At 74.1% G+C, this 81,901-nt stretch carries 81 protein-coding genes, 1 tRNA gene and 1 other RNA gene; 36 read left to right on the forward strand and 47 right to left on the reverse strand.

Annotation, left to right across the window (positions count from 1 at the left end; translation table 11 throughout):
- Both IN07_RS02440 and IN07_RS02445 read right to left on the reverse strand, forming a co-directional pair.
- Positions 1 to 976 (reverse strand): lytic transglycosylase domain-containing protein (locus IN07_RS02440; RefSeq protein WP_197058320.1); only part of this gene is annotated, 976 nt, incomplete at its 3' end.
- 204 nt (positions 977 to 1,180) lie between these two features.
- Entirely contained in the window at positions 1,181 to 2,293 is a 1,113-nt protein-coding gene (locus tag IN07_RS02445) for an NAD(P)/FAD-dependent oxidoreductase (RefSeq protein ID WP_036333261.1), read from the reverse strand.
- Positions 2,294 to 2,374: 81 nt separating this feature from the next.
- On the opposite strand from IN07_RS02445, the gene IN07_RS02450 reads away from it, so the two are divergent.
- Both IN07_RS02450 and IN07_RS02455 read left to right on the forward strand, forming a co-directional pair.
- Positions 2,375 to 2,968 (forward strand): carboxymuconolactone decarboxylase family protein, encoded by a 594-nt coding sequence (locus IN07_RS02450; RefSeq protein ID WP_036333263.1) that lies wholly within the window; start codon positions 2,375 to 2,377, stop codon positions 2,966 to 2,968.
- Positions 2,965 to 3,834, forward strand: coding sequence for an RNA polymerase sigma-70 factor (locus IN07_RS02455; protein ID WP_036333265.1), 870 nt, complete (start codon positions 2,965 to 2,967; stop codon positions 3,832 to 3,834). Before IN07_RS02450 ends, IN07_RS02455 begins: the two co-directional genes overlap by 4 nt.
- 6 nt (positions 3,835 to 3,840) lie before the next feature.
- On the opposite strand, the gene IN07_RS02460 is transcribed toward IN07_RS02455, so the two are convergent.
- Entirely contained in the window at positions 3,841 to 4,674 is an 834-nt protein-coding gene (locus IN07_RS02460) for a helix-turn-helix transcriptional regulator (protein WP_036333267.1), read from the reverse strand.
- A 101-nt stretch (positions 4,675 to 4,775) separates the two neighbouring features.
- Here IN07_RS02460 and IN07_RS02465 point away from each other — a divergent pair, with 101 nt between their 5' ends.
- Positions 4,776 to 5,471: an SDR family NAD(P)-dependent oxidoreductase gene (locus IN07_RS02465; protein ID WP_036333269.1), complete on the forward strand. Its 696-nt coding sequence runs from the start codon at positions 4,776 to 4,778 to the stop codon at positions 5,469 to 5,471.
- Between the two features lie 86 nt (positions 5,472 to 5,557).
- On the opposite strand, the gene IN07_RS02470 is transcribed toward IN07_RS02465, so the two are convergent.
- The gene (locus IN07_RS02470) at positions 5,558 to 6,385 is read right to left on the reverse strand and encodes an SDR family oxidoreductase (protein ID WP_036333271.1); all 828 of its coding nucleotides are present in this window, start codon (positions 6,383 to 6,385) and stop codon (positions 5,558 to 5,560) included.
- Between the two features lie 103 nt (positions 6,386 to 6,488).
- Here IN07_RS02470 and IN07_RS02475 point away from each other — a divergent pair, with 103 nt between their 5' ends.
- Positions 6,489 to 7,442 (forward strand): helix-turn-helix domain-containing protein, encoded by a 954-nt coding sequence (locus IN07_RS02475; protein WP_081975126.1) that lies wholly within the window; start codon positions 6,489 to 6,491, stop codon positions 7,440 to 7,442.
- Between the two features lie 17 nt (positions 7,443 to 7,459).
- On the opposite strand, the gene IN07_RS02480 is transcribed toward IN07_RS02475, so the two are convergent.
- Positions 7,460 to 8,662, reverse strand: a complete 1,203-nt coding sequence (locus IN07_RS02480) for an HNH endonuclease signature motif containing protein (protein ID WP_036333273.1) — start codon at positions 8,660 to 8,662, stop codon at positions 7,460 to 7,462.
- Positions 8,663 to 8,928: 266 nt separating this feature from the next.
- Here IN07_RS02480 and IN07_RS02485 point away from each other — a divergent pair, with 266 nt between their 5' ends.
- From IN07_RS02485 to IN07_RS02495, 3 genes are all read left to right on the forward strand, one after another.
- The gene (locus tag IN07_RS02485; protein ID WP_036333275.1) at positions 8,929 to 9,336 is read left to right on the forward strand and encodes a YciI family protein; all 408 of its coding nucleotides are present in this window, start codon (positions 8,929 to 8,931) and stop codon (positions 9,334 to 9,336) included.
- Positions 9,333 to 10,481 carry an RNA polymerase sigma factor gene (locus tag IN07_RS02490; protein WP_036333277.1) on the forward strand — a complete coding sequence of 383 codons (1,149 nt, stop codon included), beginning with the start codon at positions 9,333 to 9,335 and terminating at the stop codon, positions 10,479 to 10,481. Before IN07_RS02485 ends, IN07_RS02490 begins: the two co-directional genes overlap by 4 nt.
- A gap of 71 nt (positions 10,482 to 10,552) precedes the next feature.
- Complete coding sequence (locus IN07_RS02495) at positions 10,553 to 10,921, forward strand: VOC family protein (protein ID WP_036333279.1); 369 nt, start codon at positions 10,553 to 10,555, stop codon at positions 10,919 to 10,921.
- On the opposite strand, the gene IN07_RS02500 is transcribed toward IN07_RS02495, so the two are convergent.
- Both IN07_RS02500 and IN07_RS02505 read right to left on the reverse strand, forming a co-directional pair.
- Positions 10,911 to 11,693 (reverse strand): alpha/beta fold hydrolase, encoded by a 783-nt coding sequence (locus tag IN07_RS02500; protein ID WP_036333282.1) that lies wholly within the window; start codon positions 11,691 to 11,693, stop codon positions 10,911 to 10,913. The two genes, IN07_RS02495 and IN07_RS02500, sit on opposite strands and share 11 nt — an antisense overlap.
- A 40-nt stretch (positions 11,694 to 11,733) precedes the next feature.
- Complete coding sequence (locus IN07_RS02505; RefSeq protein WP_036333368.1) at positions 11,734 to 13,122, reverse strand: MFS transporter; 1,389 nt, start codon at positions 13,120 to 13,122, stop codon at positions 11,734 to 11,736.
- A gap of 101 nt (positions 13,123 to 13,223) precedes the next feature.
- On the opposite strand from IN07_RS02505, the gene IN07_RS02510 reads away from it, so the two are divergent.
- A complete protein-coding gene (locus IN07_RS02510; RefSeq protein WP_036333284.1) occupies positions 13,224 to 14,090 on the forward strand; it encodes a helix-turn-helix domain-containing protein in 867 nt (288 codons plus the stop codon).
- Positions 14,091 to 14,165: 75 nt separating this feature from the next.
- Here IN07_RS02510 and IN07_RS02515 read toward each other — a convergent pair whose 3' ends face one another.
- From IN07_RS02515 to IN07_RS02525, 3 genes are read right to left on the reverse strand one after another with little or no spacing between them, the layout of a single operon-like run.
- Positions 14,166 to 14,828 (reverse strand): response regulator, encoded by a 663-nt coding sequence (locus IN07_RS02515; protein ID WP_036333286.1) that lies wholly within the window; start codon positions 14,826 to 14,828, stop codon positions 14,166 to 14,168.
- Positions 14,825 to 15,988 carry a sensor histidine kinase gene (locus IN07_RS02520; RefSeq protein WP_052090598.1) on the reverse strand — a complete coding sequence of 388 codons (1,164 nt, stop codon included), beginning with the start codon at positions 15,986 to 15,988 and terminating at the stop codon, positions 14,825 to 14,827. The genes IN07_RS02515 and IN07_RS02520 overlap by 4 nt, the downstream gene beginning before the upstream one ends.
- Positions 15,988 to 18,174 carry an MMPL family transporter gene (locus IN07_RS02525; protein ID WP_036333288.1) on the reverse strand — a complete coding sequence of 729 codons (2,187 nt, stop codon included), beginning with the start codon at positions 18,172 to 18,174 and terminating at the stop codon, positions 15,988 to 15,990. Before IN07_RS02525 ends, IN07_RS02520 begins: the two co-directional genes overlap by 1 nt.
- Before the next feature lie 150 nt (positions 18,175 to 18,324).
- Here IN07_RS02525 and IN07_RS02530 point away from each other — a divergent pair, with 150 nt between their 5' ends.
- On the forward strand, positions 18,325 to 19,698 hold the full coding sequence (locus tag IN07_RS02530; RefSeq protein WP_231557959.1) for an RNB domain-containing ribonuclease: 1,374 nt from the start codon (positions 18,325 to 18,327) through the stop codon (positions 19,696 to 19,698).
- A gap of 119 nt (positions 19,699 to 19,817) precedes the next feature.
- On the opposite strand, the gene IN07_RS02535 is transcribed toward IN07_RS02530, so the two are convergent.
- Positions 19,818 to 19,890: transfer RNA gene (locus tag IN07_RS02535), tRNA-Ala, on the reverse strand.
- A gap of 330 nt (positions 19,891 to 20,220) precedes the next feature.
- On the opposite strand from IN07_RS02535, the gene IN07_RS02540 reads away from it, so the two are divergent.
- On the forward strand, positions 20,221 to 20,841 hold the full coding sequence (locus IN07_RS02540) for a DedA family protein (RefSeq protein ID WP_156119004.1): 621 nt from the start codon (positions 20,221 to 20,223) through the stop codon (positions 20,839 to 20,841).
- Positions 20,842 to 20,863: 22 nt separating this feature from the next.
- Here IN07_RS02540 and IN07_RS02545 read toward each other — a convergent pair whose 3' ends face one another.
- On the reverse strand, positions 20,864 to 21,286 hold the full coding sequence (locus tag IN07_RS02545) for a VOC family protein (protein WP_036333294.1): 423 nt from the start codon (positions 21,284 to 21,286) through the stop codon (positions 20,864 to 20,866).
- Between the two features lie 10 nt (positions 21,287 to 21,296).
- Positions 21,297 to 21,743 carry a helix-turn-helix domain-containing protein gene (locus IN07_RS02550; RefSeq protein ID WP_197058322.1) on the reverse strand — a complete coding sequence of 149 codons (447 nt, stop codon included), beginning with the start codon at positions 21,741 to 21,743 and terminating at the stop codon, positions 21,297 to 21,299.
- Positions 21,744 to 21,799: 56 nt separating this feature from the next.
- On the opposite strand from IN07_RS02550, the gene IN07_RS02555 reads away from it, so the two are divergent.
- Together IN07_RS02555 and IN07_RS02560 are read left to right on the forward strand one after the other, a co-directional pair.
- On the forward strand, positions 21,800 to 22,072 hold the full coding sequence (locus IN07_RS02555) for a helix-turn-helix transcriptional regulator (RefSeq protein WP_036333296.1): 273 nt from the start codon (positions 21,800 to 21,802) through the stop codon (positions 22,070 to 22,072).
- On the forward strand, positions 22,069 to 22,551 hold the full coding sequence (locus tag IN07_RS02560) for a hypothetical protein (RefSeq protein WP_036333298.1): 483 nt from the start codon (positions 22,069 to 22,071) through the stop codon (positions 22,549 to 22,551). Before IN07_RS02555 ends, IN07_RS02560 begins: the two co-directional genes overlap by 4 nt.
- An 11-nt stretch (positions 22,552 to 22,562) precedes the next feature.
- Here IN07_RS02560 and IN07_RS02565 read toward each other — a convergent pair whose 3' ends face one another.
- From IN07_RS02565 to IN07_RS02585, 5 genes are all read right to left on the reverse strand, one after another.
- Positions 22,563 to 23,426, reverse strand: coding sequence for a M23 family metallopeptidase (locus IN07_RS02565; protein ID WP_036333300.1), 864 nt, complete (start codon positions 23,424 to 23,426; stop codon positions 22,563 to 22,565).
- A gap of 180 nt (positions 23,427 to 23,606) precedes the next feature.
- Positions 23,607 to 24,698, reverse strand: coding sequence for a hypothetical protein (locus IN07_RS02570; RefSeq protein WP_231557960.1), 1,092 nt, complete (start codon positions 24,696 to 24,698; stop codon positions 23,607 to 23,609).
- Entirely contained in the window at positions 24,695 to 25,363 is a 669-nt protein-coding gene (locus IN07_RS02575; RefSeq protein WP_036333302.1) for an SCO family protein, read from the reverse strand. The genes IN07_RS02570 and IN07_RS02575 overlap by 4 nt, the downstream gene beginning before the upstream one ends.
- Entirely contained in the window at positions 25,360 to 26,091 is a 732-nt protein-coding gene (locus IN07_RS02580; RefSeq protein ID WP_231557961.1) for a YcnI family copper-binding membrane protein, read from the reverse strand. Before IN07_RS02580 ends, IN07_RS02575 begins: the two co-directional genes overlap by 4 nt.
- 35 nt (positions 26,092 to 26,126) lie before the next feature.
- On the reverse strand, positions 26,127 to 27,935 hold the full coding sequence (locus IN07_RS02585) for a copper resistance CopC/CopD family protein (protein ID WP_231557962.1): 1,809 nt from the start codon (positions 27,933 to 27,935) through the stop codon (positions 26,127 to 26,129).
- 111 nt (positions 27,936 to 28,046) lie between these two features.
- Between IN07_RS02585 and IN07_RS02590 the strand changes: the two genes are divergently transcribed.
- The 5 genes from IN07_RS02590 (at position 28,047) to IN07_RS02605 (ending at position 32,538) form a co-directional block, all read left to right on the forward strand.
- Positions 28,047 to 29,486 carry an MFS transporter gene (locus IN07_RS02590; protein WP_052090602.1) on the forward strand — a complete coding sequence of 480 codons (1,440 nt, stop codon included), beginning with the start codon at positions 28,047 to 28,049 and terminating at the stop codon, positions 29,484 to 29,486.
- A gap of 57 nt (positions 29,487 to 29,543) precedes the next feature.
- Positions 29,544 to 29,672, forward strand: coding sequence for a putative leader peptide (locus tag IN07_RS26605; RefSeq protein ID WP_269164771.1), 129 nt, complete (start codon positions 29,544 to 29,546; stop codon positions 29,670 to 29,672).
- 91 nt (positions 29,673 to 29,763) lie between these two features.
- Positions 29,764 to 30,774: a sulfite exporter TauE/SafE family protein gene (locus tag IN07_RS02595; RefSeq protein ID WP_052090603.1), complete on the forward strand. Its 1,011-nt coding sequence runs from the start codon at positions 29,764 to 29,766 to the stop codon at positions 30,772 to 30,774.
- A 111-nt stretch (positions 30,775 to 30,885) separates the two neighbouring features.
- Positions 30,886 to 31,899: an NAD(P)/FAD-dependent oxidoreductase gene (locus IN07_RS02600; protein ID WP_036333304.1), complete on the forward strand. Its 1,014-nt coding sequence runs from the start codon at positions 30,886 to 30,888 to the stop codon at positions 31,897 to 31,899.
- A 9-nt stretch (positions 31,900 to 31,908) separates the two neighbouring features.
- The gene (locus IN07_RS02605) at positions 31,909 to 32,538 is read left to right on the forward strand and encodes a class I SAM-dependent methyltransferase (protein ID WP_036333306.1); all 630 of its coding nucleotides are present in this window, start codon (positions 31,909 to 31,911) and stop codon (positions 32,536 to 32,538) included.
- A 58-nt stretch (positions 32,539 to 32,596) separates the two neighbouring features.
- Here the strand turns inward: IN07_RS02605 and IN07_RS02610 are convergent, their stop codons facing one another.
- The 4 genes from IN07_RS02610 to IN07_RS02625 all read right to left on the reverse strand — a co-directional run bounded on the left by IN07_RS02610 (position 32,597) and on the right by IN07_RS02625 (position 36,990).
- Positions 32,597 to 33,577, reverse strand: coding sequence for an NAD-dependent epimerase/dehydratase family protein (locus IN07_RS02610; protein WP_036333308.1), 981 nt, complete (start codon positions 33,575 to 33,577; stop codon positions 32,597 to 32,599).
- 154 nt (positions 33,578 to 33,731) lie between these two features.
- Positions 33,732 to 34,211 (reverse strand): DUF5994 family protein, encoded by a 480-nt coding sequence (locus IN07_RS02615; RefSeq protein ID WP_036333310.1) that lies wholly within the window; start codon positions 34,209 to 34,211, stop codon positions 33,732 to 33,734.
- A gap of 350 nt (positions 34,212 to 34,561) precedes the next feature.
- Positions 34,562 to 36,451 (reverse strand): translational GTPase TypA, encoded by a 1,890-nt coding sequence (gene typA, locus IN07_RS02620; RefSeq protein ID WP_036333312.1) that lies wholly within the window; start codon positions 36,449 to 36,451, stop codon positions 34,562 to 34,564.
- 200 nt (positions 36,452 to 36,651) lie between these two features.
- A complete protein-coding gene (locus IN07_RS02625; RefSeq protein WP_036333384.1) occupies positions 36,652 to 36,990 on the reverse strand; it encodes a hypothetical protein in 339 nt (112 codons plus the stop codon).
- A gap of 231 nt (positions 36,991 to 37,221) precedes the next feature.
- On the opposite strand from IN07_RS02625, the gene IN07_RS02630 reads away from it, so the two are divergent.
- Positions 37,222 to 39,336: a putative bifunctional diguanylate cyclase/phosphodiesterase gene (locus tag IN07_RS02630; RefSeq protein WP_052090606.1), complete on the forward strand. Its 2,115-nt coding sequence runs from the start codon at positions 37,222 to 37,224 to the stop codon at positions 39,334 to 39,336.
- A gap of 75 nt (positions 39,337 to 39,411) precedes the next feature.
- Here the strand turns inward: IN07_RS02630 and IN07_RS02635 are convergent, their stop codons facing one another.
- Positions 39,412 to 39,969: a YceI family protein gene (locus IN07_RS02635; RefSeq protein WP_036333315.1), complete on the reverse strand. Its 558-nt coding sequence runs from the start codon at positions 39,967 to 39,969 to the stop codon at positions 39,412 to 39,414.
- An 89-nt stretch (positions 39,970 to 40,058) separates the two neighbouring features.
- Between IN07_RS02635 and IN07_RS02640 the strand changes: the two genes are divergently transcribed.
- From IN07_RS02640 to IN07_RS26160, 3 genes are all read left to right on the forward strand, one after another.
- Positions 40,059 to 40,565, forward strand: coding sequence for a MarR family winged helix-turn-helix transcriptional regulator (locus IN07_RS02640; protein ID WP_052090608.1), 507 nt, complete (start codon positions 40,059 to 40,061; stop codon positions 40,563 to 40,565).
- Positions 40,566 to 40,679: 114 nt separating this feature from the next.
- Entirely contained in the window at positions 40,680 to 41,180 is a 501-nt protein-coding gene (locus tag IN07_RS26155; RefSeq protein WP_231557963.1) for a type IV toxin-antitoxin system AbiEi family antitoxin, read from the forward strand.
- Positions 41,141 to 41,551, forward strand: a complete 411-nt coding sequence (locus tag IN07_RS26160) for an endonuclease domain-containing protein (protein WP_231557964.1) — start codon at positions 41,141 to 41,143, stop codon at positions 41,549 to 41,551. Before IN07_RS26155 ends, IN07_RS26160 begins: the two co-directional genes overlap by 40 nt.
- A 94-nt stretch (positions 41,552 to 41,645) precedes the next feature.
- Here the strand turns inward: IN07_RS26160 and IN07_RS02650 are convergent, their stop codons facing one another.
- From IN07_RS02650 to IN07_RS02660, 3 genes are all read right to left on the reverse strand, one after another.
- Positions 41,646 to 42,806: a glycerophosphodiester phosphodiesterase gene (locus tag IN07_RS02650; protein WP_036333317.1), complete on the reverse strand. Its 1,161-nt coding sequence runs from the start codon at positions 42,804 to 42,806 to the stop codon at positions 41,646 to 41,648.
- 172 nt (positions 42,807 to 42,978) lie between these two features.
- Positions 42,979 to 43,743, reverse strand: coding sequence for a crotonase/enoyl-CoA hydratase family protein (locus tag IN07_RS02655; RefSeq protein WP_036333319.1), 765 nt, complete (start codon positions 43,741 to 43,743; stop codon positions 42,979 to 42,981).
- Between the two features lie 29 nt (positions 43,744 to 43,772).
- The gene (locus IN07_RS02660; protein WP_036333390.1) at positions 43,773 to 44,627 is read right to left on the reverse strand and encodes a patatin-like phospholipase family protein; all 855 of its coding nucleotides are present in this window, start codon (positions 44,625 to 44,627) and stop codon (positions 43,773 to 43,775) included.
- A gap of 93 nt (positions 44,628 to 44,720) precedes the next feature.
- On the opposite strand from IN07_RS02660, the gene IN07_RS02665 reads away from it, so the two are divergent.
- Positions 44,721 to 46,514, forward strand: a complete 1,794-nt coding sequence (locus tag IN07_RS02665; RefSeq protein WP_036333321.1) for a class I adenylate-forming enzyme family protein — start codon at positions 44,721 to 44,723, stop codon at positions 46,512 to 46,514.
- Here the strand turns inward: IN07_RS02665 and IN07_RS02670 are convergent.
- Positions 46,444 to 48,585 carry an MMPL family transporter gene (locus IN07_RS02670; RefSeq protein ID WP_231557965.1) on the reverse strand — a complete coding sequence of 714 codons (2,142 nt, stop codon included), beginning with the start codon at positions 48,583 to 48,585 and terminating at the stop codon, positions 46,444 to 46,446. The genes IN07_RS02665 and IN07_RS02670 overlap by 71 nt on opposite strands.
- 40 nt (positions 48,586 to 48,625) lie before the next feature.
- Between IN07_RS02670 and IN07_RS23730 the strand changes: the two genes are divergently transcribed.
- From IN07_RS23730 to ggh, 4 genes are all read left to right on the forward strand, one after another.
- Positions 48,626 to 49,168 (forward strand): MarR family winged helix-turn-helix transcriptional regulator, encoded by a 543-nt coding sequence (locus tag IN07_RS23730; protein WP_197058323.1) that lies wholly within the window; start codon positions 48,626 to 48,628, stop codon positions 49,166 to 49,168.
- An 83-nt stretch (positions 49,169 to 49,251) separates the two neighbouring features.
- Positions 49,252 to 50,280: a potassium channel family protein gene (locus IN07_RS02680; protein WP_036333323.1), complete on the forward strand. Its 1,029-nt coding sequence runs from the start codon at positions 49,252 to 49,254 to the stop codon at positions 50,278 to 50,280.
- Between the two features lie 133 nt (positions 50,281 to 50,413).
- A complete protein-coding gene (locus IN07_RS02685; protein WP_036333325.1) occupies positions 50,414 to 51,781 on the forward strand; it encodes an APC family permease in 1,368 nt (455 codons plus the stop codon).
- Between the two features lie 138 nt (positions 51,782 to 51,919).
- A complete protein-coding gene (gene ggh, locus IN07_RS02690; RefSeq protein ID WP_052090613.1) occupies positions 51,920 to 53,464 on the forward strand; it encodes a glucosylglycerate hydrolase in 1,545 nt (514 codons plus the stop codon).
- Between the two features lie 48 nt (positions 53,465 to 53,512).
- Here ggh and IN07_RS02695 read toward each other — a convergent pair whose 3' ends face one another.
- Positions 53,513 to 54,514 carry an aldo/keto reductase family protein gene (locus IN07_RS02695; RefSeq protein ID WP_036333327.1) on the reverse strand — a complete coding sequence of 334 codons (1,002 nt, stop codon included), beginning with the start codon at positions 54,512 to 54,514 and terminating at the stop codon, positions 53,513 to 53,515.
- 124 nt (positions 54,515 to 54,638) lie between these two features.
- Between IN07_RS02695 and IN07_RS23735 the strand changes: the two genes are divergently transcribed.
- Positions 54,639 to 55,145 (forward strand): superoxide dismutase family protein, encoded by a 507-nt coding sequence (locus tag IN07_RS23735; RefSeq protein WP_052090614.1) that lies wholly within the window; start codon positions 54,639 to 54,641, stop codon positions 55,143 to 55,145.
- Positions 55,146 to 55,270: 125 nt separating this feature from the next.
- A complete protein-coding gene (locus tag IN07_RS02705; RefSeq protein WP_036333329.1) occupies positions 55,271 to 56,455 on the forward strand; it encodes a serine hydrolase domain-containing protein in 1,185 nt (394 codons plus the stop codon).
- Between the two features lie 40 nt (positions 56,456 to 56,495).
- On the opposite strand, the gene IN07_RS02710 is transcribed toward IN07_RS02705, so the two are convergent.
- A complete protein-coding gene (locus IN07_RS02710) occupies positions 56,496 to 57,146 on the reverse strand; it encodes a response regulator transcription factor (RefSeq protein ID WP_036333332.1) in 651 nt (216 codons plus the stop codon).
- On the reverse strand, positions 57,143 to 58,318 hold the full coding sequence (locus IN07_RS02715) for a sensor histidine kinase (RefSeq protein WP_036333334.1): 1,176 nt from the start codon (positions 58,316 to 58,318) through the stop codon (positions 57,143 to 57,145). Before IN07_RS02715 ends, IN07_RS02710 begins: the two co-directional genes overlap by 4 nt.
- Positions 58,319 to 58,448: 130 nt before the next feature.
- Here IN07_RS02715 and IN07_RS02720 point away from each other — a divergent pair, with 130 nt between their 5' ends.
- The 3 genes from IN07_RS02720 to IN07_RS23740 all read left to right on the forward strand — a co-directional run bounded on the left by IN07_RS02720 (position 58,449) and on the right by IN07_RS23740 (position 60,966).
- Positions 58,449 to 59,339 carry an ABC transporter ATP-binding protein gene (locus IN07_RS02720; RefSeq protein ID WP_036333336.1) on the forward strand — a complete coding sequence of 297 codons (891 nt, stop codon included), beginning with the start codon at positions 58,449 to 58,451 and terminating at the stop codon, positions 59,337 to 59,339.
- A complete protein-coding gene (locus IN07_RS02725; protein ID WP_052090616.1) occupies positions 59,336 to 60,073 on the forward strand; it encodes an ABC transporter permease in 738 nt (245 codons plus the stop codon). Before IN07_RS02720 ends, IN07_RS02725 begins: the two co-directional genes overlap by 4 nt.
- Before the next feature lie 137 nt (positions 60,074 to 60,210).
- A complete protein-coding gene (locus tag IN07_RS23740; protein WP_156119005.1) occupies positions 60,211 to 60,966 on the forward strand; it encodes a DUF6518 family protein in 756 nt (251 codons plus the stop codon).
- A gap of 52 nt (positions 60,967 to 61,018) precedes the next feature.
- Here the strand turns inward: IN07_RS23740 and IN07_RS02735 are convergent, their stop codons facing one another.
- The 4 genes from IN07_RS02735 to IN07_RS02750 all read right to left on the reverse strand — a co-directional run bounded on the left by IN07_RS02735 (position 61,019) and on the right by IN07_RS02750 (position 64,425).
- Positions 61,019 to 61,678: a response regulator transcription factor gene (locus IN07_RS02735; RefSeq protein WP_036333338.1), complete on the reverse strand. Its 660-nt coding sequence runs from the start codon at positions 61,676 to 61,678 to the stop codon at positions 61,019 to 61,021.
- Positions 61,666 to 62,928, reverse strand: coding sequence for a sensor histidine kinase (locus tag IN07_RS02740; RefSeq protein WP_036333339.1), 1,263 nt, complete (start codon positions 62,926 to 62,928; stop codon positions 61,666 to 61,668). Before IN07_RS02740 ends, IN07_RS02735 begins: the two co-directional genes overlap by 13 nt.
- Before the next feature lie 79 nt (positions 62,929 to 63,007).
- Positions 63,008 to 63,490 carry a hemerythrin domain-containing protein gene (locus tag IN07_RS02745; protein ID WP_036333341.1) on the reverse strand — a complete coding sequence of 161 codons (483 nt, stop codon included), beginning with the start codon at positions 63,488 to 63,490 and terminating at the stop codon, positions 63,008 to 63,010.
- Positions 63,487 to 64,425, reverse strand: coding sequence for a Rieske 2Fe-2S domain-containing protein (locus IN07_RS02750; protein WP_052090619.1), 939 nt, complete (start codon positions 64,423 to 64,425; stop codon positions 63,487 to 63,489). Before IN07_RS02750 ends, IN07_RS02745 begins: the two co-directional genes overlap by 4 nt.
- 148 nt (positions 64,426 to 64,573) lie before the next feature.
- Between IN07_RS02750 and IN07_RS02755 the strand changes: the two genes are divergently transcribed.
- On the forward strand, positions 64,574 to 65,608 hold the full coding sequence (locus IN07_RS02755) for a 5-methyltetrahydropteroyltriglutamate--homocysteine methyltransferase (protein ID WP_036333343.1): 1,035 nt from the start codon (positions 64,574 to 64,576) through the stop codon (positions 65,606 to 65,608).
- Positions 65,609 to 65,681: 73 nt separating this feature from the next.
- Here the strand turns inward: IN07_RS02755 and IN07_RS24475 are convergent, their stop codons facing one another.
- Both IN07_RS24475 and IN07_RS02760 read right to left on the reverse strand, forming a co-directional pair.
- A complete protein-coding gene (locus IN07_RS24475; protein ID WP_081975130.1) occupies positions 65,682 to 65,816 on the reverse strand; it encodes a methionine/alanine import family NSS transporter small subunit in 135 nt (44 codons plus the stop codon).
- Entirely contained in the window at positions 65,813 to 67,438 is a 1,626-nt protein-coding gene (locus IN07_RS02760; RefSeq protein WP_036333345.1) for a sodium-dependent transporter, read from the reverse strand. Before IN07_RS02760 ends, IN07_RS24475 begins: the two co-directional genes overlap by 4 nt.
- A gap of 186 nt (positions 67,439 to 67,624) precedes the next feature.
- Here IN07_RS02760 and IN07_RS02765 point away from each other — a divergent pair, with 186 nt between their 5' ends.
- The gene (locus IN07_RS02765; RefSeq protein WP_036333347.1) at positions 67,625 to 68,851 is read left to right on the forward strand and encodes a serpin family protein; all 1,227 of its coding nucleotides are present in this window, start codon (positions 67,625 to 67,627) and stop codon (positions 68,849 to 68,851) included.
- A gap of 145 nt (positions 68,852 to 68,996) precedes the next feature.
- Here IN07_RS02765 and ssrA read toward each other — a convergent pair.
- Positions 68,997 to 69,372: a transfer-messenger RNA gene (ssrA, locus tag IN07_RS24330) on the reverse strand.
- Positions 69,373 to 69,543: 171 nt separating this feature from the next.
- On the opposite strand from ssrA, the gene IN07_RS02775 reads away from it, so the two are divergent.
- Positions 69,544 to 70,437: a dioxygenase family protein gene (locus tag IN07_RS02775; protein WP_036333350.1), complete on the forward strand. Its 894-nt coding sequence runs from the start codon at positions 69,544 to 69,546 to the stop codon at positions 70,435 to 70,437.
- 3 nt (positions 70,438 to 70,440) lie between these two features.
- Here IN07_RS02775 and corA read toward each other — a convergent pair whose 3' ends face one another.
- From corA to IN07_RS02795, 4 genes are all read right to left on the reverse strand, one after another.
- Positions 70,441 to 71,586 (reverse strand): magnesium/cobalt transporter CorA, encoded by a 1,146-nt coding sequence (corA, locus tag IN07_RS02780; RefSeq protein ID WP_036333352.1) that lies wholly within the window; start codon positions 71,584 to 71,586, stop codon positions 70,441 to 70,443.
- A gap of 254 nt (positions 71,587 to 71,840) precedes the next feature.
- Complete coding sequence (locus IN07_RS02785) at positions 71,841 to 72,377, reverse strand: carboxymuconolactone decarboxylase family protein (protein ID WP_081975132.1); 537 nt, start codon at positions 72,375 to 72,377, stop codon at positions 71,841 to 71,843.
- Complete coding sequence (locus tag IN07_RS02790) at positions 72,374 to 73,255, reverse strand: SCO6745 family protein (RefSeq protein WP_081975134.1); 882 nt, start codon at positions 73,253 to 73,255, stop codon at positions 72,374 to 72,376. Before IN07_RS02790 ends, IN07_RS02785 begins: the two co-directional genes overlap by 4 nt.
- An 18-nt stretch (positions 73,256 to 73,273) precedes the next feature.
- Positions 73,274 to 74,179, reverse strand: a complete 906-nt coding sequence (locus tag IN07_RS02795) for a glycoside hydrolase family 25 domain-containing protein (RefSeq protein ID WP_052090622.1) — start codon at positions 74,177 to 74,179, stop codon at positions 73,274 to 73,276.
- 109 nt (positions 74,180 to 74,288) lie between these two features.
- Between IN07_RS02795 and IN07_RS02800 the strand changes: the two genes are divergently transcribed.
- Positions 74,289 to 74,918: a TetR family transcriptional regulator gene (locus IN07_RS02800; RefSeq protein WP_197058324.1), complete on the forward strand. Its 630-nt coding sequence runs from the start codon at positions 74,289 to 74,291 to the stop codon at positions 74,916 to 74,918.
- 176 nt (positions 74,919 to 75,094) lie between these two features.
- Positions 75,095 to 76,606 (forward strand): MFS transporter, encoded by a 1,512-nt coding sequence (locus IN07_RS02805; protein ID WP_052090624.1) that lies wholly within the window; start codon positions 75,095 to 75,097, stop codon positions 76,604 to 76,606.
- Positions 76,607 to 76,651: 45 nt separating this feature from the next.
- Here IN07_RS02805 and IN07_RS02810 read toward each other — a convergent pair whose 3' ends face one another.
- From IN07_RS02810 to ftsE, 6 genes are all read right to left on the reverse strand, one after another.
- A complete protein-coding gene (locus IN07_RS02810; protein ID WP_036333415.1) occupies positions 76,652 to 77,647 on the reverse strand; it encodes a GNAT family N-acetyltransferase in 996 nt (331 codons plus the stop codon).
- Between the two features lie 11 nt (positions 77,648 to 77,658).
- Entirely contained in the window at positions 77,659 to 78,552 is an 894-nt protein-coding gene (locus tag IN07_RS02815; protein ID WP_036333354.1) for an amidohydrolase family protein, read from the reverse strand.
- Positions 78,552 to 79,472: an NADP-dependent oxidoreductase gene (locus tag IN07_RS02820; protein ID WP_036333356.1), complete on the reverse strand. Its 921-nt coding sequence runs from the start codon at positions 79,470 to 79,472 to the stop codon at positions 78,552 to 78,554. The genes IN07_RS02815 and IN07_RS02820 overlap by 1 nt, the downstream gene beginning before the upstream one ends.
- A 4-nt stretch (positions 79,473 to 79,476) precedes the next feature.
- Positions 79,477 to 79,953: an SsrA-binding protein SmpB gene (smpB, locus tag IN07_RS02825; protein WP_036333358.1), complete on the reverse strand. Its 477-nt coding sequence runs from the start codon at positions 79,951 to 79,953 to the stop codon at positions 79,477 to 79,479.
- Between the two features lie 83 nt (positions 79,954 to 80,036).
- Positions 80,037 to 80,921, reverse strand: a complete 885-nt coding sequence (gene ftsX / locus IN07_RS02830) for a permease-like cell division protein FtsX (RefSeq protein WP_036333360.1) — start codon at positions 80,919 to 80,921, stop codon at positions 80,037 to 80,039.
- Between the two features lie 57 nt (positions 80,922 to 80,978).
- Positions 80,979 to 81,668, reverse strand: a complete 690-nt coding sequence (gene ftsE / locus IN07_RS02835) for a cell division ATP-binding protein FtsE (protein WP_036333362.1) — start codon at positions 81,666 to 81,668, stop codon at positions 80,979 to 80,981.
- Between the last annotated feature and the right edge of the window lie 233 nt (positions 81,669 to 81,901).

Below are 81,901 nucleotides of genomic sequence, written 5' to 3' on the forward strand. Positions count from 1 at the left end.
CAGGCGGCTCGACAGCCGGCGGCGGCTCGATCGCGGGCGGCGGGGCGGGGGCGGCCGGTGGCACGGTCGGCGCCGGACCCTCCGGGGTGGGCACCGGTTCCGGCGTCGTCCCGGCGTACGTGGCGGACAGCCCGAGCACCGTGGCCACGTAGCTGTCGGAGTGGTTGTAGGCGAAGACGGCGCGCGACTGGCCCTCCGGCGTGGAGAGGTCCCCACCCGCGGCGCAGAGGTACTTCCCGGTGGCGACGGCGGCGTCGTTGATGTTGAAGGGGTCGCGGCGCCCGTCGCCGTTGCCGTCGCTGTCGTACATCGCCCAGGTGGTCGGGATGAACTGCATCGGGCCGACGGCGCGGTCGTAGACGGTGTCGCCGTCCAGCAGGCCGTCGTCGGAGTCGAGGATCCGGGCGGTGTTGTTGGTGCCGTCGAGCGGGATGCCGATGATCGGCGGGCTCGACAGCCCGTCGGTGTGCAGGGTGGCGCCGGCGAAGCGGCCGTGGTTGGACTCGACCCGGCCGATGGCGGCGATCAGGGTCCAGCTGATGCCGCAGTCGGCGGAGAGCCCGGCGGCGCGCTGGTAGGCCGTCAGTGCGGTCGACGGGATCCCGCTGGCGGCCAGTGGCGACGCCTCGCCGGTCGGGGCGGTGGCTGTTGTGGCGGTGGCTGTCTTGACTGTGGCTGTCGCGGGAGCGACGCTGGGATCGGCGTCGGTCGCGATCGCCACGGTCTCCAGCAGCGGTTCGAGCGGTGGCGCGAAGACGTCCCGCAGACCGGACGGCGGGCGGGGCACGAGCGCGTCGGCCTCGACGGCCATCAGGCGGGAGGACTGCGGTGGCGCCGGAGCGGCACCGGGTGCGGCGCTGGCCGCGGGGAGGAAGGCGACCAGGGCGGTGGTGATGCCCGCGCTGGCGACGACGCCGGGTGCCCGCACCCGGCTCGACCGGGTCTTCGTGTGCCGTCCGCGGCGGGCCCGGCTCATCAGCCGAGGACCTGCACGTGCTCGCATGGCATGACTTCAGGCACCAGTTCCCCCTGTGGCCGTCAACCTGCTGCAGCCGGGCGGGCATCGAACGATGCCCGGCTCCGGACGAGGACGACCGTAAACCGGGCCCCCCGGCTGCGCCATGCCCGTTCGGTGAACTCCTGGCAGCCGGCTGTGGTCGGCGCGCGACGCGTACGACGGTCACACCGCGAAGCGGGCGGGCCGGAACGCATCGAGCAGGGGGCTCCGCTCTCCGTCCAGGACCTCGCCGGCGAGCAGTTCGCCGGCGATGAGGCCGAGCGTCGCGCCGCTGTGGGTGAAGGCGACGGTGAGTCCGTCGATGCCGGGGACGGCGCCGAGCACCGGGTGCCCGTCGCCGGGGATCGGCTTACGCCCGACGCCGTAGGACGCGCAGGACAGCACCGGCCGGCCGGCCAGCACCTGCGCCGTTTCGGACAGCAGCCCCTGCACCGTCGAGTCGCGGACGTCGAACGTCCCGTCGTCCCGGCGCACCACCTCCTCCTCCGACCAGCCGGCGTCCAGGACGATCCCGCCGCCCAGGGCGGGCCGGAGGGCCACTCGCGGCGTGTTCAGCACGGCGCGGAGCCGGTGCCCGAACGGCGGGGTGCGCACGAGCAGCGCATTCGAGGTGGCGTCGGGCAGGTGCACGCCGAGACCGGCGAGGGTGCGCGGGACGTCCGCGCCCGTGGCCAGCACGACGGCGTCGGCGTCGAGCACGTCACCGGTGCCGGTCCGCACGCCGACGACCCGGCCGCCCTGCACGACGACCTGGCACGGACCGGCCGAGGTGCGCACCACTCCCCCGGCAGCCCGCAGGTCCCGCACCAGCTGCGCGATGAGCGACGGCAGGTCGACCCAGCCCTCGTCCGGGTTGAGCAGCGCGCCGTCGTCCGGGATCGCGCCGGCGTCCACCCCGGGGAGCCGCGCGGCGACGTCCGCCCGGCTCAGCCACTCGGCCGGGTAGCCGATCTGACGCTGGTGCTCGAACGAGGCGCGGACGCCGTCGCCCCAGCGGAGGCCGCCGTCGAAGGCGATGTGCGCAGTCGAGTCGGGGCGGGCGGAGAAGGCCCGGTAGCGATCGAGGCCGAGCATGCGGAGTCGGTGGTACCCCGGTGGGAAGTCGCCGGCCGAGTTCAGCCAGGACAGGGACCGTCCCGACGCGCCGCTGGCCGGCTCGCCGTCCGTCACGAGCGTGACCCGGGCTCCCCGGGCGGCCGCCTGCGCCGCGGCCGACGCCCCGAGCACTCCCCCGCCCAGGACGACGAGCCGCACCTGGTCACTGCCTCCGCTCACCCCCGCAGTCTCCCCGAGGGGTGTCACACCCGGCGCTCGGCCGGTGTCTCCATGTCGACCCACCACACACCTGGAGGAGACATGACGAGCAGCACCCGCGTCCCGGCGACCGAGGTCACCGGCGTCTACGGAGCCCTGGTCAAGGCGATGACCCGCAGGATGTTCGGCGCGGTGCCGGAGTCGATCGGCGTGATGTGGCACCACCCGCCGGTGTTCAAGGCCCTGATGGGGCTCGGCCGGAAGTCCGACTCCTGGGACCGGCTGGACCGCGACCTGGCGTCGTTCGCGTCCATGGCCGCGGCCAGCACGATCGGCTGCAGCTTCTGCCTGGACCTGCACCACTTCCTGACCCACGACCGCGGACTCGACGAGGCCCGGGCGCGGGAGGTGCCGCGGTGGCGGGAGTCCGACGTCTTCACCCCCCTGGAGCGCCGGGTGATGGAGTACGCCGAGGCGATGAGCCAGACGCCGCCGGCGGTGACCGACGAGCTGTCGGCCGCCCTGCTCGCCGACCTCGGCGCGCCCGCGTTGGTCGAGCTGACTGCCAGGATCGGTGCGATGAACCTCAGCGCCCGGACCAACGTCGCGCTCGGCATCCGGTCCGCGGAGTTCTCGGCGTCCTGCGGCCTGCCGCCGCTGGCGGCCCCGTCACGGGAGGACGTCGCCCCGGCATGACCGACGACCCGTTCCTGGCCCACCGCAGCCTGCTGTTCACCGTCGCCTACGAGCTGCTCGGCTCGGCCGCCGACGCCGACGACGTCGTGCAGGAGACGTGGCTGCGGTGGGCCGAGGCGGACCGCACGGAGGTGCGCGACCCGCGGGCGTACCTGGTCCGGGTCATCACCCGCCAGGCGCTCAACCGGCTGCGCACCGTGTCCCGCCGCCGGGAGGACTACGTCGGCGAGTGGCTCCCCGAGCCGCTGCTGACCAGCCCGGACGTCGCCGAGGACGTCGAGCTGGCGGAGAGCGTCTCGCTGGCGATGCTGACCGTGCTGGAGACGCTGGGGCCGACCGAACGTGCGGTGCTGGTGCTGCACGAGGTCTTCGCCGTGCCGTACGAGGAGATCGCCGAGGCGGTGGGCAAGTCGGGCGCCGCCGTCCGGCAGATCGCGCACCGGGCGCGGGAGCACGTGGCCGCCCGCCGTCCGCGGATGGTGGTCGACCCGGCCGAGCAGCAGCTGGTCGTGGACCGGTTCCTGGCCGCGCTCACCGGCGGCGACGTGCAGGCACTGCTGGACGTGCTCGCCCCCGACGTCGTGGTGGTCGCGGACGGCGGCGGCCTGGCGCCCGCTGCCCGGCGCCCGCTCGCCGGCCGGGAGCGGGTGGCCGGGGCGCTGTCCCGGTTCGCCGAGCTCGCGCCCGGGGTGCTGATCACCACGCCGCTGATCAACGGTGGGGTCGCCGCCCGGATCGACCCGGGCGGCGAGTTCGACACGGCGATCACCTTCGTCGTCGAGGACGGCCGGATCGCCCGGATGTACGCGGTGCGCAACCCGCACAAGCTGGGCCGGCTCGACGAGGTGGCGGAGCTCCGGCGCTGACGGCCGTCAGGTGGACGGTCCGCCGACCTCCGCCAACCCGAGGGTGCGGATGAGGTCGAACCGGGAGGCGTCCTCGGTGCCCGGCTCGGCGGTGTAGGTGACGATGCGCAGATCGGTGCCGATCACGGTGAGGACGTCGCAGTCCACGGTCACCAGGCCGACGCGCGGGTGCACGAAGGTCTTCGCCTGGAACCGGTGCTCGACCACCGTGCCCTCGGCCCACAGCTGCGCGAACCGCGGGTCGGGCTGCAGCTCGGCGAGCAGGGCCCGCACGGACGGGTCGTCCGGGTAGCGGACCTGGGCACTGCGCAGGTCGGAGACGAGGGCACGCTGGTGTCGTTCCAGGTCACCGTCGCTCGACACCACCTGCGGCGCCCGGCCGGCGAACTCCGCGGCGACCAGGTTGAGGCCGGCCGGCATGTCCCCCAGCAGGGCACGCCAGGCCGCGTTGGCGGTCAGCAGGGTCCAGTGCGCCGTCCACACGCCGATCGCGACGTCCGGGAGCCGGGCCAGCAGCCGCTGCACGCTGGCCGGGATGTGGGTGGGGACGGCGCTGGGCAGCGGCGCGGGCAGGCCGGCGGCGAGGTACAGCTGGTCGCGCTCGAGGTCGGACAGCTGCAGCACCCGGGCGAGCGAGGCGACGACCTGCGCCGAGGGGCGGTCGGCGCGGCCCTGCTCCAGCCGGACGAGGTAGTCGACCGAGACGCCGGCCAGCAGGGCGACCTCCTCCCGGCGCAGCCCTTTGGTGCGGCGCTGCCCAGTGGGGAACCCGACCGCGGCCGGCTGGAGGCGTTCCCGCCATGCGCGCAGCAGCGCCGCGAAGTCCCCTCGGTCGGCCATGAGCTCATCGTCGTCCACCGCGGCCGGGATGGGTGGTACTGCCAGTCATACGGTCGGACGGGACCACCGGACGCCGCCCGATCGGGGGCACCGTCGGTCGCATGACGACGACATTGATCACTGGCGGCAACAAGAGCCTCGGCTTCGAGGCGGCCCGGCGGCTGAAGGACCTCGGGCACCGGGTGGTCATCGGCGCCCGCGACGCGGAGCGCGGTCAGCGCGCGGCCGAGGAGCTGGGCGTCGACTGGGTGCGCATCGACGTGACCTCCGACGAGTCGGTGGCGGCCGCGGCCGCCGAGGTGCGCGAGCGCGTCGGCGGGCTGGACGTGCTGGTCAACAACGCGGGCATCTCCGGGCCGATCGGCGCGGTGGAGGACTACACCGCGGCGGACCTGATGGCGGTGCTGGACACGAACACCGGGGGGATCGTCCGGACGACGCACGCCTTCCTGCCGCTGCTGCGCGAGTCGGCGGCCCCGGTGATCGTGAACGTGACCAGCGGGCTCGGCTCGTTCGCCGTGCGCTCCGACGAGTCCCGGATCGAGCACTCGGTCCCCTCGCTCGGGTACTCGGCCAGCAAGGCGGCGGTCAACATGCTCACCTCCGTCTACGCCCAGTTCCTCCCGGAGCTGCGGATCAACACGGTGGACCCGGGCTACACGGCCACCGACTTCAACGGCCACGCCGGCCTGCAGACCGTCACCGAGGGCACCGACGCGATCGTCGCGATGGCGTCGATCAGCGCGGACGGCCCGACCGGCACCTTCACCGACCGGCACGGCGCCGTCGCCTGGTGACCTGCGCTTGGGCCCGGGCCGGTCCCCGGCCGGCCCGGGCGGCGCGGAGCGCCCTCCGCTGGGGTGCCTCGCGCCGACCGTTCCGGTCAGGAGTCGGTGGCGGCGGCGGTGGCCCGCTGCGCGCGGACGGCGTCCAGCCGGGCCTCGAGTGCCGCGGTCATCCCGGCCCACGAGTCGCTGCCGAGCACGAGGCGGAGCGGCGCGGGGTCCCGGTCCACGCTGTCGATCATCGCGGCGGCCATCCGGGCCGGGTCCCCGATGACGCCGGGCGGCCCGCCGTCCCGGAAGGCGCGGACCGCCGCGGCCGGCGAGACGTCGTAGGCGTCGAGCGGCTCGGCGAACCGCAGCCCGCTGGAGCCGAAGGCGGTGCGCGCGCCACCGGGCTCGACGATGGTGACGCCGATGCCGAACGGCGCAACCTCGGGGGCCAGCGCCTCGCAGAAGCCCTCGATGCCCCACTTCGAGGCGTTGTACAGGGAGGAGCCCGGCCACGCGGCCTGGCCGGCCATCGACGACAGCTGGAGGACCCGCCCGCCGCCGGCGGCACGCAGGTGCGGGAGCGCGGCGCGGATGAGCTGGACGGAGCCGAGCAGGTTGGTGTCGAGCTGGTGGCGGACCTGCTCGTCGGAGAGCTCCTCGGCGGCGCCGAACAGCCCGTACCCGGCGTTGCTGACGACGACGTCGAGCCGGCCGAAGTGGGCCCGCGCGTCGTCCACGACGGAGCGGATGCGGTCGGTGTCGGTGAGGTCGAGGCGCTGGACGGCGAAGGTGTCGGGGTGGGTGTCGACGAGGTCGGCGACCGCGTCGGGCCGCCGGACGGTGCCGACGACGCGGTCGCCGCGGGCGAGCAGCTGCTCGGCGAGCTGGCGGCCGAAGCCGCTGCTCACCCCGGTGATGAGCCAGGTTCGTGTCATGCCCCCAGCGTCGATCGGCCGCGTGCCGGCAACCAGGCCCCCGGCGAGGGGGGTGCCGACAGGGACAGCCACGTGAACGGCGCCGCGACCTACCGTTTCGGACGTGGCGGAGAACCTGATCGGCGAGTACCTGCGCGCCCGGCGTGAGCAGGTGCGCCCTGAGGACGTCGGGATCGCGGTGACCAACCACCGTCGCGTGCCGGGGTTGCGCCGCGACGAGCTGGCGATGCTGGCCGGGGTGAGCACCGAGTACTACACGCGGCTCGAGCAAGGGCGTGACCGGCACCCGTCGGCGCAGGTGCTCGACGCGGTGGCGCGGGCGCTCGGCCTGGACGGCGCGTCGACCGCGCACCTGCACGACCTGGCGGACCCGGCACCCCGCCGCCGGCGCACGCAGCGCCGTGCCGAGCGGGTGCGACCGAGCGTCACCCAGCTGATCGCGTCGTGGGACCACACGCCCGCCTTCGTGCAGGGCCGCCACCTCGACGTGCTGGCGGCCAACCGGTTGGCCGTGGCGCTGTCGCCGCTGTTCACCCCGGGCACCAACCTGTTGCGGACCGTGCTCCTGGAGCCGGGCCGGTTCGGCTCCTCGGCCGAGCTGGAGGCGACCGCCGTCGACCTGGTCGCCGTGCTGCGGAGCGCCGCCGGACCGGACGTCGACGATCCGCGACTGGCCGAGCTGGTCGGCGAGCTGTCGGTGCGCAGCGACCTGTTCCGGCAGCTCTGGGCACGCCACGACGTACGCCAGCACCCCGGCGGGGGCGTGTACCGGATGCAGCACCCGCAGGTCGGTGACCTGGAGCTGCGCTACGACAAGTTCTCCGTCGCGGACGCCGACGACCAGGTGCTGGTGGTCTACCAGGCGGAGCCGGGTTCCCGGTCGGCCGAGTCACTGGCCCTGCTCTCCACGATCGCCGGGGCTGCTGCGGCCGATCCTCAGACAGGGAACCGTGGTGGCCAGGCGCTCGACCCGACGACCGTGCACTCCGTGCAGCAGCCGGGACATCGCTCGGTGCTGCCGAGACCGAGCGGCATGCCGGGGCCCGGGCGCGACTGAGCACCGGGCCGAACAGTTCAGTGCAGGAGCGGACCGATCAGGATCTCGGTGCCGTCGGGTCGCCAGGTACGCCATCGACCACCGGGATCTCGTTCCACCCGGAACCCGTGGTGGACCTTGGTGTGGTGCCGTTCGCACAACAACGCTGAGTTCCCCAGCGACGTCTCCCCACCGTGCAGCCAGTGGATGAGGTGGTGGACGTCGCACCACCAGCTCGGGGCGCCGCAGCCGGCGAACACGCAGGCCTCGTCCCGCCGCTCCACGGCCTTGCGCAGGCCCGGGGTGACGACCCGGTGGTCCCGGCCCAGGTCCAGCGGCACCCCGTCGGGGCCCATGACGATGCGGGAGACGCTGGCGTCGCAGGCCACCCAGCGGGCACGGGCGGCGGAGATCGTCGCGCCGAACCCGGTGCTCGCCGCCCCCGGGCCGGTCACGGGGTCGATCAGGTCGTCCAGGTCGATGCCCACGACGACGTGCGGCTTGACGGTGCGCAGGATCGGCAGGTCCCCGGAGGCGAGCTGGTTGTCACACAGCTGCACGAGGGCGTCGGCGTTCTGCCGGGCGCGGGTGCGCTCATCACCCTTGGGCCGGTTGGCCTGCACGATCGACTCGATCGCCGCCTGCACCTTCTCCCCACCCACCGCATCCAGGTCGAAGCGGCCGGTGATGCTGCCGTCGGCGTGCTTGGCGATGCTCAACCGGCGGCCCTCGGTGGGATCGGGCTCCGGGCCGTCGGGGTCGAGTGCGTCCTCGAACGCCTGCACCGCGGCCACCAGCGACTGGTGCGGCGACTCGGCCGCCACCTGCGCCCACACCCGATCGAACGCAGCCAGGTCGACCCCCTGCTCGGCCGCTCGAGCCCGCTCAGGCTCCCCCACGGCACTGGCGACCACGTCCATCTGTGCCGCGGTCACCGACCCCTCGGCGAACCCGGCCGACAGGGCCGGGAAGTGCTCCAACGCCCGCCCCGACCGCAGGATCCGCGAGGCGTCGCTCGCCGCCAGCCGGGTGTGCCCGGTCAGCCACGACCGCATGCTCTTCAACCCGTCGTGCTCGGCGGCCTGCATGGCGTCGGCGCGGCGCACCGTGCGGGTCAGCTCCGCGGCGATCCGGTTCTGCACAGCCACCAACTCGGCGACCCGCTCCAGCACACCGCCGTCCGTCAGCCCGTGCAGCTCCTCGGCCGCCAAGGCGTCGAGAGCCGACATCAACTCGCTCACGACACCTCCCGCAGCATTCGAACGTGTGTACGAATACTAGCGCGGACGAGGACAGCGGGCGACCTGAATCCCCAGGTCAGACGCTCGTCCACAGATGTCCGAGACACCTTGACAGGCCACGGGAGGGCAGTGCCCAGATGCCCGATGAGCGGCCGACGGTGAGAGCACCGCCGTTGAGCGACGTCCGATGTCGAGAACGCGCGACCGGTTCCGTCTCCCGGGTGTCCGCGGCCACGATGGCCGCACCACCAGCGAGGAGATCCACGATGGCCAAGTACCTGATGCTCAAGCACTACCGCAACACGTCGAAGTCGCTCGACTGCGCGCCGATGGACCAGTGGACGCCGGACGAGGTCTCGGCCCACATCCAGTACATGAACGACCTCGCGGCGAAGCTGACCGAGACCGGCGAGTTCGTCGACGGCCAGGCGCTCGCACCCGAGGGCACCTGGGTCCGCTACGACGGCGAAGGCCGTCCGCCGGTCACCGACGGGCCGTTCGCCGAGACCAAGGACCTCATCGCCGGGTGGATGGCCATCGATGTCGACAGTTACGAGCGCGCCGTCGAACTGGCCGGGGAGCTCTCAGCGGCCCCCGGCCCGAGTGGTCAGCCGATCCGTGAGTGGCTGGAGCTGCGCCCGTTCCTGGGCGCACCCCCCACCATCACCGAGTGACCCCACCGGTGGACGACGTCCTGGTGCGCAGTCTGGTGCCGGGCGTGCTCGGCGTCCTCGTCCGTCGCGGAGCCGACTTCGCGGCGGCCGAGGACGCCGTCCAGGAAGCACTGGTCGAGGCGGTCCGCAGCTGGCCGACCACCCCGCCGCGGGAACCGACCGGCTGGCTGGTCACGGTGGCCTGGCGCAAGTTCCTCGACGCGACCCGGGCGGAGACCACCCGCCGCCGCCGGGAGGAGACCGTCGCCGACGAGCCGCCGTCCGGGCCGGTGCCCTCGGCGGACGACACGCTGCAGCTGTACTTCCTGTGCGCCCACCCGTCGTTGACGCCCCCGTCGGCGGTGGCGCTCACGCTGCGCGCCGTCGGCGGGCTGACCACCCGCCAGATCGCTGCGGCCTACCTGGTGCCCGAGGCGACGATGGCGCAGCGGATCAGCCGGGCGAAGCGCACCGTGTCCGACGTCCGCTTCAACGAGCCCGGCGACGTCGCCACCGTGCTGCGCGTGCTCTACCTGGTGTTCAACGAGGGCTACTCCGGTGACGTCGACCTGGCTGCGGAGGCGATCCGGCTGACCCGGCAACTCGCCGCCGCCGTCGACCATCCGGAGGTGGCGGGCCTGCTCGCCCTGATGCTGCTCCACCACGCGCGGCGGGCCGCGCGCACCGCTCCCGACGGCAGCCTGGTGCCCCTCGCCGAGCAGGACCGCGGCCGGTGGGACACCGCGCTGATCAGCGAGGGGGTCCAGGTGCTGCAGGCCGCCCTGGCCCGCGGCCGGCTGGGCGAGTACCAGGCCCAGGCCGCGATCGCCGCGCTGCACGCCGACGCGCGGTCCGCCGCGGACACCGACTGGGTCCAGATCGTGGAGTGGTACGACGAGCTGGTCCGGTTGACCGGCAGCCCGGTGGTGCGGCTCAACCGCGCGGTCGCCGTCGGTGAGGCCGACGGTCCGCGCGCCGGCCTGGCAGCGCTCGCCTCGGTGGACGCCTCGGTCCCCCGCTTCGCCGCCGTCCAGGCGTACCTGCACGAGAAGGACGGCGACCGGACGACGGCGGCGCGGCTCTACGCCGAGGCGGCCGCCCTGGCGGGCAACGCAGCCGAGCGCGATCACCTGACCCGCCAGGCGGCCCGGCTCAACTCCCCATGACGACGGGGACGATGACTTCCCCGTCGTCCCGGAGTCAGTGCTGCGAGGCGCCCGATCCCGGAGGAGACCCCATGCCCACGATCCTGCCCATGATCCTCACCCCCGACCCCGAACACCTGAGGGACTTCTACGTCGGGGCCCTGAGCGCGCAGGTGGTCGAGCGGACGCCACCGGAGGACGACGGCGACCCGCCGTTCTTCCTCACCCTGCGCATCGGTGACTCGGCACTGGGGCTCATCCGGGAGGCCGAGCCGCCCGCCGGCAACCGCACCCTGCTGGGGATCGGCGTCGACGACGTCGACGCGCTCCTGGACTCCGTGCGCTCGCACGGCGGCTCCGTCACCGGCGGCCCGACCGACATGGCGTGGGGCATGCGCGTCGCCCACTTGAGCGACCCGGACGGCAACCCGATCAACCTCCAGTGCCCCATCAGTGACTGAGGCGGGCGCGGTCGATCCACTCGCGGAGCAGTGCGCCGAACACCTCGGGCCGCTCGTGCACGAGGGCGTGGCCGGCGTCGTCCACGATCGCCAGGGTGGCGTTCGGGTGGTCGCCGAGCAGGCCGGCCGCGTCGGCGTACCCGACGGTGGAGTCGCGGCGGCCGGCGACGATGAGGGTGGGCCCGTCGTAGCCGCCCAGGTCGATCGACCACCCCGCGAAGACCCGCTCCAGCGCCGCCTCGTCGACCAGCGTCGTGCCGGGGACGACGTGGTCGCGGTAGCGGCGGGCGGTCGTCCGGGTCCGGACCACGAAGTACTCGTCGAACCCCGGCCGCTGCTCCGGCGCGAGCTCGTCGTGGGCGTCGTCGTCCTGGCGGACCACCTGGTGCTCGGGGACCTGTCCGGCCCGCTCGCCGAGCGGGCACACCAGCGCGAGGCCGCGCACCAGGTCCGGACGGCGGGCGGCCAGGCCCCGGGCCAGGTAGGCGCCGTAGGAGTGCCCGAGCAGCAGCACCGGCTCCTCGGCCAGCTGCTCGACGAAGCCGGCGAGCAGCGTGACGACGTCGTCGTTGCTGGCCAGGGCCTCGGCCGTCGAGCGGCCCATCCCGGGCAGGTCCGGGTAGACGCGGCGCAGTCCGACGTCCGGGACGACGGCCTCGACCGCCGCCTCGATCTCGCGGTGGTCGACGCCGGCACCGTGCAGCGCGACGAGCGGCGGGCCGGTCCCGTGCTCGACGGAGTGGACCGACACCCCGTCCACCTGGCTGTCCATGCCGGCACGCTAGTGAGCAGTCCCCCGCCCCCGGTAGAGGTCACCGGCGCGGCGCCGACCGCCCGCCGAGGCACACCGCCACGACCACCGCGCCGAGCAGGCAGAGTGCACCGTTGACCGCGATCGCCGTCGTCACCCCGTCGAGCACCCCGGCGCCACCGAGCACCACCGCGGTGACGACGGCGCTCATGACCGGCGTCCCGAGCGTGATGCCGATCTGCTGGCTCATCGTGGTCAGCCCGGTCGCCAGGCCCTGCTCGGTCTCGGGCAGCCCGGACGTCGCGGTGACCATGAACCCGACGATGACGACGAGGTTGGCGACGCCCCCGACGAAGGTGGCCGCCAGCACCAGCCAGATCGACGCGGCGGCCTCGGAGACGAAGACCAGCGACAGCGTCGCGACGGCCTGGACGACGAAGCCGCCGACGATCGCCGTCCGGTTGCCGAACCGGCCGATCACCCGGGGCCCGAGCAGCCCACCGGCCACGGTGCCGAGCCCCAGGACGGCGAAGGACAGCCCGGCGCCGAGCGGGCTGTAGCCCAGCACCTCCTGCAGGTACAGGGTGAGCAGGAAGACCAGCGACGTCTCGGTGACGAAGGCGAGCGCCCCGGCGATGTTGCCGATGGCGACGCTGCGCCGGCGGAGCACCGACAGTGGCACCAGCGGGGACGCCGTCCCCCGCTCGACGGCGACGAAGGCGACCAGCAGCGCCACTGCAACGGCGAAGGCGAGCAGCGTCAGGCCGTCGGTCCAGCCGTGCGACGCGGCGCGGGTCAGCCCGAAGACGAGTGCGAGCAGCCCGAGCGTCACGGTCGCCGCACCGGGGATGTCGAGCCGGCTGCGCTGATCGGCCGGGCGCTCGGCGAGCACCCGCGGCGCGACGATCAGCACGAGCACGGCGACCGGGACGTTGAGGAAGAAGGCCCACCGCCAGCTGAGCAGGTCGGTCAGCAGCCCGCCGAGGACGGCGCCGGTGGTGAACCCGGCGGCCATCAGCGCACCGTTCAGCCCGAGCGCCCGGTCGCGGGCAGGGCCTTCGGGGAACGTCGCCAGGAGCAACGCCAGCGCGGCCGGGACGACGATCGCGGTCGCGACGCCCTGGGCGACCCGGGCGGTGAGCAGCACCGCCGGCGTGGTCGCCAGCCCGCCGAGCAGGGAGCCGGCGCCGAGCAGGGCCATGCCGAGCAGGAACATCCGCCGCCGTCCGACGAGGTCGGCGACCCGGCCCATGAGCAGGGTGAGCCCGGCGGCGCAGAGCGCGAAGGCGGTGGCAATCCACTGCAGGTCGGCGAGACGGAAGCCGACGTCCGCGCCGATGGTGGGCAGGGCGACGTTGAGGATGGAGAAGTCGACGGCGAGGGTGAAGCTCGCGGTGAGGAGCACGGCGAGGGCGGCGCGCTGCCGGACGGGTGCGGCGAGGGTGGTCACCCCGGCGACGCTGCGCCCGCGGCCGCCGGGCAACCACACCCCCGGGTTCCTGTCACTGGCAGGGACAGGCTGGGTGTTGTGACCGGCGGCAGGATGAGCCCATGACCGAGCTCGGGGAGTTCCTGCGCGTGCGCCGCGCGGCGTTGCAGCCGGCGGACGTCGGCCTGCGCGGCTACGGCGCGCGGCGGGTCCCCGGGCTGCGGCGCGAGGAGCTGGCGATGCTGGCCGGGGTGAGCTCCACGTACTACGCGCGGCTGGAGCAGGGGCTCAGCGCGAACGCGTCGGAGGCGGTGCTCGATGCGCTGGCCCGGGCGCTGGAGCTGGACGCCGACGAACGGGCGCACCTGCGCACGCTGGCCCGCACCCCCACCCGCCGCCGTTCCCGGCCGCGCCCGGACGTGATCCGCCCCGGGATGCTGCGCCTGATCGAGTCGATGCCGGACACCCCGGCGGTGGTGCTGGGCCGGCGCAGCGAGGTGCTCGGCTGGAACGCGCTCGGGCACCGCCTGGTGGCCGGGCACCTGCCCTTCGACTCACCGCACCGCCCGGCCGAGCGCCCGAACATGACCCGCCTGCTGTTCCTCGATGCGCACACCCGCGAGCTGTACAGCCGGTGGGACGACGAGGCCCAGCGGGCGGTGTCGTCGCTGCGGGTGCTGGCCGGCCGGTCGCCGGACGACGAGGAGCTGACCCGGCTGGTGGGCGAGCTGACCGTGCAGAGCGCGGAGTTCGCCCGGCTGTGGGCCCGGCACCCGGTGGCGAACTGCGTGTCCGGGACCAAGCAGTTGCGCCACCCGGAGGTCGGCGAGCTGGAGGTGGCGTTCGAGGTGCTCACCCCACCCGACGACGCCGGCCACCGCGTGCTGCTCTACACCGCTGCGCCCGGGACGCCGTCCGCCGCAGCCCTGGACCTGCTCCGCCGCAGCCGAACGGCCTCCCCGACCGGGGTATCGTACGGCGCTTCCTGACCCGTTCCGCAGCAGGGGCCACGGGCCCCGTCGGGGCCGACCGCGACGTCGCGCTGTCGGTGGTGCGGTAGCCGGTCAGGGCGCTCGGACCAGCCCCTCCTGGTAGGCGATGACGACGAGCTGGGCCCGGTCGCGGGCGCCCAGCTTCGTCATGGCCCGGTGCACGTGCGTGCGCACGGTCAGGGGGCTCACGACCAGCCGGTCGGCGATCTCCTGGTTGGACAGGCCGAGCGCGGCCAGCCCGGTGATCTCGCGCTCGCGGTCGGTCAACCTCGGGAGCAGTCCGCGCGGCAGGTCGCCGATCCCGTCCGGACTGGCGAGGAAGCGGTTCACCAGCACCCGGGTGGCGACCGGCGAGAGCAGGGCCTCCCCGTCCACGACCGTCCGGATCCCGGCGAGCAGCTCGGCAGGTGTGACGTCCTTGCCCAGGAAGCCGCTCGCCCCGGCGCGGAGTGCGTGCGCCACGTGCTCGTCGGACTCGAAGGTGGTCAGGATCAGCACCCGCGTGCCCGCCAGGTCGGGAGCTGCGCAGATCCGCCGGGTCGCGGCCAGCCCGTCCAGGAGCGGCATCCGGATGTCCATCAGCACCAGATCCGGGTGGTGCTGATGGGTGAGGTCGACCGCCTCCTCGCCGTTCGCGGCCTCGGCGACGACCGTGAGGTCGTCCTCGGAGTCGATCAGCATGCGGAACGTCGAGCGCAGCAGCGCCTGGTCGTCGGCCAGCAGCACCCGGATCATCGGGGTCCTTCCCAGGGCGTCAGCGGGACGGCGAGGGTGACGGCGTACCGGTCCTCCCCCGCCGGGCCGGCGTGCACCGTCCCGCCGAGGGCGAGCGCGCGCTCGCGCATCCCGATCAGCCCGTAGCCCGATCCCACCGGACCGGGCCGGACGCCGGTGTTCACCACCTCGACGCAGAAGGTGTCCTCGGTGCGGCGCACGGTGATCGTCACCGCCGGCTCGACCGCGTGCTTGGTGACGTTGGTCAGCGCCTCCTGGACGACCCGGTACGCGGTGACGTCGACCAGCCGGGGCAGGCACTCCAGCGCCCCTTCGCGGAGCACCGTGACCTCGATGCCGGCCGCCCGGCAGGGCTCGACCAGCTCGTCGAGCTGGTCGAGCCCTGGTGCCGGGACGGTGTCCACCGGGAGTTCGTCGTCGGAGGTGCGCAGCACCGCCACGGTCGCCTTGAGCTCCTGGAGCGCCGCCGACGTGGAGATGCTCAGCCCGGCCAGCAGCTCCCGCGCCTGCTCGGGACGCTTGTCCAGGAGGTGCTCCGCGGTCCCGGCCTGCGCGTGGGCCACCGTCAGGTGGTGGGCGACGACGTCGTGCAGCTCCCGCGCGATGCGCAGCCGCTCCTCCCCCACCCGGTGCCGGACCTCGTCGTCCCGGCTGCGCTCGGCGTCCTCGGCGCGGGCCCGGACCACCCTGAGATAGGACCGGTGGGCCTGCGTCGTCCGCCCGGCGAACACCGCCGGCAGCAGCCACAGCGCGACGCCGACGGTGCGCAGCACCAGCGAGCCGCCGGTGGGGGTGTCGATCAGGCCGCCGAGGATCACCGCGGCCACCGCGGACCCGGTCCACCAGGCGACCGCCCGCACCGACCCGACGACCGCGAGCCAGTACAGGCAGCCGATCAGCGGGGCCAGCAGCAACGGCGTCGGCAGGTAGCCCAGCGCGCACGCGGCGGTCTCGCAGCAGATCGCGACGGCCGTCGCGGCGCGCGGCCACCGGGCCGCGGTGAACAGCGCGCCGCTGGCGACCAGGCTGAGCAGCACGCCGGGGACGAGCACGGCCGGACCGACGATGCCTTCGGTGTCGATGCTGGTACCGAGGGCGGCGAAGAGGAACGCGACGAGCGCGGCCGCCGCGTCCCGCCCCCCGATCCGGCCGGTGCTCATCAGCGGTTGCTCAGCGCCAGGTCCGGTTGCGCCTGGCCCGGTGCGGGGGCCAGCGACGCACCCTCCACGTCGACGTTCGGCAGCAGCCGGTCGAGCCAGCGCGGCAGCCACCACGCCCGCTCGCCGAGCAGCTGCAGGACGGCGGGCACCAGCGTCAGGCGGACGACGAAGGCGTCGAAGAAGACCGCCGCCGCGAGCCCGAGACCGACCATCTTGATCAGCGGTTCCGACGCCGCCGCGAACCCGCCGAAGACCGCGATCATGATCACCGCGGCGGCGACCACGACCTTCGAGCTCTGCGCGAAGCCCGTGCTGACCGCCTGGCGGGCAGGCACACCGTGCACGTGCGCCTCCCGCATCCGCGACACCAGGAACACCTCGTAGTCCATCGCCAGCCCGAACACGATCCCCACCAGCAGGATCGGCATCAGGCTCATGACCGGGCCAGTCTGCTCGACACCGAGCAGATCACCTGCCCAGCCCCACTGGAAGACCGCGACGATCACCCCGATCGAGGCGAACAGCGAGAGCAGGAAGCCGGCCGCGGCCTTGATGGGCACCCAGATCGAGCGGAAGACCACCAGCAGGAGCAGCACCGCGAGACCGACGACGAGCGCGACGTAGGGCACGAGGGCCGACTGGGTCTTCTGCGCCATGTCGATGTCGAGCGCCGTCGTCCCGGTGATCTCGTAGCTCACCCCTTGGTCGCGTTCCACGGCCGGGCGGGCGTCGCGCAGCGACTCCACCAGCGCCTCGGTGCGCTCGTCGGTCGGCCCGGTGGTGGGGACGGCGGTGAGGATCGCGGTGTCGCCCTGCGCGTTGAAGGTCGGGGTCGACACCGAGGCCACGCCGTCGGTCGCTGCGAGGTCGTCCGCGACGGCCGTCACCGCGGTCTGCGGGTCGCTCGCACCGCGGGCGTCGACCACCACGGTCAGCGGACCGTTGGAGCCGGGGCCGAACGCCTCGGCCCGCAGGTCGTAGGCGCGGCGCTCGGTCGCCGTGGTCGGCAGCGAGGCGTCCCCGGGAGTGCCCAGCTGCAACGACAGCGCCGGGACGGCGACCGCGGCGAGCACCGCGACCCCGGCCACCGTGACCAGCAGCGGCCGGCGCTGCACCAGCCGCATCCAGACCCGGGCCACCGGCACGCGGGGGTTCGTGCCGGTCCCGCGCCGCTGCGACCGCGAGCGAGCCCGGTTCGGGAACATGCCCAGCAGCGCCGGGACCAGGGTCAGCGCGACCAGGACGGCCACGACGACGGCGCCCGCGGCGGCCAGCCCCATCTTCATCAGCGACGGGATCCCGACCACGAACAGCCCGGCGAGCGCGATCACCACCGTCGTCCCGGCGAAGACGACCGCCGAACCGGCGGTGCCGACGGCGCGGCCGGCCGCCGTCTCGGCGTCGTCGTGGGTGAGCCGTTCCTCCTGGTACCGGGAGACGACGAACATGGCGTAGTCGATGCCGACCGCGAGCCCGAGCATCAGCGCGAGCATCCCGCTGGTGATCGCCATGCCCAGCGGGCCGGCCACGGCCCAGACGCCCAGGAACGAGATCGCCACCCCGATGATCGCGGTGAGCAGCGGCAGCCCCGCGGCGACCAGCGACCCGAAGGTCATCAGCAGGACGAGGGCCGCGATCGCGACCCCGATGAGCTCGGTGGCGCTCATGCTGGTGGGGCTCTTGAGCGCCGAGCCGCGCATCTCCGCGGTCAGCCCGTCGTCCCGCGCCTGCTCGACGGCCTCCTCCAGCAGGGCGCGCGACTCGTCGGTCACCTCCGCCGACGGCACGTCGTAGGTCACCGACGCGAAGCCGGTCGTGCCGTCGGCGCTGATGCTCGTGCCCGCCGAAGGCGGCACGACCCGGGACACCTGCGGGCTGTCGGCGGCGGTGGCCAGCGCCGCCTCGACGGCCGCCTGGTTCACCGGCGCCTCCAGCGATCCGCCGTCCGGAGCGACGAAGACGAGGGTCGCCGATGCGCTGTCCGTGGGGGTGTCCGGGAAGCGCTCGGCGAGGAGGTCGAACGCGTCCTGCGACTCGACGCCCGGGATCGTCGCCCGGGTGTTCACCGGGCCCTCGGACGTGACGGCGGCCGTCACCGCCCCGGCGAGGACGAGCAGCCAGAGCACAGCGACCGACCACCGCCGGCGGAAGGAGAAGCGGCCGAGACGATCGAGCAGACCTGCCATGTCGGTACACCCCAGTTGTCGTGGTGGTTGTCCCGAGCAGCGTTTCGTCCAGGCAGTGGTCCCGTCGTCGTGCAGGCGCAGGCTCCGACTACGCAGATCGCAGTACCCGACCCCTCGTGCCAGGGTGGCGGCGTGGCTCGCGTGCTGAGGGTGTCCGGACCGCTCGACTTCGCCGCGATCCGGGCGGAGGCCGGGGTGCCCGACGAGTTCCCGGCCGACGTGCTGGCCGAGGCGGACCGGGTCGCCGCCGACCCACCGCTGCCCGACCGCGACGCCAGCGACCTGCCGCTGGTCACCATCGACCCGGCCGGTGCCCGCGACCTGGACCAGGCCGTGCACCTGGCCCGCACCGCGGGCGGCTACCGCGTGTCCTATGCGATCGCCGACGTCGGCGCCTTCGTGCCGCTCGGCAGCGCCATCGACGCCGAGGCCCGGCGCCGCGGCCAGACCGTCTACTCCCCCGACGGCCGGACGCCGCTGCACCCGCCACAGCTGTCCGAGGGAGCAGCCAGCCTGTTGCCCGGCCAGCTCCGGCCGGCGGCGCTCTGGACCATCGACCTGGACGCCGAGGGCGAGGTCACCGCCGTGGACCTGCGCCGCGCCCGGGTGCGCAGCCGGGCCCAGCTGGACTACGAGTCGGTGGGCGCTGACGTCCCCGTCGAGTTGGAGCTGCTGCCCGAGATCGGCCGACTCCTGCAGGCTCGCGCCCGGGACCGGGGTGCGATCGAGCTGGGCACGCCGTCCCAGGAGGTGGAGCCCGGACCCGACGGTGGCTGGACGATCGCCTTCCGCGGCCAGTCCGACGTCGAGGGGTGGAACGCGCAGATCTCGCTGCTCACCGGACGGTGCGCGGCCCGGCTGATGCTGGACGGCGGAGTCGGGGTGCTGCGCACGCTGCCGCCGGCCGACCCGGGCTCGGTCGACACCCTCCGCCGGCTCGCTCCGGGGCTCGGCGTCGACTGGCCGGACGGCGCCGGTCCCGGCGACGTCATCGCCGGTCTGGACCCGTCGCGGCCCCGGCACGCGGCGTTCCTGGACGCCGCCGCCTCACTGCTGCGCGGGGCGGCCTACACCGCGTTCGACGGCCCGCCGCCCGCCCAGCCCGGACACGGTGGCGTCGGCGCGCCCTACGCGCACGTGACCGCGCCGCTGCGCCGACTTGTCGACCGGTTCGGCACCGAGGTCTGCCTCGCGCTGGCCGCCGGTGAGCAGCCGTCCGCCGAACTGCGCGCCGCACTGCCAGAGCTGCCTGGGCTGATGGCCGCCTCCGACCGGCGCACCCGCGATGTCGAGCGCGCCGTCATCGACCTGGTCGAGGCCACCGTGCTGGCCGGCCGGGTCGGGGAGGTGTTCGACGCCGTCGTGCTCGACGCGGACGAGAAGCGGTCCACTGTGCTGCTCACCGAACTGGCCGTGGAAGCCCGCTGCGACGGGCGGTTGACCCCGGGCGAGCGGGTCCGGGTCCGGCTCGTGACGGCCGACCCGGCCACCCGCACCGTGCGGTTCGCCGCCGCTGAGGACTGACCGGCCAGCCGGCCCCATCCCGGACGCGGTGCCGCTCTCCCGTCCGAGGTGGGCGGCCAACGGCGGCCAGGAAACGAGTTCGGACCAGGGCCTTCCGAAGAAGACCCTGGTCCGAAGGGTGGAGCTGAGGGGACTCGAACCCCTGACCCCCACACTGCCAGTGTGGTGCGCTACCAGCTGCGCCACAGCCCCTTGCCGACCCGGTCTGGTGTGTCCGAGCCGTGGAGAACGATACATCGCGGTGGACGGCACCCGGCGAGGGGGGCCCTCACCGGGTGTCGTGTCGTCAGCGCTGCACGCCGGGCCTGCCGCCTCGACGAACTCTCGACGGTGCGGGGCGCCGACCTCGGCGCGCTGCTGACACCGACATGTCCGGGTCGGGTCAGGGCATTCCCCGATGGTCCCGCCGACCGGTCACCGCCAGGCTCGCGACAGCGAGTGTCAGCGGGGCCGATCAGTCTGGGCGGCGGGCAGGGTCAGGAGCAACGTGGGAACGACGGGATCGGCCGGTGGACGGCGGTGGTGAGTGCGGCGCTGGAGCAGGTCGGCAGCTGGCCCGCCGTGCTCGTGCTGAGCGTCGCTGCCCTGCTGCTGGTCCTGGAGAGCGGCGTCGTGCTCGGCGTGCTGCTGCCCGGGTCGACCACCCTCGTCGTCCTCGGGCTGTGGTCGGCGGTCTCGGACACCCACCCAGCACTGCCGATCGCGGTGGCCGCCACGGCCAGCATCGGCGGCGCGCTGTTCGGGTGGCGGCAGGGACACCGGCGGCGCAGCACCGGTGCCCGGCCCGGCCGGCTGCGCGCGCGGGTCGACCCCGCGGTGCGCTGGGCCCGCGACTGGCTGACCACCCAGGGGCCGGGTGGCAGCGCCGTCGTCCTCGCCGTCGCCCAGTGGGCCGCGGTCAGCCGCACCCTGACGCCGCGGGTGGCCGGTGGCGCCGGCGTGCCGCTGCGGCTGGTCGCCCCGGTGCTCCTGGTCAGCGGCACGGCCTGGGCGTGCACCGTCGTCCTGCTCGCCCGCGAAGTCGGCGAGCGGGTGGCGACCGACGCCGGGCTGGCGCCGGTCCTCGTCCTCCTCGCCGTGCTCGCCGGGCTGCTGCTGCGCGCCCGGCTCACCCGGCCCCGGCCCGTGACAGGAGGGTCCTGAGGCGGGCGGGGCCGGGATCCCGTCAGACGGACGGCGGCGGGGTGAGCTGGGCGACGCGGACGTGGTTGCCGAACGGGTCGCGGAAGCCGAAGTCGATCCCGTAGGGCTGCACGACCGGCTCCTCGGGGATCTCCACGCCCCGCTCCCTGAGCTCGGCGTGGGTCTTGTGCGCGTCGTCGGTGCTGAAGAACAGGTGCCCGCCGGCGGCGCCCTTGGAGATGAGGTCACGCACCTGGGCGGCGATCTCCTCGCTGTAGCCGGGCGGGCCTGGCCGCTCCAGCAGGACGGCGTGCCCCGGGTCGGTGGGCAGCGCGACGGTGAGGAAGCGCATCGGGCCGAACTGCATGTCCGTCTGCACCTCGAAGCCGAGCTTGCCGACGTAGAAGTCGAGCGCGGCGTCCTGGTCGGGGACGAAGACCTGGCTGATCGTGATGGTGTTCAACATGATCAGGACGCTAGGGGCGAGCGTCGTCCCCGGGCTTCTCCGAAACTGCGCTGCCCGTGCTCGGCCGCAGCCAGCGCATGCCGAAGCAGCTGGGCACCGGTGCCAGCGGCCCGCGCCGGCGGTAGACGCTCGGCGGCTCCCCGACGATCTCGGTGAACACCCGGCTGAACGTGCCCAGGCTGGAGAAGCCGACGGCCATGCAGATGTCGGTGACGGTCTCCTCGCTGCTGCGCAGCAGCCACATCGCCCGCTCCACCCGGCGACGCTGCAGGTAGCGGTGCGGCGTCTCCCCGAAGGTGGCCCGGAAGGTGCGGATGAAGTGCGCCTCGGAGACGCAGGCGACCCGGGCCAGGGTCGGGACGTCGAGCGGCTCGGCGTACGAGCGGTCCATCGCGTCCCGGGCCCGCAGCATCCGGCGGTTCGAGTCCTCGCTCGCCCGGCTCACGAGCGTGAGCATGACAGGGACCACGGACGGGGTTGTCGGTCCACTGCCCCCCGTAGTACTTTTGCTACATGGCACCACGCAAACACTCCGACGAGGTGGAGCTGTACAACCGGCTCACCCTGCTTCGCACCGAGCGCGGCATGTCCCGCCAGGAGCTGGCCGACGCCGTCGGCGTGCACTACCAGACGATCGGCTACCTCGAGCGCGGCGAGTACAGCCCCAGCGCCACCCTCGCGCTGCGGCTGGCCGCCGTCTTCGGCCTCCCGATGGAGGCGGTCTTCTCGCTCACCCCGTTCCGCACCCTGTCCGAGCAGGTCTACGGCACCAAGGAGCCCTCATGAGCACCCCCACCCGCACCCAGCGCCGAGCCGAGCGCCTCGACGACCCGCGCTTCGAGCGCTTCCGCACCCTGCGCGCCCGCCGGCTGCTGGTCGCGGCCCTCTGTGGCCTGCTGGCCGTGGAGGCCGTCCTGTTCCTGTTCATCGAGGCGTCCCCGGTCGCCGTCCTGATCCCGCTGAGCCTGGTGATCGTGGCGTTCGTGTTCTGCCTGGGCATGCTGAAGGCGAGCACCCGCGGCATCGAGGAGCTCCCCGCCGATGCCCTCGACGAGCGCCAGTGGCAACTCCGCGGCGAGGCCTACGCGCGCGCCTACCGGATCGGCTTCGGACTGCTGGTCCTCGAGCTCGCCGCGGTCGTCACCTGGCGGGTCCTCGAGTGGGGCACACCGGGCACCGGCGTCCTGACCGCTGCCGTCCTGCTGCCCTTCCACGTCGGCCTGGTCCTGCCGACGATGGTGACCGCCTGGTCCTCGCGGGCCTGAGGAGGGACCGACTACAGCTCGACGCCGCGCTCGCGGAGCCAGGCGACCGGGTCGACGCGCTTGCCGTCCACACCGCCGGAGTGGACCTCGAAGTGCAGGTGCGGGCCGGTCGACTGGCCGCGGCTGCCCAGCAGGGCGATCTGGTCGCCGGCGCGCACCACGTCACCGGCCGCGACCGTGATCTTCTCCATGTGCCCGTAGACGGTCACGTCGCCGCTCACGCCCAGGATGTAGACCACCAGGCCGTAGCCGCTGGCCGCACCGGCGCGGAGGACGACGCCGTCCTCGACCGCGTACTCCGGGGTCAGCATCGGCGCCGCCAGGTCGATGCCCCAGTGCATGGTGCCCCAGCGCGGGCAGAAGCAGCTGGTCAGCCGGGCGCCCTTGATCGGCGGTGAGGCCTTCGGCCGGGCCGCCTCCGCAGCCGCCTCGGCGGCCTCGGCGGCGGCGGCCTGCTCCTGCGCCACCCGTTCGGCCCGCGCCTGGCGGGAGGCAGCGACCTCCTCCAGCCGGGCGCGCGCCTCGACCTCGGTGATCGCCAGCTGCGGGCTCAGCTCGGTCTCCAGCAGCCCTTCGGCGTCCGAGCCGAGCAGCTCCTCCACCGCGACCGACTCGCGGGCGTCGGCGGCGGGCAGCGCCTGCGTGCCGACCAGTGCGACCGTGGCCCCCACGACCAGCGCCGCGAGCAGCGCGGCCGGACGCCGGCGGGCGACCGCCCGCGGGGCAGCCGGGAGCGCGACCGGCCAGGACCCGGAGACCGGGGACCCGGACGACGAGGACCCGGAGTAGGGCGAGACCGAGGGCTGGGAACCCGAGGACGGTGCGACCTCACGTCCGCGGCTGCGGACCGTGGTGCCGGCGTGCCTCGAACCCATGCGCCTGCCTCTCCTGGAACCCCCGGCATCCCCCTACGGCTCCGGATCGGTCTGGCACACATACAAACATCAAGTGACAGCGTTGTAATTCGCTGCTCGGCGTGTTCGTAGCAACACGCCGAGTCACTGTCACAGTGGTCCCACGAACCGACTCGTCGACCAGTCGACACGTCGACTGCGTCAGTGCAGGGCGGGCTCGCCGACCGGGTCCACGGTGCCGTGGGCGTCGTCACGGAACCGCCGGGCCGCGCCGACCCCGCCGAGGACCAGCCCCAGCCCACCGGCGACCAGCACCGCGACCGCCATCCGGGCCAGCACCTGCGGCCCGGCGGTCAGCGCGTTCGCCGTCCACAGCACGTCGACGTCGGGCAGGCCCTGCACCAGCAGCAACCAGCCGACCACCACCGCCATCAGGCCGGTGAGCACGCCGCGCCCGCGCCCGGCCGCCCGCACCCCGATCGCCGCCGCCAGCAGCACCAGCAGCGCCGGGAGCAGGGCCGACACGATCGCCCCGACGTGCGAGGAGACGCTGCTCGGCGGCTCGGGGGTGGCCAGCGCGTGGTAGATCGCGGCCAGCGCACCCAGGGCGAGCACTCCCGCCAGCGGCCGGGGACCGCGGGCGAACCAGCCGGCCGCGACCGTGCCGGCCAGCAGCAGCACGTGGCCGGGCCAGACCAGCCAGGCCGGTGGCGGCGGGCTCCAGGTGAGCACCCCCTCGACGACGACGTCGGTGCCGCCGTGGGTCATCGGCACGGTCCACTCGATCACCGTGTGCGGCCGGGACGGGTCCGCGGCCACCACCGGAGGGAGCAGGTCCTGGGTCATCCAGTGCGTCCGGTGGTCGTGCCACACGTACTGCGACTGGGTGGAGACCTGCTCCCAGCGTGGCGCCGCGGTGATGTCGACGCCGTCCGGCATCGGCGTGCGCCCGAACCGGTCCAGGTTCAGGTAGGTCGCCGGACTGGCCGCGTTGCGCCAGACGCCGTCCGGCCCGATCCGCAGGTACGGCTCACCCGAGTACCCCGGCACCGTCAGTTCGGTGTCGGTCTCGTTGACCACCTCGAGCTCGTCACCGAACTGCAGCACCCGCACGCTCACCCCCGGCAGCTCCGGGGAGACCGTCCGGACGGCGGCGTCGAAGTCGCTGCCCGCCGCGCCCCCGCCCACGTGCGCCGACGCGGGCGCCGCGACGGCGAGGACGGCGAGCACCCCGAGCAGGACGACGAGGACCCGGCCCACCCCGGTCCCCCAGACGTGCCCCGCGGGGCTCACCCGGCGACGGCAGCCAGCTCGATGGCGATGTCGCGGGGGGTGTTGGCCGAGTCGAAGGCGACGTCGGCCTCGCCGTCGGTGCCGTAGAGCAGCAGCAGCGCCGAGTGGCTCTCGCCGCCGTTCTGCGCCTGCGGCACCCCGGCGGCCAGCTGCGCCTGGTCGATCTGCTCCTGGTCACCGGTGAGCCCGATGAACTGGGTCGGCAGCCCGGCGTCGAACCGGTCCAGGTACTCCCCCAGCACCTCGGGGGTGTCCCGCGCCGGGTCGGTGGTCACGAACACCACCGACGTCTTCTCGGCCACCGCCGGGTCGACCTCGCCCAGCGCCAGCATGACGTCGGCCATCGTGGTCGGGCAGATGTCCGGGCAGTGGGTGAAGCCGAAGAACAGCAGGGTCGGCCCGTCCGCGGTCTGCTCGGCGAAGTCGAACGGCGCACCGCTGGTGTCGGTGAGCGTGAAGTCCGGCTTCTGGTACGGGTCGACCAGCTGCATGCCGCCCTCCCGCACACCGCCCTCCAGCGTGGCCGGGGCCTCCGTCGACTCGTGGTCGTGCCCGGCGGCCTCGGCACTGGCGTCGGCGTCCCCGCCACAGCCGGCCAGCAGCAGACCGGTCGCGAGGGCCAGGGCGGTCAGCCCGGTACGGGTCGGACGGGAAGCAGAGCTCACGAGGACACGGTACGTCGGCGAGCGGACAGACCGAGGAACAGACCGCCCAGCCCGGCGAGCAGCCCGAGCACCGCCAGCACCAGCGCGGTGACCGCCGTGCCATCGCCCCCCTCGTCGTCCGCTGCCGGGTCGGCCGTCGCCGCCGTGTCGGTCGGGGTGTCGGCGCCCTCCGCCGCCAGCGAGAGCACCGGCGACGGGTACCGCGGCTCGGGCTGGCCATCGACGGTGGGCTCGATCCAGGCGGCCTCGGTGCCGTCGCTGTAGGTCTGCACCGCGTTGAAGGTCAGCTCGTCGGTCTCCGGGAACGGCCCGCCGGAGAGGGCGAACTCCTGGAACTGGCCTGGGGCGATGCCCTGGCCCTCCTCGGCCCGGAACTCCACGACCGAGACGGCCTGCTCGACCGGCTCGCCGTGCACCTCGACCGGCTCGGGGAGCTGCGCCTCGGTCATCGAGACGGTCCAGCCGGGCACCGGCTGCGCGCGCAGCGAGGTGAGCGGGGTGTCGTTGGGGACCTGGACGCGCAGCCCGACCGTGCTGGCGGTGTCGCTCTCGTTCGGCACCCGGAAGGTGAGCTTGCCGTAGCCACCCGGCTCGGCGTCACCGGAGGAGACGGTGACGTGCGCGGACGCGACCCCGGTGCCGGCGACGAGCAGCCCCGTCGAGGCGAGCAGCGCGGTCATGAGGACGACGGCCGGACGGCGCGCGGGACGGAGCGGGGACAGGGACAACGGTTCTCCTCGGATGGGTGTCGTGCAGGGGGGTGTCAGCGCACCGGGAAGACGGTGCTGGCGGTGACCGCGGTGAACTCGTCCAGCCGGACGGTCGCCGTCAGGGTCCAGGTGCCGGTGGTGGGCAGCGTCGGGTCGCCGACGTAGTGGCCCGGCCCGGCGGGGGCGAGGTCGACGTCCAGCGGGCCGATCTCCTGCCCCACCTCGGTGAGGGTGACCCCGATCTGCTGCGGCTGCGTCAGCCGCCCGTCGGCGTCGAAGAGGTAGACGTGCAGCGTGGTCGGCCCGGGGGTGGCCGGGTCGAGGAGGACCTGCACCATGCCGGCGCCCGTCGTGCCACCGGCCGACCGGAGCGGCAACGTCACCTCGACCGGCTGGGCGACGGCGGCCTTCGCCGGCGGCGTGCCGACCAGCACCGCGGACAGCGCGAGGACGACGGCCGCCCCGACGAGCTCGACCAACACCGCCCGGCGCAGCACGCCGATCGTCGCCGGCGGCTCGGCGGCAGGCTCCTCGGTGGCGGGGCCGTCGGCGGCGGGGGCCTCCCCGGCCGCGAACGCCTGCGCGACGACCCGGCGCGAGGGGCGGCGGCGGGTGCCCACCCGCTGCTGCACCCAGTCCCGGCCCACGAGCGCGGCGACCAGCACCAGCAGCACGAGTGCGACCTTGGCCACCAGCACCCAGCCGTAGGTGGTGGCGAAGAGCGCGGACACCGACCCGACCTCGCGCACCGACTGCAGCACCCCGGTGACGACCAGCGCGCCGATGCAGCCGGCCGCCAGCGACGACCACCGGGGCAGCGCGGCGACCAGCTCCCCCGCCGGCGTCGGCCCGCGGAGGGCGCCGGCGAACAGCGCGACCAGCCCGCCCAGCCAGGCGCTCATCGCCGCGACGTGCACGGCGGCCACCGCCACGGCCAGCACCGGCAGCGGCCCGGCGACCGGGTGACCCACCGCGGCGACGGCGACGACCAGCGCGGCGGCGAGCACCCCGGCGGCGATCAGCCAGCCCGTCCCCGGCGCCCTCCCCCGCCGCCAGCCACGCAGCAGGACGGCGGCCAGCAGCCCGGCGAGCACCACCCGGAGCAGCAGCGTCCGGCCGAAGGTCGAGTCCAGCGTGGTGCCCAGCAGCTGCGGGTCCACCAGCGACCCGAGCCCGCTCCCGGCGGCGTAGGGGCCCTGGAGCAGCAGCGAGAGCACCCCGCCGACCACGACCGCGGCCAGCCCGGCACCGGCCAGCCGCCGCAGCCGCGACACCGCCCAGCCCCCCGGCCAGCAGGTGGCCAGCACCAGCGGGACGCCGAGCCCGAGGGTCAGGCCGAGGTAGCTCAGCCAGCGGGCGACCGGCAGCGCCACGGCCACGCCCGGGTCCGCGCCGTCCCCCTCGCCGACGGAGCCGGCCGCCACCAGCTCCCCCTCACCCACCGCGAAGGAGAAGGCACCCGAGACGGGATGGGAGTCCGCCGAGACCACCCGGTAGGTCACCACGTAGCCGGCGTCGGGCAGCTGGTCGCACAGCGGCACGGTGAGGGTGCTGCCGCGCACCTCGGCGGCCCCGGTGTCGACCCGCTCGCCCTCGCCGTCGAGCACCCGCGCGTAGCCGGCGCCGAGGGAGACCGGCTCGTCGAACTCGATGACCACCTCGGCCGGCGCGAAGTCCAGCCGGGCGCTGTCGGCCGGCGTCGTCGTCACCACGGTGGCGTGCGCGGCCGCCGGCCGCGCGGTGCCCACGTCGACGAGCACGCCGAACAGCACCCCCAGCAGCAGGAGGGCGCCGGACAGCCGGCGCACCCCCACCCGGGGACGGCGGTGGGCTGCTCGCCAGGTCCGCTCCTGCTGCTGCACGGTTGCACAGTCGTCGGGGCCCGCCGTCCAGTTCCCGGCCGTGCTCGGCCGGGGACGAGAGTCGGGCCACACCGGAGGCGCACAGCCGCCGGCGTCGACCAGGATGACCCGGTGACCGCGACCCCGCCCGCCGCGGCCGGTCCGCCGCCGCTCGCCGGTCAGCCGGTCGCGCTGGGCACCGCCCCGGGCCGCTGGGTGCTGCTGGCCACCGTGCTCGCCTCGGCCATGGCGCTGCTCGACGCCACCGCGGTCACCGTCGCGCTCCCCTCGATCAGCCGGGACCTCGGCTCGTCCCTGTCCGGGCTGCAGTGGACGGTGACCGGGTACACGCTCGCGCTGGCCTCGCTCGTGCTGCTCGGCGGCTCCCTGGGCGACCGGTACGGACGCCGCCGGGTCTTCGTGCTCGGGGTCGTCTGGTTCGCCGTCGCCTCGCTGGCCTGCGGACTGGCGCAGACGACCGGCCAGCTCGTCGCCGCGCGGGTGCTGCAGGGCGTCGGCGGGGCACTGCTGACCCCCGGGAGCCTGGCGATCATCCAGGCCTCCTTCCGGCACCAGGACCGGCCGCGGGCGATCGGCCTGTGGTCGGCGCTGGGTGGGCTGGCCGGGCTGGTCGGCCCGTTCCTGGCCGGCTTCCTGGTCGACACGGTGGGCTGGCGCTGGGTGTTCGGGATCAACGTGCCGTTCGCGGTGGTCGTCGTCCTGGTCGCCGCCCGGCACCTGCCGGAGAGCCGGGACCCCGGGCGCACCGGGCGCTTCGACGTGCTCGGCGCCGTCCTCGGTGCGCTGGCCCTGGCCGGGGTCACCGACGCGCTGATCTCGGCGGGCAGCGACCCCGGGAGCCCGGAGGTGGTGGTCGCCGCGGCGGTCGGTGTGCTGGCCGGGGCGGCGTTCGTCGTCCGGGAGCGCCGGGCGGCCCAGCCGATGCTGCCGCTGGGGATCTTCGCCGACCGTCAGTTCACCGGCGCCAACCTGAGCACCCTGGCGGTGTACGGGGCGCTGGGCGGGGTCATGTTCTTCCTCGTCCTGCAGCTGCAGACCGTGCTCGGCTACGACGCCACCGCGGCCGGCGCCGCGTTGCTGTCCACGATCCTGGTGATCACGCTGCTGTCGGCCCGGGTCGGCGCGCTCGCCCAGCGGATCGGGCCGCGGCTGCCGATGACCGTCGGCCCGCTGGTGTCCGCCGGTGGCCTGCTGTGGCTCACCCGGGTCGGGCCCGGCAGCTCCTGGTGGGTCGACGTGCTGCCCGGCTCGCTCGGCCTGGGGCTGGGCATGTCGCTGGTGGTGGCCCCGCTGACCGCGACCGTCCTCGGCGCCGCCCCCGACCACCTGGCCGGGGTGGCCAGCGGGGTGAACAACGCCGTCGCCCGGGCGGCGAACCTGCTCGCGATCGCGGCCTTGCCGGTGGCGGTCGGGCTCTCCGGCGACGACCACACCGACGCCGCGTCGTTCAGCTCCGGCTACTCGCTGGCCCTGGGCCTCTGTGCGGGGGTGATGGTGCTGGGCGCCGCGGTCTCCTGGGCGACCGTGCGCGACGACGTCCTGCGGACGTGACGGGGCACTCCCGGCCCCCTTGCCCACAATCCCTACCAACATGGTAGGAATGTCGGCGTGACGACGACGGCGAGCACCGGTGGGCTCCCCACCCGCCTCCCGTCCGCCCTCCCCGGCGCCTTCCTGGTGAGCCGCCTGCACGTCGACCTGCTCCGGGTCAGCACCGCCGCCTGTCCGGCCCGCTGACCTCCCGCGCCGTCCGGCGCCCCTCGTCCACCGCGGTCCGCTGCGCCCTCACCCGGCGCGCCCGCACCCTGGAACCCGGAGCACCTCCCTCGTGAAGACCCTGATCCTGCTCGCCCTCGCGGGCCTCGGCGCCCAGCTCGTCGACGGCAGCCTGGGCATGGGCTACGGCGTCACCTCGACGACGCTGCTGCTCGCCATCGGCACCAACCCGGCCGCCGCCTCGGCCACGGTGCACCTGGCCGAGATCGGCACCAACCTGGCGTCGGGCCTGTCGCACTGGAAGTTCGGCAACGTCGACTGGAAGGTCGTCGCCCGGATCGGCGTCCCCGGCGCGATCGGCGCCTTCATCGGGGCGACCGTGCTGTCGAACCTCTCCACCGCGATCGCCGCGCCGGTGATGTCGCTGATCCTGCTGGGCCTGGGCCTCTACCTGCTGACCCGGTTCACCCTGCGCGGCCTCGACAAGCGACAGCTGGGCAAGCCGATGCGCAAGCGGTTCCTGGCCCCCCTCGGCCTGACCGCGGGCTTCATCGACGCCACCGGCGGTGGCGGCTGGGGCCCGGTCAGCACCCCGGCCATCCTGGCCAGCGGCCGGATGGACCCGCGCAAGACGATCGGCTCGGTCGACACCTCGGAGTTCCTGGTCTCCCTCGCCGCGAGCCTGGGCTTCCTCTTCGCCCTCGGCAGCCAGGGCATCAACGCCTTCTGGGTGCTCGGCCTGCTGGCCGGTGGCCTGGTCGCCGCACCGCTGGCCGCCTGGCTGGTCCGCTTCGTCCCGCCACGCCTGCTGGGCGCCGGGGTCGGCGGCATGATCGTGTCCACCAACGCGACGAGCCTGCTCGGCAGCGACTGGGTCGGTGCCAGCGACCCGGTCCGGTACGCGGTGCTCGCGGTCGTCTACGTGACCTGGGCGGCAGCGGTGGTCTGGTCGTTCCGCGAGTACCGCAGGGAGCGGGCGCAGGAGGCGGCCGAGGCGCTGGTCGCCGAGGCGGAGCAGCTGGCCGAGCAGGAGCGGGTGGCCCGGGCCGAGCGCCGGGCACACCCCAACCAGGTGGCGCCGGTCGACGCCGACGGCCTCTCGGCGGGCCGCACGCACCACTGACGGTTTTGCCGTAGTAGCAAGGATCATTGCCAGCTTCGCCTGCCCCGGCGCACTGTCGGAACCGGCGGGTCACCACCCCGGTGACCCGCCGTCCGAGCAGAGGAGCGCACGGTGGAGACGGAGTACGACGTGGTGGTGGTCGGCGGTGGCGCCGCCGGCCTCAGCGGTGCGCTGGCGCTCAGCCGCGCCCGCCGATCGGTGCTGGTGGTGGACGGCGGGGCGCCCCGCAACGCCGCAGCCGCGCACGCGCACAACTACCTGGGCCGCGAGGGCACGCCGCCGCGGGAGCTGCTGGCGATCGGCCGCCGCGAGGTGGCCGGCTACGGCGGGGAGTTCACCGACGGTGAGGTGACCTCGGCCGCCCCGGTCGACGGCGGCTTCGAGGTGCGGCTGGCCGACGGGCGGTCGGTGCGCAGCCGGCGGCTGCTGGTGACCACCGGGCTGGTGGACGAACTGCCCGACGTCCCGGGGGTGCGCGAGCTCTGGGGCAGCGCCGTCCTGCACTGCCCGTACTGCCACGGCTGGGAGGTGCGCGACCAGGCGATCGGCGTGCTGGCCACCAGCGCCGTCGGTGTGCACCAGGCGCTGATGTGGCGGCAGTGGAGCGCCGACGTCACCCTCTTCCTGCACACCGGCCCGCAGCCCACCGAGGACGAGTGGGAGCAGCTGGCCGCGCGGGGCATCAGCGTGGTCGTCGGTGAGGTCGCCGGCCTGGAGTCCGCCGCCGGGAAGCTGACCGGCGTCCGGCTCGACGACCGCACGGTCTTCGCCCGCGACGCGGTGGTGGTGGCCCCGCGGTTCACCGCACGGGCCGGCGTCCTGGAGTCGCTGGGGCTCGAGGCGGTCGAGCAGCGGATGGGCGAGCTGGTGATGGGCAGCGGGGTGCCGGTGGACGGCACCGGCGCGACCGCCGTCCCCGGGGTCTGGGCGGCCGGGAACGTCACCGACATCAAGGCCCAGGTGATCAGCTCGGCCGCGGCCGGGCTCACCGCCGGGGCGGCGGTCAACGCCGACCTGATCATGGAGGACACCCGCCGGGCCGTGGCCGGACGCCGGGTCTTCTCCCCCGCCGTCGAGCGGGAGCTGTGCGACCAGGTGCTCGGCGACCGCCGGCACGGGATCTGAGGAGGAACGGTGCACGACCACCAGCAGCCGGCGAACGACCTCCACGACCACGCCGCCTGGGAGGAGCGCTACTCCGCCGCGGCGGCGCTCTGGAGCGGCCGGGTCAACCCCACGCTCGCCGCACAGGCGGCCGACCTGCCCCCGGGGCGGGCCCTGGACGTCGGCTGCGGCGAGGGCGGCGACACCCTGTGGCTGGCCTCCCGCGGCTGGCAGGTGACCGGCCTGGACTGGTCGCAGACCGCCCTCGACCGCGGCGCCGCCCAGGCATCCGCCGCCGGGCTCGGCGACCGGACGACCTGGGTGCAGAGCGACGTCGCCACCTGGCAGCCCGCCGCCGCGGCGTTCGAGCTGGTCACCGCCCACTTCCTGCACCCGGAGGCCGCAGTGCGCCAGGTGCTGGTGCCCCGGCTGGCCGCGGCCGTCGCCCCCGGCGGCACGCTGCTCTGGGTCGGTCACGGGTACGACGAGGAGCGCGCCGCCATGTGGGGCGCGGACCGCTTCGCCACGGCCGCCGACGTCCTCGCCGACCTGGACCTGCAGGAGTGGGACGTCGTCCTGGCCGGCACCCAGCCGCGGCCGGCCGGCGAGAACGGCCACCACCACGCCGACGAGGTGGTGCGGCTCCGCCGCCGGAGCTGAGCCGACGGGGTCGGGCCGGCGGGATCGAGCCCGCCGGGCCGAGCCCCGCCGGGGCGGGTCAACCCGCAGACGACAGCAGCCGCCGCTCCAGGTCGGGCGGCAGGCCGGGCAGCTCCCGGCCGGCCGGGGGCTGCGGGCGGTCACCGGTCTGCATCCAGGCCCAGGTGTCGGCGACCGAGTCGCGCACCGGGCGGGAGGGCAGGCCGAGTTCCCGGGCCCGGGCGGTGTCGACGTCCCAGGCGGTGCGGGCGGTGCCGGCGGCCAGCCACAGCGGCAGGTGCGTCCACTCCTGGACGCCGGCCGACAGCAGGTCCGCTTCTGGCACCGGCACCCACTCCGCGTCACCGCCGGTGACCTCGCGGCAGGTGTCCAGCAGCCCGCCGAGCGTCGTCATCCCGGCCGGGCCGGTGGTGTTGACCGGGCCGCCCTGCCCGCGCTCGGCCATCTCGACCAGCCATCCGGCCAGGTCGCGGGCGTCGACCAGGGCGATCGGCTGCTCCAGCCCCTCGGCCGGGACGACGACCCGCCCACCGGCGGCGGTCCGGTCCAGCCACCAGCCCAGCCGGTACAGCGGGTCGTGCGGCCCGACGATCAGCCCGGCCCGCGCGGTCAGGAACCGCTCCCCCAGCGCCGCGCCCAGCACCCGCTCGGCGTACGCCTTCACCGGCCCGTAGGAGTCCTCGTCGGAGTCCCAGGTCGGCTCCTGCTCGCCGGCGATCGGCCCTGGCGGCCAGTTCCGGTAGGCGTTCAGGCTGCTGACGAAGGCGTAGCCGGCGACGTCGGCGAGCGCGGCCGCCGCGTGGTCCGCCGCCCCGCGGGTCTGGCAGGAGGTGTCGACGACCAGCTCGGGCAGCCAGCCGTCCAGTGCGGCCGGCAGGGCGGCGGGGTCGTCCCGGTCACCGGTGAGTGACCGGGCGCCGACCGGCGGTGCGCCGGAGACGCCGCGGGTGAACGTGGCCACCTCGTGACCGCGGTCCAGCGCCGCGGAGACGACGTGCCGGCCGAGGAAGTGCGTGCCGCCGAGGACGAGGAGTCGCATGCCCCGACCTCAGCGCAGCCGTCCGGCCGCCGTCCAGCCCGTTCGCTCTCGGCTCACTGCCGGTCCGGGTGGAGCCGCCGCACCGTCCGGGGAGCCGCGTCGCGGCACGGCCAGACGGTCGGCGACCCGGCTCAGGGTCCGGGGCGCGACCTCGTCAGCCGGCGCGGACGCCGGCCAGCGGGACGACCTGGGGCCGCGACGGGGCGGTGAGCAGCCCGCGCTGCGGGTTGCCGGTGTCCTCGCGCAGGCCGGCGAGCCGGAGCGCCCGGACACCGGTGAGCGCGTCGGCCTCCGGCGGCACCACGAGCAGGTCGACCCGACGCTCGCCGTCCACGGTCAGGGAGACCAGCTGCTGGTCCATGCTCGCGAACCCGCCGGTGCGCACGGTGCGGTCGCCGATCAGCATCTTGCGGGCCGGCGGCTCGTCCCAGGCGCCCACGGCGTAGGTGAAGCGGTCGATCCGCACGCCCAGGCTCTGCAGCGCCGCCGCCAGCTCGCGCAGCTCGACGGAGAGCAGTCGACTGCGTGGCCACCACGCGCCGTCGAACGTCCCGTCGGTCGCTGCCGTCGCCGGGCGCAGCCGCACCCGCACGTCGATCCCGTTCCGGAAACCTGCTGCCCGCTGGACCGTCATCGGCTCCCCGACCACCTCTCACACCGTTCCCCCAGGTGCACCCGGCCTCCCCCGGCGAGCACACCTCTCCGGACCGGAACGTACGACCGCCGCCGCGACACCCCGGCGCGCCACGAGGAGAGCCGTCGAACCCGGTCGCCTCGCTCGGCGGGCCATCACGAACCGTGATCGCGCGGCAACTCTCGACACAGAGACCCCACCCGTCTCAGCAGACCTCGCGGCGCGCCGGGCCCCGAGACGACGAACGCCGCCGTCCCCCGAGGGGGACGACGGCGTCGGTCAGCTCGTCCGGCCCCCTCGCAGGGCCCCGCCGCTAGCCTGCGAGCGGTGGGGGGCGAGGGGGTCCTTCGTCAGGGCTTGGGCTTCCGGTTCCGGGACCGACCGCGGATCGTCTGGTCCAGCTCCACCTTGCGCACCCGGACCGCGCCCGGCGTGACCTCCACGCACTCGTCCTCGGCACAGAACTCCAGCGCCTGCTCCAGGTTGAGCAGCTTCGGCGGGATGAGCCGCTCCAGCTCCTCGGAGGTGGCCTTGCGCATGTTGGTGAGCTTCTTCTCCTTGGTGATGTTCACGTCCATGTCGTCCGGACGCGAGTTCTCACCGATGACCATGCCCTCGTAGACCGTCGTGCCCGGCTCGACCATCATCTGGCCGCGCTCCTGCAGCGAGAACATCGAGTACGTCGTCGCCACGCCGGTGCGGTCGGCCACCAGCGAGCCGGTCGGGCGTGCGCGCATGTCGCCCAGCCACGGCTCATAGCCCTCGAGGTTGTGGTTCAGCACGCCGGTGCCGCGGGTCTCGGTGAGGAACTCGGTGCGGAACCCGATCAGGCCACGCGAGGGGACGATGTACTCCATCCGTGCCCAGCCCGTGTCGTGGTGCACCAGGTTCTCCAGCCGCCCGCGCCGGACGGCCAGGGCCTGGGTCAGGGTGCCGACGTACTCACCGGGGGTGTCGATGGTGACCCGCTCGACCGGCTCGTGCAGCTTGCCGTCGATCTCCTTGGTGACCACCTGCGGGCGGCCGACGGTGAGCTCGAACTCCTCGCGGCGCAGCTGCTCGACCAGGATCGCCAGCGCCAGCTCGCCGCGGCCCTGCATCTCCCAGGTGTCGGGGCGCTCGGTGGGCAGCATCCGCACCGAGACGTTGCCGACCAGCTCCTGGTCGAGCCGGTTCTTGATCAGCCGGGCGGTGAGCTTCTTGCCCGACTTGCCCGAGATCGGGCTGGTGTTGATGCCGATGGTGATCGAGATCGACGGCTCGTCGACGGTGATCGCCGGCAGCGGGCGCGGGTCGTTCGGGTCGGCGAGGGTGTCGCCGATCATGATGTCCTCGATGCCGGCGATGGCGATCAGGTCGCCGGGGCCGGCGCTGTCGGCCGGGGTGCGGGTGAGGCCCTCGGTGACCAGCAGCTCGGTGATCTTGGTGCGGGTGATGGTGCCGTCGGCCTTGCACCACGCCACCTGCTGGCCCCGCTTCATCTCACCGGAGTGGATGCGCAGCAGCGCCAGCCGACCCAGGAACGGCGAGGCGTCGAGGTTGGTGACCTGCGCGCGCAGCGGCTCCTCGGCGTCGTAGACCGGCGCCGGCACGGTGTCCAGCAGCGTCTTGACCAGCGGGCCGAGGTCCGGGCTGTCCGGGACGGTGCCGTTCTCGGGCTTGTTCAGCGACGCCTGGCCGGTACGGCCGTTGCAGTAGACGATCGGGAACTCGAGGGTCTCCGCGGGCAGGCCGGCGTCCTCGAGCAGCTCCATGAACAGCTCGTAGGTCTCGTCGACGACCTCCTCGATGCGAGCGTCCTGACGGTCGGTCTTGTTGACCGCGAGGATGACCGGCATCCCCTTCGCCAGCGCCTTGCGGAGCACGAAGCGGGTCTGCGGCAGCGGACCCTCGGAGGCGTCGACGAGCAGGACGACACCGTCCACCATCGACAGCGCACGCTCCACCTCGCCACCGAAGTCGGCGTGGCCCGGGGTGTCGACGATGTTCACGACGACGGGGTTGCCGTCCCCGTCGGCGAGGCGGATCGCGGTGTTCTTGGCGAGGATGGTGATCCCGCGCTCGCGCTCGAGCTCGCCGGAGTCCATGACCCGGTCCTGCGTGGAGTCGTTGTCTGTCCCCTCGCCCTTCGAGCGCCCGAGGGCACCGGCCTGCCGGAGCAGGGCGTCGACCAGGGTGGTCTTGCCGTGGTCGACGTGGGCGATGATCGCCACGTTGCGCAGGTCGTTGCGGGTGGGCATGCGGAGAGGCACCTCGGGGGATCGCGTGGGGGTCTGCGCGCAGCGGCGCGCGACAGGTGCAACGGCACGGGCGGCCGAGACCTTCCCATGGTAGGGGACGACGGCCCCCTGCCGAGCGGCTGTGACCGGTCTACCACTCTTGAAGGACCTTGGTCCCCCTCATCCCTCGCAGGCTCGGGACGAGCCTCTGGACCGAGGCCTCACGACGACGGCCGGTCCGCCACCACCCAGGACGCCGCGGCGGCGACCACCGTCACCAGCCCGACCGCCAGCCAGGCCGGCCAGCCGACGCCGATCGCCAGCACGTGCGCCAGGACGAAGGCGGCCACGTAGCCGACCGCCAGCGCGGCGGCGATCGCCGGCCCGCGACGGCGGTACCAGAGCCACCCGGCGGCCAGGCCGCCCACGGCGAACACGACGCCGCCGAGCGCCCGCACGCCGGTGCCCTGGGCCACGCCGAACCCGGCGGCCAGTCCGACGGCCACCGCGACGGCCGACGGGAAGCGGGTCTGCACGCGACTGAGGGTCGAGGTCGACATGTCGCCCAGTGTCCCAGCGTCCGTGGGCCGGTGGGATCGGTCCCGGGCGGCGGCGACCGTCGCCGCCGTGGGCCGGGTCGAGGCCACGACGGCACTGTCGTGCGGGAGCAGTGGAGTCCCGCTGCCGACCCGTGGGTTCCCTTCGGCGGCCGGGCGCAGCGCGGGCTGATCGGTGATCCTGGGCGGTACGGTTCGCCGTCCGAGTCCGTCGGACGGTGCGAGGAGTCGCCGATGACCCAGCACGCCGGGCCACCACCGTGGGTGGCCGAGGGGTCCTGGCGCGCGCGGACGACGGAGGCGCTGACCTCGATCAGCGAGGCGGTCTGCTTCCTGGACGCCGAGTACCGCTACACCTGGGTCAACGCCGCCGCCGAGCGGCTGCTGGAGCGGACGGCCGCCGAGCTCGTCGGCCAGGTGCTGTGGACGCAGTTCCCGGACCGGCCCGGTGCCGCGTGGCAGGAGTCGGTCCGCCGGGCCCGGGCGACGGGTGAGAGCCAGCAGCTGGAGTTCTTCTACGAGCCGCTGGACCGGTGGTTCGAGGTGCGCACCTACCCCGTCCTCGACGACCTGGTCCTGTTCTTCCGCGACGTGCACGAACGTCGCACCCTGGACGAGGAGCGGGCCGCGGAGTCCTCGCTGGTCCGGGCGGTGCTCAACGCACTGCCGGCCCGCACGGCCATCCTCGACGGCGACGGGACGATCCTGACCACCAACGCGGCCTGGGCCCTGGGGACGACGACGGCGGGGCGGCCGGGCGCATGCCAGACCGGTGACGACTACCTGGCCGCCTGCCGCGCGCTGGCCGCCACGGGCGACCCCGACGCCCGGATCGCGGTCGAGGGCCTGGAGGCGGTGCTGGCGCGGCGGGCGCCGTCCTTCTCCTTCGACTACTGCCCGCCACCCGCCGCCGGTACCGCACCGCCCGGCAGCTGGTGGCACCTGCAGGCCTTCCCGGTGGACGGCAGACCGGGCCTCGTCGTCACCCACACCGACATCACCGACCGGGTGCGCGCGGAACAGCAGGCCGCCTGGCAGGCCCGCCACGACCACCTCACCGAGCTGCCCAACCGGGCAGCCCTGCACGAGACGATCGCCGGGGCGCTGGCCGAGGACGGCGGCCCGGTGACCGTCCTGTACCTGGACGTCGACGGGTTCAAGCAGGTCAACGACTCGCTCGGGCACTCGGTCGGCGACCTGCTGCTGCAGGAGCTGGCGGCGCGGCTGTCGCGGCGGACCCGCGCCACGGACGTGGTCGGCCGGCTCGGCGGCGACGAGTTCGTCGTCGTCGCCCGCGACTGCGACGCCCCGGCCGGGGAGCTGCTGGCCCGGCGGTTCCGCGCGGTCTTCGACGACCCCTTCGAGCTCGCCGGGACCCGGCTGTCGCTGACCGCCAGCATCGGGACGGCCACCTCCGACCCGGCGCACACCGGGCCCGAGGACCTGCTCCGGGACGCCGACGCCGCGATGTACGCCGCCAAGTCCGACGGCCGGGACCAGCACCTGCACTTCACCCCGGCCCTGCGCGCGAGCCTGGAGGACCGGTGGCAGGTCGTCAGCCACCTGCGGAACGCGGCAGCGCTGGACCAGCTGACCGTGTGCTGGCAGCCGGTGGTGCACCTGCCCAGCGGCGACGTGACCGGGTGCGAGGCGCTCCTGCGATGGGACCACCCGCACCGCGGCCGACTCGAGCCCACCGGGTTCGTCCCGATCGCCGAGGAGACCGGGGTGATCGTGCCGATCACCCGCTGGCTGCTGCGGACGGCGATCGACCAGGCCGAGGTGTGGCAGGCCCAGGGCCACCAGCTGGCCGTGGCGGTCAACGTGAGCGCCGTCCACCTCTCCGCCGGGACACTGGTCGACGACGTCCTCGAGGCGCTGGCCGCGCGGGACCTGGACCCGGGGAGCCTGGTGCTGGAGCTGACCGAGACGGCGCTGGCGCGCGATCCCGAGCACGCGGTGGCCCAGTTCCGTGCACTGCGCGGCCACGGCGTCCGGATCGCCATCGACGACTTCGGAGCCGGGTACAGCTCCCTGGCGGCGGTGGCCTCGCTGCCCGCGGACGTGCTCAAGGTGGACCGCGCGCTCGTCGCCGGCCCCCTGCCGGCCGCCGCCACGGTTCCCGAGGCGCTCCTCGGCGCGGTCGCCGCCCTGGGCGCGGCGCTGGAGATGGCTGTGCTCGCCGAAGGGGTGGAGACCGCCGAGCAACTGGAGCTGGCCCGCCGGGTGGGGTGCACCTACGCCCAGGGCCACCACATCTCCCCGCCGGTGACCGGCGAGCGGCTGGGTGCACTGCTCGCCGAGGGCCGGCGACAGAGCGGGCACCAGCGCCTGCCCGACCACACCTGAGACGCAGCAGAGCTCCCACCCGACCGGGTGGGAGCTCTGCTGTCAGGGTCGTCCTCAGGAGGACGGGGTCCTTGCTCAGGCGGTGCGGAGCACGCCCTCGATCTCCAGCTCGACCTCGATCTTGTCGCCGACGACGACGCCGCCGCCGTCCATCGGCATGTCGATGTCCACGCCGAACTCCTTGCGGGAGATGGAGGTCTTGCCGGAGAAGCCGGCGCGCGTGCCGCCGTAGGCGTCCGGGCCGAAGCCGTTGAGCTCCAGGGCCAGGGTGACCGGCTTGGTGATGCCCTTGATCGTCAGGTCGCCCTCGACGACCCAGTCCTCACCCTTGTTGCGCACGCCGGTGGAGCGGAACTCCATGACCGTGTGGTTGCCGACGTCGAAGAAGTCCGCGGACTTGATGTGCGCGTCGCGCTGCTCCTGGCGGGTGTCGATCGAGTCCATGTCGATCTTCGCGTGCACCGCGGACTGCGACGGGTCCTCGGCGGTGACGATCTCGCCGGAGAACTCGCGGAAGTAGCCGCGGACCTTGCTGACCATCATGTGGCGGACCGAGAAGCCCACCGTGGAGTGGGAGGCGTCGATGTCCCACGTGCCGACGACGTAGCCGGGGATCTGGGTGGTGCTGGCCATGGTGACCTCCGAGTGGTTGAGCGTTTGACTGCCTGCGTCCTGCGGTAGCGTAGTTGAATGCTTGAGTATTCCGCCAGTACCCTCGCACCATGACGAGTGACGTGTCCCCCGCGGCGCGGGCTGTCCCGGTCCCGCCGGCCGCGACGCGCTGGCTGGACGCCGAGGAACAGCGCGCCTGGCGCGCCTGGCTGTACAGCTGGATGCTGCTCGACGACCGGCTCGACCGCGAGCTGACCCGGGAGACGGGCATCTCGCACGCCTACTACGAGATCCTCGTCCAGCTGTCGGAGACCGAGGGCCGGCAACTGCGGATGAGCCAGCTCGCCGAACGCTGCCTGTCCTCCCGCAGCCGGCTCTCCCACGCGGTCTCCCGGCTCGAGGAACGCGGGTGGGTCCGCCGGCAGGTCTGCCCCGAGGACGGGCGTGGGCAGCTCGCCGTCCTCACCGACGAGGGGTTCGCGGCGCTGGAGGGTGCCGCCCCGGTGCACGTGGAGAGCGTGCGCAGCCACCTGTTCGACCAGCTCAGCCCGGAGCAGGTCGCCGCGATGCAGGACATCGGCGAGACCCTGCTGCGCCACCTGAACGACGAGGCGTAGCCGCCCGAGTGACAGCTCAGCGGGCTTCCCGGGCCGGGGAAGCCCGCTGGGCTGTCACTCACCGGCTGTGGACGGCGGCAACGGCGACCTGCCCGGCTGCGGCAGGGTGCGGCGGTGCCCCGCCCGACCCGACGTCCCGAGCGACTCCGCGGCCGCGTCTTCCGCGGCACGGCAGCCGTCCGCAGCGGACTGCTCACCCCGGACGACCTCCGCAGTGCCGCCTGGGTGCGACTGTTCCCCGACGTCTACGCCGACGCCGCCCTCGACCTCACCCACACGGTGCGCGCGCAGGCGGTGGGCCGGCTGCTGCTCCCGCACGGCGTCGTCTCCGGGGGCAGCGCCGCGGTGCTCTGGGGACTGACCGACCTCGCCCGACCGGAGGACGACGTGGAGGTGACCGTCGCACCCGGGACGCCCCGCGGCGCCGCTCCCGGGATGGCGGTGCGCCGCCGCGTCCTCCCCGGAGAGCGGGTGCGTCCCGTCGAGGGAGTCCGCGCGACCGCGCCGGAGACGACCGCGCTGGAGCTCGCCGGACGCTCCCCCTCGACGACGGCGTCGTCCTGCTGGACCGGTTCGTGGCGGCGCGGACCACCACGCTGGCGACCCTGCGGCTGACGGCCGCCGAGCTGACCGGCCGCGGGTGCCGCCGGGCCCGGACGGCGTGCGCTCTCGCCGACGGCCTGGCCGCCTCCCCGCCGGAGACCCGGCTCCGGCTCTTGCTCGGCCGGTCGTCGCTGCCGCCGCCGGTGGCCCAGCACGTCGTCCGGCACGGCGGGGTCTTCCTGGCGCGGGTCGACTTCGCCTGGCCGGAGCGCCGCATCGCACTGGAGTACGAGGGCGCGTGGCACACCACCCGGGTCGCCGCGGACCGCCGGCGGATCGAGTCCCTCCAGGCGGCCGGCTGGCGGGTCCTGTTCGTCACCGCAGCGGACCTGCACTCCCCCGCCGAGCTGCTCGCGAGGATCGCCGCCGCACTCAGCGAGTGACAGCACAGCGGGCTTCCCGGGTCGGGGAAGCCCGCTGAGCTGTCAGTCACCGCGCCCTGACCGCGGGCGGGCCGGTGGCCCGCCCGCGGCTGCGTCAGGCGGCCGGGGCCAGCTCGACGTCCGCGTCCAGGAAGAGGTCGCGGGTGAGCACGCCGGTGTCCGGGTTGTCGGTGAAGATCCCGTCCACGCCGGCCGCCCAGAACGCCAGCTGCTCCTCCAGCGCCCGGCCGTAGGCCGCCGGGTCGGTCCCCTCGTCGAGCTCGGCCGGCAGGAACTCGTTCTCGTTGCGGAACGTGTACGGGTGCACCAGCAGGTCAACGGCGTGGGCGTCCGCGACGAAGGACGTCGGCTCCCCCAGCGTCCCGTCCTCGGCCAGCGGGATCACCTGCGACTTCTCCGGGCCCACCCCGTCGGCGTACCGGGAGATCACGGCCAGCCCGACCGCGGTGGACAGGTCGGCGTAGGTGTACGGCAGGCCCGCGGCGACCAGGTCGGCCGGGGCGCCACTGGCCGACAGCAGCTGCACCAGCGGCACCTTCACCCCGGCGGCGTCCAGCTCCCGGAGGTTCGTCGTCTCGAACGACTGCAGGAACACCGGGGAACGGCGCCGGTCCAGGTCCGCCTCGCGCAGGTCGGCCACCAGCGGCTCCTCGAGCGAGAGCCCGATCCCGTCGAAGTAGGTGGGGTGCTTGGTCTCGATGTAGGCACCGATCTCCCGGCGCAGCTCACGGCTGAGGTCCGCGCGCAGCTGGAGGAACTCGTCCAGCGTCGGCACCGCGAACAGCCCGTCGTAGAGGGTGTTCTCCTCCCGCAGCTCGGGCAGCCGCTCGACCGCGCGCAGCGTCTGCAGCTCCGCCAGCGTGAAGTCCTCGGTGAACCAGCCGGTCAGCTCCACCCCGTCGATCGTCTTGGTCGTCTGCCGGTCGGCGAACTCCGGGCGGTCGGCCACGTCGGTGGTGCCGGAGATCTCGTTCTCGTGCCGGCAGACCAGCACCGCGTCGGCGGTGCTGACCGCGTCGCACTCGATGTAGTCCGCGCCCATCCGGGCGGCCAGCTCGTAGGAGGCCAGCGTGTGCTCCGGCCGGTAGCCGGAGGCGCCGCGGTGACCGATGACCAGCAGGTCCTCGGCGGGATCGACTCCGTGGTCGGCACCGCTCGGCGGAGTGGCCGAGGACGCCGGGGCGACCACCAGGGACAGCAGGACGGCGAGCAGCGCTGTCAGCACAGCGGCGGACAGCCGGGACGTACGGCTCATCGGGACTCCCACGGGCTCGGACGGCGACCCTCGCCGACGGCCCGCCCGTCAGCACAGTGGGACCACAGCCCCCGCACAGGCAATGCCCGGCGAACAACGGGTGAAGCCCACCACCGTCCACGGCGGGTCGCCCGGCGGGTCGCGTCAGCGGGTCACCGCCGCGCCCGGGGACTCACTCCCCGCGCCACACCGGGGCGCGCTTCTCGGCGAAGGCGCGAGCGCCCTCCAGTGCGTCGGCCGAGCCGAACACCTGGTCGGCCAGCTCCCGCTGGGCCTCGAGCGCGGCCCTGTCGGTCCAGCCGACCGACCCGGCGATCAGCTGCTTGCTGGCCCGGACCCCGAGCGGGCCGTTGACCGCGATCCGCGCGGCCAGCTCCCGCGCCCCGGCCAGCGCACCCCCGGGCTCGGTGAGGACGTTGACCAGCCCGAACCGGTGCGCCTCCTCGGCGGGCAGCGGGTCACCGGTCAGCGCCATCTCCATCGCGCGCTGGTAGGGCAGCGCCTTGGCCAGTCGGAGCACCCCACCGCCGGCGGCGAACAGCCCGCGCTTGACCTCCGGGATGCCGAACCGGGCGTCCCGGGCGGCCACCACCAGGTCGGCGGAGAGCGCCAGCTCGCAGCCGCCGGCCAGCGCCCAGCCCTCGACCGCGGCGATCAGCGGCTTGGCCGGCGGCGCCTCGGTGAGCCCGGCGAACCCGCGGCCCTCGATCCGCGGGCGCTCGCCGCGGGCGAAGGCCTTGAGGTCCATGCCCGCGCAAAAGGTCCCGCCGGCGCCGGTCAGCACCAGGACGGCGACGTCGTCGCGGGCCTCGAACTCGTCGATCGCGGCCGCCAGGGCCTCGGTCGTCGCCAGGTCGACGGCGTTCTTCGCCGCCGGCCGGTTCAGGGTCAGCACCCCGACCCCGTCAGTCACCTCGGTGAGCACTGGTGCGGTCATGGACTGCCCTCTCGTCCGGTCGGCATGGGTCAGCCCTGCCACACGTCGGCGACCCGGGCGGCGACGCTCGCCGCCTGGGCGCGCCCGGCCCGGGCCGATGGCGCGCGGGCGGCGGGGTCGAGCACGTTCTTGCCGATGGCGGCCCGGCTCGCCGCGTCCGGGGAGACGACGGCGACCCGGCTGACCAGGCCGGTGACCTGGGCGTCGACGCTGGCCATCGGGCCGGTGCCGCGCGGCAGGGGAGCGATCACCACGATCCGGTCGTAGGCGGCGGCCAGGTCGGCGTTGGCCGTGGAGCGCATGCCGCCGTCCATGTAGCGCTTGTCGCCGACGGTCACTGGCGGGTAGACGCCCGGGACGGCGCAGCTGGCGCCCACGGCGGTGACCAGGTCGACCCCGGACTTCCGGGTGAAGGTGGTGAACTCACCGTCGGCGGTGTCGATCGCGGTGACCACCAGCGGCCGGTCGGGCCACTGCGCCCCGGCGAGCCGGGACTCGATCGCGGCCCGGCGCTCCTCCTCCGACGGCGTCCGGCCGGTGTCGGCGGCGGTGCGCGCCAGCTGCCCGATCCGGCGGCGGAAGGCCACGTCGTCGCGGCGGGCCAGCAGCATGGCCAGCCCGTAGCGGGCCAGCGTGCCGCGGCCCAGCCGGGAGGCGCGCTCGTTCGGACCGACCGGCTCCAGCTGTCGCGCGTGCAACGACTCGACGTCGGCGCCGGTGGTGAGCAGGGCGCCGACCACCGAGCCGGCCGAGGTGCCGACGACGAGGTCGGCCGTGCTCAGGTCGATGCCGGCCTCGGCGAGCCCGGCGACGACCCCGATCTCCCAGGCGATGCCGGTGATGCCGCCGCCACCGAGGACCAGGGCCGTGCGCTGAGAGCTCATCAGGCCATCCTGACGCACGATGTCGGTCTCGACGCGGAGGGTGACGTACGCCACCCTGGGCCCCGGCAACGACGCTGCGCGGGAGGACGACGGATGACGACGACGCAGGCCCACGGCACCACCACGACACCGACCGAGCCGTCTGCCGAGCGGTCCCCCTGGCCCCCCGGGCTGCCCCGCTCGCTGGACTACCCGCTCCTCCCGGTCGGCTCGGTGCTGCGGGCCGCGGTGCGCCGCTGGGGCGACCGGACGGCCTTCGTCCACCACGACGTGGAGCTGTCGTTCACCGAACTGGGCCGCCGGGCGCACGCGGTGGCCGCCGGGCTCGCCGCCCGCGGCATCGGGCGGGGCGACGTGGTGGCCGTGCACCTGCCGAACTGCCTGCAGTACCCGGCCGTCTACTACGGCGTGCTGCTGGCCGGGGCGACCTTCTCCCCCACCAACCCGCTGCTGCCGCCGGCCGGGCTGGCGCACCAGCTGGCCGACGCCGGCGCCCGGGCACTGGTCACCTGGGAGCCGGTGCTGCCCGTCGTCCGCGCGGCACTGCCCGGCACCGCGGTGCAGACCGTGGTGGTCACCGGCCCGCAGCAGATCGCCGACCCATCCGCCGCCGTCGACCTCACCGACCTGCCGGACGCCGTCTCCCTCGGTGACCTGCTGGCCGCCGACCCGACCGACGCCCACCGCGACGCGGACCTCGACCCGGTCACCGACCTGGCGCACCTGGCCTACACCGGCGGCACCACCGGGGTGAGCAAGGGCGTGGAGCTGCCGCACCGGGCCGTGGTCACCAACGTGCTCCAGTCGGCCTGCTTCAGCACCGGCTCGGTGCCGGCGCTGGACGCCGAGGGCGACGTCACCCTCGACCAGTTCGGCAGCCCGGCCGAGCACCCCACCCGGCTGGGCACCGCCACGATCATCAACCTGACGCCGTGGTTCCACGCGATGGGGGTGATCGGGTACCTCAACGGGCGGGTGCTGGCCGGCGCGACCGTGGTGGTCCACGACCGGTTCGACCCGGCGCACTACCTGGCCGACGCCGTCCGGTACCGGGTGACCAGCATCGGCGGGGCGCCACCGGTGTTCGTCGCGCTGCTGCAGGTCCCCGGGATCGCCGAGGCCGATCTGTCCAGCGTGCGCGACTTCGCCAGCGGTGCGGCGCCGCTGCCGGTGCCGCTGATCGAGCGGATGGCGGCACTGGTGCCCGGGGTGGTGATCGCCGAGGGCTACGGGCTGACCGAGGTGACGATGATGGCGACCGGCAACCCGCCGCACACCTCGGGGATCCGCAAGGCCGGCACGGTCGGCGTCCCGCTGCCGGACACCGAGATCAGCATCCGCCCGCTCGGCGGCGGCGACCCGCTGCCGGCCGGGGAGCGCGGCGAGGTGTGCATCCGCGGCCCGCAGGTGATGCGCGGGTACGCCGGGCGCCCGGATGCGACGGCGGAGTCGATCGACCCCGACGGCTGGTTCCACACCGGCGACGTCGGGGTGCTCGACGCCGACGGCTACCTGGCGATCGTCGACCGCACCAAGGACATGCTGCTCTACAAGGGCTACAACGTCTTCCCGCGCGAGCTGGAGGAGATCCTGTTCGGCACCCCGGGGGTGGCCGCCGCCGCGGTGGTCGGCCGGCCCGACCCGGAGGCCGGCGAGCTGCCGGTCGCCTATGTGGTGCGCCGGGCCGACGACGCCGGTGCGGCGCTGACCGCGGCGGGCGTGATGGCGGTGGTCAACGAGCAGGTGACGCCGTACAAGCGGCTGCGGGACGTCGTCTTCGTCGACGCCCTCCCGGTGTCGCCGGCCGGGAAGGTGCTCAAGCGCGAGTTGACTGCGCGTGAGCGTGCCGCGGGCGCGCATGGGCCGGCCGCCGACGGGACCGGCTGAACGGCCACCACCAGTTGACGTCGCCGAACAGCGCGACCAGCGCGGGCGTGAGCACCCCGCGCACCACGGTGGCGTCCAGGAGGATGCCGAGGGCCAGCGTGGTGGCGAAGATCTTCACGTCGACCACCGGCACCGTGGAGAGCGCGACGAAGGCCAGGAAGAGGATCAGCGCCGCCGAGGTGACCAGCCGGCCGGTGTACGCCACGCCGTGCACGGTCGCCTCGGCGGTGCTCATCCCCGCGTCCCGGCCCTCCCGGATCCGGGACAGGATGAACACCTCGTAGTCCATCGACAGCCCGAACAGGAACGAGAACGCGGCCACCGGCACCCAGAAGGTGAGCGTGCCGGTCGCGGAGGCGCCGAAGAGCAGGTCGGTCAGGTTCCCCTCCTGCCAGATCCACACGGTCATCCCGTAGGCGGCCGCGATCGAGACGACGTTGAGCAGCAGTGCCTTGACCGGCAGCCAGATCGAGCGCAGCGCCGGGGCGAGCAGCGCGAAGGTGATGACGACGACCAGCGGCAGCACCCACCAGGCGTTGCCGTAGATCGCCTCGACCGAGTCGGCGTCGCCGGCCGCGGTGCCGCCGACCCGGGCGCCGGGGAGCTCGTCGGCGGCCGCCCGGACGGCGGTGAGCGCCTCCCGGCCGGCCGTGGACGACGGGTCGTCGGCGAGGACGACGTCCACCAGCCCCGTCCCGCCCTGCTCCCAGGACTCCCCCGCCGGCGCCAGCACCCCGGCCACGCCAGCGACCTCGGACAGCCGATCGACGGCGGCCGCGCGGTCGTCGGTGAGCACCTCCACGGGCCGGGCCAGCCCCTCCGGCAGGCCGTCGCCGGTGAGCTGCTGGAAGGCGGTCGCCGCCGGGGACGACCCGGTGGCGATGGCCGAGACCTGCGGGGTGCCCAGCTTGATGCCGAGGACGGGCGAGGCGAGCAGCAGCAGGAGCACGGTGGCCAACGCTGCGGAGACCCAGCGGTGCCGCACCACCGCCGTCCCGATCCGGTGCCAGGTGCGGCTCTCCGTGCCGTGCAGCCGGCGCCGCGGCCACTCCAGCCGGGGCCCGGCCGAGGCCAGCACGACCGGCAGCAGGGTGAGCGCGACGAGCACGCTGACCAGCGGGATGAACAGCCCACCGAAGCCGACGGTGCGCAGGAAGGGCAGCGGCAGCACCACGAGGGACAGCAGCGAGATCGCGACGGTGACCCCGCTGAACACGACCGCCCGCCCGGCGGTGGTCATCGCGGTGCGCACCGCGACCAGGTCGTCGGCGCCGGCGGCGCGCTCCTCGCGCCAGCGCATGACCACCAGCAGCGAGTAGTCGATCGCCACGCCCAGGCCGATCAGCCCGACCAGGTACTGCACGATGAAGCTGACGTCGGTGACCGTGGTCAGGACGAGCACCAGCAGGAAGGTCGTGGTGATCGCCACCGCGGCGACCAGCAGCGGCACCAGCGCCAGCAGCGAGCCGAACACCAGCGCCAGGACGACGATCGCCCCGCCGGCGCCGAGGGCGATCTCCACGATGATCGGGCGCTCCTCACCGCCGCCCTCGGCCAGCACCGGGGTACCGGTGACGACCGGCTCGGCCCCGGCCACGGTGACCCCCTGCAGCGCTCCCTCCAGCTGGGGCAGCGCGGCCGCGTAGGGCGCCGGGCCCTCGACCGCGGGGGGCCACACCAGCGCGACCGCGGTGCCGTCGGCGGCGAGCACGTCGGCGGCCGCGCCCTCGTCGAGCGGGCTGGCCACCCGCCAGCCGGGCTGCCGCAGCCGGTCGACGACGGCGGCGAGCTCGTCCCGGTTCTCGCCGACGGTGCTGCCCTCGGGCAGGGGAACGGTGACCACCAACGGGTCGACGCCCCCGCCATTGCCGAACTGCTCGGTGATGGCCTGGTTCGCCTCGTAGGCCGGCTGGCCGGGCGTGGAGAAGTCGAAGCCCAGCCGGTCGATCGTGGTCGGCGCGAGCACACCGCCCACCACCGCGAGCGCCAGCCAGGCGAGCACCACGATCCGGCGGTGCCCGAGCACCCAGTCGGCCAGTGCGCCCATCTTCTCCTCCTCGACCCCGACCATCAGGAGACTGATGCTCCGTCGGCAACCTACGGTGTCCTGCGTGGAGGAGCCAGTGGACGGGGTCGATCCGGGGGCAGAGCTGCCGCGCTGGCTCGCCGACGACCCGGCCGGCATCCCCGCCTACGCCCTCGCCCGGGCCGGCGCCGCGGTCAACGCCCTCTTCTCCCGGCAGCTGGCCACCGTCGGGCTGCGGCCGCACACCTTCGTGGTGCTGGTCCACCTGGCCCGCGCCCGCACGCTCACCTCGGCGGAGCTGGCCCGCCGGCTCCAGCTGACACCGCAGAGCATGAGCACCCTGCTGCACGGGCTGGTCGACGCCGGCTGGGTCGAGCGGCCCGGTCCCGTCCGCCGCGGGCAGAGGTCCGAGGTGCACCTCACCGAGGCCGGGCACCGGGCGCTGCTGGCGGCCGGCCCGGTGCTGGCCGAGCTGGGCCGCCCCGCCGTCCTGGGGCTGACCGAGGCGGAGGCGGCGACGCTGCACGGCCTGCTGGAGCGGGTGCTGGCCGCCGTCCAGCCACCACCCGGGGTGGGCCGGGACGGCGGGCCGCAGCCGAACCCCGGAGCGGCCGACACCACCGGTTGAGCGCCCGGCCACCCCGCGACACCCAGCGACGGCGGCTATCGTCCCGCCGGTGACGTGCGAGCAGCCGGTCCGGTGAACAGCACATGGTGAACCAGGACCACAGCGGCGTCCACCTGCCGCACACCGAGGAGTCCCCGGCCCGGCAGGTCTGGCGCCGGGTGCTGATCGCCGCCATCGTGCTGACCGCCACCGTGCTGATCGTCTACCTGCACCGGGACAGCTACGCGGACAACCAGGGCGGCGAGATCAGCGTGCTCGACGCCACGTACTACGCCACCGTCACGCTGTCCACCACCGGGTACGGCGACATCGTCCCGGTGACGCCAGGGGCCCGGCTGGTCAACATCCTCGTGATCACCCCACTGCGGATCACGTTCCTGCTCATCCTGATCGGCACCACCCTGGAGGCGCTCACCGCGCGCTCCCGGGAGGAGTTCCAGATCCGACGCTGGAGGTCTCGCGTGCGCCAGCACGTCATCGTGTGCGGCTACGGCACCAAGGGCCGCAGCGCCATCCGCGCCCTGCTCAGCACGGGCACCGACGCCGAGCACATCCTCGTCGTCGACCCCTCGCCCCAGGCCATCGACGAGGCCACCGCCTCCGGGTTCACCGGCGTGCTCGGTGACGCCGGTCGGATGGAGGTGCTGCGCCGCACGTCGGTGGAGAAGGCCCGGGCGGTCATCGTGGCGGCCGACCGCGACGACGCCGCCGTGCTGATCACCCTGACCGTGCGGCAGCTCAACCCGACGGTGCCGATCACCGCGAGCGTCCGCGAGGAGGAGAACGCCAGCCTGCTGCGCCAGTCCGGCGCCGACTCGGTGATCACCTCCTCGGCCACCTCCGGGCGGCTGCTCGGTCTCTCGACCGACCAGCCCGGCGTGGTCGCCGTCGTCGAGGACCTGCTGACCAGCGGGCGGGGGCTGGACCTGGCCCAGCGCACGGTCACCCAGTCCGAGGTCGGCCTGGCGCCGCGTCAGCTGCGGGACGTCGTCCTGTCGGTGGCCCGCGGCGGGCGCACCCTGCGCTTCGACGACCCGCTGATCGGCACCCTGCAGAGCGAGGACGTGCTCGTGGTCGTCAAGGCCCACCGGGCCGCGGCCGAGAAGGGCTGACCCGCCTCAGCGGAGGTCGCGGATCGCCGCGCGGACGACGACGTCCACCGCCGGCATGTCCGGTTCGGTCGGCTCACCCGGAAGGGCCGGGACTCCGGTTGCCGCTGCCCGAGCACCCACCCAGACTCGGCCGGTGACCCAGCACCAAGATCAGCAGACCGGCGCAGCCGGCGGCGACGACACCGCGCTGCGCCGGGCGATCAGCGGCCGGTTGCTCTACCTGTTCATCCTCGGCGACGTCCTCGGCGCCGGGATCTACGCGCTGGTCGGGGAGATCGCCGGCGAGGCCGGCGGCGCGATCTGGGTGCCGATGCTGCTCGCCCTGCTGCTGGCGCTGCTCACCGCCGCCTCCTACGCCGAGCTGGTCACCAAGTACCCCCGGGCCGGCGGCTCGGCCGTCTTCGCCGAGCGGGCCTTCGGCAAGCCGCTGCTGTCGTTCCTGGTCGGCTACTGCATGCTCGCCGCCGGCGTCACCAGCGCCGCGGGCCTGTCCCTGGCCTTCGCCGGTGACTACCTCGGCGTCTTCCTCGACGTCCCGGCGGTGCCGGCCGCACTGGTGTTCCTGCTGCTGGTGGCGTCGCTCAACGCCCGCGGCATCCAGGAGTCGGTGCGGGCCAACGTGGTGATGACCGTGGTCGAGGTGTCCGGGCTCCTGCTGGTCGTCGTGCTGGGTGCGATCGTGCTCGGCCGCGGAGACGGCGACCCGGGCCGGGTGGTGCAGTTCCCCGACGGCGTCGCGCCCGGCACGGCGGTCCTGGCCGCGGCGATCCTGGCCTACTACTCCTTCGTCGGCTTCGAGGTCTCGGCCAACGTCGCCGAGGAGGTGCGCGACGTGCGGCGGGTCTACCCGCGGGCGCTGTTCGGTGCCCTGCTCACCGCCGGGGTCGTCTACGTGCTCGTCGGACTGGTCGCCTCGATCGTGTTGCCCGCCGACGAGCTGGCCGCCTCGACGGGCCCGCTGCTGGCCGTGGTGCAGGCCAGCGGGGTGGCGGTGCCCGACCAGCTGTTCAGCGCCATCGCGCTGATCGCCGTCGCCAACGGCGCCCTGCTCACCATGATCATGGCCAGCCGGATGGCGTTCGGGCTGGCCGAGCAGCGGCTCGTGCCCGCGGTGCTGGGCCGGGTGCTCCCGGTCCGGCGCACCCCGTGGGTGGCGATCGTGGTCACCACCGCGGTGGCGATGTCGCTGACCCTGGTCGGCGACCTGGGGGCGCTGGCGAACATCGTCGTCCTGCTGCTGTTGCTGGTCTTCCTGAGCACGAACGTCGCGGTGCTCGTGCTGCGCCGCGACCGGGTGGCCGCCGAGCACTTCACCGCACCCGTCGTCCTGCCGGTGCTCGCGATCGGCTCGTGCCTGCTGCTGCTCTCGCAGCAGGAGGCCGTCACCTGGCTGCGGGCCGGGCTGCTGCTCCTGGTCGGGGTGCTGCTGTACCTGCTGGCCCAGGCACCCTGGTGGGGTGGCCGGCCGACCCGCCCGCGCGAGCCCGCCCCGGCCGGATGAGACTGCAGGCGTGGCGGTCAACGACCACGGCGTGACGTTCGCGTGAAATGTGCCTGACGGTCCGTCGTCCTCCCGCCTTCCGGGTGAGGATGGCCGGGCACCGGCGAGAGGGCACCGGCGAGAGGAACGGACCTGCAGATGACCGTGTCCCAACCGAGCGCGGTGGAGATCGGGCTGATGTCCGGCCGCGCCGGCTACGTCCTGCGGGCCAACGACCGCGGCGCCTTCACCGTCGCCTCCCCCACCCTGTACCCCCACATGTGGAGCTGGGACGCCGGCTTCGTGGCGCTGGGCATCGCGACGGTCTCGGTGCCGCGAGCGCTCAACGAGCTGCGCAGCCTGCTGTCCGGGCAGTGGGCGACCGGGATGATCCCGCACATCCTGTTCCACGAGCCCAGCGACTACTTCCCCGGTCCGGAGCGCTGGCGCACCCAGGTGGCCGCCGCCCGCCCGGCCGGGGTGCTGACCTCGGGCATCTGCCAGCCGCCGATCCACGTGATCGCGCTGTCCCGGATCCTGCACGACGCCCGCCGGAGGGGCGGGGCGGACCAGGAGCTGGCCGAGGAGTTCGTCCGGGAGACGTTCGACCAGTGGCTGGCCTGGCACCAGTACCTGGCCACCGCCCGCGACCCGTACTCCTACGGGCTGGTGGAGATCCACCACGGCTGGGAGTCGGGGATGGACGACTCCCCACGCTGGGACTCCCCGTACGCCAACGTGCACCCCCAGCCGGACATGCCGCCGTTCGTCCGCGCCGACCTCGCGCACGTCGCCGACCCGTCGCAGCGACCGAGTGACACCGAGTACGCCCGCTACCTGTGGCTGGTGGAGCAGAAGGTCCGCACCCGCTACGACGACACCGCCTACCGGGCGACCGGCGACTTCGTGGTGGGCGACGTGCTGGTCTCCGCCCTGCTGGCCGCCGCCAGCGACCTGCTCGCCGACATGGGCGAGGAGCTCGGGGTCGGCGGCGGCACGGCCGGGGGCGTGGAGCAGTCCCGCGCCATCGCCCGCCGGTTCCGCACCGGGGTGCTGCGCTCGGTCGACCCGCAGACCGGGTTGGCCCGCGACCTGGACCTGCGCACCGGCCAGTGGCTGGACGTGGAGAGCGCCGCCGGGTTCGCCCCGCTGCTGTGCGGCGGCGACGAGGCACTCACCCGCCGGCAGCGCGACCTGCTGCTCGGGCCACGGTGGTGCGGGCACTCCCGGCTGCGCTGGCCGGTCATGCCGTCGGTCTCCCCCGCCTCACCGGCGTTCCGCGAGCAGACCTACTGGCGCGGGCCGCAGTGGCCGGTGCTCAACTGGCTGATGGCCTGGGCGCTCAACCGCTCCGGTGAGACCGAGGCGGCCAACCAGCTGCGGCTGGCCGGGCTCTCCCAGCTGATCGACTGCGACTTCGCCGAGTACTACCAGCCGGTGACCGGCGAGACGCTCGGCAGCCGCGACCAGTCGTGGACGGCGGCGATCGCACTGGACTTCCTGGCCGCCCGGCGCCCGGCGCAACGGCGCCCGGTCCGCTGGCTGACCAGCGAGCTGCCGCGGATCACCCCCGCCCACCGGGACGCCCACCGGGCGGCCCAGCACGCCTCGCCCACTCCGCACGCCGGGCACCTCGCCGGGCACCGCCCGCCGCACAGCCGCGGCCCGGCCACCACCCCGCAGCCGCAGCAGCGGCCGTCCTGACCCCGCCGGGCCGAGCGGGCTCCGGGGTGGAGCCCGCCCGGCCAGGTCTCAGGGCCGCGGGTCCGGGCTCTTGGTCAGCGCCGGGTCGGTCAGCGCCACCGGGGCGAGCACCTCGTCGATCCGCCGCTTGACGTCGTCGTCGAGCCGGACCCCGGAGGCCTTGACGTTGTCGGTCACCTGCTCCGGGCGGCTGGCGCCGATGATCGCCGCCGCCACGTTCTCCTCCTGCAGCACCCAGGCCACCGCCAGCGTGGCCATCGTCAGCCCCAGGTCGTCGGCGATGGGCTTGAGCTCCTGCACCCGCTCCAGGACGTCGTCCTTCAGCCAGCGGGCGATCATGTTCGCCCCGCCGCCCTTCTCGTCGGTCGCCCGCGAGCCGGCCGGGACGGGCTGGCCCGGCAGGTACTTGCCGGTGAGCACGCCCTGGGCGATCGGGGAGAAGACGATCTGGCTGATGCCCAGCTCACGGGAGGCCGGGATGACCTCGGCCTCGGGCACCCGGTAGAGCGCGGAGTACTGCGGCTGGTTGGACACCAGCGGGATCCTGAGCTCGTCGGCGAGGGCCTTGGCCGCCCGGATCTGCTCGGCCCGCCACTCCGAGACGCCGATGTAGAGCGCCTTGCCGCTGCGCACGACGTCGGCGAAGGCCAGCATCGTCTCCTCCAGCGGCGTCTCGTGGTCGTAGCGGTGCGCCTGGTAGAGGTCGAGGTAGTCGGTGCCGAGGCGGGTCAGCGAGGCGTCGATCGACTCGAGCACGTGCTTGCGGGACAGGCCGCGGTCGTTCCGGCCGGGCCCGGTCGGCCAGTAGACCTTGCTGAACAGCTCGATCCCGCTGCGCCGCTCACCGGCCAGCGCCTTGCCCAGCACCTCCTCGGCGCGGCCACCGGCGTACACGTCGGCGGTGTCGAAGGTGGTGATGCCGGCGTCCAGCGCGGCGCGGACGCAGGCGTTGGCCGCGTCGGACTCCACCTGGCCGCCGTGGGTGATCCAGTTGCCGTAGGTGATCTCGCTGATCTTCAGGCCGCTGCGGCCCAGGTGTCGGAACTCCATGTGTCGTTCCTACCCGCTGGCCCAGGTCACGGCTCGGCATCGACTCCGCGGCCGACGGGAGTGCGGCGCAGGGAACGGGGCAGTCCCTCCACCGACGACGCCCACGACCTGAAGGAGCCCCCCTGTGAAGCGGACGATGCTCTTCTCCGCCACCGCCGCCGCCGCCCTCGGGCTCACCGCCTGCGGGGGCGAGAGCACGGCCGGCGTCGGGGGCTCCATCGAAGGGCTGGGCAACGGGGAGGTGACCGAGAGCCCCGCGGTGCTGGTCGACCTGACCGGCGAGCTGGTCGACCCCGAGGGCAGCGTGCTGGGCACCGCCACCTTCACCAGCACCGACACCGGCACGGAGATCGAGGTGGAGGCCAGCGGGCTGACCCCGGGCGACCACGACATGCTCCTGGTCAGCGAGGGCGGCTGCACCGAGGGCGCGGTCGACAGCGCCCCGGTGGCCGACCTCCCGGCGCTGCCGGTGACCGAGCAGGAGATCGGCCAGCTGGACACCCTGGCCGGGGAGTTCGACCTGGACCTGCTGGCCGACGAGGACGGCACCTCGCTCATCGTGCTGCCGCTGGACGACGAGGTCCTCGCCGAGGGCGCCGCCTGGTCTGCCTGCGCCTCGATCGAGGGCTGACGGCGGGACCCACGCCCGGGTGCAGCCTGCGCCACCTCGGGTGACCCCCGGGCGGGATCGATCGGGGCGGTCTCCCCGGACAGGCTCGGGAGGTCCGCACGACCGACCCGCCTCCAGGAGTCCCCGTGTCCGCAGCCACCCACCCGAACCGCTCCCCCGTCCCGCGCCGCACCTGGGCCACGCTGCTGGTCGCCGCCGCCACGGTGACCGCCGCCGGCACCACCGGCCTGCTGAGCCCGGACGACGCGGCGGCCGATGCCGCCCGGCCGGCGCACGCCTTGCAGGACGAGCTGGACGGGCTCGTCGCCGACGACGGCTTCCCCGGCGCGCTCGCCGCCGTCCGCGGCCCGGGCGGCCGGGTGCACCACCTCACCGCCGGGGTCGGCGACCTGACCACCGGCGAGCCGGTACCGGTCGACGGCGAGGTGCGGATCGCCAGCAACACCAAGACCTTCGTCGCCACCGTCGTCCTGCAGCTGGTCGAGGAGGGGCTCGTCGATCTGGATGCCCCGATCGAGAGGTACCTGCCCGGGCTCGTTCGCGGCCCCGGCGGCGACGGCAACGCCATCACCGTGCGCCAGCTGCTGCAGCACACCAGCGGCCTGCCCGACTACGACGACGTCGTGGTGGCCGACTACCTCGCGGTGCAGCACCGCTACGTCGAGCCGCACCAGCTGCTCGACATCGCACTGGCCCGGCCGGCCTCCTTCGCCCCCGACGCCGGCTGGGAGTACAGCAACACCAACTACGTGCTGGCCGGACTGCTCGTCCAGGAGGTCACCGGACGGCCGATCGGCGAGGAGGTCACCAGCCGGGTGGTCGAGCCGCTCGACCTGGACGACACCTACTGGCCGCACGAGGGCGAGCAGGAGCTCCGCGGCGCCCACCCGCACGGCTACTACGCACCCGAGCCGGGGGCCGAGCAGGCCGACGTCACCGTGCAGGACCCGTCCTTCGGCTGGGCCGCCGGGCAGCTGGTCGCCAGCCCCGGCGACCTGCTCGAGTTCTTCACCGCCCTGGTCGACGGCGAGCTGCTCGGCCCGGCGATGCTCGCCGAGATGCAGTCGACGGTGTCGGCGCCCGGCTCGGCCGCCAGTGGTGACGAGGCCTACGGCCTGGGGCTGCAGACCTTCACGCTCAGCTGCGGCGGCACCGCCTGGACCCACGGCGGTGACATCCCCGGCTACGAGACCCGCAGCGCGGTCACCGAGGACGGGCGCGGCGCGGTCGTCGCGGTCACCGCGCTGCCCACCGAGCTGGAGCAGATCGTGCACGTCGAGGACGTCGTCGACGCCGCCGTCTGCGGGTGAACGACGACCCCGGCTGCGCCGTCGTGCGCAGCCGGGGTCCTCAGCGCAGCGGCACCAGCCCCGACTCGTAGGCAGCGATCACGGCCTGCGTGCGGTCCCGGGCGCCCAGCTTGCGCAGCAGGCTGCTGACGTGGGTCTTGACGGTCTGCAGGCCGAGGAACAGCTCGGTGGCGATCTCACCGTTGCTCAGCCCGTGCGCCATCAGCCGCAGCACGTCCGCCTCTCGATCGGTCAACGCCACCCGCGCCGCACCTCGGGCCGTGCCCCCGCCCGCGTGCCGCGCAGCGAGGGAGCGGATCGCGGCCGGGAACAGCAGGCTCTCGCCCCGGGCGACGACCCGCACGGCGTCCACGATCTCGGCCGGCCGCGCGCGCTTGGGGAGGAACCCGTCGGCGCCGGCGTGCAGGGCCGCGACCACGTTCTCGTCGTCGGCGAAGGTGGTCAGCACCAGGACGCGCGGAGCGGTGGGATGCCGCCGGCGCAGCGTTCGGGTCGCCTCGATGCCGTCGACCAGCGGCATCCGGATGTCCAGGACGACGACGTCCGGGCACGACCGCGCCACCGCCGGCCCGACCACGGCTCCGTCCGCGACCTCGCCGACCACCTCGACGTCCTCCTGCGCGTCGAGGATGGCGCGCAGGCCGCTGCGCACCAGCTCCTCGTCGTCGACCAGCAGCACCCGGATCGTCATCCCGGCACCGGCAACCGGACGGCGACCCGCCAGCCTCCGTCGACCCGACCGGCCTCCGCGGTGCCACCGAGCGCCGCGACCCGGTGTTGCAGGCCGGGCACCCCGCTGCCGGTGCCGGCCGTCGCGGGCAGCGCCGCCGGGACCGGGTTGCGGACGTCGACCACCAGTCCCCCGCCGCCCACCTCGACCTGCAGCCGCACCGGCACCGGGCCGGCGTGCCGCAGCGCGTTGGTGAGCGCCTCCTGCACGATCCGGTACCCCTCCTCCGAGAGCTGCCCCGGCAGGTCGGCCACCCGGCCCGTGACGTGCAGGTCGACCTGCGCCCCGGCGGCCTCGGCCGAGCGCACCAGCCGGTCGAGGTCGGCCAGCGTGGGCGCCGCGACAGGCGGGCGGGTGGTGTCGCGCAGCAGGCCGAGCACCCGTTCCAGGTCGTCGGCAGCCTGCCGGGCGCAGTCCTCGATGGCGCGGAGCGCGCCGTCGACGAAGGCAGGGTCACGGCCGGCGACCTCCCGCGCTGCGCCGGCCTGGAGCAGCGTGACCGTCAGCGCGTGCCCGATCGAGTCGTGCAGCTCGGCGGCCAGCCGGGTGCGCTCCAGCAGCCGCTCGGTGCGGGCCCGCTGCGCGGCCAGCCGCTCGGCCGCCGAGGGGTGCAGCAGGTGCCGGGCGGCCGCCGCGAGCAGCGCGCCGAGGGCGGCCAGGGCGTACACCAGCGCGATCACCAGCAGCAGTGCGAGCGGCAGGCCGACCCAGCCCGGGACGCTCGCCGCGGGCCACCGTGCCGACGGGAGGCCCAGCAGGGACCAGGCGGCGGCCACGGCGACCGCCGCCAGCTGACCGGCCAGCACGCCGAGCTCGACCCGCACGACCAGCCAGCCCAGCAGCCGGGCCCGGTCCGACCAGCTGCGCGACGGCTCGACCGTGACGTCGTCGTCGCCGGGCAGTACCAGGGCGCGCGCCTGGACGCCCTCGCTGCGCCGCACCACCGGGACGGCGGCCAGCAGCGCCAGGAGCGGCAGCGGCGCCAGCGCGAGCCCGGCCAGCGTGGCGGGTGAGGTGTCCTCCAGGCCCGGCCAGACCATCGCGCAGGCGGCCGCGACCCACAGCCCGACCGCCAGGTGCAGGACGCGCGTCCACGTCGTCCTGCTGGTCACCGGTCGCAGCACGCTGTGCACGCGGCCATGATCCCGTCTCCCGGCCGCCCGCGGCCTCCCGCTGGAGAGGGAGCCGGACGGACCGTGCGGTGGAGGTGCCGGGGCGCCGGGTCGGCCAGCGTGGACGCATGCCGGACGACGGGAGCGGGACGTGATCGAGGTGCGTGGACTGACCAAGCGGTACGGCCCGGTGACCGCGGTGGCCGGGCTGACCTTCGACGTGCCCCCGGGCGTGGTCACCGCCTTCCTGGGGGCGAACGGGGCCGGGAAGTCGACCACGCTGCGGATGCTGCTCGGGCTGGACCGGCCGACCGCCGGCACGGCCCGCATCGACGGTCAGCACTACGCCGAGCTGCGCGACCCGCTGCGGACCGTGGGTTCACTGCTCGACAGCAGCGCACCCCACCCCGGCCGCACCGCCCGGGCACACCTGCGCTGGCTCGCCGCGAGCAACCGCGTCCCCGGACACCGGATCGACGAGGTCCTCGACCTGGTCCACCTGACCGCCGTCGCCGATCGGCGGGTGCGCGGGTTCTCGTTGGGCATGCGCCAACGGCTCGGCCTGGCCGCGGCCCTGCTCGGGGACCCGTCGGTGCTGCTGCTGGACGAACCGGTCAACGGCCTGGACGCCGAGGGCATCCGGTGGCTGCGCACCTCGCTGCGGCGGCTGGCCGCCGAGGGCCGCACGGTCGTCGTCTCCAGCCACCTGATGAGCGAGGTCGAACAGACCGCCGACCACCTGCTCGTGATCAGCCGCGGCCGGATGCTGGCCGACACCCCGCTGCCCGACTTCCTCGCCGCGCACTCCGCCGCCCGGGTGCTGGTGCGCACGCCGCAGGCCCGCCGGCTGGCGGAGCTGCTGACCGCCGGCGGCGCCGCCGCCGCGGTCCAGCCGGACGGCTCGCTGCACGTCTCCGGCGTCGGTGCGGACGACGTCAGTGCGGTCGCTGCCCGGCACGGGGTGCCGCTGCTGGCGCTGGGCACCGACCACCGGTCGCTGGAGGACGCCTTCCTGGCCCTCACCACCGGAGCCGACACGTGATCGCCGCCCTGCACGCCGAGTGGGTCAAGGCGACGACGCTGCGGTCCACCTGGCTGTGCCTGGCCGGCTTCGCCGTGGCCGTCGCCGGCATCAGCGCCGCCGTGGTCGGTGCGATCGGTGACCTCCAGGCCGCCGAGCCCGGGTACGACGCCGGCCTGCTCGCCTTCTACGGCCTGAACTTCGGGCAGGTGGCCGTCATCGTGCTCGCGGTGCTGCTCACCGCCGGGGAGTACGGCCGGCGGACCGTGCACGACTCGTTGGTCGCCGTCCCCCGGCGCGGGGTGTTCCTGGCGAGCAAGGTGGCGGTGGGCGCTGCCCTGGTGCTCGCCACCGCTGCGGTCACCGCGCTGGTCACCGTGGTGGTCACCCAGGCCCTGCTCGGGCCGGCCGGGGTCACCCTGTCCGAGCTCGCCCGGCCGACCGTGGCGGCAGCGCTGTACCCGACGCTGCTGGCCGTGGTCTGCATGGGCGTGGCGATGATGATGCGCGACCAGACCATCGCCCTCGGGCTGGTGATCCCGTTCTTCTTCCTGGTCTCGCCGCTGCTCGAGCTGGTGCCGGTGCTGCAGCGCGTCGCGGTCTGGCTGCCCGACCGCGCCGGCCAGGTCGCCCTCCGGCTGCACGCCCGCCCGATCGACGCCTTCGGACCGGTCACCGGGCTCGCCGTGCTGACCCTGTGGGCCGCGGTCGCGGTACTCGGCGCCTGGTGGGCACTGCGCCGCCGGGACGCCTAGCTGTCCTGCTCGGCGAGGTCGGCACGGAACGGCGGGTGCCGGATCGACAGCCCGTCCGACCTGAGGATGGGGAGTGTTCGCCGATCTCCCTCCGTGGGCTGATCCGCGGGTGACCTGCTGCGTGTCAGGGTCAGCCGGTGAGCACTCCCGTTCCCGCTGCCGCCGCCTCATCCGAGGCTCCGCAGGCCATCCCCGACCGTCCGCTCGACGTCGCCCATGGCGGTGTCGACGGTGGCGGTTCCCACCTCGCGCCCCGTGAGGAGCGGCGACCTGGGCTGGGTGCTCCGGTGGCGCTCGGCGTGGCCGTGCTGATCGGCCTGGCATGGGGAGCGGCGACGTCCGGCCTGCAGACGGTCCTGCCCTCGCCCTTCTCCGGGCTCGCCAACGCAGTCAGTCCCTGGGTCGCCCCCGCCTTCGTTGTCGGTGCGCTGACCAGGCGGTCGTGGGTCGCTGCCGTCGCCGGGGTGCTCGTCTGCCTCGGCGAGGTCGGCGGGTACTACCTCACGTCCATGGCGCGTGACTTCGACGTCAACCCGGCCATGGTCGTGTTGTGGGTGGCCACCGGCCTGGTCGGCGGTCCGGTGTTCGGCGCGGCGGGGTGGTGCTGGCGTCGGGTGCGGTCGCTGCACTGGACGGGGCTGAGCGCGGCGCTCATGGGCGGGGTGTTCCTCTCCGAAGGCGCCATCGGCTACGGGGTCTACCTGCACTACGCCGGTGACGCCGTCGTCTTCTGCACCCTCGGGGCTCTGCTCGTGGTGGCCCTGGGAGCCGCTGCGCCGGCGGCACGAGAGATCCGAGCGCCTGGTCGGGGCATCGGCACCGCCATGGCCTGGCTGCTGCTCGTCCTCCCGCTGGGTGCCGCCGGGCAGGCGCTGCTGCGAGTCGTCGCCTGAGCCGTGCCCGGCGCGCACCCGCATGTCCCGATGCGCGCTTGGGGAGGATGCGCTACGCGCGGCGGCGGACGTCCTCCAGGTAGCGGAGCACCGCGGTCACCCGGCGGTCGGCGCGGTCGTCGGGGGGCAGGTCGAGCTTGGCGAAGATGCTGCGGATGTGCTTGTGCACCGCGCCGTCGGTGACCACCAGCCGCTCCCCGATCGCGGTGTTGCCCAGTCCCTCGGCCATCAACGCCAGCACCTCCCGCTCCCGCGGGCTGAGCCGCTCCAGCCGGGTGTCGGTGCGGGTGCGGGCGAACAGCTGGGCGACCACCTCCGGGTCGATCGCCGTGCCGCCGGCGGCCACCCGGTGCAGGGCACCCAGGAACTCCTCCACCCGGCCGACCCGCTCCTTGAGCAGGTAGCCCAGCCGGGCGGCGCCGCCGGCGAGCAGGTCGGTGGCGAACGCCTGCTCCACGTGCGCCGAGAGCACCAGGACGGCGAGGTCCGGCCGGCGGCGGCGCGCCTCGACGGCGGCCACGATCCCCTCGTCGGTGTGCGTCGGGGGCATCCGGACGTCGACGATCGCGACGTCGGGCCGGTGCTCGTCCAGCGCGGTGAGGAACTCCGCCGGGCCGCCAGCGGTCGCCACCACGTCCAGCGACTCGGCACGCAGCAGGAGGGCCAGGCCCTCGCGCAGCAGCGCGTCGTCCTCGGCGATCACGATCCGCACGGCAGCTCCACGGTGAGGGTGGTCGGCCCGCCGGGCGGGCTGGTCAGGGTGAGGGTGCCGTCGTGCGCCTCGACGCGGCGGCGGATGCCGACCAGCCCAGAGCCGGCCCCCTCGACGGCGCCACCGGCGCCGTCGTCGGTGACGCGGACGCACAGCCGCTGCTCGCGCAGCCGCACCTCGACGGCGGCCCGGCCGGCCCTGCTGTGCCTGGACACGTTGGTCAGCGCCTCGGCGACGGCGAAGTAGGCGGTGGCCTCGACGGAGGCCGCGCAGCGGACCGGCACGTCGACGTCCACCTGGCACGGCACGGCGGAGGTCGCGGCCAGCCCGGTGAGCGCGCCGGCCAGACCGCGGTCCTCCAGCACCGGCGGCAGGATGCCGCGGGCCACGGACCGCAACTCGGCCAGCGCCTGCTCGGCGGCGTCCTGCGCCCGCTCCAGGATCTCCTCGGCGGCCGCCGGGTCCCGGAGCACGGCCCGCCGCGCGGCGCCGAGCAGCACGGTGACGCCGACCAGCCGGTTCTGCGTGCCGTCGTGCAGCGAGCGCTCGATCCGGCGCAGCTCGGTGGCGTGCGCGTCGAGGGCGGCGGCGCGGGTGGCGGTCAGCTGCGCGACCCGCAGCGAGAGGTCGGCGCCGGCGTCCGCGGCGAGCAGCCGGCGTCCGCGCCGGGCGAGCAGCTCGGCGATCGGCGGGGTGAGGACGACGGTGAGCAGCGCCCAGCCGACGCCGATCGCCACCACCGGGCCGACGCCGGCCCAGTCCTCCACGACCCAGAAGGTGAGCGCGTCGGTGGCCTGGTCGTCGGGGAGCAGCTGCCACCACAGCGGGAAGGTGAGCTCGCGGACGGCGTAGATCGGCAGCAGCATCCCGACCGCCGACAGCAGCAGACCGGCCGTCGCGTGGCCGACGAGCCAGCGGACCTCGCGCCGGGTGGCCGGGTCGGCGGCCGCGTCTCGGAGGCGTTGCGGCGGTGGCGGCGGGCCGACGACCTCCGGGCCCCAGCGACCGAGCCGGGCCCGTTCCCGCTCGGCGACGGCGTGCGCGCCGCGCAGCCCGGCGGGCAGCGCGAGCAGCCCGACCCCGACCACGCTGGTGACCACGGCGACCAGCAGGAACAGCAACACGCCCAGGGCCAGGACGGCGGTGCCCAGCGCACCAGGCAACTGCTCCAGCGGGCCGAGGCTGCGTCCGGCGTAGCGCGCCAGGGGGCCCCGCGCGGCGCCCGCGCGCTGCTCCCCCGTCGTCCCCACGGCTGCAGACGGTAGGGCCCGGCACCGGCCGGGGACAGCGAACCGGCCCAGGAGTACAGCCTGCTGTACCCCGGGCGGGTCAGACGAGCTTCAACGTCATCCGCTTGAGCCGCACGATCAGCCGCATCGCGCCCGACCGGCCGAGTTCGTCCTGCCGTTCCTGCAGCTGGCGACCGAGCTCCTCCAGCCGCTCCTCGCCGAGGGCGTGCGCCTGGGGGAACATCCGCTGCTCCTCCTCGAAGGTGTGGTGGCGCAGCGTCGACTCGAGCATGCGCACCTCGGTGACGAACTCCGGGTCGTCCAGGGACGTGCGCATGACGGTGGCGAGCTGGTCGTCGATCTGGCGGTGCTCGGCGTGGGCCACCGAGAGCAGCGGGGAGACGTCCCGGACGGCGGGGTAGAACAGCTCGTCCTCGATCTGGGTGTGCACCTCCAGCTCGCGCAGCAGGTCGTCGCGCAGCCGCCGGCGATCCGCGACCTGGCCGTCGGTCGTCTCCGCCAGCTGCCGCAGCAGTCCTCGCAGCACGTCGTGGTGGGCGATCAGCACCTCGTCGGCCTTCATCGGGACGCCTCCTCGACGGTCGTCGTCGCAGTGGAGCCGCGCCAGTGCGCCCGGCGCCGTACCTCGACCTGGCCTCCGCGCACCCGGGTCTCGAAGCACGGCAGCGGCGCGGTCGACGGGCCCTGCGCCGGCTCGCCGGTGGCCAGGTCGAAGCGGGACCCGTGCCACGGGCAGACCAGTTCACCGCGGTGCAGCCAGCCCTCCCCGAGCGGGGCCCCCTGGTGCGGGCAGGTGCCGCCCACGGCGTGGACCTCGCCGTCCTGGGCGACCAGCACCACCGGCACGCCGTCCACGTCCGCCCCGACCGGTGTGCCGTCGACGAGGTCGGCCTGCGCGAGCACGGGCGTGAACCGGCGCGGCTCGGGGCTGCGCTGGGCGTGGTCGGTGCCGAGCCCGTGGCGGTAGGACAGCGCTCCGCCCAGCCAGCTGCTCGCCAGCGTGAGCGTGAGGCCGGCGGCCGCGGTGACCCGGGCCCGCACCGCCCGGCCCCGTCCCCGGTCGGCGAAGGACCACACGTAGAGCGCGAGGGCGGTGCTGTTCAGGCCCGCGTGCACCAGGCCGACCCGCCGGGCGCCGTCGTGGGCGTGCTGCCAGTCGGTGAACCCGGTCGCCGCGGAGGCCACCGCACCGGCCACGCCGACGCCGACCACGGTCCGGGCGGCCGGCCCGGCCCCCGGTCCCCCGCGGCCGGTGGCGTCGAGGCCGTCGAGCACCGACGCCGCGGTCCAGGCGCCGACCGGCACGGTGACCAGGGCGGGGTGCAGCGGGTGGCCGAGCCAGACGCCGTGCAGCAGGTCCTGGAGCGGCCGGGCGTACCGGCCGGTGAGCAGGTACGTCAGCGCGACGCCGTGTTCGACCTGGTAGCCCGGGGCGTCCAGCACCTGCCAGCGCTCGACCGCCCCCAGGGCGCGTTCCAGCCGACTCCGCACGCTCACTGGGGCACGTCCCGTCCAGTCACGTTCCCCGGGTGCCCGATGCCCGGCGGCCGAAACGACGGGCCGAGGTCGCCGCCGGGTCCCGGTGACCGGTCGCCTCGCACGCGACGTGGAGGATCGGGGCCGTTCGCGTCCTCAGGAGGAACAGATGCCAGCCCCGCTCCCGCCGCTGCCCACCACCGTCGTCGGCAGCCTCCCCCAGCCCGACTGGCTCATCGACCGTGACCGGCTCGGGCACCAGTTCCCGCCGCGGGTCCGGGCCAAGGAGCTGTGGCGCGTGCCGCCGGAGTTCCTGCAGGAGGCCCAGGACGACGCCACGCTGGCCACCATCCGGGCGCAGGAGCAGGCCGGGCTGGACATCGTCGGCGACGGCGAGATCCGGCGCGAGTCCTACTCCAACCACTTCGCCACCGCGCTCGAGGGTCTGGACCTGGACCACCCCGGGTCGGTGCGGAACCGCTCGGGCATCGACATCCCGGCCCCGCGGGTGGTGGGTGAGATCCGCCGTCCGGAGCCGGTGCAGGTGGACGACGTCCGGTTCCTGCGCGCGCAGACCGACCGGGCCGTGAAGATCACCGTGCCCGGTCCGTTCACCATGGCGCAGCAGGCGCAGGACGACCACTACGGCGACGACCGGGCCCTGGCGCTGGCCTACGCCGAGGTCGTGCGCGCGGAGATCGCCGACCTGTTCGCCGCCGGCGCCGACATCGTGCAGTTGGACGAGCCGTGGCTGCAGGCCCGCCCCGAGGTCGCCCGTCGCTACGGCGTCGAGGTGCTCACCGCCGCGCTGGCCGACGCCCCCGGACCGGTGCACGTGCACGTCTGCTTCGGCTACGCGGCGATGGTCGCCGACCGGCCCGAGGGCTACTCGGTGCTGCCGCAGCTGGCCGACGTGCCGGCCGCGGCGATCTCGATCGAGACGGCGCAGTCGCACCTGGACCCGGCGACCCTGCGCCCGCTGCGCGGCAAGGGTGTCGCGCTCGGCGTGCTGGACCTCTCCACGCCGGAGGTGGAGACCCCGGAGACGGTCGCGGACCGGGTACGACGGGCGCTCGACCACGTCGACGTCGACACGCTGGTGCTGTCCAGCGACTGCGGGCTGAAGTACCTGCCGCGAGAGTCGGCGGCGGGGAAGATGCGCTCCCTCGCCCGAGCCGCCGAGCTGCTCCGCGCCGAGCTCTAGCCGGACGGCGGACGGCGTGCGCTGACCGCCGGGGTGACCCGCTCCGGCCCCCGCGCACGCCGTCCCTCGCTGGTCAGAGGTCCCGGCGCGGACCCTCGGCGCGCTCCTCGACGGCGCCGTGGCGCAGCAGGCTGGCGACGGCCAGGGCGAGGCCGCCCCAGATCACGACCATCGCCACCACCATCATCACGATCGCTGCCGTGCTCATCGGGGTCCTCCCTCGTCCTGCGGGCGGTCGTGCGGGGTCGGGGCCGTGGTGGCGGGCGCGTGCAGCGGCGCCGCCGGATCGGAGCCGGGTGGTGGTCCGTCCAGGTGCGTCCCGGCGCGCCACGGCAGCCGGGCCAGCAGGAAGCCGAGGAGCGGGAGCGCCACGACCAGCGCCCAGCCGAGAACCAGCAGGAGCCAGGCGGGGTAGTCCTCGTAGCGCGCGGCGAGGTCGTCCCGCAGCGCGAGGACGAGCACGACGGCCAGGCCGACCGGGGCGACGACGCTCGTCAGCAGGCGCCAGCCGGTGCCGACCCGGGGACGGCCGTGGACGTTGAGGTGCGCGCCGAGACCGGGCAGGGCCCGCACCACCCAGGAGACGACCAGCATGCTGACCAGCGCCACGACGAGGATGCCGTACTGGTTGACGAAGTGGTCGACGACGTCGAGCACGTAGATGCCGCTCGTCGTGCTGAAGAGCACCAGGCTCAGCACCGCGGCGGGGACGCCGACCGCGAGGGTCGCGGTGAGCCGGCCGGTGTCGAGCTTGTCGCGGACCGCGGAGATCACCACCTCGATCACGCTGATCAGCGAGGTGATGCCGGCGATGACCAGCGCCCCGAAGAACAGGACGCCGAGGAGGGCGCCGGCCGGGGCCTCGCTGATGATCGCCGGGAAGGCGATGAAGGCCAGGCCGATCCCGCCGCTGGCGACCTCGTCGACCGCCTGTCCGTTGGCCTGGGCCATGAAGCCCAGGGCGGCGAACACCCCGATGCCGGCGAGCAGCTCGAAACCGGAGTTCGAGAAGCCCACGACGAGGCCGGAGCCGACCATGTCCTCGCGGCGGCGGACGTAGGAGGCGTACGTGATCATGATGCCGAAGCCGACCGACAGCGAGAAGAAGATCTGGCCGAACGCGGCGGCCCAGACCGAGGGCGAGGTCAGCGCCGACCAGTCGGGCGCGAACAGCGCGTCGAGGCCGGCCCCTGCGCCCGGCAGCAGCAGCGCCTGCACCACGAGGGCGACGAAGGCGAGCACCAGCACCGGGATGAAGACCAGCGAGGTCAGGCCGATGCCGCGCTGGACGCCGAGCGCCATGACCACCAGGACGGCCAACCAGACCAGGGCGAGGGGCACGAGCACCCCGGGCACCACGTCGGCGGTGACCCGGACGTCGCCGGCCTGGAGGAACTCGCCGAAGAAGAAGCCCTCGGGGTCGTCGCCCCAGGCCAGGTCGAGGGAGAAGAAGGTGTACCGCAGCGCCCATGCGATGACCGCGGCGTAGTAGACGGCGATGACGAAGCAGATGCCCACCTGCCACCAGCCGAGCCCCTCGGTGCCGCGGCGCAGCCGGGCGAAGGAGAGCGGTGCGGAACCGCGGTGGCGGTGGCCGATCGCGTAGTCGAGCAGCAGGAAGGGGATGCCGGCGGTCAGCAGCGCGATCAGGTAGGGCAGCAGGAAGGCGCCGCCGCCGTTCTCGTAGGCGACGTAGGGGAACCGCCAGATGTTGCCGAGCCCGACCGCCGACCCGATCGCCGCCAGGATGAAGACGCGCCTGGAGCTGAACCCGCCGCGGCGCTCCTCCTCGTCGGGCTGCTCCGTGGCCCGCCCCGCCGTCGTGCTCATGCGACCTCCTGTGTCGTGATCCGCCGAGGAGAGGATGTCAGGCCCCGGCGCCTCGGCGGCATCGTCCCGGCGCCCTCTCAGGTCACGGGAGCAGCACGAAGGCAGCGCGGTCCTGTACCGGCACGGCTCTGCACGATCATGCTGACCCCGTCCGTGACGCGGGTGACAGCGGGGAGGAGCGACGCGGTGGCCAGGTGCAGTCGGGGACGGGTCCTCGCCGTTGCGGCCGGCTCGGCGGCGGCGCTGACCGCCTGCGCCACGGCCGGCGGGCAGGTCGTCCCGGTGCAGGTGGGCACGCTGACGGCTGACGACGTCGCCGAGGCACAGACCGCCTTCGGCGTCGACCTGCTGCACGAGGTCTGCGCGCGCACCCCCGACCAGACCGTGCTGCTGTCCCCGACCTCGGCAGCCGGGGCGCTGAGCCTGCTGTACCCCGCCAGCCGCGGGCAGACGGCGGAGGCCGTCCGCAGCGTGTTGCACCTGCCGGAGTGGTCCCCCGACCTCGTCGCGGCGTTCCGCGACCACACCGGCGCACTCGACGGCCTCCGCCACGAGGGCGACCTCGAGGACGACGATGCGCCGGACTCCCTGCAGATGAGCAACCGCCTCTGGATCGCCGACGGCATGGAGCCCGACCCCGACTACCTGGACGACATCGCGACGGGCTTCGACGCCGACGTGCTGGCACTGGACTTCGCCGGCGACCCGGGAGCGGCGACCGACCGGATCAACACGACGGTCGAGGAGGACACCCGCGGGGTCATCGAGGAGCTCCTGCCCGAGCCGCTGAAACCGAACACCGCCGCCGTGCTGACCAATGCCCTGCACCTCCAGGCCAGGTGGGCGATCCCCTTCACCGACACCCGGCCGGCTCGGTTCGCGGCGCCGTCCGGCGAGGTGACCGTCGAGATGATGAGCGGCGCGACGGGCGCCTCCCGCGCCGCGGACGGCTGGCAGGCGGTCGAGCTGGCCTACCGCGACGGAACGCTCAGCGCCGTCGCCGTCCTGCCACCCGAGGGCACCGACCCGTGCACCGTCGACGCCGACACCCTGACCGACCTGCAGGCCGCCGAGTCGGCGGAGGTGGGCGTGCAGCTGCCGCGGCTGGAGCTCGAGCAGTCGCACCAGTTGCTGGACGTGCTGGCCGCGATGGGGCTGCCGGTCGAGGGTGGTGACTACTCCGGCCTCGGCCGGAACGGTCTGGCCATCTCGCAGGTCGTGCAGCAGGCGTTCCTCGACGTGGACGAGGAGGGCACCGAAGCGGCCGCTGCCACCGCCGTGGTGGTCGAGGAGGCGGCGGCGGCACCCCCGTCCGCGGTCGTGTCGTTCGACCGGCCCTTCCTCCTCGTGCTGACCGACACGGAGACGCGCTCACCGCTGTTCATGACCGTCGTCCAGGAACCGTCGGCCTGAGCTCCCCAGCGCGGGCACCGGCACCGGACGCACGTAGGGCCCGGTCGAGTGACCGGGCCCTACGTGGTGGAACGGGGGCTTCACCAGCGGATGCTCCTCGAGCAGCGGACCCGGGAACCGGACCAGCTCGTCGAGGACGATCCTGTGGTGGAGGCGGCGGGAATCGAACCCGCGTCCTGCGACGCATCACCAGGGCTTCTCCGAGCGCAGTTCGCTCTGCCTCTGCTCGGCCCTCCCGATCTCACGAACGAGTCGGGATGACGGGCCCAGTCGCTGTTTGGTGTCCCACACGCACCCGCGACCGATGCGTGCGGTGAGTCATCTAGCTGATGCCAGGATCCGGGCCGATGACGAACCCGGGCTGACAGACTCGCCTAGCTGCTGTTAGGCAGCGAGAGCGAAGTCGCGCTGATTGGAATCGGCGCTTGTGTTTTTTGCAACGGATGGTTAACGAGATCATCGTTGCCTTCCTCGGCTCGCTTCCCCTGGTCAGACGACCGCAGTCGAGACCAATCGCCCCCCTGTGTAGTTGTACGGCCAGCATAACGGCACACGTCCCCGAGGTGTTCCCGAGCGCACGCCCCACCCCTGCTCGGCTCGCGGACGACACTGCACACCGTCCAGCACGTTCCCGCCGGGCCGTCGGCGCTCCAGCTGCCGGTCGTCCCGCTCGACCCGCCAGGGGGCAGCGCATGACCGACGACGTCACCGCCGACATCGACGAGCACACGATCACCGACGCCGTCGTCGCCAGCTTCGCCGCGACGCCGGACAGCCGGCTGCGAGAGGTGCTGGGCGCGCTCGTGCGCGGGCTGCACACCGCGATCCGGGAGGTGGAACCGACGCTCGCCGAGTGGGAGCACGCGATCGACTTCCTGACCCGCACCGGGCAGACGTGCGACGACGTCCGGCAGGAGTTCGTGCTGCTCTCCGACGTCCTCGGGATCTCGTCGCTGGTGGAGAACATCAACCACCGCAAGGTGGGCGGGGCCACGGAGGCGACCGTCCTCGGCCCCTTCCACATGACCGTCTCGCCACCTCGCCGCAACGGCGACTCGATCGACGAGGTGGGCGGCGACCAGCCGTGCGTCATCACCGGCCGGGTGCTCTCGGTCGCCGGCGAGCCGGTGCCCGGGGCGAGCGTCGACGTGTGGCAGGCCGACGGGAACGGGTTCTACGACGTCCAGCAGCCCGACGTGCAGCCGGCGGGCAACGGTCGCGGCCTGTTCACCACCGACGAGGAGGGCCGGTTCTGGTTCCGCACCACCGTCCCGGCGCACTACCCGATCCCCACCGACGGCCCGGTCGGCGAGCTGCTCGCGGCGACCGACCGGGCGCCGTTCCGGCCGGCGCACGTGCACTTCATCGCCGATGCGCCGGGCTTCGTGCCGGTGACCACGCACGTCTTCATCGACGGCAGCCCGTACCTGGACGCCGATGCGGTCTTCGCGGTCAAGCGCAGCCTGATCCGCGACTTCGCCCCCGTCGACGACGCCGAGCAGGCCGCCCGGTTCGGTACGGTGAACCCGTTCCGGCTCGCCGTCATCGACCTCGTCGTCGAGCCGACCGGTACGCCCGCCCCGTGACCGTCAGATCCAGTCGCGGCGCTTGAAGATCACGTACAGCGTGAGGCTGACCATGAACATCAGCACCACGGCGAACGGGTAGCCGTACTGCCACTCGGTCTCCGGCATGTCCTCGAAGTTCATCCCGTAGACCCCGCCCACGAGGCTGGGGGCGAAGAGGATGGCGGCCCACGCGGAGATCTTCTTGACCTCCTCGCCCTGGGCGAGGCTGGTCTCGGTGAGGGTCTTCATCTCCTCGTTCTGCCGCTGGGCGACCAGCGTGGCGTTCACGGTGAGGATGTCGCGCAGCTGCAGCCGGAAGCCCTCGACCCGCTCGGTGGTCGAGGTGACGTGGTCGGCGACGTCCCGCAGGTGGCTGCGCAGCTCCTCGTCGACGCCGTACTTCTCGAACCCGGCGGTGATCGCGGCGAGGATCCCGGTCAGCGGCTGGACCGCCCGCTGGAAGTCCAGGACCTCCTGGGACAGCTCGTAGATGCGCCGGGACACCTGCGGGTCACCGCGGAAGACCTCGACCTCGATCTCGTCGATGTCCTTGTCCAGCCCGGCGACGACCGGGGCGTACCCGTCGACGACGGCGTCCAGGATCGCGTACAGCACCGCCTCCGAACCGCGGGCCAGCAGCTCCGGCGAGCTCTCCAGCCGGCGGCGCACCCGGGCCAGGTCCGGCGACTCGGCGTGCCGCACGGTGATGGCGAAGTCCTTGCCGAGGAACAGGTGCAGCTCGCCGAACTCCACCTCCTCGGCCTCGTCCAGGTACCGAGCGGCCTTGAGGACGACGAACAGCGTGTCCCCGTACCGCTCGAACTTCGGCCGCTGGTGCGCGTGGATGGCGTCCTCGACCGCGAGGTCGGGCAGGCCGTACTGCTCGGCCAGCTCACCCAGCGCGGCCGGCTCCGGGCGGTACAGCCCGAGCCAGACCATCCGGTCGTCGAAGCCCTCGGTCAGCCACTCGTGGCTCTCGGCCGCTGATGCGGGCGTGGCGATCCGCCGTCCGGCGGCGTACACCGCGTTGTCGACCAGACGCGAGCGCCGCTCGGCCGCGGTCTCCGGACCGGGCTGCTCGGCCGGCCGCGGGGGCACGAGGACGGCGCGGGGCCGGCGGGTGAGGGTGGACAGGGCGGTGCGGGGGGCGAGACGACGATCGGCCACGGCGGGCTCCCGGGGGACGCGGGGACGGGTGGGCGCGGGAGGTCCCCGTGCGCGTGCCCGCCCGGCTCAGCGAACCGGCGGCGTCAGCGGGAGGGGACCTCGGGACTGCAACTGGGAGGCTCCGATCGCACGGCCCAGCACCTCCCGTCGTCCCAGGGCCGCGTCCGTCGCGCGGGCCGTCGTCCATCGTGACACGCGGGGACGCTCCTGGGCATCCCGGTCGCCCGACCGGGGGGTGAACGACGTGGGAAGAGTCAGCCGGCGACCTCGCCGGCCGGAACCGGCACCCGCAGCGCCACCAGGAACCGGGAGACCATCGCGTAGCCGGCCACGGTGGTCACGAGCTCGACCACCTGCCGGTCGTCCAGGTGCGCACGCACGGCGGAGAAGACGGCATCGGGGACGTCGACCTGCCGGCTCGACGCATCGGTGAACCGCAGCACGACGGCCTGCACCGGGGAGAACACCGGCGCCCCGGCCGCGTCGGGGGTCCGCAGCGCGGCGAGCTGGGCGTCGGTGACCCCGGCCCGGCGGGCGGCCGGCTCGTGCGCGACCCACTCGAACTCCGCCCCGTTGAGGACGGCGATCCGCAGCACCACCAGCTCGGTCAGGTCGGCGGTCAACGCCGTCCCGTTGCGCAGCGCCCCGAGCAGCGCGCTCCACCCCTGGGCGACGGCGGGGCTGTGCAACAGCAGGCGGTCCAGCCCGGACAGCTCTCCCCCGCGCCGGGCCCGCAGCACCTCCGCGGCCGGGGTGTCCCCGACGGCGTCCGGCAGTCGCGCGCCGGTCACGACCGGGACAGCACGCCGGCCGGGAACGCGCCGTTGCCCAGCAGCCGGCCGGTCAGGTCGCCGGCGAGCGCGGCGACCCGCTCGGTGCGCTCGACGCCCAGGTACACGAACGGGGCGGCCGACAGCGCGTCGGTCTCCTGCTCGATCGACGCCCGCAACTGCTGGCCGGCCTCGGTGAGCGCGCCGTCGGCGACCAGGCCGCGCTCGGTGAGCCCGTCCAGCGCTGCCGTCCACTCCTCGTCCGACCACCCCCGGGTCGCCTGGGCGGCCTGCCGGGTGAACCCGCGGCCGGTGAGCGTGTGGGTGACCAGGGCCTCCAGGCCGGTCAGCCCGTGCCGGACCACGCTGAGCACGTGCCCGTCACCGCGGTGCTCGCGGAGCAGCGTGACGCCGTGCCACACCTGCAGCAGCGGCTCGTCCGGCCAGGGCAGGTCGGCGTGGGCGGCGAACAGCGGCCGGGCCTCCGGCGTCAGCGCTGTGCACGCCTCGCGGAGCAGGCCGGACAGCTCGCGCAAGCTGCTCTCGTCGGCGCCGTCGAGGAGCCGGGTGAGCGAGGCGCGCGCGGCCGCGGTCCGGGCGGCGAGCACCTGCCCCGGGGTGGCGAGGGTCCAGGCACGGGGCAGGTGCCGAGCCACGATCGCCGGGGCGAAGTTGGCGAAGGTCGCCGTCACCACGCCCGGGCCGACCGCCCCCATCGCCGCCGCGCGGCCGGCGAAGTAGACCATCCGGCCCGGGCGGAGGCCGGCTCCGGTCAGGTGCTCGTCGGTCTCCGGCGCGAAGTAGACGTGCGAGTGCAGCGGCTCCAGCCGCCGGTGGGTGCGGGCGACCAGGCGGAGGTCGGGGGCGAGCGGGGAGGCGGGCTGATCGACGCTGACCATGCCGCGCACCCTAACCACTCAGTCGCGCGACCCCGAGGCGGCCGACCCGGCCCAGCGGGCATCCGCGACGCAGGAGCGGTTGTGGTCCAGGTCGTCCTCGACGTACTGGGTGAGCACGACCCGGCCGCCGTCGACGAGCGGCTCGTCGGCGCAGTTGGCGACCGCGCCGCGGATGCTGCGGGCGCCGGCCAGCCAGCTGTCCAGCCCGTGCAGGCTGCTCCACGAGGGCACGTCACCGACGATCTCGCCCCACTGGTAGCCGGTCGAGTAGAGCCCGACCCGGCCGCCCACCGACTCGAGGTGGTCGGTCATCCCCTCCAGGGTGGCCCGGTTGTTCCGCTGCGCCGCGGCGCCGTCGGTCTGCCAGGTGTTCATCGTCTCGACGTCCAACCACCAGCGCAGGCCGACGAGGTCGGCCGGGTCCTCGATGGCGGCGTCCCCGTCGAGGTCGCCCAGGGTGTCCAGCACGATCCGGACGTCGTTCTCGGCCCGTTCGACGCCGTACTCGTAGGAACAGGCAGCGCTGTTGCCGCCGTCGCACGCGCCGTAGCGGTTGACGCCCCGCGACGGCCAGGTCGTCACCTGCTCCCGCACCTCGCCCGGGTTGGCGGTGTTCACGTACAGCTGCGCCCGTGGCTGGGCCGGCTCGGCACCCGAGGAGTCGTTCGCCCACTCCCACTGGTCGGCGAGACAGGGGTTCTCCGTGGTGGCGATGCCGCCGTTGACGCCGATCACCGCGAACGCCGCGTCGTCGGGGAGCGTCCGGTCGCACTGGGGGTACGAGACGTCGTACCCGACCGTGCCCTCCACCGTGCTGCGCAGCTCGGGACGGGGCTCCTCGGCCGAGGCGGTCGCCGGTGCGCCGAGCACCGCGGCGCCGACCGCCGCCGTGGCCACGACGGCCGTCCGCAGGATGCTCCGCATCACATCGACCGTACGCCTCACCGCGGCCGTCGGCCGGTCACCCGCTGTTCACGAAACCGGACTGGGTAAATGTCTGTACTGCGTTCAGCTTCTGCCCTACGGTGATCACGTGACCCGATCCGGACAGGGGAAGACCCCGCACTGCCCGGTCGGTCGCGTGCTGGGCCTGCGGGAACGCAAGAAGCTCGAGGCCTGGCGGACGATCCGCTCGACCGCGCTGCGCCTGATCAGCGAACGCGGGTTCGACGCGGTGAGCGTGGAGGACATCGCCGCCGAGGCCGGTGTCTCCCGGACGACGTTCTTCAGCTACTTCCGCAGCAAGGAAGCCGTCGTCTACGACCTCGATCCGCAGGAGCTGCAGCAGTGGCGCGCTCTCCTGGCGGACTGCCCGAAGGGCGAGCCGCTGTGGGAGGCGCTCACCGGTCTCGCCCTCAGCCTGGCGGAGCTCCTCGCCGACCGCCTGCCCCTGCAGAAGCGGCTGTTCGAGCAGTCACCGGAGCTCTGCGACTCGTCGCGGGACGTCTGTGACAGCTTCGGGCCCGACCTGCGGGAATGGGTCGCCCGTCGCACCCCCGACGGCGAGGAGCTGCACGCCGCCCTGGTCCTCAACACCACCTTCGCCGCCTTCAACACGGCGATCGAGGCCTGGGACCCAGACGACTCCTTCGACCACTTCCTGGAACTCGTCCGCGACTGCCTGCGCTGGGCCGGCGCAGGACTCGCCCGACCCATGAGCTGACCCGCACCGCTCTGCACCGGCACTGACCCCGCCGGCCTCCCCGACCGCGCACCGCCGCCGGTCGAGCGGGCCCGTCACCTCCTCCGCACGCGACCGCGCGACGCCTCCGGCCGTGAGCCCTCCCCTGCCCTCATCCCCCTCGTCACCGCGCCCCGCGCGAGAAGGACGGCTCCGTCATGCCCGCCGACAGCCTCATCCCCCCGTCGAGGTCCATCGACCCCGACGTCCCGCCCCTGCCCGAACCGGACGCCGACGGCCCCGACCCCCGGCGCTGGCTGGCCCTCGCCGTCATCGCCGTCGCCCAGCTGATGGTCGTGCTGGACGCCTCGATCGTGAACATCGCCCTCCCCGACGCCGGCCTGGACCTGGGCATCAGCGCGGCGAACATCCAGTGGGTGGTCACCGCCTACACGCTCGCCTTCGGCGGGCTGCTGCTGCTCGGCGGGCGGATCGCCGACTTCACCGGCCGCAAGCGCGCCTTCTTGATCGGCCTGATCGGCTTCGCCGGCGCATCCGCACTGGGCGGCCTGGCTCCCAACCAGGAGCTGCTGTTCGCCGCCCGTGGCCTGCAGGGTGCGTTCGCGGCGCTGCTCGCACCGGCCGCGCTGTCCCTCCTGGCGGTCACCTTCACCGACCCCAAGGAGCGGGCCCGCGCGTTCGGCGTCTTCGGCGCCATCTCCGGTGGTGGCGCCGCGATCGGCCTGATCCTCGGTGGGGTGCTCACCGAGTACGCCTCGTGGCGCTGGACGCTGGGCGTCAACGTGCCGATCGCCCTGGCCACCGCCGTCTTCGCGATCGGCCTGGTGAAGGAGAGCCGCGCCGCCGGCGATCGTCGCTACGACGTGCCGGGCGTGCTGCTGTCGGCCGCCGGCCTGGTCAGCCTGGTCTACGGCTTCAGCAAGGCCGCCGAGGAGGGCGTGGGCTGGACCGACCCGGTCACCCTGACCCTGCTGGCCGCCGCCGCCGTCCTGCTGGTGACCTTCGTGCTCTACGAGCAGCGGGCCAGCCACCCGCTGCTGCCGCTGCGCGTGGTCCTGGACCGCAACCGGGGCGGCTCGTACCTGGTCTTCCTGCTGGTGGGGGCCGGGATCTTCGCGATCTTCCTGTTCCTGACCTTCTACTTCCAGCAGACCCTGGGGTACAGCCCGCTGGACTCCGGCTTCGCCTTCCTGCCCTTCAGCGGCGGGATCATCGTGGGCGCCGGCATCGTCTCCCAGGTGCTCCCCCGGATCGGGCCGCGACCGCTGATCATCGGTGGGCTGGTGCTGGCTGCGCTGGGCATGCTCTGGCTGACCCGGATCGGTGAGACCAGTTCGTACGTCACCGAGGTGCTGCCGGCCCTGCTGGCGATCAGCCTCGGCATGGCGGCGGTGTTCGTCCCGGCGTCCAGCACGGCGCTGGTCGGGGTGGAGAGCCACGACACGGGGATCGCCTCGGCCGTGCTCAACACCAGCCAGCAGGTCGGTGGCTCGCTGGGCCTGGCCCTGCTGAACACCTTCTACGCCTCGGCGGTCACCGGGTACCTCGTCGACAACCCGGGTGCCGCGCCGGGCGCCGCCTTCGTGCAGGGGTACCACGTGGCCTTCATCTGGGCCGCGGTGTTCCTGGCGGTCGCGCTGGTCATCAGCATCGTGCTGATCCGGGCCAAGAAGGACGACCTGCCCGCCGAGATGGTGCTGGCGGCCTGACCGCCACGGAGGGGCCGACGTCGCGGCGTCGGCCCCTCCGGTGCGTCAGCTGAGCGGGGCCAGCCGCCGGGACCAGGAGACCTGGGTGCGGGCGGTGGCGAAGCCGAGGCTCTCGTACAGCCCCAGCGCGCCGGTGACGTTCTCGCTGTCGACCTCCAGCCCGGAGGTCTGACAGTCCTGCGCCGCGGCGGCGTGCATCGCCTCGATGATCACGGCCTTGGAGACACCCCGGCCTCGGGCGGCCGGGAGGACGCCGATCTGGCCGAAGTAGCTCTCCCGGGAGCCGCTGGCCGCGGCGGTCGCCTCGGAGACGTAGGCCAGCGCGTAGCCGAGCACCTCGCCGTCCTCGACGGCCAGCACCGACAGGTCCGGGCGGAAGGTCCGCATGCCGGTGAACATGACCTGCCAGGAGGCGACGTCGCGCTCGCTGGAGCCGTAGTGCTCGGTGAAGGCGGCGTTGTGCGCCAGCCGCACCTCCTCGTCGCGGTCCCAGCTGAACGGCACCAGGTCGATGCCGTCGAGCGACCGCCGCGGCGGCAGGTCGGTGAGCGGGCGCTCCATGTGGAAGAACCAGCGGACCGCCTCCAGCCCGGCCCGGCGCACCAGCGCCTCCAGCGAGGGCATCGTCGTGTACACGGTGGCGGTCAGCCGGGCCGGTGACTCCGGGTGCCGGTCGGCGTGCAGCTCCGCGCCCCGTGCCAGCTGCCAGGCGAGCAGCGCCCGGCCGATGCCGCGGCCCCGCCACTCCGGCAGCACCCGACCCTGCAGGTGCACGCCGTAGGCGTCCCGGAACGTCGGCGGGGCGATCGTGGTGGCGTAGCCGACGACGGTGCCGTCCGCCGTGCTCACCAGCCGGGTGTCCTGCTCCAGGTCGACCAGCTCGCTGACCCACAGCCCGGTGAGGTCCTCGGGGGACTCGTGCAGCCCGGTGTCGTCGACCGCCTCGGCCACGGCCAGCAGTTCGGCCACGGCGACGACGTCGTCGGGGCGGATCGGGCGGGCGGAGAAGCCGTCGGGCAGGGCGAGCGGTGCAGAGTCCACGGTGATCAAGGTTAAGCGGTGACCCCGAACAGCCGTGCACCGTTGCTCCAGAGGACCGCCCGCAGCCACTCCTCCCCCAGGTCCAGCCGGTGCAGCGCGGCCAGCTGGTGGGCGTAGGGGTACGGGATGGCCGGGAAGTCGCTGCCGAGCACCACCTTGTCCCGCAGCGCGGCCAGCCGGGGCAGCAGTGCCCGGTCGAAGGGCATCAGCCGCTCGGTGAAGTCGGTGGCGAACATCGTGGTGTCCAGGTGCACCCGCTCGTACCGCTCGGTGAGGTCCAGGAACGCCGCGTACTCCGGCATCCCCAGGTGCGCGATCACCAACTGGAGCCGCGGGTGGCGCTCCAGCAGGCCGGCCATCGGCGCCGGGCCGGTGTGCTCACCGCGCAGCGGCCCGGAGCCGCAGTGGATGACCACCGGCGTGCCCGTCTCGGCCAGCCGGGCCCACACGGCGTCCAGCAGCGGGTCGCGCGGGTCGAACGAGCCGACCTGCACGTGCACCTTGAACACCCGGGCGCCGGCGTCCAGCGCCTCGGCGACGTAGGCCGCCGCCGCGGGCTCGGGGAAGAACGTGGCCGACTGCAGCACGGCCGGGTGCTCGGCCGCGAACGCGGCGGCCTCGTCGTTCAGCCAGGCGGCCATCCCCGGCCGGTGCGGGTAGGGCAGCGTCGGGAAGGCGCGGACGCCGAGCGCCGCCAGCACCGCCAGCCGCTCCTCGACCGGCAACGCGTAGGTGACCGGCCACGGCGCCCCGTAGTGCGTCTCCGCCTCGGCGAAGTACTGCCACACCTTCGCCTGCACCCGCGCGGGGAGGAAGTGCACGTGCACGTCGACCAGCCCGGGCAGCCCCAGCTCCCGCCAGTACCTCGGGACGTCGGCGTCGTCGACGGGCGGGGGCACGGACATCAGATCGTGACGACGACCTTGCCGCGCACGTGCCCCTCGGCCACCAGCCGCTGGGCGTCGGCGGTCTGCGCCAGCGGGAACGCCTTGGCGATCGCCACCCGCAGCTGCCCGGCGTCGGCCATCCGGCCGAGCTCCTCCAGGTCGTGCCGCTCCGGACGCACGAAGACGTACCGGCCGCCGAGGTCGAGCACCGCCGGGTCGACGACGCTGGCGACGCGCTTCGGGTCGCGCACCTGGTCGGGAGCGTCGCCGAGCGCCGGCCCGCCGACCAGGTCCAGGACGGCGTCGACCGGCTCGGACAGCTGGGCGGAGATCGGGCCGGCGTTGTAGTCGAGCACCTCGGCGGCGCCGGCATCGCGCAGGAAGCCGTGGTTGCGCGGGCTGGCGGTGCCGATGACGTGCGCGCCGAGCGCCGCGGCGATCTGCACGGCGAAGAAGCCGACGCCGCCGGCGGCCCGGTGCACCAGCACCCGGTCGCCCTCGCCGACGTCGAGCGCCTCGGTGAGCGCCTGGTACGCGGTCAGCCCGGCCAGCGGCAGCGCGGCGGCCTCGGTGAACCCGAGCGAGTCGGGCTTGTGCGCGATGCACCGCTGCGGGCCGGGCACGAGCTCGGCCGTCGTACCCCATTGGACGTCGTCCCGGCGCAGGTAGCCGAAGACCTCGTCACCGGGGGCGAAGTCGACCACCGCCGGCCCGACCCGCTCCACGACACCGGCCAGGTCCCAGCCCGGCACGATCGGGAAGTGATGCGGGAAGAAGCCGGCCAGGCCGCCCTCCCGGATGCCCATGTCCACCGGGTTGACCCCGGCCGCGCGGGTGCGGACCAGCACCGTGTCCGGCCCCACCGGGGGCTCGGGCAGGTCGTCGCGCAACTGCAGGACCGACTCGTCACCGAACCGGTCGTAGGCGATGCCGCGCATGAGGTCAGCGCCGTCCCTTCACGTAGCGGCCGAAGGCGCGTTCCATCTCCCGGCGGGAGTCACGCTCGGCCAGGTCCTGGCGCTTGTCGTAGCTCCGCTTGCCCTTGGCCAGCGCGAGGGTGGCCTTGACCTTGCCGTCCTTGAAGTACAGGTCCAGCGGGACGAGCGTGAGCCCGCCCTCCTTGGTCTTGCCGATCAGCTTCTCGATCTCGGCGCGGTGCATGAGGATCTTGCGCTTGCGGCGCGGGGTGTGGTTGGTCCACGTCCCCTCGGTGTACTCGGGGATGTGCACGTGCTGCAGCCACACCTCACCGTCGTCGACGGTGGCGAAGCCGTCGACGAGGGAAGCGCGGCCGGCACGCAGGCTCTTCACCTCGGTGCCGGTGAGCACCAGGCCCACCTCGTAGGTGTCCAGGATCGAGTAGTCGTGCCGCGCCTTCTTGTTCTGGGCGATGAACTTGCGCCCCTGTTCCCGCGGCATGAGGCCAGGTTACCCAGGGGCCGCAACCGATCACGGCGCCTGACCCTCACGGGGCAGGCGCCATGACCGGCGGGCGGCGAGCGCTACAGGCGGACGTAGAGCCGCAGCGTCACGTACGCGGCGACGGCGGCCAGGCCCACCCCAGCGGCCGCGATGATCGGGGAGATCGCGATGATCGCCGACCAGTCGACCGGCGGGATGATGCCCGCCTTGATCGGCCCGGCGAGCGTCTTGTCGACGAACAGGACCTTGGTCAGCACCAGACCGCCGATGGCGAGCAGCGCGCCGATCAGACCGGCGAGCGCCGCCTCGAGGATGAACGGCAGCTGGGTGTACCAGCGGGAGGCGCCGACCAGTCGCATGATGTTGGTCTCGTTGCGTCTGTTGAAGGCCGCGAGCTGGATCGTGTTGGAGATCAGCAGCAACGCGGCCAGCGCTTGCACGAGGGCCACCGCGAGCGTCCCGTTGCGCGCGCCGTTGAGCAGGCTGAACAGCCGGTCCAGGAAGTCCCCCTCGTCGCGGACCTCGTCCACGCCGGCCTCCCCGTTGGGGAACTGCTCGGCGATGACCGGGTACCGCTCGGGGTTGACCAGCTCGACCCGGAAGCTCTCCGGCAGCGCGTCCTCAGGGGTGTTGGCGATCAGCGCCGGCTGCTCCTGGAACTGCTGGGTGAAGCGCTGGTAGGCCTCGGCACGGGTCTCGTAGATGTAGTCCTGCACCTCCGGCGAGGCGTCCAGCTGCGCGGCGATCGAGTCACGCTGCTCGTCGGTGACGTCGTCGGCGAGGTAGATCGAGACCTGGATCTTGTCGTAGTAGATCTCGCGCATGTCGCCGATCATGTTGGCGATCAGCAGGCCGGTGCCCATGAGGCCCAGCGAGATCCCGGTGGTCAGGATCATCGCGACCGTCATGGTCAGGTTCCGACGCAGCCCGGCAGCCACCTCGGAGAGGACGAAGTTGACGCGCATCAGTTCCCTGTCGTGTTCTGCGGTCCGGCGGTCATCGGCTGGTCAGCGACCCGCACCTCAACGACCCACGCCGTAGACGCCGCGGCTCTGGTCGCGGCTGACGACGCCGTCGTTCAGCTCGATCACGCGGCGCCGCATCGAGTCGACGATGTGGTAGTCGTGCGTGGCCATGACCACGGTGGTGCCGGTGCGGTTGATCCGCTCCAGCAGCAGCATGATGTCCTGGCTCGTCTCCGGGTCCAGGTTGCCGGTCGGCTCGTCGGCCAGCAGCACCAGCGGCCGGTTCACGAACGCCCGGGCGATCGCCACCCGCTGCTGCTCACCACCGGAGAGCTCGCTGGGCAGCCGATTCTCCTTGCCGTCCAGGCCGACCATCTCCAGCACCTCGGGCACGACCCGCTTGATCGTGCGCTGGGGCTTGTTGATCACCTCGAGGGCGAAGGCGACGTTCTCGGCGACCGTCTTGTTGCGCAGCAGCCGGAAGTCCTGGAAGACGCAGCCCATCGTGCGGCGGAGCTTGGGCACCTGCCACTTGCTCATCGTGTTCAGGTTCTTGTCGTTGACCGTGATGACGCCCTTGGTGGGGCTGTCCTCCTTCAGCAGCAGCCGCAGGAAGGTCGACTTGCCCGAACCCGAGGAACCGATGAGGAAGACGAACTCCCCCTTGTCGATCTGCATCGAGACGTCGTCCAGAGCCGGCCGAGGACTGGTCGGGTAGATCTTGGAGACGTGTTGCAATTCGATCACGAGGGGCCACGGTACCTGCCCGGCGCCGGCGGATGATCCGTTCGCCCGGCGCGTCCCGCGACCTCGTGGACGGACAGTGAGCAACGGGCGGCCGGGCCGGCGGTGACGGTCACCCTCCGTGCCACCGGGCCGGGCTCGGCTGTGGCCGGTCTCTCCCCGGCCCGACTGCGGGGGCCTAGGGCGTGTCTCCTAACCGCTTGAGCCAGAGGGTGACCGCACGCAGGACTGCTGCG

Origin of the sequence: Modestobacter caceresii, from assembly GCF_000761485.1 — a bacterium.
GTDB lineage: Bacteria > Actinomycetota > Actinomycetes > Mycobacteriales > Geodermatophilaceae > Modestobacter > Modestobacter caceresii.

What these genes read in the sequence shown, in the direction of transcription:
- IN07_RS02450 (WP_036333263.1), top strand. Translation starts at nt 2,375, where the DNA reads ATGACGAGCAGCACCCGCGTCCCGGCGACCGAGGTCACCGGCGTCTAC.
- IN07_RS02455 (WP_036333265.1), top strand. Translation starts at nt 2,965, where the DNA reads ATGACCGACGACCCGTTCCTGGCCCACCGCAGCCTGCTGTTCACCGTC.
- IN07_RS02460 (WP_036333267.1), bottom strand. Translation starts at nt 4,674, where the DNA reads ATGGCCGACCGAGGGGACTTCGCGGCGCTGCTGCGCGCATGGCGGGAA.
- IN07_RS02465 (WP_036333269.1), top strand. Translation starts at nt 4,776, where the DNA reads ATGACGACGACATTGATCACTGGCGGCAACAAGAGCCTCGGCTTCGAG.
- IN07_RS02470 (WP_036333271.1), bottom strand. Translation starts at nt 6,385, where the DNA reads ATGACACGAACCTGGCTCATCACCGGGGTGAGCAGCGGCTTCGGCCGC.
- IN07_RS02485 (WP_036333275.1), top strand. Translation starts at nt 8,929, where the DNA reads ATGGCCAAGTACCTGATGCTCAAGCACTACCGCAACACGTCGAAGTCG.
- IN07_RS02495 (WP_036333279.1), top strand. Translation starts at nt 10,553, where the DNA reads ATGCCCACGATCCTGCCCATGATCCTCACCCCCGACCCCGAACACCTG.
- IN07_RS02500 (WP_036333282.1), bottom strand. Translation starts at nt 11,693, where the DNA reads ATGGACAGCCAGGTGGACGGGGTGTCGGTCCACTCCGTCGAGCACGGG.
- IN07_RS02510 (WP_036333284.1), top strand. Translation starts at nt 13,224, where the DNA reads ATGACCGAGCTCGGGGAGTTCCTGCGCGTGCGCCGCGCGGCGTTGCAG.
- IN07_RS02515 (WP_036333286.1), bottom strand. Translation starts at nt 14,828, where the DNA reads ATGATCCGGGTGCTGCTGGCCGACGACCAGGCGCTGCTGCGCTCGACG.
- IN07_RS02520 (WP_052090598.1), bottom strand. Translation starts at nt 15,988, where the DNA reads ATGAGCACCGGCCGGATCGGGGGGCGGGACGCGGCGGCCGCGCTCGTC.
- IN07_RS02525 (WP_036333288.1), bottom strand. Translation starts at nt 18,174, where the DNA reads ATGGCAGGTCTGCTCGATCGTCTCGGCCGCTTCTCCTTCCGCCGGCGG.
- IN07_RS02545 (WP_036333294.1), bottom strand. Translation starts at nt 21,286, where the DNA reads ATGTTGAACACCATCACGATCAGCCAGGTCTTCGTCCCCGACCAGGAC.
- IN07_RS02550 (WP_197058322.1), bottom strand. Translation starts at nt 21,743, where the DNA reads ATGCTCACGCTCGTGAGCCGGGCGAGCGAGGACTCGAACCGCCGGATG.
- IN07_RS02555 (WP_036333296.1), top strand. Translation starts at nt 21,800, where the DNA reads ATGGCACCACGCAAACACTCCGACGAGGTGGAGCTGTACAACCGGCTC.
- IN07_RS02560 (WP_036333298.1), top strand. Translation starts at nt 22,069, where the DNA reads ATGAGCACCCCCACCCGCACCCAGCGCCGAGCCGAGCGCCTCGACGAC.
- IN07_RS02565 (WP_036333300.1), bottom strand. Translation starts at nt 23,426, where the DNA reads ATGGGTTCGAGGCACGCCGGCACCACGGTCCGCAGCCGCGGACGTGAG.
- IN07_RS02610 (WP_036333308.1), bottom strand. Translation starts at nt 33,577, where the DNA reads ATGCGACTCCTCGTCCTCGGCGGCACGCACTTCCTCGGCCGGCACGTC.
- IN07_RS02615 (WP_036333310.1), bottom strand. Translation starts at nt 34,211, where the DNA reads ATGACGGTCCAGCGGGCAGCAGGTTTCCGGAACGGGATCGACGTGCGG.
- typA (WP_036333312.1), bottom strand. Translation starts at nt 36,451, where the DNA reads ATGCCCACCCGCAACGACCTGCGCAACGTGGCGATCATCGCCCACGTC.
- IN07_RS02625 (WP_036333384.1), bottom strand. Translation starts at nt 36,990, where the DNA reads ATGTCGACCTCGACCCTCAGTCGCGTGCAGACCCGCTTCCCGTCGGCC.
- IN07_RS02630 (WP_052090606.1), top strand. Translation starts at nt 37,222, where the DNA reads ATGACCCAGCACGCCGGGCCACCACCGTGGGTGGCCGAGGGGTCCTGG.
- IN07_RS02635 (WP_036333315.1), bottom strand. Translation starts at nt 39,969, where the DNA reads ATGGCCAGCACCACCCAGATCCCCGGCTACGTCGTCGGCACGTGGGAC.
- IN07_RS02640 (WP_052090608.1), top strand. Translation starts at nt 40,059, where the DNA reads ATGACGAGTGACGTGTCCCCCGCGGCGCGGGCTGTCCCGGTCCCGCCG.
- IN07_RS02650 (WP_036333317.1), bottom strand. Translation starts at nt 42,806, where the DNA reads ATGAGCCGTACGTCCCGGCTGTCCGCCGCTGTGCTGACAGCGCTGCTC.
- IN07_RS02655 (WP_036333319.1), bottom strand. Translation starts at nt 43,743, where the DNA reads ATGACCGCACCAGTGCTCACCGAGGTGACTGACGGGGTCGGGGTGCTG.
- IN07_RS02660 (WP_036333390.1), bottom strand. Translation starts at nt 44,627, where the DNA reads ATGAGCTCTCAGCGCACGGCCCTGGTCCTCGGTGGCGGCGGCATCACC.
- IN07_RS02665 (WP_036333321.1), top strand. Translation starts at nt 44,721, where the DNA reads ATGACGACGACGCAGGCCCACGGCACCACCACGACACCGACCGAGCCG.
- IN07_RS02670 (WP_231557965.1), bottom strand. Translation starts at nt 48,585, where the DNA reads ATGGTCGGGGTCGAGGAGGAGAAGATGGGCGCACTGGCCGACTGGGTG.
- IN07_RS02680 (WP_036333323.1), top strand. Translation starts at nt 49,252, where the DNA reads ATGGTGAACCAGGACCACAGCGGCGTCCACCTGCCGCACACCGAGGAG.
- ggh (WP_052090613.1), top strand. Translation starts at nt 51,920, where the DNA reads ATGACCGTGTCCCAACCGAGCGCGGTGGAGATCGGGCTGATGTCCGGC.
- IN07_RS02695 (WP_036333327.1), bottom strand. Translation starts at nt 54,514, where the DNA reads ATGGAGTTCCGACACCTGGGCCGCAGCGGCCTGAAGATCAGCGAGATC.
- IN07_RS02710 (WP_036333332.1), bottom strand. Translation starts at nt 57,146, where the DNA reads ATGACGATCCGGGTGCTGCTGGTCGACGACGAGGAGCTGGTGCGCAGC.
- IN07_RS02745 (WP_036333341.1), bottom strand. Translation starts at nt 63,490, where the DNA reads ATGAAGGCCGACGAGGTGCTGATCGCCCACCACGACGTGCTGCGAGGA.
- IN07_RS02755 (WP_036333343.1), top strand. Translation starts at nt 64,574, where the DNA reads ATGCCAGCCCCGCTCCCGCCGCTGCCCACCACCGTCGTCGGCAGCCTC.
- IN07_RS24475 (WP_081975130.1), bottom strand. Translation starts at nt 65,816, where the DNA reads ATGAGCACGGCAGCGATCGTGATGATGGTGGTGGCGATGGTCGTGATC.
- IN07_RS02760 (WP_036333345.1), bottom strand. Translation starts at nt 67,438, where the DNA reads ATGAGCACGACGGCGGGGCGGGCCACGGAGCAGCCCGACGAGGAGGAG.
- IN07_RS02775 (WP_036333350.1), top strand. Translation starts at nt 69,544, where the DNA reads ATGACCGACGACGTCACCGCCGACATCGACGAGCACACGATCACCGAC.
- IN07_RS02790 (WP_081975134.1), bottom strand. Translation starts at nt 73,255, where the DNA reads ATGGTCAGCGTCGATCAGCCCGCCTCCCCGCTCGCCCCCGACCTCCGC.
- IN07_RS02795 (WP_052090622.1), bottom strand. Translation starts at nt 74,179, where the DNA reads ATGCGGAGCATCCTGCGGACGGCCGTCGTGGCCACGGCGGCGGTCGGC.
- IN07_RS02805 (WP_052090624.1), top strand. Translation starts at nt 75,095, where the DNA reads ATGCCCGCCGACAGCCTCATCCCCCCGTCGAGGTCCATCGACCCCGAC.
- IN07_RS02815 (WP_036333354.1), bottom strand. Translation starts at nt 78,552, where the DNA reads ATGTCCGTGCCCCCGCCCGTCGACGACGCCGACGTCCCGAGGTACTGG.
- IN07_RS02820 (WP_036333356.1), bottom strand. Translation starts at nt 79,472, where the DNA reads ATGCGCGGCATCGCCTACGACCGGTTCGGTGACGAGTCGGTCCTGCAG.
- smpB (WP_036333358.1), bottom strand. Translation starts at nt 79,953, where the DNA reads ATGCCGCGGGAACAGGGGCGCAAGTTCATCGCCCAGAACAAGAAGGCG.
- ftsX (WP_036333360.1), bottom strand. Translation starts at nt 80,921, where the DNA reads ATGCGCGTCAACTTCGTCCTCTCCGAGGTGGCTGCCGGGCTGCGTCGG.